Origin of the sequence: Flavobacterium sp. CFS9 (assembly GCF_041154745.1) — a bacterium.
Classification (GTDB): domain Bacteria; phylum Bacteroidota; class Bacteroidia; order Flavobacteriales; family Flavobacteriaceae; genus Flavobacterium.
Genome location: NZ_AP031573.1, coordinates 3,861,990 through 3,977,332, shown reverse-complemented (window position 1 = coordinate 3,977,332; position 115,343 = coordinate 3,861,990). Strand labels below are relative to the sequence as shown.

Genomic DNA, 115,343 nt, shown 5'->3' with positions numbered 1-115,343 from the left:
GCTAAATCTGCGTGAAGTATTTGTACACAGATTTAGCGAATATAGCAGATCAAATTACTTTAAAATATGATTTTGGAAGCCGTATTTCTTTTTATTAAACCAGAATTAGCTTCACAATTTGAAGCTGATTTTACAAAAGCAAGTCAATACATTTCGACTATAAACGGATACATAGGACATCGTTTAGAAAAATGTCTTGAAGTCGAAAATAAATATCTTTTATTGGTAGACTGGAATACTCTTGAAGATCATACGGTGGATTTTAGAACTTCTGAGGCTTATCTGCAATGGAAAAAGATCTTACACCATTACTACGAACCTTTTCCGATTGTAGAACATTTTGAAACGGTTTTTGAAAACAAAAAATAAGGAATGAATATCAAACTTCTCGCCATTGGCAAAACAGACAATAAATCGCTTCAAACTTTGATTGACGATTATACCAAACGTTTGTCGTTTTATATCAAATTTGATCTGGAGATTATTCCGGATATCAAAAATGTTAAGAATTTATCTGAAAGCCAGCAAAAAGAAAAAGAAGGTGAATTGATCTTATCAAAACTCTCGTCAACAGATCAGCTTATTCTATTGGATGAAAACGGTAAAAACTTCTCCAGCGTTGGTTTTTCTGAAGAGTTACAAAAGAAAATGAATTCAGGCATCAAAACTCTCGTCTTTGTGATTGGTGGTCCTTATGGATTTTCGGATACGGTGTACAGTAAAGCACAAGGCAAAATCTCACTTTCGTTAATGACGTTTTCCCACCAAATGGTCCGTTTGTTTTTTATTGAACAACTGTATAGAGGATTTACTATTTTAAGGAATGAACCTTATCATCATCAATAATTTTTTTGTTTCAGGTTTTCTTTGTTTCAGGTTTCAAGTTATCTATGAAATGCTTAAACTTTGTTTTTAATGTTAAAAAATATATTCTTCTTCCTTATTTATAAAAACAAGAGATTTTTGCTTTAATTCTAATTTTTCGAGGAACGTTTTGTACTGAATATATTCTCCGTAAGATATATTTTTATCAAATGAAAAAGTAATCTGCGCTTTTGGATTAATGATTAAACTGTCTAAAAACTTTGGCAAATCTTTTTTAGGAAAATCATATGTTTTTCTTCCGCTGTATCGTATCATCCCGTTCTTTTTAAAATACAACTGACTTCTATTATTGGCGATCTCCATTTTATAATACACTTTTGTGAAAGGTATAAAAGCAAGATTTTTTCCGATGGAATCGGCGTAGGAGTAATAGTTTTCGGCTTTTTCATTCTTATGAGCTTTCTCTCCTCGCTTTTTTTCCTGCAATTTCATTACTTCGGGAATAACTAATTTTAAAGGCAGGCGCTTGTCAATATTGAAAATCCAATTGGTCGAAATGATACTGTTTCTTCGGTTCACATCGGCGATAGTATCTTTTCCTTCCGTTTTGAAGAAGACATAAATTGGTGAAAGATCTTCGACATTTTTTACGATTGTAACGTTCGATTTTGGCAATAAAACATCTTCTTTTTTCCCGCAGGAGAATAAAAAACAGATTAAAAGCAAAGAGAAATATTTCATAATTTATTCTTTTTAGATATAGAATTTACACCAAGTTGTCATTTCGACTGAAAGGAGAAATCGCACAAGAAACTCCGTACAGAATGTCGCCAATCCTTGCCGATAAACGAATGTGATTTGCTTCGCCTGTTCGCCATCGCTCGAGTCTCGTTCCTCGGAATGACAAGCCGGTACTAAACTTTCAGTTTATTAAACAAAGTAACACATTCCACCGCCTCTTTCACATCATGAACACGAAGAATTTTTGCTCCTTTGGTTAACGCAATGGTATTTAAAAACGTTGTTCCGTTTAAAGCTTCCAGCGGTGTAACACCAAGCGTTTTATAAATCATTGATTTTCTTGAAATCCCTGCTAAAACGGGTAATTCTAATACATTAAAAAGTTCCATTTTCTGCATTACTTCGAAATTCTGATCGGTTGTTTTAGCAAAGCCGAAACCAGGATCCAATATCAAATCATTGATTCCCAAACTTCTTGCTTTTTGCACTTTCTCAGAAAAATACAACAGCATTTCTTTCATAATATCGTCATAATGAGTCATAGTCTGCATCGTTTGCGGGTTGCCGCGCATGTGCATCATGATGTATGGCACATTATACTTTGTAATAACATCAAACATTTTATCATCCAGTTCACCGGCAGCAATATCGTTAATAATCGCTGCGCCGCTTTCTATACTTGCTTTGGCAACTTCGCCTCTAAACGTATCAATCGACAGTAAAGCATCTGGAAAATGCTTTAAAATAAATTCAATCGCAGGAACAACACGGTCAATCTCTTCCTGTTCAGACACAAACTCCGCGTCAGGTTTACTGGAATACCCTCCCAAATCAATAAAATCAGCTCCTTCAGACAATATAATATTTGCTCTTGAGATAATTTCCTCTTCATTTTTGTACTTCCCTCCATCAAAAAAAGAGTTCGGTGTTACATTCATCACTCCCATTACTTTAGGAATCGATAAATCTATAAGCTGGCCTTTGCAATTAATTGTCATGGTATGTTTTGTTATTTTCGTTTGAGGTTTCAAGTTTCAGGTTTCAAAATCCGGCGTTAACACTTTGTTTAGAAAAAACTTGAAACAAAGAAAACCCGAAACTTGAAACTCTTTAATATTATCCCTATTTTTGAAGAAATTTTTAGCAAATATACAGCAATAAATGAAGAATACTTCCCTTGAATTTGATAATGTAATTACGGTTTGCCGTACTTTGTTTATTAATAAAATGAAAGATTACGGCAGTGCGTGGCGTATATTAAGATTGCCATCCCTGACTGATCAGATTTTTATAAAAGCACAAAGAATCAGAAGTCTGCAGGAAAATGAAGTCCGTAAAATAGACGAAGATGAAAAAGGCGAATTCATAGGAATCATCAATTATTCGATCATGGCACTGATTCAGTTAGAGCTTGGAGTTGTCGATCAGCCTGATTTAGATGTTGAAAAAGCAACCGAACTTTATGATGCTCAGGTGAAGCTAACCAAAGAGTTAATGGAAGCCAAAAATCATGATTACGGCGAGGCCTGGCGTGACATGCGTGTAAGTTCTCTGACGGATCTGATTCTGCAAAAAATACTTCGCGTAAAACAAATCGAAGACAACAAAGGTAAAACTATAGTATCGGAAGGTATCGATGCCAATTATCAGGATATGATTAATTATTCTGTTTTCGCTTTAATCTTAAATCCAATAAACAAATAAAATTCAAAAACTAAAATTCCAAATTCCAACTTTTAAATAAATTTTTGGGATTTGGAATTTTAGCTTTGAAATTTTGAAATCATTATTTTTATGAAAAACATTCTTACTCAATTCTCCCGATTATTTGTCGGAGTACTTTTTATTATTTCCGGACTCATTAAACTAAACGATCCGGTTGGTTTCTCCTATAAATTAGCCGAGTATTTCAGTGAGCCGGTTTTCAACATGCCATTTCTGGAGCCATTGGCTTTAGGATTAGCTATCTTTTTAGTAATTCTGGAAGTAGTTCTGGGTGTGATGTTATTGGTAGGATACAAATCAAAACTTACGATTTGGGCTTTATTACTCCTAATCGTTTTCTTCACTTTCCTTACTTTTTACTCTGCTTATTTTGATGTGGTTAAAGACTGTGGATGTTTCGGAGACGCACTACACTTAACTCCTTGGCAATCTTTCACCAAAGATGTGGTTTTACTTTTCTTTATTCTGATCTTATTCATCAATAAAAAACTGGTAAAACCTTTATTTTCAAAAGCCGTTACCAATATTCTCACTTTAATAAGTATCGTTTTGTGTGTTATTATGGCCGTTTGGGTACTTAATCATAATCCAATCAAAGATTTCCGTCCGTATAAAGTAGGAAGCAATATCGAGAAGGGAATGGAAATTCCGGAAGGCGCTCCAAAATCTGTTGTGGAAATGATTTTCATTTACAAAGTAAATGGTGTTGACAAAGAGTTTACAGAAAAAGACCTGATGAACATTCCGGAAGGTGCTGTGTTTGTAGACCGTAAAGACAAAGTGATTACAGAAGGTTATGTACCGCCAATTCACGATTTCACGATGACTAAAGATGATTCTGATTACAAAGACGAATTATTGAAAGAGCCTAAATTATTGGTATTTGTGACGTATGATCTAACATTATCTAATCCTGAAGGAATGAAAAAATTAGAAACACTGAACAAAGAAGCTAAAACCAAAGGTTATAAAGTAATTGCAATGACCGCTTCTGGTCCCGATGAAATTAAAAAAGCCAAAAAACAATACGGTTTAGATGTTGATTTCTATTTCTGTGACGCCACTACTCTAAAAACAATTGAAAGAGCTAATCCAAGTATTGTAGTACTGCAAAAAGGAACTGTGGTTCAAAAAGTACATTACAACGATATCAGCGATTTAAAATTATAAAATAGCATTCAGCTACAAAGGTTATAAGATTTTTACAAAGTCCGCAACGTTATAAAAATGTTGCGGACTTTTTATTTTTACATCTTTTAGTTTCTTTTATAAAAATGAATAAAATCCCATCGAAATAATAATTTCAAGAGGGGCTTTTTTTTCAATCAATCTGACGTTTTTTTACCGTCAAAAACACTCTTCCTTTCAAAAAAAAATTCCTTTTATTACTTTTTTCCGGATTTACTTTTAAAAATTTATTCCAATTTGAAGTTTATTCTCTCAACTATTACGATTTCACTCCGCTTTTTTTAACCGAATTTGGCTGATTTGTGATAAAATAAACGAGTCTTCAATTTTTGTTAATGTCCGATTGGCTTTCCATTTGTTTGTTTAACTTTGTTCAAAATCATTTACCACTATGAAACAAATAACGCTAATCTTTATTGCATTTATCACTTTTTCATGCTCACAGGCTCAGAAAACCAGTTTTTCTAAAGATGCTTTGTCTGAAAAATTATTAGCAGCTGATGATAGTCAGGTTGCTTTCAAAAACATTCTAAAAAAATACAAAGGCAAAACTTTGTTAATTGAAGTTTGGGCTTCGTGGTGTGGCGACTGTGTAAAAGCAATGCCTCAGCTTAAAGAATTACAAGCTAAAAACCCTACTGTTTCGTACTTATTCCTTTCTGCGGACAAAACTGCTGATAAATGGAAAGCCGGAATTGAAAAACATGAGTTAAAAGGCGATCATTTCATGATGAACGACGGTATGAAAGGTGTTTTTGGAAAAGCAATTGATTTAGACTGGATTCCGAGATACATCATTGTAGACAAAACCGGAAAAATTGTACTATATCGTGCCATTGAGAAAGATTTTGATAAAATCAATGAAACATTAAAAGGTTTAAAATAAAACCGCAACATTCGTTGCAATTGCAATGATAAACGAGAACAAAATAAAAGCAAAAAATAAAAACTACCACAATGAGAAAAAAGATTGTCGCAGGAAACTGGAAAATGCATAAAAACGCAGCACAAACTGAAGAATTATTAAACGAACTAATCGCTAAAATACCTGCACAAACTACTGCACAAGTAATTGTGGCACCAACTTTTGTAAACTTGCAGGCAGCAGCTACCAAATTAAAAAACACTACTATCGGTGTTGCAGCGCAAAACGTTCATCAGGCTGAAGGCGGTGCTTTTACAGGAGAAATTTCTGCTGACATGTTGATCAGTGTGGGCGTAAATACCGTAATTCTGGGTCACTCTGAGCGTAGAGCTATTTTTCACGAAACAGATGCTTTAATTGCCAATAAAGTAGATACTGCTTTAAAACATGACATGACTGTAATTTTCTGTTTCGGAGAGGAATTAAAAGACCGTCAGTCTGGTAATCACTTTAATATTGTTGAAAACCAATTGCGCGACGGATTATTCCACATCGCAAAAGAATCCTGGTCTAAAATTGTTTTGGCTTACGAGCCAGTTTGGGCAATTGGAACAGGAGAAACGGCTTCACCGGAGCAAGCACAGGAAATGCACGAATTTATCAGAGAGGTTATTCGTAAAGCATTTGGTACAGACATCGCTGACGAAGTTTCTATTCTTTACGGTGGTTCTGTTAAACCTGAAAACGCCAAAGAAATCTTCTCTAAACCAGACGTAGATGGTGGTTTAATTGGTGGTGCAGCTTTAAAAGCGGATGACTTTTTAGCAATTGTTACTGCTGTCTAGATCTTTAGATTGTTAGAATCTTAGAAACTCAGAATCTTAGAATCTTAGCAACTTAGAATCTCACTACCTCATAAAAAAAAGCGTTCGGTTTTACGAACGCTTTTTTTATGACCTGTCTGCTTCCCTTTACTTAAGATACGATTCCAACAAAGGACAATTGTATTTTTGAAAAGCAGGGGTTTTTCTATAAACCGAATAGAAATTAATCAACTCCTGGCCTGCTTTAAACGGGTTCTTTTCTTCTTCCTCAGAAGAGACAATATTGGCGTAGTGATTGTAATAATTGCATTCAAAAATCATTAAACTGGCTAAGGCTTTTTCATTGGTATTTTTAGACATTTTCAGGGCTTTCTCGTAATACATTTTCGCCATCGTCAAATTATAGTAGTTGCCTTTTTGGTATTTCTTTTCGTTTTCCGAATTATCTCCGTACACATAATCCACGTACGATTCGCCCGATGTCCAGTCGTACGCAGTCATCATCCAGGAGTTCCCCAGATACGACACATTAAAATAAGCATGTGCCAGTTTCAGATTACTTGTGGCGGTGTTTTGTTTTTTCAACTGAATTAACTGCGCGATAAAATCCGCTTTATTGAAACGATAGTTGAACTTTCGCTCTGTATCTCTTTGCAGAATTTTGGGCGTAAACGGATTCTCGTTTAAATAATCTTTATAAACATAGTTTTTCTCCCAGAAATCTTTTGGCATACTTGCAAAAGTTTGATAAGCCAGCTCTAAATTATTATTTCGAAACGCAATTGTTCCTTTCAGATCTTTGTAATAATTAACATTTGGCGCTATCGTTCCGGAACAGATATACCTTTCAAAAGGTGTTTTGTCTTTTTTCTCCTGAAGGGCTATCAAACGGTCAATATCTGCCTCAGTTGCATTATTCCGATCAAAATATCCTATGTAGCTGTAAAAATAAGGTGTATTGTAGGCTGAGTATTCTCCTTCGTTTTTAATATCCGATTTCATAGCCAGTAAACCTGCTGTCACGCGATCGCCTTTTTTTGCAAAATCTTTGCTGGCGATTCGGTACAAACTGTATAAATTCTTAAACAAACCTAAATCGGTTTCCACCAGATTTTCAACCGAATCAAAATATTTAAAAAGCTGATTTTGAACTTCGTTATTTTTCAAATCGTCCTGCTTTAAAGCGACCAATGCCAACTGAATATTCTTCTGCATTTGTATCGAAGCATTGGCTTTTTCTGAAATCATATCCGTGTATTTCTTTCCCAGATCAATTTCGTCTCCTATAAAACAAAGCTGTGCAATCGCTGCCGTAATGTAGTCTTTTTGCTCCCCTGAAGTCTGCTCTCTGATTGAAATTAGATAATATTCAAACTCTCTCAAATACAAAATATCTTTCTTGAAATTCTCCTCTTTTGCTTTCGCATAATTTTCATACCAGACCGTACTGTCAAAAACAACCGAAGGAGTTCCGTCATTGGTGTATTGCGGTGTAAAAATCCAATCTTCAAGCTTGTTCACTTCTCTCCCGATCAAAAAACTCAAATACAAACTATTCGGATTCAACTCATAAACCTCCTGAATGGTTTTCAATCCCGGTGCCGGATTGCGTAAGCCTTCGATAGTCAGGATCACACTGCGCTCTTCATCGTTTTGAGCCAATGCCAAAGTCTCTGTAGTTAATTTCCAGTTGTAGTGCTGTAAAACCGCAAATGATTTCTCTTCGCAGGAAACAAACACTTTACTCAGCAAATAATTCTGTAAAGCTAAATCCTCCACACACAAAGCTTTATAGTACAAAGCCCAGGGCGCTAAAATTGTGTTTTTATCGTCTGCAAAATAAGTATCGTACAAACGAATTACTTCATTCTTATCAGAAGCATAGAAGCTGTATCTCAACAATAAAAAGGCATAACGCTGCTTTAAAAAAGAATCTTTTGCCGTTCTGATTTTCTTTTCGAAATCACTAACATCGGCTATTTTATGATCTTTACTGTCATAGCCAATATTACCCCATGACTCCCATTTTACATCAGGATTGCTGTTGTATTCTAATTTTTTCGCAAACAAAATATAGTTTAAAAGTACTTTATTTTTTGAAAGCAGTAAGGCTTCAATAAAAGTGTTCTTATCAAAAACTTTTTTCAGCGATTTAGTTTCATAAGCAGTTTCAAATTTCTCAGCATCCGTTTCGTACAAAATAACATGTACGTCTTTTGGATCTACCTTACTGCCCAGTTTTCTCTTCCATTCCGCACAATTCAATTCCTGATCAACACCTGAAATCGTACTTGTATCGTAATAATTATCGGCCGAATAATAAAAGGGTGTCAGCTTAAAAAAGCCTTCACGCTGTGCTTTAAACAAAGCCAGTCTGCTGGTTTCCGGCGAAACACTCCATCCGCAGGCCAAAGAGACCTGAACACTAAAAACAAAAAGTAAAGGGCTAAAAACGCGCATAATAACCGGATATATTTTGAGTTCCATAATCGTTGATGTATTTTTTATCGAAAGAGAAAAACGTCACTTTTGTCTGATTGTCGATCGGGATTTTACTTTTTACGATCGAAATCATTTTGTCTAGTTCGTCTTCAGAAATTTTCTCAATCCTGATTTCATCCCCGTTTCTCAAATAAGTCTGTCCTACCAGAATGTCGTCTTGCAGTATATATTTAGAATCTGATACCTTTTTTAATTTAACGGTATCCTTTTGAATCCTCTCATAATCGGATAAAATTCCCTTAAACTGATTGCCTCTGAAAACAACCGCCCAACTGTACAATGGCAGAGCAATATCAAGTTTCAAACCATATTTGTCGTGTGTAATATATTGCGCCAATTCTTCGCTGGTTCCTATAGAATTTTTGGTATTAAAATCTTCCGGTTTACTCAAATTATAGCACATCAGCAAACCTTTATCTACGGGTGGGATTCCGGCTTTTGAAGCATATTTGTATTGCCAGAGTCTTATGGTAGCCGAAACCACGGTCGTTGGATAGCTTTTTTTGATTTGCTTTAACAAGTAAAAATAATTGTCTTTTGATTTTTCTGACCAGTCGCAATCGATCAGGATCTCTTTAAAATCAACTTTCAATTTTGCCATTTCAGCTGATTTTACCGAATCATAATTCAACTGTTTGCGATTCTCCTGCTTGTAATAATCTTTTGGATACACGATCGAGCCGGCTATTTTCTCGGCTTTTGAATCATTCATTTTCAATCCTATCTGTTCAATACGTTTGGCAATTCTTACCGCCAGACTGTCCAGCTGCTTTTTTCCGGATTGCAAAACCACTTCATTCGTAATGAAAATACTGGGTGTAATTTCAGGATTGCTTTCATTTAATCTGATATCGTTAAGACTTGCAACCGGCAAAGGCTCTTTAGCATAAGGATTCCAGTCTACATCAAAAAAACGAACATACAAATGTTTTACTTTCAAGTCTTTTATCAACGAATCATCTGCTCTTTCAAAATTCAAATCGGTTTTCCAGTAACAAAATGATCGAACCACTTCATGTTCCTTCTCACAAGTTGCTCCGTTAAGTACCACAAAGAGCAAAATAAAAATGATATTCTTCATATTTTAAAAATCCTTACAAATTCCAATCAAAATTAACATTAATTAAGGTAAGGATATTGATTATTTATGAACAACTTTTGCTTTGGATTCTTACCTTTGCAAAAATTTTTTTTATGTCGAATATATATTTAGGGTACCATTTTACAATTGAGCCAAAAGAACCGGGTTCAGAAATTTTAATTGCTGAATTAGGCGAAAAAGCGTTTGAAACTTTTACGGAAACGGAGAACGGAATTTCGGCTTACGTGAAAAAAGATTTATGGAACGAAAATATTTTGGACGACATTTATATTTTACAATCCGAAGAATTCAAGATCGAATACACTATTGAAGAAATCGATCAGGTGAACTGGAATGAGGAATGGGAAAAGAATTTTGAACCTATTGATGTAGACGGAAAATGCCATGTTCGTGCTCCTTTTCATGAGAAAACGAATGCTGAATTTGATATTGTAATCGAACCAAAAATGAGTTTCGGAACCGGTCATCATGAAACTACGCACATGATGATTCAGCATTTACTGGAAATCGATGTCAAAGATCTGAAAACTCTGGATATGGGTTGCGGAACAGCTATTTTAGCCATTTTAGCCGAAATGAAAGGTGCTCAGCCAATCGACGCTATCGATATCGACAACTGGTGCTACCTGAACTCTATCGAAAATGCTGAACGCAATAATTGCCAGCACATCTCCGTTTATGAAGGCGACGCCGCCTTGCTAGCCGGGAAAAAATACGATTTAATCATTGCCAACATCAACCGAAATATCTTACTAAACGATATGCAGCGTTATGTTGATTGTTTAAATCCAAAAGGAATACTGCTTTTGAGCGGTTTTTATGAGGAAGACATTCCTTTTATCGATGCTTCCTGCACCGAAAAAGGTTTAACATATGTTAAAAAGTTTCAAAGAAATAACTGGGTTTCATTAAAATACGTAAATTAGATAGTTAATTATCTGTTTATTAAATAGTTCGCAGATATCAATCTTTTAAATTCCGATTCAATCTGTGCACGCTGTGACCAAAAAATTAGTAATTACAACAGTACAAAAACCTAAAAAAATGAGTACTAAAGAAAAAGTAAGAGAAAGAGTTCGCGAAAAGGAAGCGACAGGTTTCAATAACGAAATCATTGTTTACAACGACGATGTAAACACTTTTGACCATGTAATTGACACTTTGATGCGTGTTTGCAGTCATACCCCAGAGCAAGCAGAACAATGTTCCCTAATTGTACATTACAACGGAAAATGCACTGTAAAAACAGGGCCTATTGAAAAATTAAAACCGCAATGTACCCAACTTTTGGAAGCCGGATTAAGCGCCGAAATTGTTTAATTGCAAATAATTTAAAAACGATTCTATTTTATTTTATATTTGAATAAAATAGAATCGTTTTTTATGGAAGAATACGGAAAGATATTGATTATTGCCACGCCGATTTTTTTAGTATTAATTATAATCGAAAAATTATACGGCATTTATAAAAAGAACGACACCGCTCCTTTAATAGACAGCGTATCGAGTATCAGCTCCGGAATTACCAATTCAGTCAAGGACGTCCTGGGATTGAGTCTTACTTTCATTTCGTATGAATGGCTGGTTTCTAAAATTGCGCTTTATCATTTGGAAGCCAACGTGCTTTCGTATTGTATTGCCTTTTTTGTCATTGATTTTTACGGCTATTGGAGTCATCGATGGGCGCATCAGATTAATCTTTTCTGGAACAAACATGCCATACACCACAGCAGCGAAGAATTTAACCTTGCGTGTGCATTGCGCCAGCCTATCGCGAGTCTGGTTAATTTGTTTACCTTTTTACTGATTCCGGCTGCATTGTTAGGAGTTCCGGCTTCAGTAATAGCCATTACCCTTCCGCTTCATTTGTTTCTACAGTTTTGGTACCATACCAAACACATCAATAAAATGGGCTTTCTGGAACACATCATCGTTACGCCTTCACACCATCGCGTACATCATGCCATAAATCCTGAATATTTAGATAAAAACCATTCTCAGATTTTTATTTTCTGGGACAAACTTTTTGGTACTTTTCAAGCTGAATTAGACGATGTCCCTCCTGTTTTTGGCATTACAAGACCGGCACAAACCTGGAACCCTATCCGAATTAATTTTCAGCATTTAACTTTACTGATTAAGGACGCCTGGCGTGCCGAAAACTGGAAAGATAAACTCACGATCTGGTTTAAACCCACCGGCTGGAGACCTGAAAATTTTGAAGAAAAATATCCGGTAACCAAAATTGAAAATGTATTTGCCTTTAATAAATATGGCACTCAAAATTCTCAAAAATTAATTTACTGGTCGGTAACTCAAATGTTGATCACGCTATTGTTTGTGACCTATTTATTTGATAATGTTGCCAAAATCGGATTGCCCAATATCTTCCTCTACGGCTTTTTTATTCTGATTACCATTTACAGTTACAGTGAGTTAATGGACAAAAGCAAATATGCCATTTTTTGGGAAGGTTTGCGCTTTAGTATTGCCATTGGTATTATCATGTACTATGGAGACTGGTTTGGCTTAAACCAGGTTATCCCCTTTAGCAATCCTGTTATTTTAACCTATTTAACCTTATCATTTTTAATTACAATTTACTTTGTAAGTATTGATTTTAAAAACTACCAAACTCAACCTGTTAATTCATAAATCGATTATGAGAAATCACTACATCTTTAAATCCTTTATTGCTGTCAGCATTCTATATCTAATTATTTTGTTTCTGGAATACCAAAATTTGGACTTGTTTCTAAAACCTGTTTTGGTACCTCTATTGGGATTCGGAGTTTATTTTAATGGAAAGTTTCCGTCAAAAAATATCCTTTTGGGAGCATTATTGTTTTCCTGGCTGGGTGATGTCATCCTGCTTTTTGCTGATATTGGTGAGATTTACTTTATTTTAGGGTTGCTTTTTTTCTTAATTGCTCACCTGATGTATTGCGTTCTCTTCAACAAACAGACAAAAAGAAATACTCACATCAATAAAGTTCTTTTTGCAATTGGCAGTCTGTTCATCGCTTTTTATTTAGTTGGTATGATTATATTTTTGATGCCTAATCTGGGTGAATTAAAAATCCCAGTAATCATTTATGCAGCCGTAATTTCGACCATGTTACTGTTTGCTTTTAACGGTAGTCTGACCTGGAAAAAAGCAGGCAGTCTTTATGTTTTAGCAGGAGCTGTTTCATTTGTTATTTCTGATAGTATTCTGGCTTTCAATAAATTTCATGCTCCTATCGAAAAAAGTTCCTTTTTTATAATGCTTACCTATCTTGTGGCACAATATCTGATTGTAATTGGTATTTTAAAACTAAATACTAAAAAAGCAGATTAACTCGCAGAATGTAGTCATAGAACAGATTTATCCCGTAAATCTTTAAATCCACATCATCTGTAGTAAAAACGCTTTACATTTGTAGGACCAACATTAATAAACCATGAAAAAAATAGCCCTTTTTATTGTTCTCGTCATCAGCGCAACATCTTGTATAAGCACAAAATCGACTTTAAAAAATGTAGATGACAATGCTCCTGATCTTGTTTTAAAGAAAGACAATACATTCTCCATTACACTTTTCAGCAACGATAAAAAATACGGTTACGACCCTGATTATCCAGTAAACCTCTTTTTCCAGAATACCCGAAATGAAGCTCTAAACGAAACTCGTTTTTTAAACGCTTTAGCAGGTCCAAATGGTGAAAAAATAACCTATACCCGCTTAGAAACCTGCTGTCCTTTTCCAACCAAAAGAAGCGACATGGGTGCCGGATTCCTGAATGTATATGAACTGAAATGGGACGGGCAAAAGAAACCTGTAAAACTCTACCTGAACATTTATGAAAAAGGTATTTTAATGGTTCCAATGGGATTGCGTTTGAAGAGCAATTAAAGAATAAAATTACACTCCAGAATTATAATATGTTAGAAAGTATACCTTTAATTTTACTTATTCTTCCATTACTTTTTCAAATTATAGCTGGTCGAAAAGCAATTGGTGAAACTATATCTTTAAAATTCGGAACAGTTTGTCTAATTAGTCTCATCGTACAAATAATAGTACCTGTTATTTCCTTTTACATTGCCACGTATAATGCTAATCAATATATCAAACAAAATCCAAATTCACTTCGATGCGGAATGGAGTTTGTTGGACTTTTTATGTTCACGCTTATTTTTACGTTTGTTCTGATAGTGGTTATGATCATCCAGTACTTCATGAAACGATCTTACGAAAAGTAATTTTTTCATGATACTGCTAATTTGCAAGCAACATGATAAATATCATTTATTATCTTTTTATAACGTCTTAATATTGCCCTTCATCTTAAACATTTACGATTTTGCATGAAGTCTTACATTGGTATCAAAGAAATAACCCGGATTTCAACAAAAACACACAGCGATAACCCGATTAGCTTCTTAAAAAAAACATAAATCTTCATCTGCTATTCATAAATCATAACTACCTTTGCACTGTCAAAAAAACATACTATGAACATACAACATATTCCACAAATTAAGCATACTGAAAGCGGCAACTTCTTTTTATTGGCAGGACCTTGCGCTATTGAAGGAGAAGAAATGGCTCTTAGAATTGCAGAAAAATTAGTTGGTATTACCGACAATCTTCAGATTCCTTATGTATTTAAAGGATCTTTCAAAAAAGCCAACCGTTCCAGAATCGATAGTTTCTCAGGAATTGGTGACGAAAAAGCATTAAAAATATTGCGAAAAGTTTCAGAGACTTTTAACGTTCCAACCGTAACCGACATTCATACCAATGAAGATGCTGCAATGGCGGCACAATACGTTGACGTTCTGCAGATTCCGGCCTTTCTGGTTCGCCAGACTGATTTGGTGGTAGCTGCTGCAAATACAGGAAAGACAGTAAACCTGAAAAAAGGGCAATTCATGAGTCCGGAAAGTATGAAACATGCAGTACAAAAAGTACTGGATTGTAACAACCAAAATGTTATGGTTACAGATCGTGGTACTATGTTTGGCTATCAGGATATGATTGTTGATTACAGAGGAATTCCTACTATGCAGCAATACGCTACTACGGTTTTGGATGTGACACACTCGTTACAACAACCTAACCAGACCGCAGGTGTTACAGGCGGAAGACCGGACATGATTGAAACAGTTGCCAAAGCAGGTATTGCTGTTGGTGTTGACGGTATCTTTATCGAAACTCATTTTGACCCTGCTAATGCAAAAAGTGATGGTGCTAATATGCTTCATTTAGACTATTTCGAAGGTTTAATGACTAAATTGGTAGCCATCAGAAAAACGGTTAACTCATTTTAATTTCTTAATACCAATTCATTGAAAACAACTATTTTATGCTTCTTTCTGCTGTGTTTTTCAGCAAACACTTTTGCACAGGAAGAAGTTACAGTACAAAGATATACCGCCCATAACAAAGGGAAATTCTTTATTTCCTGGGGAGGAAACAGAGACACTTACAGCAGATCGGATGTGAATTTCAGAGGGAAAGATTACAACTTTACGGTTGAAAATATGAAAGCTCATGATAAACCAAAAGGATGGCATATCGATTATATCAATCCGGTAAACATGACGATTCCGCAAACTAACTTTAGAATGGGATATTTCGTTAGCGACCATTACAGTGTTTCTGTTGGCTGGGACCACATGAAGTACGTAATGAGCCAAAATCAAACCGCTAATGTTAATGGTTATATTAATTTACCTGCTGATCAACCGGGATCTATTTACAACGGTGTTTACAACAACAGACCTGTAGATATGTCTCAGGGTGGTGCTCAGGAAGGCGGTTTCGGAAAAGGCGAAATCCAGCAAAACGGTCCTGCTTTCTTAATGTACGAACATACAGACGGTTTGAACTATGTTAACACTGAGGTTTCCAGACATGATGATATTTCAAAATGGTTCGGAATAAGAAATACGGATAAGATTCAGATTAATTTAACTGAAGGGTTAGGTGCAGGACTTTTATACCCTAAAACAAACACCACTCTTTTAGGAAAACAGCGTCATGATGATTTTCATATTTCAGGATATGGTTTATCCGCCAAAGCAGGAATCAACATCACTTTCTTCAAATATTTTTACATACAAGAAGAATTTAAAGGAGGTTATATCAACATGCAGGATATCAGAACCTCACAAAACACCGAAGACAGAGCTTCACAGAATTTTTTCTTTTTTCAGAAAATCATTGCTGTCGGAGGAATATTCAGAATCTAATATTTCTTAAAATTATACTTAAAAATAGTTATCATTTTGGTAACTATTTTTTTTTGACCTTTATTTGTCACGCTAATTTGAAGGTTTCGAGTTTCAAGTTTCAAGTTTCAGGTTTCAGGTTTCACATCTCACATTTTACATCTCACATTTCACCTTCACAAAATGAAAAAATCAAAATATCTCTTTCCGGTTATTACCTTCTTACTTAGTTTTGGCTGTGCTTTATTTGTTGCCCTGAAGGTTTTTCCTAACAACCCGTTTTCCCATACCAAAACAAAGGAAGAAGCGACTTTACAAACTAAAATTCAGGATGGGGATATAATTTTTCAAACCTCTCAATCTCCACAATGTGAAGCCGTAAGAATTGCTACAAACTCCAAATTTTCTCACTGCGGTATTATTTACGATATCAACGGAAAATGGTTTGTTTTTGAAGCAGTTCAACCCGTAAAACTTACTCCTTTTGACGAATGGATTCAGCATGGAAAAGATTCTAAATATCTTGTAAAGCGATTAAAAAACTCAGATAAAGTTTTAACTCCTGCTGTTCTTCAAAAAATGAAGGCCTACAGCCAGCAATTTGACGGAAAAGAATACGATGCTTTTTTTGAGTGGAGTGATACCCGAATTTACTGCTCTGAACTGATTTGGAAAATTTATAAAAATGTCACAAACATCGAATTATCAAAACTGAAACAGTTGAAGGATTTTAATTTAACCGATCAAAGAGTACAAAAAATAATCAGGGAAAGATACGGAAATAACATTCCGCTCGACGAAAAAGTGGTCGCACCTGTTGATTTGGCTAATTCTGACCTCCTAAAAACGGTTATTGACACCTACTAAAAGCCTTTTTTTGTCAGTATCGACGAATAAAACGAAAATACTTCGTTTCTAAAAACTTACATTTTTAGACCTATGACAACTCTTCAACGTATTAAATTGTTTTTAAACGAATATTCAACAAAATAGTTAAAATAAAAACATAAATCTAATTTTTTAATACTATTTTAGCAGTGTAAATTTTAAATTAGGTTTAGACTATGTTCGATAGCACACCTAAATATTCCCAAAATAATCTGCATTTTTTCTCGCAGTTTGAAGATTTTTTTGATTCTTCACCCGATTTATTGTGTATTGCCGGTTTTGATGGATATTTTAAAAGAATAAATCCTTCCATGTCTAAGTTATTGGGCTATACGGAAGAAGAAATACTCTCAAGACCCATAAACGATTTTATTCTTGAAGCCGATAAACTGAGTACGACAAATGCTCGCAAAGAACTTACTCAGGATATTGGTTTGTACAATTTTGAAAATCGATATGTGACTAAAAGTGGTGGTATCGTTTGGCTTTTATGGAGTTCTTTTCCGGTTCCCAAAGACAGACTAGTTTATGCCGTTGCCAAAAACATTACTTTTAGAAAAGAGCTGGAACAGGAAAGAAATCTTCACTTGGCAGAACTCACCAAACTCAACAAAGAACTCAGACAGCTTACTTATACTACAGCACACGATTTAAGGTCTCCTGTAAACAATATACTTGCAGTTTTTGATCTACTGGACAAATCTACTATTACAGATCCTGAAACGATCGAATTCATCTCAATTATTGAAACTTCTACTCAGAGTTTAAAGAAAACACTAATTGATCATGTGGCACTTCTGGATAAAAAAAATGAAGAAGACGATCAGTTGGAAGTTCTGAATTTTGAAGCTGTGCTGAAAGAAGTTTTAGACTCCATTAATTCTTTAGTTCATAATTCGAAAGCAAAAATTTCAATTGATTTCTCAGGGGCAGAAACAATTCTTTTCAACAAAACCTCCTTAAAAAGTATATTCCTGAATCTGATTACCAATTCGATTAAGTATTCAAAACCCGGTTTTTTGCCATTTATCAGTTTTCATTCCCTTAATATTAACGGAACCACACAGCTGATTATTTCGGATAATGGAATTGGTTTTGATATGGAAAAAGTAAAAGACAAAATTTTTGGATTACATCAGACATTTAACTCAAACAAAGACAGTAACGGAATCGGACTCTATCTGGTTTATAATCATGTAACGAATCTTGGCGGTCATATTGACGTGGAAAGTAATCCCAACAAAGGGGCAAAATTTACGATCACGTTTAAAAGTTAATCACATAAATTTCTAAATAAAAAAAATCCAAATTCCAATAAGGTAAGCCCTATTGGAATTTGGATTTTGAATTTGATTTTTGCAATTTAGTTTGCAGCCGGAAGAACAATTCCACCCTGATCCATTAAATACATCAAAGTAGTCATGGTTGCAGCTCCAAGCTCCAGTTCTCTTTTGTTAATAGCATTAAACTTATCGTTTGCCGCGTGGTGATAATCAAAATAACGTTGTGAATCCGGTTTTAAACCTGCTTTTACAATCGATTTAGAGGTTAAATGATTGATATCTGATCCTGCATGTCCAATAGTAAAACTATGCACCAAATAAGGCTCAAAAAGGTCTTTAAATCCGGCTATTTTCTTGAAATTAGCATCATCTGCTTCAATTGAGAATCCTCTTGGAGAAAATCCACCGGAATCGCTCTCTAACGCAAAAATATGATTCTCGTTCTTTTGTTTTGAAACTTCTTCATACTTAGCTCCACCTTTTCCGCCATTCTCTTCATTCATAAAAAGAACAACACGAATGGTATTTTTAGGCTTATAGTTTAAGTTTTTCAAAATTCGAACCACTTCCATACTTTGAACCACTCCTGCTCCATCGTCGTGTGAACCATCGGCTAAATCCCAGGAATCTAAATGCCCGCCGACAACCATAATATTGCCAGGATTTTCTGTTCCGGTCATTTCTCCAATTACGTTATACGATAAAACATCCGGCAAAGTCTCACAGGATTGTTTGAAATAAAATTTCAACGACGGATTTACTTTTAAAGATTTACTCAACAACTCCGCTCCGTTTGTACTGATTGCCGCAGTTGGAATATATTGCTCTTTTGGCAAGTCACCATAACTTTGGGCTCCTGTATGCGGGAAATCGTCTAAACGCAGGTTCATCGAACGCACAATTGTTCCGACAGCTCCTAATTTTGCTGCTTCTTTTGCACCGGCATATCTTTGATCTACACAGGCTCCGTAAGATTTAAAGGTTTCGATATTTTCCGGATCCATTGGTCTGTTGTAGAACACAATTTTACCTTTTACTTTATCACCTAACTCAGCCAGTTCTTTAATTCCTTTTACTTCAATTACCTCAGCTGTAAGTCCCGTTTTAGGGGTAGCAACTGATCCTCCTAAAGCACAAATTGGCACTACCGTTTTCTTTTTATTATCTAAAATATAAGCGGTTTCTTTTTCGCCGCGCACCCAATGCGGAACCATTACTTCCTGTAGATAAACTTTGTCAAGACCAAGGGTTTCTAATTGTCTTTTCGTGTACTGCACTGCTTTTTCGGCACTTGCAGAACCTGACAAACGGCTTCCGATGTCGTTAGACAAATATTCTAACCAGGTATAACATTTAGACTCGGTCAGGGCCTTTTTATAAAATAATTTAATGTTTTTCTCATCATTTGACTGCGCAAAAGATGTTAATCCGTTTAAAACTAATGCAGTTAACAGAATTGTTTTTTTCATAGGTGGTATAGCATTTTTTTGGTTGTTAAACAAAGGAACAAAATTCTTTAGAACTGCTAGTATTTTTATGTAACGATTTCGAAAAAAATAACACACAGAAACATAGACTCCCAATATAAAAAAAGCTACAAAAGAAATAGGGCTATTTCAGTGCAGTGGAACGCCTTTTTTACAGATACGGAACCTATGCTACTCTATGTGTCAAAACAAATTAAAACTGACGAAGCAAAATGAGAATTATTTTACTTCTAATAGTTCATTCTTTGCCCCAATTCCGTTTTCATTAAAGGCTTCAATTGTAAAATAATAAGCGGTTCCATTATCCAGGCCTCTAAAATCATACGAACTTTCGTCGTAAACCATAATGCTGTTATACAATTTATCCGGTGCAATTCCGTAATAAATATTGTAACCGGTAGCGTTCGCCTGTTTTTTCCAGGAAATCATAGCGTTTCTTGCATCAGCAGTATTTCTGTCTACTTTAAAATCAAGAACTTGTTGCGGTTTTTCTGTCAATCCGTTTCCAAATACTCTGAAATCTGAAATCGCAAACAATCCGGAGGCATTATGAACGTTGACCATTTTAATGTAACGTGCTTTTATTGCTTTCGTCAGCTCGACATAATCATGCGGAACGTCCTTTGCATTTTTAGATTTATCAACTACCAATTTCCAGTTTACAGCGTCATCTGACATGAAGATTTTATACTGATAATAAATGTCCATTGCCTTATTGAACTGTGTTGCTTTATGATCGGCATAGTTGATTTGAAGGGCATTAATCTGCATTTGTCTGCCTAAATCAAGTTGTAACCATTCCCCCGGATCAGCTGTTTTTGCAGACCAGTAAGTTTGAATGTTTTCATCGGTTAAATTCACAGCTCCGTAACAAAACCTCTCGTATACTTTTTTGCCTCCATTATCCATCCTGTGGGTTTCTACTTCCATACATTCTTCTGAAGAGGAAACGATGACAGGCTTTTTATACGAAAGCAGCATCCAGCCGGAAGAAGCTCCTTTTTCCTGATTGCGTTTTTTGGTGGGAAGAACGATTGGAAAATCACCATAAGAAGTAATCGAATACATCACATCGTCTTTATCAAATCCGGCAGGAAATAGGTCAATGCGACGTTCGAAACGATCTTTGATAGAAATTTTACAGGTTCCGGTATTCCAGTAATTGCCGTAATTATCTGCAAAAGTGTTTCCGTGTCCTGCTCCAATTACAAATCCTCCCGGCTTGTATGACATCGGATTGTGTTTTTGATAGGTGAAGGGACCTAACGGGCTGTTCCCAACATGAACCCCATTGGCATAACCTTTAAATTCGGTAGCAGGAGCTCCGTATTGCATGTAGTATTTACCATTGTGTTTGGTCATCCAGGCTCCTTCTATAAAATTGCCCCAAGGTGCCGGTTCCATATCATTATTAGGACCAAAACGCTCCCAGCCATGATTGGCCGGATCTAAACCAGCAACTTCTTTGATTTCTCCATAAGCACGCTGAATGTCTTCTACTTCGGTGGCTTTGTACAGTTTTTCGTAAGCTGCCTGATTTCCTTTCGGAAGCCAGGTGTTATAATCTACTTCTACGCCTACAAGTGGTAATTTTCCACTTGAACCATAATACATGTACACTTTTTTATCATCGTCCTGAAAAATGGCAGGATCCCAGGTTGGCAGCATCGCTTTATCTACATGTCGCAGCCATTGTCCCGATTTTGGGTCGGCAGTTTTCCAGATGGGATGATCTCTTTTCCAGGTAGACCCTACATAAAATAAGGTATCATTGACTACCCAGGCGGCTGGTGCGCATTGGTCGTCATCGGCGGGTTTGCGTTGAAAACTTCCGTATACAAATTTCCAGTCTGACATGTCTTTACTCCAAAAATAACCCGCCTGATTGGTCGCAAACAAGTAGTATTCGCCTTTGAAGGTAATAATTACCGGATCGGCACTGGAACGTCGGGATTCCGGAATACCATTGTGATTTTCAGTAGTATAATTGTATCCAATATTGATTGGATTACAGTAGGTTGTTGCTTTTTTATTGGGGTCAAACCATTCTGTTTTACCGGGAATTTTAGTGTTTTGTGCGAGTATTGTATTGCTTACTCCAACAAGCATCAGCATAACAGCTACTACATATCTTTTTTTCATAGGATGATTTTTATATAAAAGATTTTCTCCAAAAAAGAGAAAATACAGTTTTGGAAGGTCTATTTTTTCTGTTTTATCCTTTGTTCTAACAACTCAGGTTCATTGGTCGTGATGTAATTGAATTTATGATCAATTATCCAGTCCATATCGGCCGCTTCGTTTACTGTCCAGGCATTTAAAATAACTTTATACTCTTTGGCTTCTTTGATCCATTCCGGATGCTTCTTAAATACTGAATAATGATAATCAACACCGTTGATACGATCTGCTTTAACTTCTTTTGGAGATTTGTTTCCTTCAAGATACTGCAAACTTGCTTTGGTATCGACTTCTCTGATTTGCTTCAGCATTTCGTAATCAAAACTAATGTAGCAGGTATTTTTAGCTGCTTTAAGTTTTTGAATTGTTTCTACGGTTCTCAATGCCGTTTTTCTTCCTCTTTCTTTACTTATTTCCGAAGGTTTTATTTCGCAAACCAAAAGTGTACGTTTATTATTTCTCCTACCTTCAGCAATATACTCGTACAAGGTTGGAAGCTTCTCTCCGTTTGAAAGTGTAAACTTTATAAGATCGGCATAATTGGTTTCCTCAATCAGCAATTTGTTATAATGTGCATCATGATTGATTACAAGTGAATCATCGGCTGTTCTCCATACGTCAAACTCTGAACCGGGAAGTTTTAAGTCGATGGCATGTCTTAAAGCGGCTATAGAATTTTCAGGGAGATTGTTCTTTTTCCATGCTCCGCGATGTGCCACTATTGCATTTTCTTTCACACAGCAGGACTGAAAAGCAATTGTTATTGTTAAAAGTAATGATATCCGAAGTGCTTTAGTAGTATTCATTATTTTGATTTTATGGTTTAAAACCTATATCGTAAACTTCATTGACTGTCCCGATATCCAAAAGGACTATTGATTCATCTGCTTGGTAAGATCGTAACTTCCTTTGTACATCTGATATTTTAAGTTTTGATTCGTGCAAACTAATACAATATTTAGTATTTGTAAGAAATAACTTGTTTTAATAATGCTTTTTGCTTACTATTGTAGTATTATTAATCTTAAAATTAAAAAAAAACATGAAAGAGCAAGAAAATTCAGGAACCTATCCTGTTAAAACTGATGGCAACGATGGTGCAGCTATAAATGCCGTTTTTTCCAAATTAGTAAATACTACCCAATCAACATTTGACCCTCTGACCTATGATGGCAAAAACTATAACTTTATTTTTGATGGTGCTAAAACATACCTACAGTTTGTCATGCAACTTCAAAATAGCGAAGGCCATACAATTCACATTACCTATAGATACGATTCCGATAGCGGACTATGGAATCAGGATGATAATCCAAAATACCCTGTGTACAATGATCAAGTTTATAATTCTAATAATGTGAATTTTATATCTTAATTTTAGAAATATGTTGAAAATAGCTGTATGATTGAAGGAAATAATTCAAAAAATCAGTCTCATTATGCCATTGACAATATAAATTGGAAATAGTGATAAATAGCTTTAAAAAAAGCCCTTCACTAACCAATACGAAGGGCTAATTACTAATCAATAAACCAACTTAATTAGTTAATACAAAACTAACTTTCTTTTCGGCATTTGAATTTCCACCAACGAAAACATCAAACTGTCCAGGTTCTGCCACAAATTGTAAAGCAGAGTTATAAAATTTTAAATCTTCAACAGTGATCTCGAATGTCACGGTTTGTTTTTCTCCTTTTTTAAGAGTTATTTTTTGGAAATTTTTAAGTTCTCTTACAGGTCTTGTAACTGATCCTACTACATCTCTGATATACAATTGAACCGTTTCTTTTCCATCATATTTTCCTGTATTAGCCACATCTACCGTTACTTTTAGCTTTTCGCCTGAGTTCATTTTATCAGATGAAATTTTCAGGTTTGAATACTCAAAAGTGGTATAACTTAACCCAAAACCAAATGGAAACAATGGCTCGTTTCTTTCGTCAATATAGTTCGACCTGAACTTTTCGAATTTACCTTCTGTGTTAACCAGAGGTCTTCCTGTATTTTTATGCGCATAATAAATTGGCAGCTGACCAACACTTCTTGGGAAGGTTGATGTTAGTTTTCCTGAAGGGTTTACATCTCCAAACAAAACATCAGCAATAGCATAACCTGCTTCTGTACCTGCGAACCAAACATTTAAAATAGCCGGAACAGTTTCGTTCTCTTCTTTAATTACTAACGGACGACCGTCAAACAATACTAAAACAACCGATTTTCCTGTTTTTAGTAAGGCGTTTAATAAATCTTTTTGAGCTTGTGGAATTTCCAGATTGGTACGACTGCTTGATTCACCGCTCATCTCTGCAGATTCTCCAAGTGCCGCAACAATTACGTCTGACTGATTGGCTACTTTTAAAGCTTCTGCCAGTAATTCTTCTTTTGAACGTCCATCACGGTGCAACGTTTTACCAAACATGGTAGCTTTGGTTTCAAACTCCTCATCGTAATCTAAGTTGCTTCCTTTTGCATACAATACTTTTGTTGATGCTCCCGCCACTTCTTTGATTCCTGCTAAAAGTGAGATTGCATTTTCCATTCTTGTCGCTACACTCCAGGTTCCCGGCATGTTTTCTTTGGCATCTGCCAAGGGGCCGATTAAAGCAATTGTTCCTGATTTTTTAAGTGGCAACAATTGATTTTGGTTTTTCAACAACACCAATGATTGTGCTGCTGTCGAACGTGCTTCTTTTCTGCTGTTTGCAGTAAAAATTTCTGTTTTTGCTCTATTAGCATCACAATATTTATAAGGATCGCTAAACAAACCTAAATCGTATTTTGCTTCCAGAATAAGTTTAACGGCATTATCGATCGTTTCGATCGTCACTTTTTTCTCGTCTAACGATTTTTTCAAAGTTCCTAAGAAACCTTCACCCACCATATCCATTTCGACACCTGCATTTAACGACAATGCCGAAACAGTCTGTAAATCTCCCATTCCGTGCTCGATCATTTCAGGAATTCCTGTAAAATCGGTAACTACGAAACCTTTAAAGCCCCATTGCTTTCTTAAAACATCTGTCATCAGCCATTTGTTTCCAGTTGCTGGAATTCCGTCAATTTCATTGAAAGAGGCCATTACAGAACCTACACCTGCATCAACAGCTGCTTTGTATGGAGGAAAATAATCGTTGAACATTCGGATATGACTCATATCAACCGTGTTGTAATCACGACCTGCTTCCGGCGCTCCGTATAAAGCAAAGTGTTTTACACAGGCCATAATTGAATTGTTTTTAGAAAGATCATTTTGCTGGTAACCGTTTACCATTGCTTTTGCGATCTGGCTTCCCAAATACGGATCTTCTCCTGAACCTTCAGAAACTCTTCCCCAACGCGGATCACGCGAAACGTCAACCATTGGAGAAAATGTCCAGTTGATTCCGTCAGCACTTGCTTCCTGAGCTGCAATTCTGGCACTTCTTTCGATCAGATTCATGTCCCAGGTACAAGACAATCCTAATGGAATTGGGAAAGTAGTTTCGTAACCGTGAATTACGTCCATTCCGAAAATCAACGGAATTTTCAGACGGCTTTTTTCCACCGCTATTCTTTGTACTTCTCTAATTTTTTGAACCGATTTAATATTGAACAAACCTCCAACTTTACCTTCAGCAATTTTTTTCGCCACATCAGAGCTGTTTGCCTGCCCTGTAGTAATATCTCCGGAGGTTGGCAAATTAAGCTGCCCTAATTTTTCGTCCAGTGTCATCTTTGACAATAACTCTGCTACAAACTCCGATTTTGGTTTTATTTTTACTGTATTCTTAGTGTTCTTTTTCTGAGCATAACCCAGAACAGCACATCCTAAAAACAGTAAGACTAATTTGTTCTTCATTCTAATGTATTTATTTGTTTGTGTTCGTTTTTATTGCTTTAAATATCTGGCAGTAAACTGCTATTACTAGAATCCGTATTTTCCGGATTTAAAACCAAGCTTAATCAAACCTTGTTTTACTTCAGGCGCATTCATGAATAATTTCCAAAGCAAACCGGTACGATAATTTTCAATCATTACTACTTCAGGTCCCTGATCAATTGCCAGGTAACGTTTTGCTACCCAATTGTTCTGCAGACTTAACGCATCATAGAATCCTGCCTCTCCAAAAGTTTCTTTTTTATGATTTTCGTATAAATTTCTAATTACAGCGATGGACTCTTTTGGCGTATATACAATTGAACTAATGGCAGCCGTTGGAGAGATAACACCTTTATCGTTGCTTGGCATGTGAGCATCGTATCCAATAGATCCGTCAGGGTTTCTGGAATAAGATGCTGTTAATCCCCAATAATCGGCTCCGTATCCTTTAAATTTCCCCGGGTTTTCAATGCAATACTGGTAATCAATTTTTACCTGATTGACATTCAGATCCCAATAATTGGCATACTTGTCTGTCAGTTGATTCGGATCAAGTCCTACATACGAATAATGTGCCCAGAACAGTGGTCCGCCAAATTCCTCGGCTCCATTATGTTTTAGAATTAGAGGCATATTGTATTTGGTTTTAGCGGAGACTATTCCTCCGCTTCTCGCCCAGCCTTCGTGATATGCTTTTGCATCGATTGCATGCGTTGGTGAAGATGCCGCCATGACATAGGTAATCAAACATTCGTTGTAGCCTTCGAGAGCAAAATTCATTTGCCAGTTGTAAGTTGGCGACCAGTGCCAGTACAACACATTTTTATTATTAGTGTACCACTGCCAGTCTACACCTTTCCAAAGCGCATCGTATTTTTGAGCTACGGCTTTTTCTTTCTCTGAACCGTCTTTTAGATATTCGCGGACGGTAATCATTCCTGCAACCAAAAATGATGTTTCGACTAGATCTCCACCATTATCCTTGGTTCCAAAAGGTTTTACTTTTCCTGTATTTCCATCTATCCAGTGCGACCATGCTCCATGAAAACGATCAGCTTTGCCTAAAAAATCAGCAATTTTGTTCAGTCTTTCAACTCCTTTTTCTCTCGTTACATATCCTTGTGACATTCCGGAAACAATAGCCATCAATCCAAAACCTGAACCACCTGTAGTTACAATATTTGCATCGTTTTCAGGATAAATTTTATCCGGATGGTAACGTTCTCTTGCCAATCCTGAATTTGGCTCAGCATAATCCCAAAAATATTTAAACGTCTCTTTTTGAACCACAGCTAAAAGCTCATCATCTGTTAATTTTACAGTAGACGATGTTTCTTCTTCTGTTTGTTTGCTTTCTTGTCTGTTACAGCTCAAAAAAGTAAAAGCTAATAGTAAAACTGAAATTTTAACCATTATATTTTTTTTAATATCAGTGAATAAAAACCACTTCCTTCAAATAAGGAGAAGGAAGTGATTTTAAAAATTTATTTAGTAACCTCCCGGATTTTGTTGTGAAAGTCCACCCGCTTCTCTTAAGAATGTGGTAGGAATTGGAAATAACTCATGTTTACCAACAATGAACGTTTTTCCGTCGGCAGCCATAGCAGCCTGCGCCTGTCCAGTTCTCACAAGGTCAAACCATCTGTCATGTTCGAAAGCCATTTCTAATCTTCTTTCTTTCCAGATTGCTTTTCTAACATCTGTTTGAGAAGTAAAAGGAGTATCGCCTAAACCTGCTCTTTTACGAATCATATTCACTAAAGGAATTGCTGCTGATGTTTGTCCCAATTCATTCAAAGCTTCCGCCTTCATTAACAATACCTCAGCATATCTTAAATATCTAAGATTGGTATCTGTAAATTCCTGATTATAAAAATCTGAAGAGTAAGCTTTGTAATTGTACATTGGATTTGCTACAGTAGCCGGTACCGGTCTTCCATCGTATAAAACTGAACCTCTGAAAATAATAGTTGCAGCTCTTCTTACGTCACCTGCTTCATAAGCATCTGCTAACCCCTGAGTAGGCGTATTGAAACCCCAACCCCATCCTCCTGCACCACGTGGTGCCTGAGAAACAGAGTAGTTTCCAATTCCAAAACCAGGGCTTGAAGTTGAACCAATTCCATTGATCTCAAAAATAGATTCCGGACCAAATTCTCCTGCTTTTTTATACTGTAACGCATAATCAGCTACTAAAGAATATCCTGTTACTTTATCACAATTCTCAATTACTTTTTGCCAATTTTTTTGATATAAATTCACTTTTGCTAATAAAGCATAAGCAGAACCTTTAGAAACACGGCTTTTGTCTTCTGCTGCATAAGCTGATTTCTCCGGCAAATTTGTAATGGCATCATTCAAATCTTTTTCGATAAATGCGTAAACTTCAGCCGGTGTTTTACGGGTTAACTGCATGATTCTATCCCCTTCTGAACCCGGAATTGGCAAATGATCAATAATTGGAACTCCTCCATAACCTTTTACTAAAGTGAAATACATAAAAGCTCTGAAAAATTTAGCTTCTCCTTCTAATCTTACTTTTAAAGCCGGTGTCACCTTATCCAATTTTGGAAAAATAGCCAAAGCCTGATTACATCTGTTAATTCCCGCATAATGAGCATCCCAGGTAGATTGAAATGAAGGAGTTGAAGCATTATAGGTTAAAGCATCGATAATATCCTTATCTGCTCCGGTGTCTCCGGGATCAGAACCTTTATCAGCATCATCAGAAATGATACTCGTAACAGCATTCCATCCAAAAGAAGACATATCCCATCCTAAAAACTGATTGTAAATTGCGGTTACAAAACCTGAAGCTCCTGCATCGTTATTTACCAGCTCTACATCTGCTGACGGAATTGATTCTGTAGGGCTTACATCTAAAAAATCATCTGCACATCCTGCAAAAAGTAACCCGGACAGTACAAACATTGATATATATATTCTTTTCATGATATTAAAATTTTAAATTAGCACCGATAACAAATGATCTCAATGACGGGTAAGCATCTAACTCAACACCCTGAGTACCTTCAACCAGTTTACCATCACTAACGACATCAGGAGAAAAACCTGAATACTTTTGAGTAATAAACGGATTAATTGCGTTTACATAAATTCTGCAATAGTTAAAGAACAGATCTTCTTTTAATGGCAGTTTGTATCCTAAACTAATGTTGTTGATTCTAAAGTAATCTGCTGATTCCAAAAAGAAAGTAGATGCATAAGGAATCTCATTCGAAGGCGCCGGATTTGAAGCAGTTGTGTTAGTTGGTGTCCAGAAATTACGAGCCATAGAAGCTTCTATATTTTCACCGCCAAAACGCTGTGCTTTTTTTCCATTGTATACTTTTGCTCCTCCTGTTCCGTAACCGTCAACAGAAAAATCAAAGTTTTTATAATTTACTCCCAGAGTAATTCCATACGTTGAAGTTGGTAAAACTGTTCCAACATACTTTTTATCGGTTCTTTCGTTTAATGCTGACTGAACTACTTTATCTCCCACTGCTGTGTAGTATAACATTTTACCATTTGACGGATCAATACCCGCAAACTCGTACATGTAGAAACTTCCTAAAGGCTGTCCAACTGAAGTGTTATCCAATATTTTAGTGTTTTGACCATTCCCTAAACTTCCTCCAATAGTCGGAGCAATTTGGACGTTTTTCAGACTTGTAAGTTCATTTTTATTGTGAGAGTAATTACCCCCTACCCAGTAACTTAAATTATCGCTAATTTTATCATCCCAACGCAAAGCAATTTCATACCCCTTGTTTGATACTTCTCCGATATGTGAATAGGTAGAAATATTGTATCCTGAAGTTGCATAAGGTTTAACATTTAAAATGGTATTGGTTGTTTTTTTGTCATACAAATCAAAAGATCCTTTTAATCTGTTAGCAAACAATTCAAAATCAAATCCTCCTGAAAGTTCTTCTACAATTTCCCATGATAAATTAGGATCGATCTGTGAATTGATCGTTATTCCTGAGCCAAGACCCGGTACATCAACTCCTGAAGTAAAAACCTGAGTGTTTAACGGTATGTTCTGATTTCCTAATCTACCCCATGAACCTCTTAATTTTAATAAATTAAGGGTTTCGATATTGCTTAAAAAACTTTCTTTTGATATAATCCAACCTAAACCAACTGATGGGAATGTTCCCCAACGTTTGTCTTCAGCAAACTGAGACGATCCGTCACGTCTTACAGTACCTGTAAGTAAATATCGGTCCATTAATTTGTACTGGAAACGAGCAAAATAAGAAGCTAATCTTCTTTGATTTAAAGCTTCATCTTTATAGCCGGTTACTGAACTTGCAACATTAATATCTTTTAAAGACCAGTAGTTTGAATTTGGATTTACATTTTTTCTGTCAATCGTTAATTTTTCTCTGGTTCCTTGTACGTTGGCTTCTATACCGGCAGTAACTTCAACATCATGAATTTCTGCAAAAACTTTATTATACGTCAGGTAATTAGATAAATTCCAGTTGAAATATTGATCCCTACCTCTTGTTAAAGTATTTGTATTTAAACTTTTAGTATCGTAACCTGATACTACACGAGTAGGATCTCCTGATAACCAAAGTCCTAAATTATCTACATAATTATACTGTTTGTAAGTAAAAAACTCCCCATTAAACTGAGAGGTGAATTTTAACGATTTGAAAATATCATAATCCAATTTCAAACCTCCTTGTAAAATAACAGTTTCTTGTCTCTCATTTGTAAAATCCAACTGAGCCACAGGATTTGCAACGTTATTAAAAGATGCCCCTGTTTCGGCAACTACTCCATTTGAAACAAACGGTACCCCATATTTTCCATCAGGATAACGTACCGGAACAAGAGGAGATTGTCTGTAAGCATTGGTGAAAGCACTTAAAGGCATTGGAGTATTTTTTATCGTACTCACACTCATGTTCTGAGTTAATCTAACTTTATCTGAAATTTTAAACTCATTATTATTTCGAATTGTAGTTCTACCATAATCAGATCGGTTCAGAATTCCTTTTTCTTCGTAATTTCCAACACTAAAAAAGTACTTTACATTATCTGAAGATCCTGAAATGGCAATATTGTTTTGAGTATAAGACCCAGTTCTTGTAATCTCATCAAACCAATTGGTATTGTAAGGCTGATTGGCAGAAAATCTTCCTTGTGGAAAAGCACCACTATAAGCAATATTACTATAACGAACATACTCGTCACTATTGGCCATTCTCACCTTTTTCAAAGGAGTTCTGATTCCGGCAAAGCTTTCTACATCTACTGTAAGTTTTCCTTTTCCGGATTTAGTGGTGATCATAATTACACCATTTGCACCTCTTGTACCATAAATAGCTAACGAAGAAGCATCTTTTAAAATCTCATACGATGTAATATCATTAGCATTAATGTTATTGATATTCTCCGTTGGCATACCATCTACTACATACAAAGGATTTTTTCCTCCCAAAGCACTACCGGCCCCTCTAATGATTACCGATGGAGTACTTCCGGGTGCATCTGAAGCAGATACCTGAACCCCTGCCGCCTTACCTTGTATGGCCTGAGAAGCATTTAGTACCTTCATTTTTGTAATCTCTTCAGATTTAAGAGAGCTTATTGCTGAAGTATTATCAATTTTCTTTCTTGTTCCGTATCCAATTACAACTACATCTTTTAATACAGTATCACCTGATTCTTTTAAAGTAATAGTCATTGGTGCGGAAGTTGCTGCCACAGAAACAGGTTCAAAACCCAACATCGAGATCTTTAATATCTCCCCCACTTTGGCATTTATGGCAAAATTTCCGTCGAAATCAGCATCAGCAGAAACTCTGGAGTTTGAAGCAGATATAATTGCTCCGGGAACTCCCATTCCATTACTGTCTACTACTTTTCCTTTAATTGCTTGTCCAGACATATAAGCCGGCAATAGCAAAAGCGCTAAAAAGCTAAAAATAAAATTTTTCATACAGTTCGTAATCGTTTAAGTTAGTAGAGCCAAATTAAACAATTACAACGTTGTAGTACATCAAATACCACTACTACATAGCTACATCATTATGTTAAAAAATGATCATAAATCACTAATTACCAACAAAATAAATGTTAAATATTTTTTCTTAACATAACGTTATGATGTAGTAATGATGTATTAGAATTATACAATAAAAGAAGTGGAAAAATATAAGATATTTAAAAAAATAATCTCAATCTTACAGACTTAATAAAAACTTTGAGAGGTTTTCATCCTGTGTAAGCCCTAGTTTCTTTCTTAAACGATATCTGTGCAATTCTACCCCCCTAAAAGAGATATTCATCATAGGTGCAATTTCCTTAGAAGAAAGATTCATTTTAAGATAAACACACAGTTTTATATCCTTAGGAGTTAAGTTTGGAAACTTTTTAGAAAGGTTAATGATAAATTCATTGTGAATCTGATTCAGATTGGTCTCAAAAATCTCCCATTCGTGTTTGTTGACCTCATTGATCTTAATTGCCTTTTTGATTTCGCTTTTCAGTTTATTGAAGTCTTTTTCAGAATTCAGAATGTTCTGAATGTTATCGATCATTTCACTTTGCTTGGCAATTGACAATGATTTCCCTGCAACTTCTGAAGATTTTGTTTGCAGTTCGAGTTCCAGAATGTGTTTTTCATATTCCTGAACATTCAATTCATTCTCCGCTTTCAATTCCATTTCCAGAATTTCACGCTGATGTTTTAACTCTTCGGCCTGCAATTTCAGTTTTTGCATATAGCGCAGTTTGTTCCATTTATAATAGAAAAACAAAACCGCTCCCACTACAAGCAAATACAATAAAATCATCCAGAATGAAAAATACCAGGGCTCTGCCACTTTAAAATCAAAATCTGTTACCTCCTCGTAACTCGCTCCATCGTGTTTGTAAACCACTATGGAATGAGAGCCACTGCTTAAATTGTTCAATACGATCAGTCCGTCAGAAATGGGTAAAAAATCGCTGTTTTTATTGATTTTGTAAAACAAATTAGGCTTACTTGCCCCGTAAATTCCTGAAATTACATTTATCCTTATCTCAGTGTTGTATTTGATTTTATCATCATTGGATATAAGATTTCCATCATTAAAGGCTTCTATCTTGACATTAGAATTTTGTTTGTTTTCATAAGTCAGCTGAAGCGAAATAAAACCATCGTCCAGATTGAGTAAATAGTGATTCTGAGTTTTAAAAATCCTCAAATTATCATTGATCAGGGTACCTTTATAATATTTCTCCTGAATGATGTTCCAAATAAATTTATTCCCTTTTGCATAAATGTGATACAAAATTCCATTCTGAAGTACGACAAAATGATCTTCATCAATGGAAACCACATCGCTTATGTTCTTAAAATTAGAATTAAACAACTCGTTTTCTTCAAGACTTCCACTAATCGAATTATAGGTGTACCAAACATTATTGATCAGGAAAAGAATTTCATTTCTAAATTCAAAAATCTTGACCCCAAAATCATTCTTAATTTTACTCTGCTGTGTAATATTTTCAACTTTCTTAGTCTTATAGTTGTCATCGTACAATACACGATACAATCCACGATAATTATCGGCAGCCCAGATTTCGTTTTTCTGGTTCTGAGCAACATATTTTATAGGTTTTGAAAGATCATTAATGACTTTGTTCTCAGTAGGTACTGAAATATCATTATAAGCCACAACACCGCTGTAAGTCGATTGAAAATAAGTATTGTTGATACTGCTTTTAGTCAGGTTCCATCCTCCGCTTCTGTTATTAATTTTAACCAATGAACCATTTTCGTAGCAAAAAGTTCCATCATTATGACCTATAATGTACTTGGTACCAATTTTAGTAATATTCCAGGCTTGCCCTTGTGTATTGGGCAGCATATTAAACTTACCGGAAACAAATTCAAAAACTCCGTGATTTGAAGCAATCAGATATCCTTTATCGATAGCTGCAACAGAATAAACAGATCCCAGAAGTCCTGAATTATCATAAAAGAAAGAAATTGGAGAGTTGATTTCGACATGCGTAATACCATTATCCAGACCAAGCCACAAATCGTTCTCTTTATCGAAACCGATGCTTAGTACCGAATTATTCATTAAGACATTATTCCGATTGATGTTTTTATAAGTATCGGTTTGAAAATCGTAGATAAAAACCCCTCTGTTCCCGGTTCCTACTACCAGTTTGTCTCCCTTGATGAATTTAGCAACATTAATAGTTGCCGATTTTAAAACTTCATTCAATGGATTGTTCCAAGGCCTTAAACCTCCTTTTTCTACAATAAAAATTCCTTTCTTCTGTGTAAAAATAAATGTCTCATTCTTGTACTTTTCGATGGCATGAACCACAGTCTTTTTTAAAACATTCCAACCTTTTGGATTGGCAATTTTCGAACCGTCCATGCGGAACAGTCCTTTTTCAACCGAAGCAACGTACACATTATTATCGACTACGAAACAATAGGATATTAGAAATGGAAATTTGATTTTCTGAATGTGTTTTCCATCATAAATAAAAACATCATTAAAGGACTGGAAATAAACAGAACCTTTAAACTTAAAGATTTTCCAAATCTCTTCATTGTCCTTTTCGTCAAACAAACGCAGTTTTTTGGTAATGGAAACATAATGCATCTTTCCCTCTTTTCGGTACCAGTAACCAAATTCTTTATACGAACCGGAATAAATCTTGTCACCTTCGATCATGATCGAACGGATGATCGTTTTATTGGGTAATGTGTACTTTTCCCAAATTACGCCGTCGTATCGTAATAAATAGTGATTATTGGCAAAATACATGGCGTCATCATTGCCCTGAACCACATTCCATATTTGATTGTCACCCTGATAATCAGATTTATTATAATTTTCTACAAATGGAAGTAATTCTTGTGCCTGGATTTGAAAAGCAATGAAAAAGAAGAATATAAATTTAGGAAGTATCGATTTCAAAATATTCGGTTTTATCTTCAAAGATACTGACAAATATTGAATCTGATGGCATAAAAAAAGCTTCTCAACAGAGAAGCTTTCCATATAATAGTAAGTCTATTCTAGCTTTGAAGCAGCTGATAAACCTGATGCGCAATTTCATATTCTTCATCTGTTGGCACCACCAAAATTTTTGCTTTTGAATTTGGTACGTTAATCTCTCTGATTTCTTTAGAACGAATTTGATTCTTTTCCTGATCCAGTTCAATTCCAAAATAATCCATATCGGTACAAACCAAATTACGTATATAAGAGGAGTTCTCCCCGATTCCGGCAGTAAAAACTATAGCATCCAGACCGTTTAAAGCTGCTGCGTACGAACCGATCGTTTTTTTGATTCGGTAGGCGTTCATTTGCAGCGCCAATATACAGTCTTTGTTTCCTTTTTCGGCTTCTGCTTCAATATCGCGCAAATCGCTGTAACCTGTAAGTCCAAGCATCCCGCTTTGTTTCAATAAAATCGAGTTTACCTCATCTGCCGAATACCCCAAATTCTTAACCATATAAAAAATAACCGACTGATCAATATCTCCTGAACGTGTTCCCATGATCAAACCGTTTGAAGGGGAAAATCCCATGGTATGATCGATACTTTTCCCGTCTTTAACAGCAGTCATACTACAGCCATTTCCAAGGTGAATGGTGATTATTTTAGAGTTCTTTTCTAAATAGTCAATTGCTTTTGCAGAAACGTATTTATGACTGGTTCCGTGAAAACCGTAAACACGCACTTTATGCTCTGTTAAAAGATAATTTGGAATGGCATATTTATAAGCCACCTCAGGCATTGTTTGGTGGAATGCAGTATCAAAAACTGCAATTTGTTCTGCATCGCTAAAGATTTCTTCTGCTACATTAATTCCCTCTAAATTAGCAGGATTGTGCAACGGTGCCAGTTCAAAAAGCTCTTTTATTTTTAATTTCACCGCTTCATCAATTTTCACTGTATCGCTGAAGGCACTTCCTCCATGTACCACACGATGACCCACCGCGGCAATTTCTGAAGTCGATTTAATCACTCCTTTATCAGCATCTAAAAGCATATTAGCCACTTTTTGCAGACCAACCTTATGATTTGCAATCGGTAATGTTTCTTCGATGGTATTTGACGGAGTTTTAAAAATTACATTTGAAGTTTCCAATCCAATTCTGTCAATCATACCGGTACAAATGACCTCATTTGTAGGCATAACCATTAATTGATATTTGATTGAAGAGCTTCCTGAGTTTATGATAAGTATTTTCATTTTTTTTTTAAGTTTCTAAGGGACTAAGTCTCTAAGTTGCTGAGTATTTTTATTGTTTTTCTTGTTTCAGGTTTCAAGTTGTACAACCTAAGACTTAAAACGATTATTTTTTTACGCTGATAAAACGGATTCGCTATCGCAAAGACACGGATAAAACGGATTTTTGAGCACTTAATCCATAAAAAATCAATAATTTATAATTAACAATTCATAATTGACTAAAGTCCTTGCGCCTGAATAGCAGTAATTACTACTGTATTAATGATATCGTCTACGGTACAGCCACGGCTTAAATCGTTTACCGGTTTGTTTAATCCTTGTAACATTGGACCAATAGCCAAAGCTCCGGTTTCGCGCTGAACTGCTTTATAGGTGTTGTTCCCTGTGTTTAAATCCGGGAAAATAAGTACACTCGCCTGCCCTGCTACTTCAGAGTCCGGCATTTTACTTTTTCCAACAGCACGGTCCACGGCGGCATCGTATTGAATTGGTCCTTCAATTTTTAAATCAGGACGTTTTTGTTTTACAATTTCGGTTGCGGTTCTTACTTTATCTACTTCATCTCCTTTTCCGGAAGAACCTGATGAATAAGAAAGCATGGCAATTTTAGGTTCAATTCCGAAAGCTGAACTTGATTCTGCCGACGAAATGGCAATTTCTGCCAATTGTTCTGCTGTTGGATTTGGATTGATGGCACAGTCGCCAAAAACAGAAACTCTGTCTTCTAAGCACATAAAAAATACAGACGAAACTACTGAGGAATTCGGCTTGGTTTTAATGAATTGTAAAGCGGGCAAAATAGTATGCTGTGTAGTATGAGCAGCACCTGAAACCATTCCGTCAGCATGCCCTTTATACACCATCATCGTTCCAAAATACGAAACGTCTTCCATTAAATCTCTTGCAGTAGTAATACTGATATTTTTGGCTTTACGAAGTTCATAATAAGTGTTGGCATAATCTTCATAAAGTTCTGACTCTATAGGATTAATGACTTTGATTTTAGAAAAATCCAAAGTAATTCCCAATTCATTAACCTTAGCTTCAATTTGTTTTTTATCGCCAATAATCGTAATATCCACCACATCCATAGCTAATAATCTCGAAGCGGCAATGATAATCCTCTCGTCGTTTCCTTCCGGTAAAACAATATGTTTTCGGTGTTGTCTGGCTCTCTTCACCATATTGTACTGAAACATTTTTGGCGTCATTCCTTCTGCTTCAAATGTGATTAATCGTTCAGACAAATCATCTATAGCAACATACTTTTCGAAAGTACTGATCGAGGTTTCTATTTTATGGGTATTGTTGGCATAAATTTCTGATCTGATCGATCCAATTTTGTTTGTGATGCCGTAAGTTCCGCCATCAACTGCGATAATAGGTACGATAGAGGAAAGTCCTTCGATAAGCTTTAGAATACTTTCTTCAGGAACGATATTTCCGGTTAGAATAATTCCGGATATTGTTGGATAATTCGCCGATTCATTAGCTTGTAAAGCTCCTAGAATGATATCCGAACGGTCTCCGGGAGTAATCACCAGTGCATTATCATGCAAATGAACCAGATAATTGTGTAATTGCATTGCTCCAACACTAAAATGTCCAATTTCATTGTTCAGATAAGCGCCTCCAAACAATACTTTGGCATCAAGCTGATTGACTATTTCCTGCATCGTTGGATTGTTCAGACTTGAAATCAATGGAATAGTATTGACTAAGACGTTGGCCGGCAAACTTTTTTGCAATCCTTGTGTCACCAATTCTATATTTTCAGGCTGTACTTTATTGGCAATAACCGATAAAACCTCAACTTCTTTCACTTTAAAGGAATCGTAAACCAAATACAAACTGTCTACTAATTCTTCTAAAGTTTTGCCTACTCCCGATCCTATAATAATAGTAGGAATCCCAAGATTTTTAGCGATCAAAACATTCAAATCGAGTTCGATTGAAGTTCCTTCTCCTGTAAAGCTTGTTCCTTCTACCAGAACAAAATCAAAACGTTCTTCAAGCTTCTTGTATTTCTCGATAATCAAATCGAGAACTTCTCCTATTTTTCCTTTATTTTTTTTCTTAATTAATTTGCTTTTGGTGATCGCAAAGGCATCTTCGAACTTAATATCCAGATTAAAATGTGATAGTACTGTTTCAATATGATTGTCTAACTCGCCATCTACAAAATCTTCCACGATAGGCCTGAAATAACCTACTTTAGCCGTTTTACCAATCAAAATACTCATCAAACCAAGTGTCACAATTGATTTTCCGCTGTTCTGATCGCTCGTAGCTATATATATTGCTTTACTCATAATTTATGTATTACTCAACAAATGTCGTATTTAATCTATTTTTTAACGATAAATAAACGTTAAAACCAACGCCTTTTTTTAAAATAAATGATTAAGGCTATGACCAATAAAAACATGCTGGCCATGACAATGAAATAGCCGTTTTTCTCTTTCAGTTCGGGCATATATTCGAAATTCATTCCATATACCCCAACAATAAAAGTGAGCGGAATAAATATGGCTGAAATGATGGTCAGGGTTTTCATAATCTCATTCATTTTTCGGCTCTGTTCCGAAAAATAAAAATTGGAAGCGCTTTCCAAAGAACTCATATCAGATTCAATCTGCTCTAGAAGTTCTAAACTTTTCTGATGCAGTCTAATGAAAAAATTAAAGGTTTCTTTCTGAATAAGTCCATTATTTTCGTCGTCATCTTTTATCGTTTTCAGATAATAAAGTGAATCACGAAGCGGGGTGATGGAACGTTTTAAAAAATTAAAATTATCGCGATGGTTTTCAATTTTTTCCAAAATAATCGGATCTGCTCCTTTTTTGGTTAAATCTATAAGTTCTTCAATATTATCTTCTTCATCTTCGATCGTAATGTAGAAGTTTTCCATTACGGCATCCAGCAATAAATAAAGCAGATAATCGACCTTTTTGCTTCTTACAATTCCGGCATGGGTACGCAAACGCTCGCGTATGTGTGTAAAGAAGTCACTTCTTTTTTCCTGGAAAGAAATTAGTATTCCGTCTTTTAAAATAAAACTAAGCTGTTCTACTTTAAGACCGTCTGAGTATTCTGAAGGCAGCAACGATTTTATATTGAAAAACAGGATATCTTTTTGCTCCTCCAGTTTGGTTCTTTTGGTCGTATTTAAAATATCAGCCAATAAGAAATCATCTACTTTAAAATGATCCCCGATTGTTTTAATAAGACCAATATCATTTAATCCGTGAATATTCAGCCAATTATTTTTAGTATAATCAAAACATGAATTTATGGCCAAAACCGTAAATTTTTCATATTCAATAACATCAGCATCATTGTAAACAAAAAGCTGCATTTCTGTTTCGTGACTTCTATGTGTGCCCGTGTACTCCAGACTTGTATGCTGTAACTTTCTGCCTTTCTTGTATTTTATCTTTCTCATTCAAAAATGATTTACAAAGTAATATTACAAAAAAGTTTCCGATTAGGAAATGACAATTGTCATTTTGATGGGGTTATTGCTACTTAAATTGTAGTCTTTTTACTACTTTTACTAATTAAAACCCGACAGGTTTCAAAAACCTGTCGGGTTTAGATAACGCAAACAATTGACAAATAACTACTAAGCATGCAAATTACAGAACCTTTAGAATTTGGAAAATACTATCATATTTATAACCGTGCTATTAATAGCGAAAATCTTTTTAAAGAAAATAGAAATCACGCTTACTTTCTGGTTCTTTATAACAAACATATTGATCCTATTGCCGAAACATTTGCCTGGTGTTTACTGAAAAATCATTTTCATTTATTGGTTAGAATTAAAACTTTTGAAGAAATTCTCCATACTCACGAAGATTACGAAATTAAAAGAATTATAGCTCCTCATCAATCATTTGGGAACTTGTTCAATGCCTATACAAAAGCAATCAATAAAGGATACAACAGACACGGAGCATTATTTCAAAGGCCTTTTAAACGTAAACTTATTGATCATGATATTTATCTGCAATCTGTTGTAAAATACATTCATTACAATCCTGTAAATCACGGTTTTTGCCACCATCCAATAGAATATCCCTGGAGTTCCTATCAAACCTGCATCTCTGAAAAACCTACAAAGGTGAAGCGAGAAAAAGTGATTTCATTTTTTCAGGATATTGAAGAACTAAAGAACTCACATTTGAATAATGAAAATTTTAATTCTCTTGAAGACTTCCTTAATTCATAATAAAAATTAAACCCGACAGGTTTTAAAAACCTGTCGGGTTTGTATGTACAAAAAAACCGAGTCATTTCTAACCCGGTTTTTTCAAAACAAATTACTCTACTTATGGTTGTGTTATGACAGTATAAGACAAGTTTGTAAAAGTTCCGTTTTTCACTTCAAAAACTTCAGGAGTATTAACCTTAGTCTGCAGCGAACCTACTTTTTTAGACGTAAAGCTAAAAGTTCCGGATACCGTTTTATTAGCAGGATCCATCGAAGTTATGGTTAGCTTTCCGCTCTGAACAAAATGTTCTGTAAAAGTACTTCCGTCAATTAAATAAGTATTTATGAATAAAGCATCCATATTGTTCTCATCTTCTGCATCTTCATCAAAGTTATAAGCTTTTATTGGCATAGCATCAGCAGTTGTCAGTTCGCTTACACAGGCTAGCGATAACATTTGAGCATTGTCCTGAATATTAATATCAAAACGTTGCTGTTTTTCGCTTTTTACTTTGATTAATGTTACACTGTTAATTTTGGTTGCATTCCATGTTGTACCATTTATGGTAGCCGAAACAGAGTTACCATTATCCTTCTTATCATTTTCATCACTGCTGCAAGCTGTTAACAAGACCGATAACGACAATAATCCAATGCTTAAAATTTTCTTCATGTGAGAGTTAATTTAAATTATTTTTTTTCAAAATAAAGACTAAAAACCCTAATAAACTTACGTAAAACCACATTCGCAACAAATAATTTCAAAATTCATTGGCATAAAAAAACCGAGTCATTTCTGACTCGGTTTTCTATCTTAATACTTTGTACTAATTTCTTAGTATTAAAGAATTATTTTACTTCTTCGAATTCAACATCTTCAACGTTGTCTCCTTGAGACTGCTCTTGTTGTGGAGCTGCCTGTTGTCCTTCACCACCTTGAGCGTACATTGCTTCTGTAGCTGTTTTCCAAGCTGCGTTTACATTGTCTAATCCTTTTTGGATTGCGTCAAGATCTTGAGACTGGTGAGCCATTCTCAATTCAGTTAAAGCATATTCGATAGCTGTTTTTTGATCGTCTGTCAATTTATCTCCTAACTCTTTCAATTGAGATTCAGTTTGGAAGATAGTACTGTCAGCTTCGTTCAATTTCTCAGCTCTTTCTTTTGCAATTCTGTCAGCATCAGCGTTAGCTTCAGCGTCTTTTTTCATTTTTTCGATTTCTTCAGCTGTTAAACCAGAAGAAGCTTCGATACGGATATCGTGAGATTTTCCAGTTCCTTTGTCAGTTGCAGAAACTTTGATGATACCATTAGCATCGATATCGAAAGTTACTTCGATTTGAGGAACTCCTCTTGGTGCTGGTGGAATACCATCTAAGTGGAAACGACCGATAGTTTTGTTATCAGCAGCCATAGCTCTTTCTCCTTGTAATACGTGGATTTCAACAGATGGTTGAGAATCAGCAGCAGTAGAGAATACTTGAGATTTTTTAGTTGGAATAGTTGTGTTAGACTCGATTAATTTAGTCAATACACCACCCATAGTTTCGATACCTAAAGAAAGAGGAGTTACGTCAAGTAACAATACATCTTTTACATCTCCAGATAAAACTCCACCTTGAATAGCTGCTCCAATAGCAACAACCTCATCAGGGTTAACACCTTTAGAAGCTTTTTTACCGAAGAATTTCTCTACTTCGTCAGCAATTCTTGGCATACGAGTAGAACCTCCAACAAGGATTACTTCGTCGATATCAGATGTAGATAAACCTGCATCTTTTAATGCTTTAGCAACTGGCTCCATAGAACGTTTTACTAAAGAATCAGATAATTGCTCAAATTTAGCTCTTGATAATTTTTTCACTAAGTGTTTTGGTCCTGAAGCAGTAGCCGTTACGTATGGTAAGTTGATTTCAGTTTCAGCAGAAGATGATAATTCGATCTTAGCTTTCTCTGCAGCTTCTTTCAAACGCTGTAATGACATTGGATCTAAACGTAAATCAATTCCTTCTTCAGATTTGAATTCGTCAGCTAACCAGTCAATAATAACCTGATCAAAATCATCTCCACCTAAGTGAGTATCACCATTTGTAGACAATACTTCGAAAACTCCGTCTCCTAATTCAAGAACAGAGATATCAAAAGTACCTCCACCTAAATCATAAACAGCAATTTTTTGATCTGTTCCTTTTTTATCTAATCCGTAAGCAAGTGCAGCAGCAGTTGGCTCGTTGATGATACGCATTACTTTAAGACCAGCGATTTCACCAGCTTCTTTTGTAGCCTGACGCTGAGCATCGTTAAAGTAAGCAGGAACTGTAATAACTGCCTCAGAAACTGTTTGACCTAAATAGTCTTCAGCAGTTTTTTTCATTTTTTGAAGTGTCATTGCAGACAACTCCTGAGAAGTGTATAAACGACCGTCAATATCCACACGTGGAGTATTGTTGTCACCTTTTACAACACTGTAAGGAACTCTTTTTGCCTCTTCTGTAATTTCAGCAAAAGTGTGTCCCATAAAACGTTTAATAGAAGCAATCGTTTTTGTAGGATTCGTTACTGCTTGTCTTTTTGCAGGATCACCTACTTTAATTTCTCCACCTTCAACAAAAGCGATGATAGATGGTGTAGTTCTTTTTCCTTCTGCGTTAGGGATAACAACTGCTTCGTTACCTTCCATTACAGAAACACAAGAGTTCGTCGTACCTAAGTCAATTCCGATTATTTTACCCATTTTTTATATATTTAATTTTTGATATACATTTTATAACTCAGGTGGCATAAGTCAATCTTTGTGCCAATATAAAAAACCAAAGTAAATTGTCAGTTTTACTATTGGCAAGACAATAATCATCTGACAACATGACATTTTTAATACCTGACATACGTGGCATATCAGTATTTTACATGTCATTATTATCGCGTTTTTAATCCAAAACACCCTTAATAAAAACAACATGACGGTGTCTTTTTATTAAAACCTCAAAAAGGAAAAATATTCAAAAATATTAATTCATTTCATTTTTTAATAGAAAACACATTATATTTGAAATTGGAAACAAACACCATATAATACTTGCACTGAGGTAGCTTTGACTGCAAAATTTAACCGTTACATTTATCTAACCTTTAAAAATAAACTTAGCTTCTGTATTTCAATTTTTCACCCCAATAAGAAGTTCTAAAACATTGCAAACAATTTTAAAAAATAATGGCAAAGAAAAGAAAAACGCTTCCAAAAAATTTTGACGAATTGATTGAAAAGAAAGACATTGAAGCTCTAAAAAAAGTATTCGACACTTGTGAATTAGACGCAAGAGGCGGTTACGGAAAAACAACAGCATTGAGCTTTTGGGGAATCCCAAATGAGCTTGTATACTGGTTAGTACAAAAAGGCGCACCTCTCGAAGCTATTGACACTTATGACCGTACTGCACTGCACCAGCACGCTTCGATACGTAGTGGAGATATAGCCCCTTTTTTAGAATTAGGTGCCAATATCAATGTACTCGATTATAATGACAATACACCATTACACTTTGCAGCAGGCAGCGGTTTTAATGTAGCCGCAGTTAAAAAGCTGATTGAATACGGAGCAGATATTAATGCTTTAAACAGAGACAAGCAAACGCCATTAGTATATGCATTAAAACGAGCCAATAATATCAACCTCATTAATTTGGCAGAAATATCAAAAATACTTCTGAAATCCCCGAATGAAATAACACAAGAGATGAAAGACGCTGTTACCCGACGAGGGGAAGATTTTGAATTTCATCGGGAGAATTTCAATAAAGATTCTTTGAATGACACAGATTTTGCATTAAATGAGCTTTATACTATTTTTGATGTTCCGCCAGTAAAAAAACGAATTCTGCATGACGGTATAGCACCAATTTTTGTAAATGGTGATACATGGCAAAAACAATACGAAGAACTTTGGGAGCTATTGGTCCCATCAAAAGGCAGTGCAAAAACGATTCAGGGTGAAGTGGTTCGCATTTCAGGAAAAGTGAGAGACGAAATCTACCGCAATGGCGGCGGAAACTGGAATGCTGATTTTAAAAAGATGTTAGATGCACTTTTTATCCACCTATCTTCAAACCATTGTCTGTCTGATAAAGAACTTGAAGAAGCCAATTCAATTATAAAAGATATTCGCAAAAATGGAGACGCAGAGTCTGATGAACTTATTTTTTTATGCGAACTGGCAACTAAATGGGTTCTGGCTAATACAACACCCATTTTACTTGATACACCCAATTATAAAATATAAGTAAATTAAAAAACAAACCGATGATCGAAATTGATAAAATTGCCTTAATAAAAGTCGAAAATGGCCAAATTTTAAGTACAAAATCAAAAGGAAAAAACAAATATTATATTCCGGGCGGAAAAAGAGAAGCTAACGAAACTGACCAACAAACTTTAATCCGTGAGATTCAGGAAGAACTAAGCGTTGAAATCCTACCGGAATCTATCGAATATGTAGGGACTTTCAAAGCACAGTCTGACGGACATGCAGATGGAATTACTGTAAAAATGACCTGCTACAAGGCTGATTACACGGGAACACCTACGGAAAGTAATGAAATAGCCGAAATTAAATGGTTAAATTATAAAGATCTGGACATCATTTCAGAGGTTGATAAGATTATCTTCACGCATCTGAAAGAAAACGGATGGATCAATTAAACAAAAATTAAAGATGGACGAAGAGAATAAAAAACATTGGGAAACGGTTTATCAAACCAAAAATCCGGATCAGGTAAGCTGGACACAGGAGATTCCAAAAACCTCACTTGACTTTATTTCTTCATTTGCTCTATCAAAAGATGCTAAAATTATTGACATTGGCGGTGGTGACAGTAACCTTGTAGATCATTTACTCGATTTAGGATTTGAACATATTACTGTTTTGGACATTTCAGCAAAAGCACTTGAAAGAGCACAAAATCGTCTGGGTGACAAAGCTCAGAAAGTAAACTGGGTGATTAGCGATATCACCGAATTTGAACCGGATACTACTTATGACATTTGGCACGACAGAGCCACGTTTCATTTCCTGACAACGACAGAACAAATTTCTAAATACATGCAGATTGTACAAAAATGGGTTAACGGCTATATCTCAATCGGGACATTCTCGGAAAATGGACCAACAAAATGCAGCGGACTTGAAATCAAACAATATTCGGAACAAACACTAACAGATGAACTGCAAAAAAGCGGCTTCGAAAAAATCTGCTGTTTAACAGAAGATCATACAACGCCTTTTGACACGAAACAGAATTTTTTGTTTTGCAGTTTCAGAAAACAATAGCGGGACCACTCTTTTACCGATAAAACTTTATCTTACCTAAAACTATAATTCACTACATTTGATCGTACTGAATTATAGTTTTATATTTATCCGGTCATGAATCTATTCTTAATCAGCTTTATTTCTGGTGCCGGTTTTTTGCTTGGCTTTCTGCTTTTTTTTCATCCTTTACAGCAAAATATAAAGGCTAATTGCTGGCTGGGTGTTTTTGCATCACTTATTGGCTGCACTTTCCTGAATATCTATGTTTCTAAAACAGGAATCATTGTTTCTGACAGTTTCGCATCTAAAATCCTGAACAGTTTACCCTTTTTAATGCCTTCCAGCTTATTTATGAGTGTTCTTTACTTTGTGAATCCAATAAAGCAATTCACAAAGGAAGATGGACTGCATTTTGTCCCTTTTCTTCTATACAGCTGTGTCGAAAATGGATTCCATATCAGTCAAAATAGTCTTTCTGAGTTTCCCTTGTTTCCTATAACCAATGATGTTTCATTTCTGGTACGGGATATTTTGCCATTTCTGCTGCTGTTTTATCTGACGAAATCATACGTCTTACTTTTAAAACATCAGGAAAATCTAAAGCAAATCTCTTCTTCTGTTGACGAAATCAATCTAGATTGGCTGATTCAATTTCTGTACCTCATGCTTGTAATTGTAATCGTCTGGATAAATGATGCCTTTTTTGAACTGCCTTTACTCACGGAAGCGACTAATTTACTCTATGCCGGACTACTTTTTTTTCTGGCTTACTTTTCAATCCGGCAAAAAAACATTTTTACTTTTAAAGAAAAAGAGATTCAGGAAATTTCAGAACTAATTAGTCCTGAACATCATAAATCAGAACCAAAACCAAAAAGAATAAATGACGACCAGACAGCAGCTTTATCCATCCGTCTTATGTCTTTGGTCGAAAAAGATAAAATCTTTCTGGATAACGAGCTAACACTTCCAATCGTCGCCGAAAAATTAAACATCAGTATTCACGATGCTTCTTTCCTTATCAATGAAACAACGGGGGATAATTTTTACAATTTTATCAATAAACACAGGGTTGAAGAGGCTAAAAAGTTATTAGTCTCTGAACAGGCAAACCAATTGAATATGCTTGGAATTGCTTTTGCTTCGGGCTTTAATTCTAAAACCACTTTTAATACTGCTTTCAAGAAACAAACCGGAGTCTCTCCTTCTTCTTATGTCAAAAGCCAAAAACTCTAAACCGCCATTTTATACCATCACCAAATTTAACTTATTCAGCAATAATTTTGTTTGAATGGATAAACCCGAACACTTCATACAAACATTTTCATAGCTTTATACTTTTATTAAAATCAGTTAGTTATGACAAAAAAAACATCAAAAAACAGGTTTCGGTTCATTTTATTGATAAATACATTAGCCGTAAATCTCTGCGTGTTTAGCCAGAGTCCCAAAGAACAACTGGCTATTGCTAATGCAGCAAAACTGGTTTCGAAAAACTTTTACGAAGAAGTTCCTTTTACCGACAAACAGGGGTACATTATTATTCCGGTAACAATAAATACTCATACTTACGACTATATTTTTGATACCGGAGGATTCAATACCGTGACGTCCGAAATTATGAAAAATGCCAATCTATTACCTCTGATGGAAGTAGAAGCCGGAAGTTCTAATAAAATAAAATCCAAAATAAAACTTTCGAAAGTACCATCACTACAAATTGGTCAAACCTCCTTTGAGGATGTTGGTGTTTTTAACTTTGACTTTTCGGTATCACCAGTTATCAATTGTTACACCAATGGCGGACTCATCGGAAAAAGTGTGATTCGTGAAGCAGTCTGGCAGATTGATCCCCAAAAATCGGTCATAAAAATCTCGGATGATCTTTCAAAAATTTCCATTCCTGATAAAAGTGAAAAAATAAAAATACGTCTTGATAAAACACTAAACCCTTTTCTGACTCTTATTATTAATGGGAAAAAAGAAGATTTCATGTTAGACTTTGGTTATGGAGGCCTGATTTCACTAACCGAAAAAACTGCCTCTAACCTAAAAATGAATAATCCTCTAACCATAGAAGGCGAAGGCGATATCAGTGCCAATGGTACAGTGAAAGAAAAAACTTTTGCTGCAAAATTAGAACAATTGTCTATTGGAAAAACGGAACTAAAAAATCAGATAGCCTACTACTCTGCATCAAACAACTACAATTTATTAGGTTCTGAACTTCTAAAGTATTTTATTGTGACACTCAATTTTAAAGACAATGAACTGATCTTGTCTCCTTACAACGACACTAAAGCTGATTTTGAAACTTTTGGCTTCAATATCAACCTTAATAATGACAAAATATACATCAGTAAAATTTTTACCGGACTGAATGCTCAAAAGGCAGGTTTATTAGTTAATGATGAAATAATCAGGATCAACGGAAAACAAGGAAGTGGAATTTCTAATTGTGAAAACTATTTTCAATACAATAATATCCTTAAGACTGAAAAAGAGATTACCATACAGATTAAACGTGGCGAAGAACAAAAGGAATTTCACTTACTAAAAAATACTCCTTTCAATTAAAACGGGATCAAACATATTGAAAAAAAATCGGTACGACTGGATAAGTCCGAACATTGATGAGCATTAACAATCATAGATTCGCAGCTTAAAATCAATGATATGCGACAAAAAATTTCAAAAATCAGTTTAGTACTGATTCTGCTATTAACCCACACAAACTTTACAAATGCCTGTACCATTTTTATGGCTAATGACTCAAAACATGTCTGGATTGGCAATAACGAAGACGAATCGGTCAATATGAAATACCGTTTTTGGTATTTTAAAAAATCCAAAAAGAATTATGGATACATGAGCTGGTCTGAGTTGCATCCCACTTATGAATCTATCATGTATCAATACCCACAGGGCGGTTTAAATGAATACGGTCTTTTTATGGATTATACTGCAATTGATGAAATCCCGGTAATCCGGAATTTCCAAAAAACAGACAGGGAAAAAGAAGTAATCAACGATATTTTACGGACCTGCAAAACAGTAGACGAAGCATTACGATACATCAATGGTTTCAATTTAATCAAACTATCGGCTGCCCAATTGTTTATTGGAGATGCAACAGGTGATTATGCAACGGTACATGGCAATTATATCGTAAGAAAAACAACTCCCTGCTTTGCCCTCACCAATTACAGCATTAACAACAATCACACCCAACATTGCTGGCGTCGGGAAACTGCCTACCATTATCTTCAAAAAGAAAAAAAATTCGATTTAACCGACATCACACAAATCCTCTCCAAAACAGCCCAAAAACCTCAACCCGGTGATGATATTGCAACCAACTATTCGATGGCTATTGATCTGAAAAAGCAAAAGATTTATCTGTATCTGAAAAGGGATTATACCAGGAAAATAGTTATTTCACTTTCAAAACAGCTGAAAAAGAATATGTTCTTCGAAGATTTAGGCAATCAACTGAAATAATCATTTGGCATTAATACTAGCTCTATATTTAGTAAATTGCAGTACTAAAAGTTCAGTACATCAATAACAATCGTAAAATATGGAAACTAAAAAAGCATATATCGCAGGAGGCTGCTTCTGGGGAATGGAAGAACTGTTCAGAACCCGTCCGGGAATATTAAATACTGAAGTAGGTTATATTGGCGGGCAAAATGAAAAACCAACTTACAGGAATCATCCGGGTCATGCCGAAGGAATAGAACTAACCTATGATCCTGAGGTAACTAATTTCAGAGAGATTCTGGATTACTTTTACCGCATTCACAATCCTACTACGATAGACCGTCAGGGCAATGATTTGGGGCCCAGTTATCGCTCTGCTATTTTTTATCAAAACGAAGAAGAAAAAGCCATGGCCAAAGAAGTAATCCATCTTGTAGATGCTTCAAAAAAATGGGGAGAAACTGCCGTCACCACTTTAGAGCCTTATACTACTTTTTGGGCCGCTGAACCGGAACACCAGGACTATCTGCAAAAACACCCAAATGGTTATACCTGCCACTTTGAAAGATTTGAAGAAACTTTCTTAACCTAAGTATAAAACATCTTATCTCCAATAAAGAAGATCACAAAAATTTCAAAACTTTATTGGAGATAGTATTGGATCAAAATAAACGGGAATTATTAAGATAGTAATCAAATGAATACAATAGGTTTTGGAGGAGGCTGTCATTGGTGCACTGAAGCAGTTTTTGATTTTTTTGAGGGAGTAACCAATGTGCAACAGGGATGGATAAAATCTGAAGCACCTGACGATACTTTTTCCGAAGCTGTTCTTGTTGATTTTGATTCCCGTATTATCCCGTTAGAAGTTCTCATTGAGGCACATTTGATTACGCATTCCAGTACTTCCAATCACAGCATGAGAGAAAAATACCGATCTGCAATTTACTTTTTCGATGCTAATGACGCCGGTCTAATTTCGGAAATACTCCAAAAACTGGATCATAAATTAAACAGAAAACACATCACCAGAATTTTACCTTTTGCTGCCTTTAAAAGCAACGAGGAACAATTTCTACACTATTACGAAACCCGAAAAGAAGCTCCCTTCTGCCAGACAAATATTGTTCCTAAACTGAAAAAATTACAAGAGGAGTTTGAAAAACATAAAAAAAGCAGTTAAAAATAAAGTAAAATATTCTTCCGTTTTCCAAAAGAGATATAAATATTCGTAATTTCGGTTTTTCATTAAAATTACAATTACAAAATGGCTTCATTTATTAAAGAAATCTCTTTTCGCTGGTCAGATCTTGACCCAAATTTTCACGTTCGTCACAGTGCTTATTACGATTTTGGCGCACAGCATCGTATTGAAATCCTTGAAGAACTGGGTTTAACTTTAAGAGTAATGCAAACGCAGGGTTTTGGACCTGTTTTGTTTAGAGAAGAATGTATTTTCAGAAAAGAACTAAAACTTTCCGACAAAATATTTATTCACACCAAAACCTCAAAAATGAAAGCCGATGCGTCACGCTGGTCAATCATTCACGAATTCAGAAGAGAAGACGATACGCTTTGTGCCGTTATTACGGTTGACGGAGCCTGGATGGATACTAAACTTCGTAAATTAGCTTCTCCAACACCGGAAATTGCTATCGAAGCCTTAAGCATCTTCCCGAAAAGTGATGATTTTGTTGGACTTTAAAGCAAAATCCAATCTGATATAAATTACAAAAATCCAAAAAGCACATTCTAACAAAAGTCGTTTTTTGGATTTTTTTTCAAACTTAAAACCTATGATCGATTACTTAAAAGACTTTAGAATAGGGATTTTCATTGCCATTATAGCCTTTGTCACTATAATTCTAGGTGCGGTGACCGATAAGGTGCTTCGTTATTTTTTGTATCGCAAACAGGCCGATAAAGAATATGATGCTACCGGCTTTAAGTTTCTGAAACACCTGATCATTACTGTAATTTATATTTTAGGATTCGCCTTTGCGTTAATTCAAATTCCCGAATTTAGAATAATAGGTCACTCCGTTCTGGCAGGAGCCGGAGTAATCTCAATTGTTGCCGGTCTGGCTTCTCAACAGGCCTTAAGTAATATTGTAAGCGGAATCTTCCTGGTTATTTTTAAACCCTTTCGCATCAACGATAAAATTACCATCAACAATTTTGTGGGTACTGTAGAAGACATCAATCTAAGACAAGTGGTCCTCAAGGATGCCGAAAACAACCGAATCATCATTCCAAATTCTGTGATCAGCGGCCAGATCATTGTCAACACCAACATGCACGATACCAAATGCTGCAAAATCATCGAAATCGGCATTGGTTACCAGTCTGATATTGAAAAGGCCTTAGAAATCATACAGGACGAAATTGCCAGACATCCGTTTTTTATCGACACCCGAACTGCCGAAAGCAAAAAACAAAACACCCCTTTGGTTGTCGCTCGTGTAGTAGCATTGGCAGACTCAAGTGTAACCTTAAAAGCATGGGCATGGGCAAAAAACTCTACTGATGGTTTTGTGCTCTATTGTGATTTACTGCAAAGCATTAAAAAACGTTTTGACGAAAATAATATTGATATTCCTTATCCACAGCAAGTAGTTACACTTAAAAAAGAACAGTAACAAATATTTTAAACCCTTCCATTTATAACATTTTCTTATAACTTTAAGATTTTAATTTTTGAATTTAAAATCGTTAACTTTAATTTTATAAAGTGTATAAATAAAGTAATCACAACAATCTAAAACTAAAATATGTTTACAATAGAACAAATCAAAGAAGCACATGCGAAAGTACAAACCGGTGCTGATTTCCCTAATTATATTCAGGACTTAATCATTTTAGGCGTAAAAGGCTATGATACTTTTGTGCATGACGGACATGTGGAATACTACGGAGTAAACAATTATCATGTAACGGCCGACGAAAAATACGACGAGATAAAAGTAGAATCAGTTGCGAATAAAGAACGCTTTATCGAATTTTTAGTGATGCATCAGGACGGTCAGACCGATTACCTTACTTTTTGCCGTCACGCCGCCCATTGTGGAATAGCCAAATGGAGAGTTGATATTATAGAAATGACCTGTACTTATTTTGACAAAGGCGAAAATGAAATTCTGATCGAAAAAATTCCAAGTTAACTTTTATAGTAATCGAGAACGCTTAATTAAGACCGGTGATGCTCCTATTATTCTCTGAAAATAGGTTTACAACCCGTAAATTTTAAAGTATTTTTAAACGAACAAAAAGATAATCCTCTACAAAGATGGCAGCTGCACTTTCCTCAATCATAAACACTGAAGAACTTTTACAACTTTCTAATTCGTCTGAAATTATTCTCATTGACGCCAGAGCCGGAATAAATGCAGAAGAAAATTATCGTAAGGAACATCTTAAAAGAGCACGTTATATTGATTTAAACAAGGACATGGCAACCATAGCAACCGATCCTTCAAACGGCGGAAGGCATCCCTTACCGTCCATAGAGAAATTCTCTGAGGTACTTTCTAAAGCAGGAATTTCACCAGAAAGTCATGTCGTAATTTACGACGACAAAAACGGATCAAACGCAGCAGCCCGCTTTTGGTGGATGCTTCGGGCTGTAGGTCATGAAAAAGTTCAGGTTTTAAATGGCGGTCTACAGGAAGCGGTAAAAGCAGGTTTTCCTGTAAATTCTGAAATCGAAACTTTTAAAACGACTGACAGATATCCTGTTTCAAAATGGACGCTAAAAACTGCTGACATCGAAGAAGTTGAAAAAGCTCGAAATAATGACGAAAACATCGTAATTGATGTAAGAGACAAAAATCGATATGACGGTTTAACAGAACCTCTGGATTTGATTGCAGGGCACATTCCGGGCGCCATTAATGTTCCGTTTAGCGAAAATTTAGATTCTAACGGATTGTATCACTCTTCTGAAATTTTAAAAGAAAAATACACCCAAATCATCGGCGATAAAAAAACGGAAAACATAATTGTTCATTGCGGTTCAGGAGTTACAGCCTGTCATACTTTACTGGCTATAGATTATGCCGGAATAGAAATTCCAAAACTATATGTAGGTTCCTGGAGCGAATGGTCGCGTAACGATCGTGAAATGGCTACTAAACCGAAAGAATAATTACTTCTAAGATACAAAAATGCAGCATTGGGACATACTTTTATCAAATCAGGTCAATAAAAAAGCTTTTATAGACACTTTACTTTCAGGAGAAGCCAAAGGAGAATTAGCTATTTTCAACACTCAAAAAGGCATTCTGTTCTCAGACATTGCTATCGAAAAATTCATCGAAAGAGAATACCAATACGATACCGTTGAAGCAGCTCCCGAATCACACCGACAACTAAGAACTTTTTCTTCGGGCGAACGTAAAAAAGAATTTCTGAAATATTGCATCAGTCAAAACCCTGATTTTATCATTTTTGATAACCCCTTCGATCATTTAGATCTGGCTTCACGTGCAGCTTTGGTTCAATCTCTGAAAAAACTAACCGATGACATTGCAATCATTCAAATCGTCAATCGCGTAACAGATGTACTTGATTTTGTTCCGAATAAAGCATCGATTAAAGACAATTCCTTTGAACTTCATCCGATTTCAAAAAACGAAAAACATTTTAAAACTTTAAATACGGCAGCAATTCCCAAAGCGATTGAACCACACTCCTTTCACGAAAGTGTTTTAATCAAAATGGATAAGGTCTCGGTAAGTTACGAGGAAAGAAAAATTGTCGATAACATCTCATGGACAATTAAACAAGGGGAATTCTGGCAGCTGGTTGGTCCGAACGGTTCAGGGAAGAGTACTCTCCTATCTTTAATCACAGGTGATAACCCAAAAGGATTCGGTCAGGATCTGTACTTGTTCGGAAGAAAAAAAGGAAGCGGTGAAAGTGTTTGGGACATTAAAAAGCAGATTGGAATTTTCGCAACTTCCATGACCGACCTTTTTCAAAAAGGACATACTCTGGAAGAAATGATTCTTTCCGGTTTTTTTGATTCCATCGGATTGTACATTGAACCCACGACTTTACAAAAACAAACGGTGGCACAATGGCTCGAAGTAATTGAAATGAGCCACTTACGAAAAAAACGCTTCATTGACCTTTCTATTGGACAGCAAAGAGTCGCTTTAATTGTCAGAGCTGTTTTAAAACATCCTCCATTATTGATTCTCGATGAGCCTGTAGAAGGTCTTGACGATGAAAATGTAGATCTGGTTATTCAATTGATTAACACCATCAAACAAGAAACAAATGTTAGTATTCTGTACGTTTCACACCGCATAGAAAATGGCCTCGCTCCTACTTCGGTATTTGAACTTTTACCAACTCCAACCGGATCTATCGGTAAGATCAAATACCATTCAGAGTTAAATTAAAAACAAAAATGAGAATTAAATCCCTTGCTTTTTTAGCATCCACAATACTGCTTACCTCCTGTTCAGGTACCATTTCAACTGCAAAAAAAGAATATCAAATCACAAAAACTGCTGCACTAAAATCCGATTGGATTTTTGATTCCAGGGAATGGCAATTTACAGACCATACTTTAATTGGAGTCGGTGGTCCAATGCATTGGGGCATCATTGAATCCAAAAAGAAGCTTCCGAAAAACTTCGAGATTAACTTTAAAGTAAATCTGGTCAAAGAATCTTTGTTTGAAATAATGCTAAATCTCGAACAGGAAAAATACATTCGGACTTATCTCTACACAATTGAAAAAAGTATCATTATTGGAAAAGGTGTTTACCATAAAGACAGTGATGCATATGGCAAACGCGGGGGGCCATCCTTACTTAAAAAACCAATGCAACTGGAAAACAACAAATGGTATGCAGTAAAAATCAGAGTTGAAAACAATCAGTTATACTTTGCTGTTGATAATGAAACTTTCTTAGAATACTCTCTCGAAAAAAACAATTTAAGACAACAAGGAAAACTGGGTTTCATAACAAACGGAGAAGCTCATCTAACTGATTTGGTTATTAAAAGTTTGTAGATTTTTTTTTAAGGTTCAAAGGGACAAAGGTGCTGAGGTGCTGAGGTGCTGAGGTGCTGAGACTGTATCTAAAAAAAACTCCAAAATTGGAGTTTTTTTTACGCAAATTATCTAATTGACTAATGATCGTATTACCCAACTATCTAATTATCTAATACATACAGACCAAACAATTATTCTTTAAAACTTCAGTTTCAGCTATTGTCTTTTTGATATCGGCATTTAAAAAGAGAACGGCATTTCGAAAATCTCCGTATTCAAAATGTTTTTCGGTTGCCTCCAGAGCCTCTTCCAGACATTGAAGCCCAAATATTCTTGAAATGATTTGTCCGTTCATTACTCTTTCTTCCTGCGTATCATTATTATTCAAAACGGATAAATCAAAATTGATATGTGAAATTCCGTTTTTAGTCTTTTCAAATTCAGATAAAAACTTCACCACATTACCGTCTTTACTTTCCTTCACACAAAACTCTGCAAGCTGCTGGCTTAACAAATCATTTGTCCCGTCGAAAATAGTGTAAACACGAGAGTCAAGCAAGGCATAAGCTGCATTGTTACTTGGAGAATCCCGTCTGTAGCCCTCTCCCCCGCAAAGCTGTTGATAGTTCAGCGCACTTTCCAGCATTTTATCAGTTGCCAAAACTTTGATCGCCTGCGCCTCAAAAAAATGATCTAACAAAACGGCTCTGAAATCCGTTTTATACTTTAAATAAACGAACAAAGCTTTTGTAATGGTTTTGTTGGCCGCTAAAAGTTTAAGCTTATACTTTACATATCCAACATCAAACAAAACGCCGTTGCCCATGTTTCTTGTTTTAGTTCTTTCTTTCGTTTCAGCATATACTCTTGAAATAAAACCACTTGCCATTGCACACATACTCAAACGAGAACCGCAAAGCATATCAACGGCTCCGGTCAAGCCTTCATAAGTTACATTTAATCGTCTGTATTTAGGAACGAAAGCATCAATTTTACTTCTTCCATAATCAATGGCTTTTAGTCCTAAAGCATCGTACTCTTCCACTAAATTCCATCCTTCGGATCTTTTGACCACAAAATAACCAAAATCCTTAGAGTTCTTACTATTTTTTGCTGCAACTACCCACCAATCTGCAGTGCCGCTAAAGGCCTGCCAATGCTTTTCGCCTTGCAATAGATAACCGTCTTCTTTTTCTTCAAAAGTGGTTTTCATTCTGGCCATATTGGAACCGCAAGATGGCTCTGTAAGACCAAAGCCTCCCACTAAAGGTTCTGAACTAAACCTGGTAAGAACCTCTCTTTTAAGCTCTTCAGAACCATATTTTGTAACATTCCTCATAAATAAAGCTGTAACAATCATGGTATACATGGCCAACGGCAGATTATACTTGGCTATCGTCTCAATAATATCGCAAAGCTCCTCATGACTGTATCGTCCGCCAAACTCCTTTTGAATCATAGAAAGCATCACTCCTTTTTCTGATAATTTAGCCCAGTCATCACGAGGAAATGAAACGTTTGGAAATGCAGCAGAATTATAATTTTCTTTAATCAGATTTTCTAATGCTGAGAGATAGGTTTTACTCTCATCGGTTTTTGCTCTAACAGCTTTTGTTTCCATACCAATTAGGTTTATTAAGTCATAAATATCTGATCCTTCTTCGGATTCTATTCTTTAAAATAAAGTCAGAAAAGAACCTTTTCTGACTTTATTTTTATGTACTAAATTACTCCAACTTTCAATATGTTGACTGCAAAAACATAAAACTTTATTGACAATTTTAAAACGATCAGGCATAAAAAAAGCTCCATCAGGAGCTTTTAATTATAAAAATTATTTAATTATCTAATGATCAAATTATCCAATTAATTTTCTTCATCTTCAACATTATGTGATTTCACATAATTACGCCATTTATCGATACAATCCTGAAAATCCTGAGGCAGTTCTGTATCAAAGCGCATCATTTCACCTGTATTAGGATGTACAAAACCAAGTGTTTTGGCATGCAGTGCCTGACGTGGTAAAGCTTTAAAACAGTTTTCGATAAACTGTTTGTATTTGGTAAACGTCGTGCCTTTCAAAATTAAATGACCTCCATAACGTTCGTCATTAAACAACGGATGCCCGATATGCTTCATGTGAGCACGAATCTGGTGCGTTCTTCCCGTTTCCAGTTTACAGGAAATCAAAGTCACATAACCAAAACGTTCCAATACTTTATAATGTGTAATCGCAGGTTTCCCAATTTCAGGATCAGCAAAAACTGCCATTTGCATGCGGTCTTTTAAGTGTCTGGCAAGGTTTCCTTCGATTGTTCCGGAATCTTCCGCTACATTCCCCCAAACAAGAGCAATATACTCGCGTTCTGAAGTTTTAGCTTCAAATTGTTTGGCCAGATGTGTCATTGCCGCTTCGGTTTTTGCTACTACCAAAAGTCCGGACGTATCCTTATCGATTCGGTGTACCAAGCCCGGACGCTCACTGCTGTTCATTGGCAAATTATCAAAATGATGTGCCAGTGCATTCACCAAAGTTCCGGTATAATTTCCGTGTCCCGGATGTACCACCATACCAGGTTCTTTATTGATCAACAACAAAGCATCATCTTCAAACACAATATTCAATGGAATATCTTCCGGCAGAATATGGTTTTCAAATGGAGGGTGCGATAACATCACGGTCACCACATCAAACGGTTTTACTTTATAATTTGATTTAACCGGAATATCATTTACAAAAATGTTTCCTTCAGTAGCGGCATTCTGAATTTTATTTCGGGTCGCATTCTGAATCAAATTCATTAAATATTTGTCAATACGCAAAAGCGCCTGACCTTTAGGGACTTCAAATCTGAAGTGTTCGAATAATTCGTCTTCCAGATCTAAATTTTCAATATTATTGCTCATCATTAGTTTTTTCAGTAGTTGGTACAGCTACACTGTCTACAGCCTGCCCTTCATCTTCATAAGTTGCTTTTCCGTCTCCTAAAACCAAGTCAATTTTAGAAGCTTTCAACACACGATCTCCTACTTTTAAGTTTCTTCCTTTGTAACGCATCTCCAAAACCATATCTTTTCCTAAGTTTGGAATATAAGTAATAGTTCCTGCCTCAAGCCCTAAAGCTTTTAGCGTTGGAACCGCCTCACGATACGTCTTCTCAATTAAATCAGGTATTTTAACCGAAGAAAATCCCGATGCATTAATTTTAATATATATTTTTCTTCCCACTTTTACTTTCGTTCCTGGCAGCGGATCCTGCTCAACAACACTGTATTTTGGGAATTCACTTCGGTAATCAACACTGTCCAAAAGTACATAATCCAGATCCAGTTCATCCAGTTTTGACTCTACTTGCTCCTCCGTCAGTTTGGCTAAATTCGGAACAGTAATTTCATTACCATGATCAGTGGTAAAAGTCAGCCAATGCATAAACAGATAACCCAAAACGGCAATTATAGCTGCCGCACTTAATACTTGTACAAAAAATACACGACTCGTTAAATACTTACGTAAACTCATAAATTTATTTTTATTAGTCGCAAAGATAAAGCTATTTCGTTTCAAAAAAAATGATAATTTTGTTTTAGACAAGAAAGTCGTCTGATTGCCATTCTTATGGAAAATAAAGCGCTTTTCAATTTTAATTTTCAGAAGCTCTTTCCTGCTGTCCGCTGTATCTTTTGCATCCGCTATCGCGTACACAAAAGGATGCCGCTCCCATCAGGGCTAGGGATTTAGGTTCTGCCACTGTTGTCAAACTGAGCGAAGTCGAAGTTCAGCAAACGGGGCTTCGACTCCGCTCAGCCAGACAAACGATTAAAACAAGTAGTGCAATTCGCAGCAAAAACCTGAAACCTGAAACTTGAAACAAATAAACGATTAAACAAATAAACAGTTAAACATACTTAGAAGAAGTCGAAGTTCTGCAAAATGACTTCGACTCCGCTCAGCCAGACAAACGGTTAAACAATCAAACGATTAAACAAATACGCAAGTAAACGATTAAACAGTTAAACAGTTAAACACATAAAAAATGAAAAATATAGCCATTATCATGGGCGGGTATTCAAGCGAATATAAAATTTCGTTAATCAGCGGAAACGTGGTACACCAATATCTTGACAAAACAAAATACAACGGATTCCGTATCCACATTTTCAAAGAAAAATGGGTCTATGTAGACGAAAATAACGCTGAATTTACCATTGATAAAAACGACTTTTCAGTAACCGTAAACGATCAGAAAATTACTTTCGACTGTGTTTTCAATGCCATTCACGGAACTCCGGGCGAAGACGGTTTAATGCAGGCTTATTTCGAGTTATTAGGAATTCCACAATCTTCCTGCGACTACTATCAGGCAGCATTAACTTTTAACAAACGTGATTTATTATCGGTTTTAAAACCATACGGAATTAAAACGGCAATTTCTTATTACTTAAATAAAGGAGATGTAATCAATACAGCTGAAATCGTTAAAAAAGTAGGTTTGCCATGTTTCGTTAAACCCAACAAAGCTGGTTCCAGCTTTGGAATCTCAAAAGTAAAAACAGAAGCTGAACTTCCAATTGCCATCGAAGTAGCCTATAAAGAAGATAACGAAATTATTATCGAAAGTTTCCTTGACGGAACTGAAGTTTCTGTGGGAGTAATTAATTATCAGGGAGAAATTAAAGTTTTACCTATTACCGAAATTGTATCGGATAATGATTTCTTCGATTACGAGGCCAAATACGAAGGAAAATCACAGGAAATTACTCCTGCCCGAATTTCTGACGAATTGACTCAAAAAGTAAGCGAAACAGCAAAACGTGCTTACGAAGTCTTAAAAATGAAAGGTTTCTCCAGAAGCGAATTCATTATTGTAGACAACGAACCTTATATGCTCGAAATGAATACCATTCCGGGTTTAACCACCGAAAGTTTGATTCCACAGCAAGCCCACGCAGCAGGAATTTCACTGGAAGATTTATTTACGAATGCGATTGAGTTAGCACTTTCTTAAAGAGACTGAGGTTCTGAGATTCTAAGGTACTAAGATCTCAGAACCTTTTTAGTAATCCAACTATGGTCAGACTGAGCGGAGTCGAAGTCCTCAAAAAAAACTTAGTACCTTAGCCACTCAGAACCTTAGAACCTCCATAAAAATGCGAAAAGCCATATTCCCCGGATCATTTGACCCCATTACACTGGGACACGAAGACATCATCAAAAGAGGAATTCCTTTATTTGATGAAATTGTTATTGCCATTGGTGTCAACGCCGAAAAAAAATACATGTTTTCACTTGAAGAAAGAAAACGTTTTATAGAAGAAACTTTTAAAGACGAACCAAAAGTTTCAGTGATCACCTATGAAGGATTAACCATTGATCTGGCCAAAAAACTAAAAGCCAATTTCATCCTCAGAGGTTTACGCAATCCTGCCGATTTTGAATTCGAAAAAGCGATAGCCCACACCAACAGAAAGCTATCCAAAATCGAAACCGTATTTTTACTGACAGCAGCAAGTACTTCCTTTATCAGTTCAAGCATTGTGCGCGATGTGCTGCGTCATGGTGGAGAATATGAAATGCTGGTCCCGGATGCAGTTAGGGTTCAAAAATAAAAGGTACAACCTGAATCATACGAATTGAATTCTATATTATTCCATTATTTTCTAAAGAATAATCTAAAACACACAAACTTGTAACCCTTATCAATTATAAGTAAGTTTGCGACTTCAAATAAAAACTAAATAATGAGTATCGAAAGAGAATTAAATAAACGCAGCAGAGCTAAATGCGAACTTTGCGGCGCTGAAGAAAATTTAAAAGTTTACCAAGTACTGCCAACTCAAAAAGGCGGAATAGATGAAGCTGTATTGGCCTGCAATACCTGTATCGACCAAATCGAAAATCCGGACAATGTAGACTTAAACCACTGGAGATGTCTTAACGACAGTATGTGGAATGAAAACACTGCTGTACAAGTGGTAGCCTGGAGAATGTTAAGCCGCATGCGAAGTGCCGGTTGGCCGCAGGAATTACTGGACATGATGTACCTGGACGAAGATACACTTGCATGGGCCAGTGCTACTGGAGAAGGCGAAGACGACGAAAATAAAATCGTTCATCGCGACAGTAACGGTGTTATTTTAGAACATGGTGATTCTGTAGTTTTAATCAAAGATCTTAAAGTAAAAGGATCTAGTATGGTGGCCAAACAAGGAACTGCTGTACGTAACATCCGCTTAGACCATGAAAATGCCGAATACATTGAAGGAAAAGTTGACGGTCAGCAAATCGTGATTATTACCCAATACGTGAAGAAAATATAGTTTTTTTTTGAGGTTCTAAGCTGCTGAGGTGCTGAGGTGCTAAGTCTGCAGCCTCAAACTTGAAACCTGAAACCTGAAACAAAAAAAACTCTAAAACAATAAAAAAAGGCTATTCAGAATCCTGAATAGCCTTTTTTTTTAGTGATTTACAATTAAACCTATCTTTGGAATAATTTATTGATCTGATCTTTTACAAATGGCTCAGAAACACTGCTAGTTGCAGCAGAAGCCTCTTTTGAAGAAACCATAAATTGTACCGTAGCTTTTTCCGGAACAACACTTCCTGTGTAATGTAACCAGATATAGTTATTAGGCAATTCTAATTTAATATCATACAAAGGGCTTGCCGTGAAACCATTCATGATAATGTTGTAAAGACTTGCATAATCGTTGTTAACATTCTTAAATGTAAATTTTCTTAGGCTTGATGATTCATCATCATTTTGAATACTCGTATAATACACCGTGTACTCATCTCCAATTTTCTGAATGTAGTTGTTATTTACTTTTCCTAATTTTTCAACCGGTACAGTTTCAATAACTTTAATTTGTGCAAAAGACACAACACTAAACAACAAAATAGCAATCGTAATAATTCTTTTCATAATTAATTTGGGGTTTATTATTTACGGGCACAAGAAACGCAGAAAATATGATAAATTAAAGCCTTCGTCCTTATTTTTTATCACCCTGTAATCTCTCTTAACAAGGCATCTTTAAAGAGCGACAAAAACACAAAATAAACCACTGAAATACAATTAATTAAAAACCAAAGCATCTCAAAAAACAGATTTAAAAACACTCAAAATTAATATTATTTGACGTCAAATTAAGACTCAAAACTTCACTTAAATTTTGAACTCTTATAAAGATTCCCATAAAAACATCCGTCAAAAAAGACAGAACCGGAAAGATTACCTCTCCTCCTCTTTCTTGATCACTTTACGGGCAACTTCAATTTTGAATTTCTTGCCCTTCATTTTTTCGTCTTTAATATTTTTAAGCAAATCTTTTACCTTATTGTATTTAACGGCAGCAAACGATACAAAATCTTTTACTTCAATAAGACCTAAATCTCCTTTTTCAAGTTTTCCTTTTTGAGAAAAGAAACCTACAATATCTATTTTGTTCAATTTGGTTTTCTTTCCGCCGCTAATATAAATGGTTTGAAATTGAGGTGGTTTTGGTAAAACTGTAGTGCCGGCAACCTCTAAAACCTCCATCCCGTAATCAATATAATCCAGTTGTTTTTCGCTTTCGTGAACAATAATATAAGCTGTTCCTGAAGCCTGCATACGTGCCGTACGACCGTTTCGGTGCGTGAATTCATCTTCTTTTAAAGGCAAATGATAATGAATGACGTGCTTCATTTCCGGAATATCCAATCCACGGGCAGCCAAATCGGTAGTAATCAGATAACTCATACTTCCGTTTCTAAACTGAATCAGTGCACGCTCACGCTCCTCCTGATCCATTCCGCCATGATAATACGTAGAATAAATCCCTTTTTCGTTTAAAGTATCACTAATGCGTTCCGCTGCATCACGATGATTACAAAAAATAATCGCAGACTGTGATTTCAGTGAACAGATCAAATTAAACAAACTGTCGAGTTTATCCTTAGCAGGTGAAACCACCATTTTCATCGAAAGATTCGTTTTTTCTTCTTCTTCCGGAATAAAATCCAAAACAGTTGGATTGACTACTCTGGTGTATTTTGGGATCTCAATGTCAGAAGTTGCCGAAACCAAAACACGTTTGTTCAGTTTTGTTAATTTTCCAATGATATAGGACATTTGCTCATGAAAACCAAGCTGCAAAGACTTATCAAACTCGTCCAGAACCAAAGTCTGAATTTTATCGGTGCGGAAAGTATCGCGGTCAATATGATCGGCAATTCTTCCGGGAGTTCCAATCAAAACTGCCGGTGGGTTGCTTAAATTTTTAATTTCGGTATCAATAGAATGACCTCCGTAGCAAATATTTACTTTATACTGAGTTCCTATTTTCTTCCAAACCTGCTCGATCTGCAAACCTAATTCACGGGAAGGCACTAGAATTAAACATTGCACCGAAAGAATTTCAGGCTGTAACAACTCTAAAATAGGCAGTAAAAAAGCCAGTGTTTTTCCTGATCCTGTTGGAGAAAGTAATAAAACATTATTATCATTTAAAATAGCATCCTGTGCTACCTCTTGCATTTCATTTAGGCTCTCAATTCCTAAATTTGAAAGTATGTTGTTGGAATGGTGTTTTCTATTCATTCTGCAAAAGTAGTCAAAATAGTTTTTTGTTTCGGGTTTCAAGTTTTAGGTTTCAAGTTTCAAATCTTAACTACTTGAAAGTTTAACCGCAAGGCACGCTAAGTTTATTTTAATTAGAAACGTTGACAAACGCAAAGAACGCAAAGCTTTATGTTCCTTGCGTTCTTTACTCTTTAAAAAAAATAGGCTTAAAAAAACTTAGCGTGCCTTGCGGTTAAAAAAATCGACACATTACTAATCCAATTCTTTCAAAATCAACTTAAACTCTTCAATTTCAGTTTTGGTCAACGGTTTCAACGGACTTCTCAAAAAGCCCCCGTCAACTCCCTGAATTTCCAAACCTGCCTTGATAGCTCGTGGCAAACCTTTATTGACGATAAACTTCAAAAGATTCAATTGTTTGTAAAATACTTTCTGCGCAACCTCTAAATCATTGTTCTCAATCGCACGATACAAATCCAGATTCAATTTCGGAATTAAATTAGGCGCTGCCGTACACCAGCCAGTTGCACCCGCCGAAAATGCTGCCAATGCCAACGGATTCGAACCGTTAAAAAAAGCAACATCATCACCCAATTCCCGCTTTAGATAATGCATTCTCTGAACGTCTCCAGTGCTTTCTTTTATCATAGTTACATTCGCAATCTCGAGAAGTCTTTTCAATAAAACCGGTGACATATCTACCCCTCCCGTTGCAGGATTATTGTAAGCCATTATCGGAATCGAAATTTGCTTTGCTACTGCATCAAAATGCTGAACAATCTCGTTATCTGTAAGCTTCCAGTAACTCATCGGGATAATCATTACGGCAGCGGCACCTGCTTTTTCGGCAAATTTCGCATGATAAATGGTTTTCTCAGTAGTCAGGTTTGATACGCCAACCAAAACCGGAACTCTACCGTTGACCTGTTCCATTGTTGCTATGGTAATGGCTTCTTTTTCCTCGTCTGACAAATAAGGCATTACACCCGTGCTTCCAAGCGGAGCTACAGCATGACAACCAGAAACAATTAAACGTTCCAGTAATTTTTTATACAAAGTGATATCTACTTTTTCATTTTGATCAAACGGAGTAATCGGATAAGCAATAATGCCTTTGAATAGATTGTTTTTCATGTTTTTCAATTGTTTTAAATTAAAGATCCCTGCCTTCTTCTTCTCTTAATGCCACACCCAAATTCTGAAGCTGCGGTGCATTCTCGCAGGCAATATATTTCGCCGATGCTTCACTGCTTAAATTTTGATGCCTGTGCCACGCCCAACTCGGAATGTAAACAGCATCGCCTGCTTTCCACTCTACTTTTATATCCTCAATCTCGGTATACCCATACCCTTCAATCACATAAATAACGGTTTCATACGTATGACGATGTCTGTTTGTCAATTGATCCGGTAATAAACCGCCAATAGTCATACTCACATTCTTACTTGGGAGATCTACAAAAAAAACCGGATGTTTTCGCTCGGTCGAAAATTGATTGTGAACTCCGGCTTGCTCTACGTTTTTATGAATTAATTTTTCAGGCATCACAAAAGTGGGTCTGGCAAAAGTTTCGTGAAAATCTTTGGATGAAAATTGTTTTTTAGTTTCCATAACTTTAATAATTATTGTGTTTTGCATTATTGCTCCACAAAATTATCTTAACTTTGGACTACTCAACTGATACAGTTTTAACATAAATAAATAGTCCAGATGTTACGACCTTGGCAATTAGAAATTCAACTCAACGCAAATGATGCAAAAGCCATTTATCTGCAAATCGCTGATGCAATCATAGAGGCCATTCAAACCGGAATGCTCAACAGCGGTAATGCACTGCCCGGCAGCCGACAGCTTGCAGGCTTGCTAAAAGTCAACCGAAATACTGTGATTGAAGCTTTAGACGTCTTAATCGCCGAAGGCTGGCTCATTACATTAGAAAGAAAAGGAACTTTCGTAGCCGACATTCTGCCACTGACGTCCAAAAGTATCGATCAAAAGCAAAAAGTAAACTATACCGAGGAAGAAAAGCAGCCTCTTATCGTTTTTGATGATGGAATCCCCGATAGCCGAATTGCACCAATGAACGAACTCGCCAGAGCCTACCGACAGATTTTTAACCGAAAATCGCGTTGGCAGATCATGGGATACAGTACCGAATATGGAAATCTGGAGTTTCGAAAAGCCATTGTACAGATGCTCAATTTTAAAAGAGGCATGAATGTTACTCCGGATCAAATTTGCATCACACGTGGGAGCCAGATGGCAATGTACCTAACCTCCAACTGCTTATTATCAAAAGACGATTACGTAATGGTCGAAAACCCGGGGTATCAGGCCGCTTGGGAAACATTTCAAAGCAGTGGAGCTAAATTACTCCCAGTAAATGTCGACAAAGAAGGCTTACAGGTTGATGAGGTCGAAGCCTATCTGAAAAAATTCAACAACATAAAAGCAATATACGTAACACCGCATCATCAATTTCCAACCACAGTTACCCTAAGCCTCAAACGAAGATTAAAACTCATCGAATTGTCCAATCAATACGGCTTTACCATTATTGAAGACGATTATGATCATGAATTTCATTTTGGACAAAGACCGGTTCTTCCTATTTCAAGTTACAGCAATGCCAAAAACACGGTTTACATAGGTACTCTGAGTAAAATTGTAGCACCAGCCTTACGAATCGGATATTTGGTAAGTGATCGGGAAACCATTTTAAAAGTGGGCAAACACCGAAAAATAATTGATGTACAGGGTGATAACATTATGGAAGAAGCCGTTTTACAACTCATAAATGAAGGCGAGATCAAAAGGCATCTTAAACGAACAACCCTTATTTACAAAGCAAAACGCGACTATTTTGAAACGATTTGCAACAAATACCTCAAAGACAAAACCTCTTTTACTAAACCTGAAGGAGGCCTCGCATTTTGGATAATTCCAAACTCACCCGTTAACATTTCTGAAATTGCAAACAAGTTGCTGCTTAAAGGAATCAAAATAATAACACCCGAGAAATTCAGTTTTAACCAACCTGTACAAGGCTTTAGGCTTGGCTATGCCTCTTTAACCGAAAAACAAATCGAAGACGGAATCGTCGAACTTGCTAAGTTGTTGTGAGTTTTGTTTGTTGCAGGTTTCAAGTTTCAGGTTTTGAATGAAGGTAAAAGATTAACCGCAAAGAACGCTAAGTTTTTTACTATCTGGGATTTTATAAAAACCCTAAGTTACCAAAGCTTTGTGATAGACTTAGCGAACTTTGCGTAAACCTTTGCGTCTTTGCGGTAAAGTCTACGCAAAGTTTAATCACATTTCTATATGAAACCTGAAACTTGAAACCTGAAACTCGAAACAAAAAACCTATATTTGATTATTGCTAACAAAACCAAAACCATGAAACTTTTTACATTTCTCCTTTCTCTTTTCACCTTAACCCTTTTCGCTCAAAACAATAAAAAATATGAGACTTTCTTTGAAAAAGGAAACGGAAATCAATCCGCTACGTATCAGGAAACGATTCAATATTACAAACTTTTAGCGCAAGATTTCCCAACGATTCAAATCAAAGAAATGGGACTAACCGATTCCGGAGAGCCTTTACACATGATCACTTACAATCCTGAAAGAGAGTTTGATTTTGAGAAAATTCAAAAGAACAAAGCCGTGCTTTTTATCAATAATGGCATTCATGCCGGAGAACCTGACGGAATCGATGCCACCATGCAATTCTACAGAGATCTGGCAACAGGAAAAATAAAAGCCCCAAAAAATACCGTCTTGGTTACCATACCCGTTTACAATATTGGAGGTGCACTAAACCGAAATTCGACCACAAGAGCCAATCAGGATGGTCCTGAAATTTATGGTTTCAGAGGAAATGCCCGCAACTACGATTTGAATCGTGACTTAATGAAATCCGATACGCGAAACACCAAAAGTTTTGTAGAAATTTTTCAGAAAATAAATCCCGACGTTTTTATTGACAATCATGTGAGTAACGGTTCTGATTATCAATACAAACTAACCTATATCATGACGCAGCACAACAAACTGGGAACCGTTTTAGGTGATTTTATGAATACCCAAATGATGCCGGCTCTGGTAAAAGATTTACAGCAAAAGAAAATTGAAACAACCCCATACGTAGATTCGTTTAAAGACACTCCGGACAAAGGTTTTGGTCAGTTTGTGGATAGTCCACGATATACAACGGGTTATACTTCACTATTCAACACCATTGGTTTTGTGGTTGAAACACACATGCTGAAAAAATATGCCGAACGTGTAAAAATGACTTACGAATACACAAAATCTACTTTAGATTACACCGATGCGAATTACCAAAAAATAAAAGATTTAAGAGTAAAGAATTTAGAACAATACCAGCCTAAAAAATCTTACACTTTAAAATGGGAGCTGGACAGCACCAAAGCTACCACCTTTCCGTTCCTGGGTTATGAAGCAGCTTATAAAAAAAGCGAGGCTACAACCGGAAATCGCTTGTACTACGATCGAAGTAAACCGTATAAAAAAGACGTACCTTATATCAAAGAATTCAAATCAGTAAAAGACGTTGTTATACCTTCTGCTTATATCATTCCACGTGGTTACTGGAATATAATTGACCTTTTGAAGAACAACAACATCTCGTTTACCCAACTTAAAAACGACACCATCATTGAAGTGGAAAGCTATAAAATTGCCGATTTTAAAACCGTCCCGTCTGCATACGAAGGACATTATTTACACCGAAATACGACTGTAACTTCTAAAATCGTTAAAGTGGCTTTCGCCAAAGGAGATTATATCGTGCCAACCAACCAAAAAGGTGTAAAATATATTCTGGAAGCCTTTGAACCCGAAGGTGTTGATTCGTTCTTCAACTGGAACTTTTTTGATACCATTTTACAGCAAAAAGAACATTACTCAAGCTACATTTTTGAAGATACTGCGGCTAAACTCCTAAAAGAAAACTCAACTTTAAAAGCCGAACTGGAAAATAAAAAACAAACTGATCCTGAATTTGCTAAAAATCCGGAGGCGCAATTAGACTGGATTTACAAACATTCGGCCTATTATGAAAAGGCGCATTTGCAGTACCCTGTTTATAGGGTTTTGTAGTTTTTTTTTAACCGCAAAGAGCGCCAAGTTTTCTTTATTTTTTTAAGTGTTAAAAAAAATAAAGATCGCAAAGCTTTGCGAATGAAACTTTCTTAAAATTGAAACTTAATTTTTTAAGATTTATAAATTATGAAGTACAAACTCTTCCTAGATAAATACAAACTCAAAAATAGGCTGAAAGCCCAAAAAGCAACAACGTAGTGCAACGCACTACGAATTAAATTAAACGCAAACATTGCCCTGAAAGGGCAAAAGCAACCCAACCCAAAGTATTTTCTAAAAGAGAACTATTCAACTTTTACAAAACACCACACAAAACTTCGGAAACATTTTTTCGTTGAGATTAGACTTTCGTATCTCTACAGTCAAATAATATTTACAATTCTTTTGTACTCTTCTACGCTACACCATTGCTAAGATTCTTCTAAAGTTAGAGGTTTTAAACATTGATGATTGGTCCTGATTGATCAAAAAACATGCAGATTATCAAACAGTTCGTTTATATTTGTTAAAACTATAACCATACCATTAAACCAATTTAAACCAAAAACCATAATGAATACCTCTTTTTATCTCGAGGACTTTCAAAAAGCCGCCGACCGTATAGATCGAAAAACATTAGACGAAAAATCAATCGAAGTTGCAGTTGGTCTATACTTAGACTCCGTATTCCTGAAACTGTACAAAAGATCATGGTCAACCAATCCGCAGGAAGCACTGACAGCCGAATCACGAATTTTCTTTTCAATTTGGGTGAATGACTCTAGTATCGAAAAGCAAAAAATGATGTACAACATCCACGCTTTAAAACTTAGAAAATTTAAAGTTTATACTATCGAGAGTCGAAAATTTGCCGAAGTCTTCAGGAAATTATTTAAAAAACATGAAGCAAACTGGCCAAATGTAACTACAAATCATGGCCCGCTAACCCTAATGGAAGGCTGGGTTACATTGAACTCCGAAAACTTTCAGGAAGAGATTACAGAACTCACTCATAAATTCTTAAAAATTGAGTACCTAATCGACGATGCTTTCTATCAGTTTGAATAATCGATAGTAATAAAATTTGCTCGTGAACAGGTCTATTTCAAGGCTCAAAATCCTAAAAAAAAACGCATCACGAGCAAAAATTTAAATTTTAATTTTTGTACTGGCTAAACCTTCTTACTGGCTATTTTCGTCTTTAATACCTTTTAGTAAAGCATAAATTGCCATTGCATGTCCTTGTCCTAATTCGTAATCCGCTTTAAGCCAGTTCACAATATCTCCGGCTTTTACTTCGGGTTTGAGTTTTCCCTCCTGAGTGAATGCTTTTTGTTCTGCTAAAGCTCTAAATTCGGCCGGACCATTGCCTGTTTTCTCTTTGATTGTTTTTAAATACGCTTGAAATGACATAAAAGTTCGTTTAGTTGATTAATAGACAAACGAAAATACAATTAAACCGAAATATTACCAAGATTATTCTTAGCTTTTACTGCAAAAACAACTATAAGTAGGGAACAGAATCCGGCTACCTAAACACCGTCGATAGCACGATGACATACCTATTATTATAAAGTGCTAAAAAAATACCAGAAAATGATGAGGTAGTACTATTTTCTATAACTATCCGCTAAACGAATTACTAATTCAACAAAGCATATTTATGACACGGATTAAACGGATTTACTTCGTAAAAACGCGGATTAAAACAGATATACTACTCTTAATTTTTTAGACAGATTAATAAAAAATCCGTTTTAATCTGCATATGATTAGACAGATATTAACGAATATCGATATAAAAAAATCTCTATAATCTGTTTTTCATTTTTAAAAATTAGTACAAGTAATGAATAGCCGTACTTTTTTCCCTTACTCTACTTTAATTTCGCTTTCCTCTTCAAATAACAACTTAATGTTTTCGTAAGAGTTTTTCAAAGCTTCTTTTATTTGTTCCGGATTTAACCACGCTACTTTTTCAATCCCTTCTTCAGCCTGACCATGAGGAGTCCCTTCAAAGTCAGTATGCATTTCAAACCAATGCGTGATTTTAAGTTTGTACTTTCCGTTACGCTTAAAAACATGATACGTCTTTTGAAGTTTATTGGTAATACGAAGCTGACTCACGCCTGTTTCTTCTTCCACCTCACGAATAGCCGTAGCCTCAATTTCTTCCCCCTTCTCGATTCCGCCTTTAGGCAAATCCCACTTTCCATTTCTGAAGATAAATAAAACTTCACCTCTTTTATTGTACACAAAACCTCCCCCAGCTTTACTTACAGGAATTTTTGCTTTTAAGGTCTTCATAATCTCCTTTTCGTCAGGATGATACAAATAAGCTTTTTGAATTTTATTTTGAAAGATTTTCACTATAAGCTGCTCGATATCAATACTCTCTAACAAGAATAATTGAAAATTAGTCTCTCTCGAGATTTCATTTGTCAAAAAAAGTGGTTTGTCGTTCACAAAAACTTTATACATTTGTACTATGATTTTTAATAAAGATACTGCCGAAAAAACAGCCGAATTGCTTTTGCAAATAAATGCAATTAAATTGAATCCCGAAAATCCTTTTACATGGGCTTCAGGTTGGAAATCTCCTATTTATTGTGATAATAGGTTAATTCTTTCATTTCCAAGCATCCGAAATTACGTTCGTGATGAATTTGCGAAAAATATAGAAAAACAATTTGGAAAACCGGATGTTATTGCCGGAGTTGCTACCGGAGCAATTGGAATTGGAATTCTTGTGGCCGAAAGCCTTGGATTACCATTCGTATATGTGCGTCCTGAAGCTAAAAAACACGGAAGACAAAATCAGGTAGAAGGTTTTTTACAAAAAGGTCAAAATGTTGTCGTAGTAGAAGATTTAATCAGTACAGGAAACAGTAGTTTGATGGCTGTGGAAGCTTTACGCAACGAAGGAGCTAATATTAAAGGAATGGCAGCCATTTTTACCTATGGTTTTAATGTTGCTGAAGAAAACTTTAAAAATGCTAATATTGATTTGTATACGTTAAGCAATTACGAAAACTTATTGGATCTAGCGGTTCAAAAACAATACATCAGCGAAGAACAACAATCTACCCTGCAAGAATGGAACGTGAGTCCATCCACCTGGGGACAGGAGTAATTTTAGATTTTAAATTTTCTAAAAGTCGCTACGCTCCTTTTGGAATTTGGGATTTACAAATTGGAATTTATTTAAAAATCCCTAACGCCCTTTGTGGTTAAATAAAAATTAAAAAACCAAATTAATATATGAACTTAGAAAGTCCAAAAGTTACCGTTCAGAAATCAGCTCAGGATTTATTTGACTTATTGACTGACGTAAAGAATTTCGAAAAATTAATGCCGGATAACATTGCTAAATTTGAAGTAATTGGCGAAGACGCTTTTATTTTTGGCTTGAAAGGCATGCCGGAAATAAAACTTAAAATGAAAGATAAAACCGCACCAAGCAAAATTGTTTTGGGAGCTGCGAGCGATAAACTTCCATTTACCTTAACTTCAAATATTGACACCGTTTCTGATTCAGAAAGTGCGGTTCAATTGTTTTTTGAAGGAGAATTCAACGCTATGATGGCTATGATGATCAAAGGACCAATCAGCAAATTCATCGAAACTTTAGCAAATAATATGACTAAACTTTAATAATGATGAATTGTTAATTGTGAATTATAAATGAAAGCCTGATTTAACGATCAGGCTTTTTTCATTTTTATATGTAAGAAAATCTCCAAACCTTCGACCCCTTGTAATTTTACCCCCTTTTAAACCTCTAGAAAAACCTTAGAACCTTAGCAACTCAGAACCTTCTAATAAAGCATCTGAATCTCCTTAATATCAAACTCAGAAACGGAATCGTCTTCTAACAGAATTTGAATCTTACCCACAGGGGACACCCCTTGAATAATTCCCATGAAGTTCTGATTCTCGAGGTTCCTAAACGGCATTGGAACACCTTTTCGGAACAATGAATTAAAATAAACAGACCATAAGTATTTAGCATCAGCCTCCCATATCCTTATTTTTTCCTTCATTTTCGCTACAATCAAATGCGGTAAAAGTTCTTTCTCAAAACGACTACCCGAAATCACTGCTAACGAAGAAGCATTTGGCAATTCCTCAAAATTAGTCTGATTAACATTTAAACCCAAACCAACGACTGACACAATCCTGCCATCACTTTTAAGGGTATTTTCAATAAGTATGCCACCAATTTTCTTATTGTATGACATAATGTCGTTTGGCCATTTTATACTTAAATCAGGAATATTTAGAGATTTTAGCACTTCGATTACACTTAAAGACACTATAACACTAAGATTAAAAACATGCTCATTATGAAAGACAAAATCTCTCACCAAAACACTCATAATTAAGTTTTTACCCACCTCAGATTGCCACTTAGCTCCCATCTGCCCCTTGCCTTTTGTCTGATTTTCAGCCGTTACTACCGTAAAATTTTCCAGTTCATCCTGACTTGACAAAGATTTAAGGAAATCGTTTGTAGAATCTATGGCATCGAGTTTGATTAGTTTCATTTAAGTAATTTAAATAACTTAATTTAATATTTTGTTAAGGTTCAAAAATAATCACAAAATTTGGTAACTTTACAAATTCATATAAAATAATTCATGGCGAAAAAGACTGTTAATAATGATGTTCTATTGGCGAACATAATCAAAGGGATTGAAGAAGTAAAAGGAAATGATATCGATATTCTTGACTTAAGAGAAATAGACACTGCAGTTTGTGACTATTTTGTCATTTGCAACGGAAGTTCAAATACCCAAGTTAATGCCATTGTAAATTCAATTCAAAAAACTGTATCAAAAGATTTAAAGGACAAACCCTGGCATGTAGAAGGAACCGATAATGCGGAATGGGTTCTTATGGACTATGTACACATTGTTGTGCATGTTTTCCAAAAACACATTCGAGAATACTACAACATCGAAAGCCTTTGGGGTGATGCCAAAATAACTACAATCGAAAACAAATACTAAAGAAAATTTCTTCTAATGGCTAAAGATAATAATCCAAATCCGAGTAAATTTAAAATAAGTCCCTGGTTAATATATACTGCAATACTTCTGGTTTTTTTATTTATAAGTTTTGCAACCGGTGGATCTAACTTAAGCGAACCTGCTCAATTAACTTCTTCTAAATTCAATACTCTATTAGAAAAAGGACAAATTGAAAAAGTAATCGTTTATAACAAAGCTGAAGCTGAAGTATATTTAAACGCTGCGGCTCTTAAAGACGCGGCTAATAAAAAAGTGGCTAAAGATATTTTTGAAAGACCAAATAAAGGTCCACATTATACTTTAGAAATTGGTAACGATCAAATCTTTCAAACAAAACTTGAAAAAGCAGTTGGTGAAGGAAAACTGAAAGACTTTAATTTCTTACAGAAAAACAACTGGAGCGACATTTTAATTAGTCTGCTACCAATCATCATCATTATTGGTGTATGGATCTTCATTATGCGTAAAATGTCGGGAGGTGCCGGTGGCGGTGGCGGACAAATTTTCAACATTGGAAAATCGAAAGCTAAATTGTTTGATGAAAAAACAGACATTAAAACTACTTTCAAAGATGTTGCAGGTTTAGAAGGTGCAAAAGAAGAAATACAAGAAATTGTAGAATTCTTAAAAAACCCTGAGAAATACACTAATCTTGGAGGAAAAATCCCAAAAGGAGCTTTATTAGTAGGACCTCCGGGAACCGGTAAAACATTATTAGCAAAAGCAGTTGCAGGCGAAGCTCAGGTTCCATTCTTCTCGCTATCAGGTTCAGATTTCGTTGAAATGTTTGTAGGTGTCGGTGCATCACGTGTGCGTGATTTATTCAAACAAGCCAAAGAAAAATCTCCTGCTATCATCTTTATTGACGAAATTGATGCCGTTGGTAGAGCAAGAGGAAAAAGCAATATGTCAGGCGGAAATGACGAAAGAGAAAACACATTGAACCAATTACTAACAGAAATGGACGGTTTTGGTACAAACTCTAACGTAATTGTACTGGCCGCAACCAACAGAGCTGATGTACTAGACAAAGCTTTAATGCGTGCCGGACGTTTCGACAGACAAATTTTTGTCGACTTACCGGACATTCGTGAAAGAGCTGAAATTTTCGCAGTTCACTTAGCTCCTATCAAAAAAGTAGAAGGTCTTGACCTTGATTTCTTAGCCAAACAAACTCCTGGTTTCTCTGGTGCTGATATTGCTAATGTGTGTAACGAAGCTGCATTAATTGCTGCACGTAATAACAAAACAGCTGTAGACAGACAAGATTTCCTTGATGCTGTGGACAGGATCATTGGCGGACTTGAAAAGAAAAACAAAATCATTACACCGGAAGAAAAAAGAGCTATTGCTATTCACGAAGCTGGTCACGCGACTGTAAGCTGGATGTTAGAGCATGCCGCACCACTAATCAAAGTAACTATTGTTCCTCGTGGACAAAGTTTAGGAGCAGCCTGGTACCTACCGGAAGAAAGACAAATCGTCAGAACCGATCAAATGCTGGACGAAATGTGTGCTACTATGGGCGGAAGAGCTGCTGAAAAAGTTACTTTTGACCGAATTTCGACCGGAGCATTGAGCGATTTAGAAAAAGTTACTCGTCAGGCCCGTGCTATGGTAACAATCTATGGTTTGAATGATAAAATTGGAAATGTTACTTACTACGATTCAAGTGGTCAAAGCGAATACAATTTTTCAAAACCATATTCTGACGAAACTGCAAAAATCATTGACAAAGAAATCTCAGAATTAATTGAAGGTCAGTACCAACGAGCTATTGAAATTCTTGAAGAAAACAAAGACAAGCTAAATCAGCTAGCTGACATATTAATTGAAAAAGAAGTTATTTTTAAAGATGACTTAGAAGCTATCTTCGGAAAACGCACTTTTGATAAAAATTTAGAAGAAGTGGTTTCATAGATAATTCAGTAAATATGTAATATTTTTTAAAATCTTAATTCAAAACACCCTTTTGAATTAAGATTTTTTTATCTTTGAACGTTTTCAATTAACATGTAAAGTATTTCATATAAAATGAATTTTTTCAAAAAAATATTTGGTTCCAGCGAGCCTGCTTCTGATGAAGAACATGAAAGTGAATACGGGGCAAACCAAGCTCCTGACAGTCATTTATCTATAGATGAAAGATTCATTTTTAATTTCAAGAAAAATGGAGGTAAGTTCTTATATTGTGAAAACAAACAAGAGGTTGCGGAACAATTTGAGAACATTTTAGAAGAAAACGACTGGTTCGAAAACGAAGTACTGTGCTATGAACCGGCACTTTTTAGTTTACTGGAAGAAAATAAATTACTTTATCTTTCGCCAAGAAACCCAAAATTTTTACTTGCCACTTGTGAGAATCTGATTGCCGACGAAGGTTCTATTTTATTTTCATCTAAACAAATCAGACAGGACAAACCAAACGAATTACCTGCAAACATTGTTATTATTGCTACAACAAGTCAGATACTTTCCATCAAAAGTGATGGATTAAGCGCCATCAAACGCAAGTACGAAAGAGACTACCCTACTAATATTACCACAATAAAATATTTCGAAAAAGCAAAAGAAGAAGACTTTACGCAATACGGAAGTGTTGCCAAAAACTTGTATTTATTGCTCTTAGAAGACCTTTAAGATGAACGAAACACTCAAGAGAACCATTTCTGGTGCTGTTTATATCGCTTTATTACTAACTTCTATTCTGTTTTCTACCGAAAGCTTTATTATTCTCTTTGGCATCTTTCTGATTATTGCCACTTATGAATTTTGTAATTTAGTTGGAATCAATAAAATATTTTCGATTTTATTTGTTTCACTTTTCTATAGTACCGTAGCCTTAATCAGTTTTTACAAAACCGAAACTGAAAACTACATTAGCAAAACAATTAAAGAAAATATTATAATTACGGTCGATACTGAAAAGCTTTTTTCAGCACTGCTCCTCATTACTCTGATCGTATCTGTAAAATGCATCGTATTTTTATTTGATGACACACAAATCATCAGTAAAGCATCCAAATATGTTTATCTACTTGGATATGTAACACTCCCTTTTCTTTTTATCACTAAAATTTCATTTGGTATCAAAGATTACAATCCAAAAATCATCATCGGATTATTCGTTTTAATCTGGACCAATGACACCTTTGCCTATTTAGTTGGAAAATCAATGGGAAAACATAAATTGTTTGAACGTATTTCACCTAAAAAAACAATTGAAGGTTTCCTTGGCGGAGTAGTTTTCGCTGCCTTTGCCGGATTTTTAATCTCAAAATTATACATACAGCCAAAAGCAGATTTTAGCTCTAAATCTATTCTTATCTGGATGATTATTGCTTTAATCGTAAGTATCTTTGGAACTATTGGGGATTTGATTGAATCCAAATTCAAAAGAGTTGCCGGAGTAAAAGACAGCGGTTCCATCATGCCGGGTCACGGAGGCGTATTAGATCGACTAGATAGTGTTATATTTGTAGCACCAATTATATTTTTATTTTATCAAATTTTATATTATGTTTCATAAAGAAGGAGGCCCATCCATTTTGTTAGGTACTGTTTTCGCAGTAGCTGTACTTTTAATTGCTGAAAAATTCATTGATATCAATTGGCTAAGAATATTGGTTCAGATAGCTGGTTTATTAGTATTAATTATCATTCTGCAATTTTTTAGAAATCCAAAAAGAATCGCAATCAGAAACAGCGATCACATTCTTGCTCCGGTAGACGGAAAAGTTGTGGTTATCGAAGAAGTTTATGAAGGAGAATTCTTTAAAGACAAACGTCTTCAGGTATCTATCTTCATGTCACCGATTAATGTACACGTTACGCGTTACGCGATGGACGGTATTATCAAATTTAGCAAATACCACCCTGGTAAGTTTTTAGTTGCCTGGCATCCAAAAGCAAGCGAAGAAAACGAAAGAACAACGGTTGTAATCGAAAATGAAACTTTCGGACAGGTATTGTACAGACAAATTGCAGGAGCTTTGGCACGTAGAATTGTAAATTACGCTAAAGAAGGTATGCAGGTTGTTCAGGGTACAGATGCCGGATTTATAAAATTTGGTTCAAGAGTAGATTTATTTTTACCTTTAGGTACTCCAATCAATGTAGTATTAAACCAAAAAGCAATTGGTGGAAAAACCATCATCGCTACAAAAGCTTAATGACTGAAAAAGATTTAGATACTCGTTTTTCAGAGGCCGTTGAGACCGCTTTAAAAATGACTCAGGCTACGCTGCCGCAAGACGTGCAGTTAAGACTTTATGCCTATTACAAACAAGCTACTTTTGGGACAGCCGTGTACAATCAATCTGATAATTTTGATTTACGAAATGCTTTCAAAACAAATGCCTGGATGCAAATAAGTCATCTTACTGCTGAGGAGGCCAAAGAAAACTATATCGCAATCATTAATTCACTAACATCAAAATAACTAACATTATGAAGAAAAACATTGTTCGTTTTAGCATTTTGGCTTCATTCTTTCTATTATTTTCATGTAATGACAATAAGCTAACTGAAGTAGTTGAAGTTCCTTTGCCAACAAAAGAAGAAAAAATCACCATTGGATCCCCAAATGATGTAAAAGCAGACCCGGGTTCTTTTGAATTGACAAAACTGCCATTTTCTTATGATGCCCTGGCCCCTGCAATAAGAACTCTTACTCTGGAAACACATTATTCAAAACATTATTTAACCTACACCAACAATTTCAACAAAGAAATTGTAAATACTGAGTTTGAAAATCTGCCTATTGAAGATATTCTTAAAAAAATGGATCTTAGCAATGCCAAGCTTCGTCAAAATGCGGGAGGATACTACAATCATACGCTTTATTTTAATATCCTGACACCAAAAGAACAAACCCCAAAAGATACTTTGGCAGGTTCTATCAATAAAGAATTTGGTTCTCTCAGTAATCTAACCAGCCAGTTCAAAGGTCAGGCAACCAAACAATTCGGATCCGGATGGGTTTGGCTGATTGTTGACAAAGCCGGAAAACTTCAGATAACAACTACTGAAAATCAGGACAATCCTTTAATGAAAAACGCTCTGATTCCCGGAACCCCAATTTTAGGAATCGATCTTTGGGAACATGCTTATTATCTGGATTACCAAAACAGAAAAGGAAGTTATATTGATGCTTTTTATCAGCATATTAACTGGGAGAAGGTAAACGAAAATTACATCGAGGCTTTGAAGAAAGTCAAAAAAGTATAAATCATAAAAAAGCTGATACCATTTTAAGTCTCAGCTTTTTTTATGTCTAATAACCAGATAAAATTACATAGAATAGAAGATATTCTTGTTTAAAATATGTTCTGAAAGAGCTTAAGCAAGAACATAGTGCAAAGCACTATGATAAGAAAAACAAACTATCTAGCCCTGTAAGAGCAAAGATTAATCTTCAGTAAACCGTTCTTAACAAGTTTACTCTACAACAATTCATTAAAAATATACAATCTGTCTCTTTGCAGAAAAAAAACAAACTTTGTGTGTGTTTGCTTTTACCCTTTCAGGGTAACAATCAATTTTAATTTCCCCCATAGTGCGTTGCACCATGCTGATGCTTTAAAGGCTTTCAGCGTTTTTTTTTAGAGATATCTCACAACTACTTCAATTCAAAAATAAACGACTCCGAAGGCATTATTTTCACCCTCACCACTCCTTCAGCATTACTTACTTTTAATTGCGCGGTATTCTTCCCGTACAATTGATCTTTAAGACCGTACACTCCATCTCTCAGGTTCCATTTTGCAATAATATCCGAAGGAATCTTCAAATCAAATTCACTTGTTTTTTCTGAAGAAAAATTAGTCACAATAATCAGTTTTTGATGCTCTGACCAACGTACATAAGAATAGATTAAATCGTCATAATCTATATTATTTTGACGATTTACAGTTTGAATTTCCTGAAAACTTCCCATTAAAGCCGAACTTTTAAGCGAGAAATTCAACAATCTCTTATAAAAATCTCGCAGCTTCTTTTCCGAATCCGAAAGCTGTCCTCCATCAAACTTCCCTTCATTCATCCAACGCTGATGATTTGGCACTCCGATGTAGTCAAATATCGATGTTCTGGAACGCGCACCAAAACCGGCATTTTCATTTGCTGCTTCACCTACTTCCTGTCCAAAATAAACCATGGTTGGCGAGCTGCTAATTGTTGTAGAAACCACCATTAACGGCTTTCCGCGTTCGGGAGTTCCTGCAAATTCAGGACTCGCTAATCGCTGTTCGTCATGATTGTCTAAAAAATGAAGCATATGGTGTTCAATATCTTCCATTCCTTTCCGAATATCCGATAATCCATCAGGTAGTGATTTTCCACGAATAACATCTTTCAACTTATCGTAAGTTTCGACTTTATCATACAGATAATCCATTTTTCCCAAACGGATATAATTGCGATATTCTTTTGGATTGTAAACTTCTGCCAATAAAAAGGCATTCGGATTTTTCATTTTAATTGCCGAATTCATATAACTCCAAAATTCGTACGGCACCATCTCAGCCATATCATAACGAAAACCATCTACTCCTTTGTCAATCCAATACAAAGCAATAGACCTGAATTTCTTCCAGGAATCCGGAACATCCTTGTCCTGCCAAAAAGCAAAATGCTCCTGATACGATTTTTGATCAAAACCCTCAGGAAGTTCAGTAAAGTCTTTTGTTCCATCAGGGCGAATTCCATAATTTACTTTTACGGTTTCATACCAGTCGTTTTGATCGGGCTTTGCTTTTCTCGAACCATTACCGGTCCATTTAGCAGGATTCTCATTAAATACCCCGTCAATAAGTACATTTTTTTCTCCATTTAACGGAATATCTCCACTTGGTATTTCAAAATGATTGTTTGGGATATAGTAAAAATTATTATCTCGTTTATACTCCATACTCACATCATCATCGGCTCCAAAATCTCTTACTCCCGCCGGATTACTTTTACCTTCATATTTTCTTGCAATATGATTGGGTACAATATCAATAATCAGCTTTAATCCCACTTTGTGCGTACGATCGATTAACGCTTCAAACTCCTGTAATCTGTTTGCCGGATTCACTGCTAAATCAGGATTTACATTGTAATAATCTTTTACAGCATACGGAGATCCTGCACGGCCTTTTACCACTTCCGGATCATCATCTGAAATTCCATACGCCTTATAATCCCCCACCAATGCATGATGCGGAACACCTGTATACCAAATATGGGTAACACCTAAATCCTTAATTTCATGCAGCGCTTTGTCTGTAAAATCATTAAATTTTCCAATACCATTTTCCTCGATCGTCCCCCATGGCTTATTAGTGGTGTTTTTATTTCCAAACAAACGCGTAAAAACCTGATAGACCACAATCTTAGTGTCTTTAGGACTCTTTTCTTTACTTGTATTCATTTTTAGATCTTTGGTTTTACAGGCCGAAAACAGCAGAACCACAGCAAGTCCCGCAACAAAAAATTTCTTATTTATCATATTTACGTTATAATCTGATTGATCTTCAAACCGGAAATAATATTCCTGATTCTGAAAACCATTTCCTAAATTTAGACTAATTTTTAAACTCAGGAAAACCTAAAAATCATTTTTGCATAAATAGCGATACAAAATCACCTACTACAACGTAAGAGTACTGGGTTTTGTTGATAAATTAAGCTCAAAACCAAACGAGCATTTTTCCATCAAATTGATTTAGATTTTTTCATTTGAACCTATCAGTCCATTCAAAAAATCCGTACTAATAAATTAATCTTAATATCCATAAAGGTTCTAACCTTTTTCATAAATTTGACAAAAATTTAATCCATTGAAGAAATTACTATTTTTCATATTCTTTTGTTTGCTTTTTTTAAGCGCACAACACCTTTTTGCTCAAAAACCGAAAACAATAATTGTTGAAAATGCTGATTTTCAAGAAATCAACGAAAACGAAATCCCAGGTGCTTTACTGCTAATCGGAAATGTAAAAGTAAATCATGACGGAGTCGTACTGACCTGTAATAGAGCTTATTTCTTTCAAAAAGAAAATTATCTTAAAGCTTTTGGAAATGTACAATTGGTACAAGGTGACACCTTATTTCTAAACAGTAAATATGCCGAATACAGCGGTAATGTAAAAAAAGCTTTTGCAACCGGTGATGCTGTCATGAGTTCGCCTGATGCCACTTTAAGTACGGATACGATAAACTTTGACCGAAATATTCAGCAGGTATTTTACAACACCAAAGGAACTATCATCAACAAAGACAATACATTGGTTAGTAAATCGGGAAGGTATTTTGTGGCTGAGAAAAAATTTCAGTTCCTGACTGCCGTTACGATTACCAATCCGAAATATGTAATCAAATCAAATCACTTAGATTATTACAGCAATTCAGGACACTCCTATCTACTTGGCCCTTCAACCATTACCAGTAAATCTAATTATATTTATACAGAAAGGGGATTTTACGACACCAAGAAGAATCTCGCACATTTTTTACGGAAATCTTACATCAAATACGATGATCGTCTCATAGAGGGGGACAGTTTGTACTACAATCGAAATATTGAATTTGCCTCTGCAACCCGAAATGTAAAAATCACGGACTCCATCAATCGCGGAATTGTAAAAGGCCATTATGCCGAGATTTATAAACTTAAAGATTCCATGTTTGTAACCAAAAGAGCCGTAGCCATTAATCTGGTCGAAAAAGATTCAGTTTACATTCACGGAAAAAAATTAATGGTTACCGGAAAAGAAGGTGAACGTATTCTAAGAGCCTATAACAATGTACGATTCTACAAAATTGACATGAGTGGAAAATGTGATTCCATTCATTCAAATTCCAAGACTGCATTGACCAAACTAATTGGAAATCCAATTCTTTGGAATGGGGAAAGTCAGATAACCGGAGATGTCATGCATCTTATTGGCGATAAAAACACTAAGAAGTTAGACTCTTTAAAAGTCCTCAATAATACTTTTATAGTCTCACGGGATACCCTCGGAACTGGCTACAATCAGGTCAAGGGGCTCAATTTATTTGGAAAATTCAGGGACGGAAAACTGCATGATGTCGACGTGATCAAAAATACTGAAGTAATCTATTACATGCGAAATGATGAACATGAGCTGATTGGAATCAATAAAAATGTAAGCAGTAAAATCAATCTGATTATCGAAAATAACGATATTGAAACGATCACCTTTTTCAACAAAGTCGACGGCGATGTATATCCTGAAGCCGATTTACCAGAGAATGCACGTAAACTAAGGGGGTTAAGATGGCGAGGTGACGAACGAATAAAATCGAAAGACGATATCTTTACCGCTGAAGAAAATGAAATGAACGATAAACTCATTAAGGAAGGAAAAGACGAAGAATCTAAAGATAAAAACGTACCTCTAAAAGTAAGAAAAGAAACCCTGGATTACGGCAAAAAGAAACCCGCAGTGAAAACCACTGTAAACTCTAAGGGTAAAACTAAAAAATAGTTTTCAGTTTTCAGTCGCAGTTTTCAGTTGGCAAAAACTGAGACTGCAAACTGACACTGAACTCAGAACCTTAGAAACTAAGCAACTTAGAATCTCAAAAAAAATGAATCCCGACTTTATAAAATACCAGGCACAAACTTCACCTTATCCGCTAGGAATGGAAGTTTCACATGCTATTGGCTCGTATATTTACGACACTAATAATAAAAAATATTTAGATTTTGTAGCGGGTGTTTCCGCCTGTACGCTTGGCCATCAACATCCAAGAGTGAATCAAGCAATCAAAGATCAGTTGGACAAGTATTCGCATGTCATGGTTTATGGCGAATATTCACAAAGTCCGGCTGTAGAGTACTGCAAACTCATGGCTTCACTCCTGCCTGAATCACTTAGTAAAACCTATTTGGTTAACTCAGGAACAGAAGCAATTGAAGGAGCTCTGAAGTTAGCCAAACGAGCCACGGGACGCAGCCAGCTTATTTCATGTCATAATGCTTACCATGGCAACACTATGGGATCTATGAGTGTTATGGGTTTTGAAGAACGCAAACAAGCCTTCAGACCTCTTCTTCCCGATGTTGATTTCATTACCTTTAATAACGAAGAAGATTTACAAAAAATAACGACCAGAACTGCGGCTATACTTTTAGAAACCATTCAGGGAGGTGCCGGATTTATTGAGCCTCACGATAATTTTCTGCAAAAAGTCAGAAAACGTTGTGACGAAGTTGGCGCTATGATGATCGTTGATGAAATCCAACCTGGTTTTGGCAGAACAGGAAAACTATTTGGTTTTCAGACGTATGACGTTGTTCCTGATATCGTGGTTATGGGAAAAGGTATGGGTGGCGGAATGCCGGTAGGTGCTTTTACAGCATCAGCAGAGAAAATGGATCTGTTAACCGAAAATCCTAAATTAGGACATATTACTACTTTTGGAGGTCATCCTGTCATTGCGTCAGCATGTCTTGCAACTTTGAAGGAATTAACTGAAACAAACTTAATGGAAGAGACCTTAGAGAAGGAAAAACTCTTCCGATCACTTTTGGTACATCCTTTGATAAAGGAAGTTAGAGGAAAAGGATTAATGCTTGCCGCCATGACTGAAACTGCCGAAATTACCAATCAGGTTATTTTGAACTGTCAGGACAAAGGGCTCATTTTATTCTGGTTGCTGTTTGAAGGATGCGCGATACGAATAACTCCACCTTTAACAATTTCTGAAGAGGAAATCAAAGAAGGTTGTGCCATAATCTTAAACGTTATGGATGAAATCCTAAAAAAGGAGCAAGAAGTTTAATTAAAACAAACAGGATAGGAAATTCCTATCATTAGATAAAATAATAACTCCCTACTCTTCTCATAAATCAGAAGATTAGGACTAAAAACAGAATCAAAATTCTGTCCATATTGTTAATTAAATTGTTCAAAACAATTAATTTCCTTTCCCCACAGCAATAATATGGTTGCCTAAATTTATAACAGGCTAATTTCAAATAAAGACAGTATGCAATTAAGCAACGAAGAAGAAGATTATAACCTATCCCTATCCAAATTTGAGTCGATGTTAAAAACAAACAAAGTACTCTTTTTTGATTCTGAAGAATTCGAAGAAATTATTCTTCATTATTTAGACATAGGTAAGGCTAATTTAGCAAAGAAGGCCCTGAAACTTGCATTAGACCAACACCCAAAATCTACAGGCTTAAAATTAGTACAAGTAGAAATGCTGGTTTACGACGACAAACTGGAAATCGCCGAAAAACTCTTGAATGAGTTGTATGCAATCGAACCTAACAACGAGGAAATTTACATTCAGAAAGCGAATATCTGTTCTAAAAGAGATCAACACGAAAAAGCGGTAGAATTACTTAAAATCGCCCTGCAATTTACAGACGATTACGCCGACGTGTATAACTTGATTGGAATGGAATATCTATTTATGGACAACCTCGAGATGGCAAAAGACAGTTTCATCAAATGTCTTGAAGAAGATTTAGAAGATCAGTCTGCTCTTTATAACGTGGTGTATTGTTTTGAATTTTTAGATCAAAATCAGGAAGCCATTGTTTATCTTAACGATTATATCAACAGAAATCCATACAGCGAAATTGCCTGGCACCAGCTTGGACGTTTGCATTATGGGGTAAAAGAATACGAAAATGCCATTCGCGCTTTTGATTATGCCACACTTATCGATGATGAGTTCCTTGGCGCCTTTATGGAAAAAGCGAAAGCCTACGAGCGTTTAAAAAAATACAACGAAGCGATCGAAAGCTACAACCGTACCATCGAGTTAGATGACGCTACCTCCTACGCTCTTTTACGCATTGGAAAATGCTATGAAAAACTTGGGAATTTGGTAAAAGCTTTACAATATTACAATCAGACAGTACATGAAGATCCACTTTTAGACAAAGGATGGATTGCTATTACTGATTTTCATATGCGCCAGAAAAATTTTCAAAAAGCGCTATTCTTTGTCAATAAAGCATTAGCAATCGACAACCAGAATCGTTTGTACTGGAAGCGTTACGCGACGATCAACAAACAAATGAACTTTTTTGAAGAAGCTGAATTTGGATACAGAAAAGCAGTAGAATTTGGAGATTATGCATTGGATACCTGGTTATTTTGGGTTGATATTCTTCAGTTTTTAGGAGAATTTGACAGCGCCATTCAAACTTTATTGCAGGCAACCGAGTATTTTCCGGAAGAAAACGAAATCGAATACCGATTGGCCGGATTGTATTTTATGACTCAGGACACCACTAAAGCTAAATTTCACTTAAGCAATGGTTTGCGTTTAAACTTTGACAATTACATTCTAATCGAAGATTTATTCCCGGTAGTCTGGTCAAAGAAGACAGTTAAAAATTATATTGAAAAACATAGAAAACAATAATGATTGATACTTTAAGAAGACGTTTTGGCTTATTGGGCCGTAATATTAGTTACTCTTTTTCAAAAGGATATTTTACAGAAAAATTCAGTGATGAAGTTTTCGCCGGCAACAGCTACGAAAATTTCGACATCTCTGAAATTAACTATTTCACTGAGTTGGTGAAAAACAATCCTGATTTAAAAGGTTTAAACGTTACAATTCCTTACAAAGAACAAGTCATCCCCTTCTTAGATAAACTTTCAAAAAAAGCAGCCTTAATTGGTGCTGTAAACACGATTAAATTTACCAAAGGTGGAAAATTAAAAGGATACAACACCGATTACTACGGCTTTAAAAAATCATTAGAACCACTGCTTGAACTTCACCATAAAAAAGCACTTATTCTGGGAACAGGAGGTGCTTCAAAAGGAGTGGCATTTGCTCTTGACGAATTGGGCATACTCTATACTTTTGTTTCCAGAGAAGCCAAAGAAAACATTATCGATTACAACTTAATTAACGCTACTACCTTTGATAATTTTCAGATTATCATTAACTGTACGCCAGTCGGAACAAGCCCTAACACAGAAGCTTGTCCTGATATCCCTTATGAGTTTTTTACAGACCGACATATTGCCTACGACCTAATTTACAATCCGGCAGAAACGGAATTCTTAAAAAGAGCCAAAGAAAAAGGGGCTGTAATTAAAAATGGCTACGATATGCTTATTTTTCAGGCCGAAAAAGCATGGAAAATCTGGAATAAGTAAAAAAACTAAAACAATACTCATTAGATACACCTTAACCCGACAGTTTTTTGAAACCTGTCGGGTTATTTTTCTTACACAACACCTTCTCGATTTCTCAGTTTCCAATCAAAATAAAACTAACAAAGCTACCTTCCAATATCATTTTACTTTTAATTTTCTAAAAATTCCAGCAATTCAGAATTTAAATTAACTTCAAGAAATCTCCAAAAAAGCCCCTATCATATCTTTAAATTAAAGCAATAATTAAGAATTTCACCGTAAAATAACGTATAAACAAACGATTTATTTTGTAGTTAGAAACACCTTTACTATCTTTCGCTCTCTTTAAAATAAAAACCTTATACATTAAAAATGTTAGAAGAAAAGAATGATAACCTGCAAGAAGCAGACGGAAAATTAGAAATCGACATTAACGATTCTACTGAAAATAATGCAATCGAAACGGCTGATACCGATGCAGTAACTGAAAATACAATTTCAAATGATGAGATTGAATCAGAAAGTACTGTTGAAACGCCAGAAGCCGATCATCAGACTGCATTAGATGCCATAACCAGTTCAAATGCCGAAGAAAGTGAAGATGAGACGCTTAAAGAGCGTCATGAAATTCCTATGCAGGATTATGATACTTTTTCTTTGGATGCACTTGTTGATGAATTAAAGAAACTGATTAATACAGACAAAGTAATGTCTGTAAAAGATCATATCGAAGAAATCAAGAAGTCGTTTTTATTACAATACAATCATTTTATAGAAGAGAAAAAAGAAGAGTTCAATGCTTCTAAACAAGATCCGAATGAAGAATTCGAATACCACTCTCCTTTAAAATCTAAATTTGACGAGTATTACAATGTTTTTAGAGAAAAAAGAAATGCTCATTTTAAGCATTTACAAACTAATCTTAAATCAAATTTAGACAACAGGCTTGCCATCGTTGAAGAGCTTAAAGAGCTTATCAATCCGCAGGAAAACATCAAGGATACACTTAAGCATTTTAATGACTTAAGAGAAAGATGGAAAAATGCAGGCGCCATTCCGAAAGACAAATACAATCACGTTTGGAACAATTATCATTTTCATGTAGAGAATTTTTACGATTACCTGCATTTAGATCGTGAGGCGAGAGATTTGGATTTCAAGCACAATCTGGAACAAAAACAAAAAATAGTAGCCCGCGTTGAAGAATTGGTTAATGAAACTGACATCAGCAAGGCATTCCGTGAATTACAGGATTTACACAGAATCTGGAAAGAAGATATCGGACCGGTTTCTAAAGAGCACCGTGATACGATCTGGAACAGATTTAGTGAACTGACTAAAAAGATTCACGACAAAAGAGAAGTTTTGTTTGAAAGCCAAAGAGCCAACGAACAAAATAATCTTGAAATTAAAAAAGAAATCATTGCCAAAATTGAGGTTTTAGGAACCGAGAAAGTAAACTCTCACTCTCAATGGCTGGTACAGATTCAAAAAGTAGAAGCGCTAAGAAATGAGTTTTTTGCTGCCGGAAAAGTGCCTTCAGAAGTGAATGAAGAAACCTGGGCTGCGTTTAAAACTGCCGTTAGAAACTTTAATGCTTTTAAAAATTCATTTTACAAAGACATTAAAAAGGATCAAAACGACAATTTAAACAAAAAAATGGCTCTTGTAGCAAAAGCTAAAGAACTACAGGAAAGCACTGACTTTACAGCTACTACTCCGATCATGAAGCAAATTCAGGAAGAGTGGAAACAAATTGGTCACGTTCCTAAAAAATATTCCGATAAAATCTGGAAAGAATTTAAAGATGCGTGCAATCACTATTTTGATAAATTAAAAGAGCACAAATCAGAGGAAAACGTTGATGAAGTGGCTGCTTTTGATAACAAAAAAGCTTACCTGGACATCTTAAGAGCTTACCAGTTAACAGGTGATCACAAAACAGATCTGGATGCGATTAAAGCACACATTGAAATCTGGAAAGGCTACGGAAAAGTACCTTTCGCAAGACGTCATATTGAAGGGAAATTCAATAAAATTTTAGATGCGCTTTTCGAAAAGTTAAGTCTAAGCAAAAAAGAAACCGAAATGATGCGTTTCTCTAACCGAATTGACTCTTTATCTGATAGTAACGATACTCGTAAATTAGACAACGAGAAGATTTTCTTAATGCGTAAGATTGAAGAAGTTCAAAACGAAATTTTCCAGTTGGAAAATAACATTCAGTTCTTTGCCAATACAAAAAATGCTAAAAAAGAAAACTCAATTGTACTTGAGGTCCGCAAAAACATCGCCATTCACAAGGAAAGCTTAGAAGTTTGGAAAGAAAAACTAAAGCAATTGCGAAACTTAAATCAAGAGTAGATTAATTACTCTGATGATAGGTCGAGAGAAATCAAAACCACTTAAACATAAAACTGTAGTGATTCATTTCATTGCAGTTTTTTTTTTATTTTTAACCGCAAAGGGTGCAAAGTTTTTTAATTTAGATTGTGTTGGCAAACGCAAAGTTCGCAAAGCTTTATCTACACAAAGCTTTGCGAACTTTGTGCAATATATGGCACAGTTTATAAAAAAGCCTTGCGCCCTTTGCGGTTAAATTCATTCGGCTATAAAACCTTAAACTTAACATTACAATCGAACTTCATAAAACAATTCTGTAAAATATTGATTATATTTGATAAACACATTATTTACTGACAATCAATAAAATACCAAATAAATTATTAATTCAAATCACAACACGATGAAATTTACAAGAAAAGCACATGCCAACTGGAAAGGAACAGGTATGGAAGGAAAAGGAACCATCAGCACTCAAAGTACCACATTAGACAATGCACAATTATCGTTCAAAACCAGATTTGCAGATGGTGTTGGAACAAATCCCGAAGAACTTATTGCTGCAGCCCATTCTGGCTGTTTTACGATGCAATTAAGCTTTTTATTAAACGAAGGTGGCTATACAGCCGATGATCTAACCACGGAAGCCACAGTAACCTTTGAAGACGGTTCGATCACTTTGATTCATTTAGATCTAAAAGGAAAAGTACCTTCCATTTCAGCAGACGAGTTTGAAAAAACAGCAGCAAAGGCAAAAGAAATCTGCCCGATTTCTAAACTTCTAAACACTACTATTACACTTTCTGCTGCCTTAGTCAGTTAAGAAATAAAATTAAAAAAATTCCAAATAAAAAATTCCAAATTCCAAAATGCATAGCACCATTGGAATTTGGAATTTTTAAATATTAGAATCTTAAACTTTAATGAGACTACATTGTAGCTTTCAATGCTTTTGCTTCAGCAGTCATTTCTAATGCTTTGTAAACACCTAATAACGTTTTAGAAACATCTTCGTTTTTAGGGTCTAACTCGTTTGCTTTTTTAAGATAAGGAATAACTCCTCTAAAAACATTCTCTCTTTGTGCTTTTAATACATCATAACGCTTCATATCTTTAGCAGAAGTACCTAATTTATTCATTTCATCAATGATTGGTTTTTCAGCTTCTAATTTTAATGCTGCAAGGTTAAGATAAGCATTTGCGTAGTTCGGATTGATTTCAATTGCTTTTAAATAATATTTCTCAGCATCTACAATGTTTTTTGCATTTGCACTGATTACTCCTAAGTTGAAAACTAAATCAGCATTGTTTGGATCTTTCTGTAAAGCTTCACCCACTAATTTTTTGTATGTTTCGTAGTCTTTAGACTCCAGGTATAAGTTCGCTTCTGTTAAGATCAAAGAAGAATCTTCCGGATTTGCTTTCCTTGCATCTGCAATCGCTTTTTTAGCATCTTCACTACGTCCTTTTTGAACTAAAATTAAAGCTAAGTTTTTGTAGATTTCACCTCTTTTAGAAGGAATAGCTTCAGTTTTAGGTTTTTCGTGAGTTCCTAATTTTACAGCTAAATCTCTATCTTTAGCGTTGTTGAAACCATCTTCATTACCGGAAATTTTATTTACAGCTGTAAAGCTTGTTCCTTTTCCTGAATAGTTTAATTTTTTCAACTCTTCGTACATTGGTAAAGCAAGATCAAAATCCTGAGCATTTACTGCAGTAGAAGCCGCGTAGTATAAATTAATTGTATCTTTCCTGTCTAATAAATAAGCATCGTACAATTTTTTTGCTCCGTCAGCATGCTTGCTTGCCTGAGAATCAGCAATAGCAGCATTGATCAGCTTTCCTTTAATTTCTGTGATAGAAGCTGCAGCCTGAGTAGAAAATTTAACTTTACCTGAAGTTTTTTCAGTATCAATTAATTTCTGATAAGTCTCAGCAGCCAAAGAAAGATTCTTTCCTTCTTCTACTTTTTTATTTGCCAAATCTAAATAAGCGTTACCCTTTACAAAATAGTACTGCGCTTGTTCAGTATCTTTGGCATTTACTACCATATTTTCAGCATCTTTTAAGATCGTAAGTGCCCCCTGAGCATCTCCGCTTTTTAATGCCTTCTCAGCACTCTTAATCTGATCCTTTTGAGCAAAAGTAGCTACCGAGATCAATAAGGCTGACGCAAGTATTACATATTTACTTTTCATAATGTTCAATTTGTGTATTTAATTTTAAGTGGTTTATTTTTTATTATTCTTCAGATTCTTCTTCATCAGAATCATCTTCGTCTTCAGACTCTTCTTCCGTATCATCATCTTCGTCATCCTCATCTTCCACAACACCTTCGTCTTCAAGAACTTCTAAATCCGGTTTTACTCTTTCAATAGCCGATTCAATAACGTTACCGTCTTCGTCTACAACAACTTCGGCAACATCATCTTTCATAACTTTTGTTACGGCCGCAATAGAATCTTTACCTTTTAAGTTAATCAATCGAACTCCTTGCGTTGCGCGACCCATTACACGTAAATCTTCAATAGCCATTCTAATCGTTAATCCGGACTTGTTGATAATCATTAAATCATCCGCATCCGTTACAGCATTGATAGAAATCAACTTACCTGTTTTCTCAGTAATATTAAGAGTTTTAACTCCTTTACCTCCACGATTTGTAATTCTGTACACATCTTCACCATCATCGTCAACTAATTTGGTACGTTTTCCGTATCCATTCTCCGTTACAACCAGAATTTGTGAATCGTTAACATCTTCTCTATCAATAGTTACCATACCAATTACTTCATCGCTCTCGTCTTTTAAAGTAATTCCACGAACTCCTGAAGCCGTTCTTCCCATCGGGCGTGTTTTGGTTTCCTCAAAACGAACCAGCTTACCTGATTTCACTGCCAGAATAATCTGACTGTCTCCGTTGGTTAATTTTGCTTCAAGTAACTCGTCTCCTTCTTTAATTGTAATAGCTGCAACACCATTTACCCTTGGTTTAGAATATTTTTCTAAAGAAGTTTTCTTCACCTGACCTTGTTTAGTCACCATTACAAGATTATGACTGTTGATGTAATCTTTATCTTTTAGGTCTTGTGTACAAATGAAAGCTTTTACTTTATCATCACTTTCAATATTAACCAGGTTCTGAATTGCTCTTCCTTTTGCCGTTTTACTTCCCTCCGGAATTTCATAAACACGCATCCAGAAACATTTTCCTTTTTGGGTAAAGAACATCATATACTGGTGGTTGGTTGCCACGAACATATGCTCAAGGAAATCCTGATCTCTTGTTCCTGCACTTTTTTGTCCAACTCCTCCTCTGTTCTGCGTTTTATATTCGGTAAGATTAGTACGTTTGATATAACCTGCATGTGAAATGGTAATTACCACATTCTCATCAGCAATTAAATCTTCAATACTTACATCTCCTCCTGCATATTCTATTGTAGAACGACGATCGTCTCCGTATTTTTCACGGATTTCTTCAAGCTCTTCTTTAATTAAATTTGTTCTTAAATCTACATCTGCCAATAATGCTTTCAAATGTTCGATTAACTTCATTAATTCTTCGAATTCAGCTCTTAACTTATCTTGCTCCAGACCTGTCAACTGACGCAAACGCATTTCTACGATAGCACGTGCCTGAATATCTGATAAATTAAATCTTTCGATTAATTTTTCACGGGCTTCTTCAGTATTTTTAGATCCTCTGATGATCGCGATCACTTCATCAATATTATCTGAAGCAATAATTAATCCTTCAAGAATATGCGCTCTTTCTTCTGCTTTACGCAATTCAAACTGCGTTCTGCGAACTACTACATCATGACGGTGCTCAATAAAATAATGAATCATATCTTTTAGATTCAGCATTTGCGGGCGACCTTTTACCAATGCAATATTATTTACACTGAAAGAAGATTGTAATGATGTATACTTATATAAGGTATTCAATACTACGTTAGGCGTAGCATCACGTTTCAGGATATAAACAATACGCATACCTGTTCTATCCGACTCGTCACGAATATTCGCAATACCTTCAATTTTTTTATCGTTAACCAAATCAGCTGTACGCTTGATCATTTCAGCTTTGTTGATTTGATACGGAATCTCGGTAACCACAATACATTCTCTTCCGTCAACTTCTTCAAAGCCAACTTTAGCACGCATTACAATACGTCCTCTACCGGTTTTAAAAGCCTCACGAACTCCTTCGTAGCCGTATATTACACCACCGGTTGGAAAATCCGGAGCCTTAATATGCGTCATTAATTCGTCAACTTCAATATCATTGTTATCAAGGTAAGCCAGTGTACCATTGATTACTTCAGTTAAATTGTGTGGCGGCATATTGGTTGCCATACCTACTGCAATACCTGTAGCTCCGTTTACTAATAAAGTAGGAACTCTTGTAGGCATTACTTTTGGTTCATATAAGGTATCGTCAAAGTTCAATTGAAAGTCAACTGTTTCTTTTTCGATATCTGCCATAATATCTTCAGAGATTTTGCGCATTCTGGCCTCAGTATAACGCATTGCTGCCGGACTGTCACCATCAACAGAACCAAAGTTACCCTGACCATCCACTAATAAATATCGCATACTCCATTCCTGAGCCATACGTACCATCGCATCATATACAGAGGTATCTCCGTGCGGGTGATACTTACCCAGAACCTCTCCTACGATTCTTGCAGATTTTTTGTGGGCAGATCTTGATGTTACTCCTAAGTCATACATTCCGTAAAGAACTCTTCGATGCACTGGTTTCAAGCCATCTCTAACATCTGGAAGCGCTCTCGATACGATTACTGACATCGAATAATCGATGTAAGCTGATTTCATTTCATCTTCTATGTTAATAGGAATTAACTTTTCTCCTTCAGACATAAGTTGTTATATTAAATAATTATATTAGTTTCAAAGCGTGCCAAGATACGTTTTTTTGAAATTTTTTCAGCTATTTACCTACACTTATTTCAATGATTTATTAACAACTTTATTTTAGGTTTTAGTTAATAAATTAAGCGTATTTTAACGCTTTTATTGTTATTTTTTTTGTCACTTAGCTGTCAGAAGATCCTGAAGGGTACGGTTTTTGTTTTTCAAACAGTAATTCACTAAATTTACAATACCAATTATATATTATGGATGATAATTTTTCACCAAGAGTAAAAGATGTTATTACCTACAGTAAAGAGGAAGCCTTACGTTTGGGCCACGACTTTATTGGTACTGAGCATCTAATGCTGGGCATTTTAAGAGATGGAAACGGAAAAGCTATTCATATACTTAATAACCTTGCAGTCGATTTAGATCATTTACGCAGGAAAGTAGAAATACTAAGTCCGGCCAATCAAAGCGTTGAAGTAAATGCCGAAAAGAAAAACCTTCATCTTACGCGTCAGGCGGAAAGAGCCCTGAAGACCACTTTTCTGGAGGCCAAAGTATTTCAAAGCTCGTCAATTAGCACGGCGCACCTGCTTCTATGCATCTTACGAAACGAAAACGATCCAACAACCAAGCTATTGAATAAACTAAAAATAGATTATGACATAGCTAAAGAACAATATTTAAATATGACTCCAAACGAAGAAGAATTCTTAGAAAACTTGCCACGAAACGAATCATACAATGACGATTCAGGACAAGATGACAGTCTTAAAGAAAGTAGTTTTAACAATCCCGCCAATAAGTCAAATAAAAAATCCAAAACCCCGGTACTGGACAATTTTGGGAGAGATTTAACAGAAATGGCAGAGGAAGGAAAACTGGATCCGGTTGTAGGACGCGAGAAAGAAATCGAACGTGTTTCTCAAATTCTAAGCCGTAGAAAAAAGAACAACCCTCTTCTTATCGGAGAGCCTGGAGTTGGTAAATCTGCTATTGCAGAAGGTCTGGCTTTGCGTATTATTCAGAAAAAAGTTTCCCGTATACTTTTTCACAAACGTGTGGTTACTCTTGACCTTGCCAGCTTAGTAGCCGGAACAAAATACCGCGGTCAGTTTGAAGAAAGAATGAAAGCCGTTATGAACGAGTTGGAGAAAAATGACGATATCATCCTTTTCATCGACGAAATTCACACCATTGTAGGCGCAGGAGGAGCAACAGGATCACTTGATGCTTCGAACATGTTCAAACCTGCTTTGGCAAGAGGCGAAATCCAATGTATTGGAGCTACAACTCTTGACGAATACAGACAATATATTGAAAAAGACGGCGCATTGGAAAGACGTTTTCAAAAAGTAATTGTTGAACCAACTTCTGTTGAAGAAACCATTGCCATCTTAAACAATGTAAAAGACAAATACGAAGATCACCACAATGTAACTTATACCCAGGAAGCTATCGAAGCCTGTGTTAAATTAACAAACAGATACATGTCTGAGCGTTTCTTACCGGACAAAGCCATCGATGCTCTTGACGAAGCAGGGTCTCGCGTACACATCACCAACATTGATGTTCCGAAGCAAATCCTAGACTTGGAGCGTCAGCTGGAAGAAGTTCGCGAAATGAAAAACATGGTGGTTAAAAAACAGAAATACGAAGAAGCTGCCAAACTTCGCGACGATGAAAAACGCATCGAGAAAGACCTGGCTACTGCTCAGGAACAATGGGAAGAAGACTCTAAAAACAACAGAATTCAAGTTACAGAAGACAATGTAGCCGATGTTGTTTCGATGATGACCGGAATTCCTGTGAACCGAATTGCACAGACTGAAAGCAACAAATTGGCTCAGTTACCTGAATTAATTCAGAACAAAGTAATCGGACAAAACGAAGCTGTTTTAAAAATTGCACGTTCTATCCAACGCAACAGAGCCGGACTTAAAGATCCAAATAAACCAATTGGTTCGTTCATCTTCTTAGGTCAGACCGGAGTTGGTAAAACACAATTGGCAAAAGTATTGGCAAAAGAATTATTTGATTCAGAAGATGCGTTAATCCGTATCGATATGAGTGAATATATGGAGAAATTTGCAATCTCTCGTTTAGTTGGAGCGCCTCCGGGATATGTAGGATACGAAGAAGGTGGTCAACTGACTGAAAAAGTTCGCAGAAAACCTTACTGTGTAGTTCTTTTGGACGAGATCGAAAAAGCACATCCGGATGTATTCAATATGATGCTTCAGGTTTTGGATGACGGATATTTGACGGATAGCTTAGGTCGTAAAATCGACTTTAAAAACACCATCATCATCATGACTTCTAACGTTGGAGCGCGTCAATTGAAAGATTTCGGTCAAGGTGTAGGATTCGGAACTGCTGCGAAAGTGGCTCAGGCCGATGAAAACTCAAAAAGCATTATCGAAAATGCATTGAAAAAAACTTTTGCACCTGAATTCTTAAACAGAATTGATGATGTAATCGTATTCAATGCTTTAGAAAAAGCTGACATTGATTTGATTATCGAAATTGAACTTAAAAAACTATACACTCGTATTGCAGAATTAGGTTACATTCTAAGCCTTACAGACAAAGCAAAAGCCTTTATTGCAGAAAAAGGTTTCGACAGACAATTTGGTGCAAGACCTCTAAAAAGAGCGATTCAGAAATATGTCGAAGATGTATTGGCTGAAGAGATCATCACTTCAAAAATACATTCAGGTGATGAAATCTTAATGGATCTTAAAGACGATTCTCAGGAACTTTCTGTAGAAATCCATAAAGCCGAAGAGCCAACGAATCAATAGATTACTTTAAATTTATAACAAGAATAACATGCCCGTTACGTTTTCATAACATAACGGGCATTTTTTTTAAATAATTTGCTACCTTTAATAAAAGCAAATAGCTATTTTTGGCCATTAAATTCTATAACAAAAAACAACGTATGCTTCAAAACAAAGTCATTTTAGGTAGCGAAGAATGGTGCTCATTTCCAGAACTAGGAATTCCGACAATCAAGGCCCGCGTGGATTCCGGTGCCAAAACTTCGGCAATGCACGCAATAAACATAGCTCCTTTTATAAAAAATGATACCAATTGGGTAAAATTCGACATTAACCCAATTCAGAATAATATTAAAACCATCATTCATTGTGAAGCTCCGTTGGTTGACAAAAGAATTGTAAAAAGTTCAAGCGGATTTAGAGAACATCGTTATGTAATTCAGACGCATTTAAAAATTGGCGATATCAAATGGCCAATCGAAATGACACTGACGAACAGAGATTCTATGGGCTTCCGAATGCTTTTAGGCCGTGAAGCCATGAGCGGACGTGTACTCGTGGATCCTGAAGAAAAGTATCTTTTAGGACAGCCAAGTCCTGAAGCCTTAAAAGAACTTTATCAAAATTCTGAAAAAGCAAGCTCAGGACTAAGAATCGGAGTTTTAGCCAGTAATCCTGAATTGTACAGCAATAAACGAATCATGGAAGCCGGTGAAATGCGCGGACATGAGATGCATTTTTTGAATATCAAAGAATGTTACATGAAGCTGGACGCCAAAACTCCTGAAATTCATTATCGCGGCGGAAAAATACTAAATCAGTTTGATGCTATTATTCCAAGAATCCGACCAAGCATTACTTTTTATGGCTGTGCCTTGACCCGTCAATTTGAAGCATTGAAGGTTTTCACTCTAAACTCAGCTACTGCTATCACACAATCACGTGATAAACTTTACTCTTTGCAGCTTCTTTTAAACAGCGGAATCGATATTCCAACGACCGGATTTGCAAATTCCCCACTGGACACCGACAATTTAATTAAAATGGTTGGAGGATCTCCTTTGATCGTTAAATTATTGGAAGGAACTCAGGGAAAAGGGGTTGTTTTAGCTGAAACCAAAAAAGCGGCAGAAAGTGTTATCAATGCCTTTAAGAGCTTAAACGCCAACATACTTGTTCAGGAATTCATTAAAGAAGCTAACGGAAAAGACATTCGCTGTTTTGTTATCGACGGTAAAGTGGTTGCTGCAATTCAGCGTGAAGCAATGCCGGGTGAATTCAGAGCCAATATACATTTGGGAGGAACCGCATCTGTCATCAAAGTAACTGCCGAAGAGAAAAAAATAGCCATAAAAGCCGCAAAAGCTATGGACTTAAAAGTAGCTGGTGTTGATATAATTCGTTCTTCTAAAGGACCTTTATTGCTCGAAGTAAACTCTTCTCCGGGACTTGAGGGAATTGAAGGCGCCACCAATAAAGATGTAGCAGGTGAAATGATTAAAGCGATTGAAAAGAATTTTAAACTATAACGCTTCGAATTTTTAAAAAATTCCTCTTATACTTACCGCGAAACCTAACAGATTTTCAAAACCTGTCAGGTTTTACCGGTGAAGAATTAATCTGATTTTTTTTACAAACATTAATCTTGCGTTAGGTTCACTTTATTCTTAATTTTAAACCAACGAAATGTAAAAAAAACAGCATATGAAACTTCATCTACCACTATTTTTATTATTTCCCTTATTTCTATTTGCACAAAACGATCTTCAGAAAAACATCACCCGGGAATATGAAAACGGGCATTTCAGCGGAAGTGTTTTATACTTTGACGGAAAACAAACACAAAAAATCAACAAAGGTTTTTCAAATATTCAGTTTGATGTAGAAATTAATGACAAAACCCGATTTCCAATTGCATCCATCACAAAACTTTTTACATCGCTTGCCATTTTACAGCTTCAGGAAAAAGGACTAATCGATATCAAAGACCCTGTGGGAAAATTTATTCCTGAACTGCCTGAAAACTGTCAAAATATACTCATTAAAGATTTAGTAACCCATCATTCAGGACTGGAAAACGAACCTGTAAAGGCCGTTGTAAACAAATATTCGATCGACAATTATATAAAAGAATTTGTAAAAAAATCACCAAAGGATACCTTGAAATTCAATTATAACAATGTAGACTTTATCCTCCTTTCTAAAACAATTGAAAGGATTACCAAAAAAGACTTTTCAAAATCAATAGAAGATCTGATTCTCCAGCCCCTAAAAATGACCAACACAGGATTTGTAAAAGAAAGTGAAGTCATCAAAAATTTAGCATACGGTTATCATAACTATTCTTTTGGCAAAGGAGAAAAAAACAAACCTCTTTTTAATGACAGAAGATTCATCTCAAACTATTATGGAGCCGGTGCACTTTACTCTACGACCGAAGACTTACACAAACTCTTAATAGCCATCAGAAATAATGAGCTAATTTCTGAAAAATCAAAAAATGACTTTCTTTTAAAACCACAAACCGACGATTCTGGAGACTGGATTTCCGGAAAACCTACATTTGGATTTTACTATGATGATAAAACAAATATCTATAAGAGAAGTGGCAATATTGACGGTTTTAATTCTGAGATAATTACAAACAAAAATTTCGATAAAATTCTAATAATTCTTTGTAATACGGACACCGCAGACCTACGGGACTTAGCCAACAAAATATATTTCAAGAAACAATAATTACTGATACGTTACCTGATCCTTTTTTCTGAGAACTATTAAAACAAAAAAAACATGCTGTTATTCCCCTACTCCGATATCATTTTCCGAAGTATTGCCGTCTATTTTTTCATGACTATTGCCTTACGCATCTTCGGAAAAAAAGAGCTTTCGCAATTGAATACTGCCGATATTATTTTGATTTTATTAATCAGCAACTCGGTTCAGAACGCAATGGTGGGTCCTGACACAAGTCTTTGGGGAGGTTTGATTGCCGCTTTGGTTTTATTTGTCATTAATTTTGCAATCAAAAAACTGACTCATAAATACAAAATAATCAACAACTTACTTTTAGAAAAACCGGAAATCTTAATACATGACGGAAAACTGGACTTTAAAAATTTAAGCAAACTTGACATTTCTGACGAAGAACTAAAAGAAGCCATACGTGAACATGGTTTGGAATATTTTAAAGAGGTCAAACTGGCCATGCTGGAAATAGACGGAACCATCAGTATCATTTCTCAGGATAAAAAAAGTCTGAAACAAACACATTACAAACGAAAACACAATCGTAAAAATCTACAAAAACAATTCTAAAAACCACCAAACAGCTAAATATCAATAACTTATATTTCACAAGAAAAAAATTTAACTATATACTTTGTTATACTATGTATTTTGTTATACATTCGCTTTATGAACGAAACATTTGTAACAAACTGGAAGTCTCAGGTAAAAAAGGGCACTTTAACCTTCATTATCCTTAACGTACTTAAAAATCAGGAGTACTATGGTTATGAACTTATCGAGCAAATAAGAAAGCATACCGAAATAGAAATTGCAGAAGGAACACTTTATCCGTTGATGAATCGATTAAAAACGGAAGGACTTGTAGACTCGAAATGGGTCGAACAGGAAACCGGAATTCCAAGAAAATACTATTGCCTGACCGAAGCCGGAATCGAAACTTTAAGTCAGATGAATATTTATTGGGAAAATCTTGAAAAGTCAATTAAAAAAATCATTCAATGAGAATAGAAGATATCAAATTCGAACAAAAAGCTTCACAACGCATTTACAACAATTACATGAAGCGCATCCAAAAAACAACCGCTTCATTATCAAAAATGGATCAGAATGACATTTATATGGAATTTAACAGCCATATTTTTGAAGCTATCCAACATAAAAATGAAACAAACGAACTTGATTCTCTTTTAGACAGTATCGAAAAACTAGGCTCTCCTGAAGAAGTTCTAAAGCCTCTTATTGCTGATAAAAAACTGGAACAGGCCACCAAAACTTTCAATCCGGTTCACGTTTTCAAAGCGCTGGCCTTAAATTTTACCAATGGTATTTCGTACATCATTTTCTCTGTTTTGTACCTTTTCCTATTTGGCTTTGTATTTCTGATTTTTGCAAAAATCCTGAATCCTTCCCAGGTAGGCCTTTACATGCAAAAAGAATCTTTTTCAGTTTTTGTCCTCGGAATTATGACTCCCGAAGATCAAATTAAAAATCAGGCTTATGAGGCTCTTGGCCAATTATTTATTCCTGTTATGTTATCATTAACCCTATTTTCTTATTTCATTATAACCCTATTATTAAAACTTAAAAATTCAATCAATCAAAAATCATCCTTATGAAAAAAACCACCATTACCTGTTTAATTGCTTTTATCACAGCGAGCGCTTTTTCTCAAACCTTCAATTCAAAAAAACTTGACAGTCTGTTTGCTCTTTTAGAGAAAAACAACAAATACATGGGAAGCATTGCCATATCGGAAAACGGGAAAACCATTTACACCAAATCTATTGGTTTCGATGATATCGAGAGTTCAAAAAAATCAAGCGTAAACACTAAATACAGAATTGGTTCAATCTCTAAAACATTTACAGCATCCTTGATTTTTAAGGCTGTAGAAGAAAACAAAATCAACTTAAATCAAACCATTGACAAATATTTTCCAACGGTAAAAAATGCCAAAAAAATTACAATCAGCAATTTATTAAATCATAGAAGCGGTATCCACGACTTTACAAACGACGATAATTACTTAAAATGGAATACACAATTTCAATCCAAAGCTAAAATGATAGAACGCATTTCTGCGGGAGATATCGTTTTTGAACCTGATACAAAAGGACAATACAGTAATTCAAATTACATTTTACTATCCTATATCCTGGAAGATATTTACAAAAAATCTTATGGCGAAATTTTAAGCTCAAAAATCACTAAGCCTTTACATCTAAAAAACACTTATCTGGGCGGTAAAATTAACATTGCCAACAACGAATGCTATTCTTATAGCCTTGACAAAAATTGGAAAAAAGAGAGTGAAACGGATATGTCTATTCCGATTGGAGCCGGAGCAGTTGTTTCTAACCCGACTGATTTAAATCTTTTCTTTGAAAATCTTTTTGCCGGAAAAATAGTTTCTATCGATCATTTGAATCAAATGAAAACCATAAAAGATCAATATGGAATGGGGCTGTTTCAGTTTCCTTTTTTCGAAAGAAAGAGCTATGGACATACCGGAGGAATTGATGGTTTCAGATCAGTTACAGGTTATTTTCCAACTGAAAAGCTAGCTCTAACGCTAACTTCAAACGGAATGGGTTATGACAACAACAACATCATGTTGTGCGCTTTGAGCTCGTATTTCAATAAGCCATTTGCAATGCCGGTTTTTAGCACTGTTGAGATCACATCTGCGACCCTGGATTTATATTCTGGAACTTATGGCAGCCCGCAGATTCCATTAAAAATAACCATTTCCCAAAAAGACAATGTTCTAATTGCTCAGGCCACTGGCCAACCTTCTTTTCCTATGGAAGCTACAGCAGTAAATATATTTAAATTTGACACTGCAGGGATTGTTTTAGAATTCAATTCGGAGAAAAAAGAAATGCTTCTGAAACAGGGCGGAAAAAATTATTTGTTTACAAAGAATAAAACCATAAAAAATAACTAAAAAGAAAGCCGGTTTCACTATTGAAACCGGCTTTTGTATTATTTAAACACCCATTAACTTATTCTGTATATCATCCCTTTAAAAATCAATATCTGCTTTTATAATACTTTTATTATTGAGACCATACGGTTTTAATCTGTGATTTAGATTTGCTAAAATATAATCTTTTTCTTTTGGAAATTTTTCAGCGATCGCCTTATAATGCTTCAAAAGTTTTCGATCTTCTACTCCATCTAACGCCTGCAAAGCGGTATGAATAACTCTGTTTGAGCTGTCGTTTAGGCCTGCAATAAAAACATCCAGATACTTGCTTTTGTTCTTCAATTGTCCCAGTGAATAATAAGCACTAACTTTTATACTCTCGCTTTTGCCGAAAGTAAACGGGACAATAATCTCTCCATAATCTATAGGCATTTCCTTCAACAAATAAGTACAAAATCTAAAAGTTTCATTATCGTTAATGCTTTCAATATTTGATTTTATAAACTCTAACCAATCAGTACTTTTGCTTTTTGCATACCAAAATACGAACTGAAAAACGGCCTGTAAATTTTCTTTTGCAAAATCAAGTAAATAAGGTTTCGCACGTTCGTAATCAAACTTAGTAAGCATCTGAAGTATCGTTTTCTGAATTTCGCCTGAGTTTACCTTATACTGCTCTTCTAAAACAATAAGAATTTCAGAACCTACTGCACTCTTTTTCAAAATTCCGTTCAGACATTCCTTTTTTATACTAAGATCCTCTGTAGAAAAATATACTTCTAAAATATAAGCGGACAATCCTCCTAATGTATATCGAAACAAATCAGGCTCATTAGCCATACTATTTTCAGGTATAATTTCATCAAGCCAGCGTTCGTACCAGTCTAAAAAATTAGACTCAAAAACAAAAAAAGGTTTCTGCCTGTCGATATCAATATTTACAACCCTGCCTTTAAATTCTCCATTTAAAACAAGACCGTAATAATAAGCACACCCCTGACTTGCAATTGGCAATATTCCGGCAAACATTTTACCAAGTTCCTCATCAAAATCTTCACGAGATATATCGTCATTCTCTTCAATGTTTTTATTCAGTTCCTTCCAAAATTCATCACTCATTTTTGGATAAATTCTACATTCCTGCCCAAAACATTTTTTTGGATTACCATAAACAAACTCCTCTAAATTTTTACCAAACGGAAATATCCCATAACTGGGTCCTGCAGCAGAATTCTCATACGAAATCCCGCCATTACCAATGTGCATCAGAAATACTTTGTAATCTTCCGGAAGCACCAGATTAAACTCTGTTTCAAAACTAACGATCTGCTCTTTACTGATCGTTTTTCCAACCTTATATTTATGACTTGATGCTCCAAAAACTTTCAAATCTTTATCTGCAACTTTTGCAAGAACTAACTTCTTCTTAACTCTGTCTATCTGGCTTAAAATTTTATGATCGATCATAACGGCTTTTAAATTTCCATCAAATATATTATTATAATTATTGAAAAAAGACACTTCACAAAACAAAAAAAAGCCGATTTCAAATTGAAATCGGCTTTTAAATATCTAGACAAAATGTGATTTTACTTCTCACATTTCACAAAAATCATTTCACTAAATGAATACGCTCAGTACGAAGTAAACCAAACCGGCTAATATTGCTGAAATTGGAATGGTTAATATCCACGCCCAGATTAAACTTACGGTCACTCCCCAACGAACAGCAGAAACACGTTTTGTTAATCCAACTCCGATGATAGAACCTGTAATCGTATGTGTTGTACTTACCGGAATTTTTAAGTGCTCTGTAAAATAAAGCGTTAAAGCTCCTGCAGTTTCAGCTGCAACTCCTTCGAATGAACTTACTTTTGTGATTTTAGAACCCATTGTTTTTACAATTTTCCATCCACCACTTAAAGTTCCCGCTGCAATTGCCGAGTAACAAGCCAAAGGAATCCATCCCGGCATTACTCCTTTTACTCCTGTATCATCATTTGGCAACACAACATCCAGCCAGGAATCCATATGCACACCCGGATTAGTATTGATATAAACCGCTACCGCAGCTGCAATAATACCCATTACTTTTTGAGAATCATTTCCTCCGTGACCTAAACTAAAGGCTGCAGAAGACAACAATTGCATTTTTTTCAAAGCAGCATCTGCCTGATGAAGATTTAAGCTGCTAAATATCAAACAAAAAGCACTTACCGTTAAGATGATAAAAGCTACTAAAAACCATTTAATATTGTGCGGATCAAAAGCTACACTCCAAAAATGAGATTCAAAACGTGGTTTTCCATGCTCAACAATCTCTGAATAAGGAATCATTAAATTGCTCACCATCCAGATTGTTGCAATCATTAATGCCACAGTAAATATTTTTGGTCCAATACTTTTACGTGAAGCATTCAACAGCCAAATCGAGATCAAATAAGAAGCTAATGCTCCTAATAATGGCGCCAATACAATAAAAGCGATAATGATAAGTACTCCCGAAGGCATTGCCCCGTCTTTACCTGCCTTGTACCAGCTTACGATTTCGTACCAGTAGTGCGTTGTTCCGTCTTCACCCACATATCCTGAAAAACCATGTACCGCGATCGCATGAGCAATTGCTGCTCCGGCAAAACCACCAATCAAAGTATGAGAAGAACTTGAAGGAATCCCTAACCACCAAGTCAATAAATTCCAACAAATAGCCGCAATAACTCCTGCGAGGATTACAACAAGGTTAATTTCCATGGTGTGCGCTGTTTTAGCAACCGTATCGGCAACACCAAATCCAAAAACCCAATAGGCCAGAAAGTTAAAAAATGCTGCCCAAAGAACGGCCTGAAAAGGCGTCAGAACCTTGGTCGCAACAACAGTCGCTATAGCATTTGCCGCATCATGAAAACCGTTGATGTAATCAAAAATTAAAGCTAATACTATAATAATTATAAGTAGCGTCATAAATTATAACTTCAGAATGAAATAAATTGAATTAAGAATGTTTTACAGAAATAGATTCCAGTATGTTCGCAACACTCTTACATTTGTCTGTTGCTGATTCTAAAACAGATAACACTTCTTTATACTTAATAATATTCTTTGCGTCTGTTTCGTTTTCAAAAATTTCAAAAACTGCTTTGTTATAAACGTTATCTGACTTGTTCTCCAGTTTATTAATTCTGGCACAAGCTTCTTTGATAATGTTCATGTTTTTTAAGTTACTTAACTCTTTTACAGCACTGTCGATGTTCTGACAAGCTTCAAGGTTAATTTCAGTCATCTTTCTGATTGACTTTGTAATCTTATCTACCTGATATAATTTCATTCTGCTTGCCGCACCATGAAGGTAATCGGCAACGTTATCAATTGAAGTAATCAATGTATGAATATCCTCTCTGTCAAATGGAGTAATAAAATTTCTACTCAATTCAAGATTGGTTTGACGTGTAATGTCTTCTCCTTTTTGCTCTAACTCATCTATTTTTTGAAAAAGAACTTCTCTTTCTTTTAATGGAAGGTTTACAGCTTCGTGTAAATTAGAAGCTAACTCAATTAAATTGCTTGAAGCTTCTTCAAAAAGTGGAAAGAATTTCTTGTCTTTCGGCACTAAAAATTGGAAAATACTGTTTATTGACATTTTTATATTTTTGATAGTGCAAAATTACTTCAATATTATTTTGCCATGTTAAGCCATTGTTAACAAATCGTTTTCAATTTGAAAACTGTCAAGGAATTCAACTGTTTTTTCAATATCGTAATGCAGGATTCTGTCTTCTTTAACCAAAGGCACCACTTCTCTGTAACTGCTTAAGAATGTTTCAATAAAATCACTTGATTTTAAAGGTTCTCTGTAAGCAATCGCCTGTGAAGCATTCATCAATTCAATCGCTAAAATACGCTCCAGATTGTCCATCACACGTAATGCTTTTGTAGCTCCGTTGGCTCCCATACTCACGTGATCTTCCTGTCCGTTACTCGAAACAATACTGTCTATACTTGATGGCGTTGCCAATTGTTTGTTCTGACTTGCGATACTTGCCGCTGTATATTGCGGAATCATAAATCCTGAATTTAATCCCGGATTATCTACTAAAAATGCCGGAAGATTACGCAATCCTGAAATTAACTGATAGGTTCTTCTTTCAGAAATACTACCCAATTCTGCCAAAGCAATGGCCATATAATCCAAAGCCAAAGCTAAAGGCTGTCCGTGGAAATTTCCTCCTGAGATAATCTGATCCGCTTCTATAAAGATATTAGGGTTGTCGGTAACGGAGTTGATTTCGGTTTTGAATACTTTTCTAACATAATCAATGGCATCTTTTGAAGCACCGTGAACCTGAGGCATGCAACGGAAAGAATACGGATCCTGTACGTGTTTCTTCTCCTGAGCAATAATCTCGCTTCCTTCTAAAAATTCAGTAAGACGCTGTGCGGTTACAATCTGTCCTTTGTGAGGGCGAATAAAATGGATTAATTCGTTAAAAGGCTCAATTCTTCCATCAAAACCTTCTAATGAAATAGCTCCGATCAAATCTGCCAAATAAGAATACTTATAAGCTTTTAATAAAATATGTGCTCCATACGCACTCATAAACTGAGTTCCATTTAATAAAGCCAGACCTTCTTTAGACTGTAAAACAATTGGCTCCCAGTTAAAGTGTTTTAAAACTTCGGCCGCTGGTGTTCTTTTACCTTCAAAAAGTACTTCACCTTCTCCTAATAAAGGCAAAGATAAATGTGCCAAAGGCGCCAAATCTCCCGAAGCCCCTAAGGATCCCTGAGTATAAATCACCGGAAGAATATCATTATTGTAAAAATCTACCAAACGCTCTAAAGTCTGCAATTGAACTCCGGAGTGTCCGTAGCTCAAAGATTGAATCTTAAGCAACAGCATCAATTTTACAATTTCAGCCGGAACTTTTTCTCCTGTTCCGCAAGCATGCGATTTTACCAGATTCTCCTGAAGCTTAGATAAATTTTCATTTGAAATTTTCACATTACAAAGCGACCCAAAACCAGTATTGATTCCGTAAATAGGTTCAGAATGTGATGCCATTTTTTTATCGAGATAATCGCGGCATTTTTGAACGTTTACTTTTGCTTCTTCTGATAATTCAAGCGTTTTTTGGTTGACAATAATTTCCTGTAAAGCTTCTAAACTTAGGGTTTCTGTGCTTATATAATGGATTTCTTTCATGCTGTTTAAAATTTAAGACTTCAAAATTCAGCAAATCAATATTAAAAAGCAACATTTATTCCTAATAATTAAAAAATGATTCTCACGAATTCCCTGATTTTGCTCTTTTCACAATAGTAATCAGACAAAACCAAGGGTGTATTTTCCTCATAAAAGATCTACTCTATTTTTTAACAAGAAAACGACAAAAAACAATTAATTCCTACCGATTTTATAGACTAATGACGTTTTTGAATGTTTTTCAGGATTAAAAATCAGATTATTAAGCATATCTCTTTTAAAGATAAGATCCAATAATTATATGAATCCATCAATTTAACACACACAATTCTGACAAAAAGCTCAATATTGATTTGCTGAATTTTGAATTTTTAAAATATTCATAAAAAGACCGGAAACATTTTTAACTTTTATAAAAAACTGTACTTTTGGAAAACCAAAATGAAAAATAACAGCGTAAAATATCATTCTACACTAACAACTCAAACCAGAGTTGCAATCGCTGCTATTACCATTTCAACTACAACAACTACTACCCCTTAGGGGTATACATTTTTACATATCACTCAGGTTACCTAGTACTTTTTTCTAAAAAGAAGAGAGTTATTGGACACATAAAAAACATTTACAAAGAAAAAAATAGTTGCAGTTTTCAGTTTCAGTTCACAGTTGATAACCTTTGAACCCTTGTTACTAAAAAGCTTTGCACCTTATTAAAAAACATCAAAAATGAAAGTATTAAAGTTTGGCGGAACTTCGGTTGCCAATGCACAAAATATAAAACTAGTTCTCGAAATAATCAATCAAAAATCGAAACAGGACCAATTGGTTGTTGTAGTATCTGCCTTAAGCAAAGTAACTGATTTACTGCAGCTGGCAGCGGCAAAAGCAGCCGCAAATGACGAAAGCTTCAGAGAAATTGTTGCCGAAATCGAGAAAAAACACCTTGACACTTTAAAAGAACTTATTCCGGTTAGCGAACAAAGCAGTTTGCTGAGCCATGTAAAAAGAATCATCAATCATTTAGAAACGTTGTTAGACGGCTGTTTCTTACTGGGTGAGTTATCTCCCAGAACTGCCGACACTATTTTAAGTTTTGGAGAACTGCTTTCGTCTTACATCATCGCACAGGCGTATCAGCAAATCGATAAAAATGCAGTTTACAAGGATAGCCGCGAACTGATTAAAACCAACCATAACTTTGGAAAAGCGGTTGTAAATTTTGAAGTTTCGAACCAATTGATCAAAACGTATTTTGCCGATAATCAATCTAAAATTAATATTCTTCCGGGATTTATTTCGCAAACTCTGGACGGAATCGCTACTACCTTAGGCCGTGGAGGTTCTGATTATACTGCTGCCATAATTGCCGGAGCACTTGAAGCGGAACAATTAGAAATTTGGACTGATGTGAACGGAATGTTTACGGCCAATCCAAAAATCGTTAAACAGGCACGTCCTATTGCAACCATTTCTTATCAGGAAGCTATGGAATTATCGCATTTTGGTGCCAAAGTGTTGTATCCGCCAACGATCCAGCCTGTTTTAAGAAAAAACATTCCAATTTTAATCAAAAACACCTTTGAACCGGAAGCTGAAGGAACTTTAATTTCAGATCAGGTTTCATCAAAAGATACTGTTGTAAAAGGAATCAGTCATATCGATAATATTTCATTAGTAACCCTTGAAGGCCCAGGAATGATTGGAGTTTCGGGTTCCTCAAAACGTTTGTTTGAAGTATTGTCTCAAGAAAAAATCAACGTTATATTTATCACTCAGGCCTCTTCTGAGCACTCCATTTGTATCGGAATTTTGAATTCGGATGCAGATAATGCCGAGGCTGCCATCAACAGAGCTTTTGAAGTCGAAATTTCACAAAACAAAATCGATCCTTGTATTGTCGAAAAAGACCTGTGCATTATTGCTTTGGTGGGCGAAAACATGAAGAACCATCAGGGTTTGAGCGGTAGAATGTTTAGTACTTTAGGAAAAAACAACGTCAACATCCGCGCTATCGCTCAGGGAGCTTCTGAACGTAATATTTCGACTGTAATTAACGAAAGAGATGTTAAAAAAGCGCTGAATACATTGCACGAAAACTTCTTTGAAGAAAACACCAAACAGCTCAATTTATTTGTAATGGGAGTTGGAAACGTGGGTGAAAAATTCATCGAGCAAATTCACAATCAGCGAAAGTTTTTAAAGGATAATCTGAAAATCAATGTTCGTGTTATCGCTTTATCCAATTCGCGAAAAATGCTTTTTGACGAGGATGGAATTTCGTTAAAAGACTGGCAGTCGGCTTTAGATCAGGGCGAAAATGCCAATAAAGAAGCTTTCATCGCCCGTGCGAAGGAACTCAACTTGCGTAACAGCATCTTTGTTGATATCACTGCCAATGCAAGTGTGTCTGAAACCTACGAAAATTTCTTAAAACAGAGTATCGCCGTGGTGACCTGCAACAAAATTGCCTGTTCATCAGCCTATGACAATTATAAAAAGTTAAAGAATTTATCCCGTCAGTACAATGCTCCGTTTTTGTTTGAAACCAATGTTGGAGCAGGATTGCCAATTATTGATACCGTGAAAAACTTAATCGCTTCAGGGGATAAAGTACATAAAATTCAGGCGGTTCTATCCGGAAGTCTGAACTTCATTTTCAATAATTTTGATAAGGACAATTCTTTTCACGATGTGGTAAAAGAAGCCGGAGTACAAGGTTTCACAGAGCCGGATCCAAAAATTGACTTAAGCGGAATCGACGTAGCCCGTAAAATCCTGATCCTGATCCGCGAAAGTGGTTACGAAATGGATATTGATGCAATTGCCAACGAATCGTTCCTGCCAGCAGAATGTCTTGCGACAACCAACAACGAAGATTTCTTTGCTTCTTTGACCCAACATGCTCCTCATTTTTCAAAAATCTATGACGAAGCATTAACCAAAGATTCCCGATTGAAATATGTGGCACAATTCGAAAACGGAAAAGCAAGCGTTGGTCTGCAATTCATCCCGAAAGAGCATCCTTTCTACAATCTGGAAGGAAAAGACAATATCGTTTTGTTCTACACCGATCGTTATGTAGATCAGCCTTTATTGATCAAAGGCGCCGGAGCTGGAGCTGCTGTGACAGCATCAGGAATTTTTGCAGACGTTATTCGAATAGGTAATATATAAAGGCGCTAAGATGCTAAGGTACTAAGGTTCTGAGTTTTTTTTTACCAGATACATCTTAGAACCTAAGTAACTCAGAACCTCAGAACCTTTAAAAAAATGTGGTAAAAATTTGCAAAGCAAAAACCTTAGCGCCTTAGCAACTCAGAGCCTCAGAACCTTATAAAACAATGGAAATAAAACTATTTTGCCCAGCTACAATTGCCAATCTCTCCTGTGGATTTGACGTATTGGGACTTTGCTTAGACAATGCGGGCGACGAAATGATCGTTCGAAAATCAGCTCAAAAAGGAGTTCGAATTACCAAAATCGAGGGAGCCGATTTACCTTTAGAAACGGAGAAAAACGTTTCGGGGGTTGCCGCTTTGGCCATGCTCGAAACACTTGACATTGATTGCGGATTCGAAATCGAAATTTACAAACATATTAAAGCCGGAAGCGGAATCGGAAGCAGTGCTGCGAGTTCTGCCGGAGCGGTTTTTGGAATCAACGAATTATTAGGACGACCATATTCCCGCAAGGATTTGGTGCAATTTGCCATGCAGGGTGAAAAACTCGCCAGCGGAAATGCTCACGCCGACAACGTAGCTCCTGCCCTTTTAGGCGGATTTACTTTGGTAAGAAGTTACAGCCCGCTTGACATTATCCGAATTGACAGTCCGGAGGAATTGTTCGCTACAGTGGTGCATCCTCAAATCGAATTGAAAACTTCGGATGCGCGTTCTGTATTAAAACAAAACGTTTCACTTAAAAGTGCCATTATGCAATGGGGAAATGTTGGCGGATTAGTGGCGGGATTATACACCAAAGATTACGACTTAATCGGTCGTTCGCTTCATGACGAAATTGTGGAGCCCTTACGAAGTGTTTTGATTCCTGGTTTTGATCTCATCAAACAAACCGCTTACGAAAATGGCGCCTTAGGCTCCGGAATTTCAGGTTCCGGTCCTTCTATCTTCGCCTTAAGCCGTGGAGAAGAAACCGCCAACCAAATCGCCAAAGCCATGAGTGATGTTTACGAAAAAATGAATTTACCGTATGAAATTCATGTTTCGAAGATTAATCCCGATGGGGTCCGCGTCCTTTAGGACGGGACGCTATAAGCAATAGGCTTTAGGCAATAAGCTTAAAACCTTTGCGTAATGCTTTGTCAGGCTGAGCGAAGTCGAAGCTTACCAAACAGAACTAAAACAAACCGTGTCAGGCTGAGCGAAGTCGAAGCCCCCCACACAAAGTCAAGCACGTCCAGTTTGTCATTTCGACGTAAGGAGAAATCTTCGCAAGTAACTCCGTAACGAAAGTCAAATCTTTGTCGAGCTTCTCATGGAGATTTCTCCTTACGTCGAAATGACAAGATTGTGGAATTACTTTGCCTAGGCTTCGACTCCGCTCAGCCTGACAAAAAATGCGATTAAAAATATTTGAATAATTTAAAGGCTATCAATTGCAAGCAAGACAAAAAGCTTAAAGCTTATTGCCTAAAGCTTAAAGCAAAAAAAAGCCTAAAGCAACAAAAAAAATGAAATACTACAGTTTAAACCATAATGCCCCAAAGGTTTCTTTTCAGGAAGCTGTCATACAAGGATTAGCCAGTGATAAAGGATTATACTTTCCCGAAAATATCACTCCTTTAGATCCTTCTTTTTTTGAGAAAATCGAAAATTTAAGTCCCGAAGAAATAGCTTTCGAAGCGATTCAACAATTTGTGGGTGACGAAATTCCGACCGATGTATTAAAAGAAATCATTGCCGAGACTTTATGTTTTGATTTTCCGGTGGTGAAAGTCGAAGACGGAATCTACTCCTTAGAATTATTTCACGGACCAACCATGGCGTTTAAAGACGTTGGAGCCCGTTTTATGTCGCGTTGTCTGGGCTATTTCAATAAAGACAAAAAAGACGCTAAAAACACGGTTTTAGTAGCCACTTCGGGCGATACGGGAGGTGCGGTTGCCAGTGGATTTTTAGGCGTTGATGGCGTTGATGTGGTCATTTTATATCCGTCAGGAAAGGTGAGTGACATACAGGAGAAACAATTGACGACTTTGGGTCAAAACATCAAAGCATTGGAAGTTGACGGTGTTTTTGACGATTGTCAGGATATGGTGAAAAAGGCATTTTTAGATGAAACTTTAGCCCATAAAAACCTGACTTCGGCGAATTCGATAAATATTGCGCGCTGGCTGCCACAGATGTTCTATTTTTTCTTTGCTTATAAAGCGTTGAAAAGCCAAAACAAACCGTTAGTTTTCTCTTGCCCAAGCGGAAACTTTGGGAATATCTGTGCCGGAATCATGGCTAAAAGATTAGGTTTGCCAATTGAACATTTTGTAGCCTCCACCAACGTAAACGACACGGTACCAAGATTTTTAGAAAACGGAAAATACGACCCAAAACCTTCTAAAGCGACCATCTCAAATGCTATGGATGTTGGAAACCCAAGCAACTTTATTAGAATACAGGAGTTATACAACAACGACTTAAAAGCGTTCGAAAAAGACTTTTCCTCTTATAGTTATACCGATGAAGAAACGCTTGTTGCTCTAAAAAATATTTATAACACAGAAGGTTATATCGCAGAACCGCACGGTGCTGTTGGTTATCTAGGTTTGAAAAAAGAACTGGCAAAACACCCCAATGCCATTGGTATTTTCTTAGAAACCGCTCATCCTATTAAATTCTTAGATGTTGTTGAACCAGCTTTAGGAATTACGCTTCCAATTCCTGCTCAAATTGAGAGTGTTATTAATGAGGAGAAAGTTAGTGTGAAGATTGGGAGTTATGACGAGTTGAAAGCTTTTTTGGGTTAGTAAATTTGTAGTATAAAACTAAAACGGTTTAAGATAAGTTTAAACCGTTTTTTTGTATACAAATAAAGAGCTCATTTTTTAACTATTTTTAATATAATCTTAAAAATTGGCAAGAAAAAATACATATATTTGAAAAAGCAAGAAAACTAAACAAACCTTCACTTACCTATCCGATTGCAGGTCTACATGCGAAGGTTTGCTTCGCTTATAAGCAAGTTACCAACAATTGTAAAAAATCACGTTACTAATAAGAACAAACATCCGAACTAAATAAAGATGGCACAATACGATTTTCAAGCATTATTATCACCAATAGACTTTGAGCATCTTGTAAAGGATATACTTTCAAAAGAATTACAAATAAGTTTAAGTTCATTTGCAGACGGAAGTGATAGCGGAGTAGATCTGAGATATGCAATTGACAATAAAAAAAATATCGTAGTGCAGTGTAAAAGAGTAAAATCTATTACAAAAAAAATCATTGATGAAGAATTTGAGAAAGTCAAAAAGCTAAACCCTAAAAAATATTATTTTGTTTGTTCTATTGATTTAAGTGTGGCAAAAGTTGATTATATCAAGGCTAAATTTAAAAAATGGATGAAAGGAAATGACGAGTACATTGTTTCCAAAAGCCGTCTAAATGATTTACTCGACAGATATCCAGATGTACATCAAAAAAATTATAAGTTATGGATTAATTCATCAACTATTTTTAATACGCTAATCAATCAGCCCTTATATGAAAGAGCAAAATCACTAATTGTCGATATACAAAGAAACAATAAATTCTATGTCAGAAATGACAGTTTAAATCGAGCAATTGATATTCTTAATAATAATAAATTTATTATCATTAGCGGTATTCCAGGAATTGGCAAAAGTACTTTAGCTAAACTTCTTTTATGGGAGTACTTGCAAAATAATTTTGAAATTTTAGAGATTCGAAAAGTAATTGAAGGAGAGCAATTTATCATAGAAGATTCAACAAATAAACAAATATTTTATTATGACGATTTTCTAGGAGAAAACTTTTTGAAGTATGACGTTATTGAAGGAAGGTCAAACGATTTAATTCAGTTTATAAATAGAATAAAAAATAGCCAGAATAAAATTTTGGTAATGACAACGAGAGAATATATTTTAAATCAAGCAAAGGAGATATATGAAAAATTAGATTCGCCACAACTGGACTTAGCAAAGCATACGCTTGATCTTTCTTCTTATAGTAAACGTATTAAATCCCTGATCTTGTATAATCATCTATTTTATTCGGAAATCAAGTCACCATACATCGAAAAACTTATTGAATCGAAAGCATATTCGATAATTATTAATCACAAAAATTATAGCCCACGAATAATCGAACAACTTACAGTGAAACTCGCTAATGTTTCAGTAGACAATTATGTTGAAGAATTTCTCGAAAGTCTAGATAAGCCACTAGGTATTTGGAATAAAGCTTTTACATCACAGATTTCAGAAGGTTCAAAACTATTACTCTATTTTCTGATGTCAGCATCAGGCCCGATAACATTAGAAGATTTTAAGACACTGCTTAATAATTCCAATAATTCTTTAGGTCTAGAATTTAGGATTATCGATTTACAAAACTATTTAAAGGAACTCGAAAATAGTTTTATCAAAATAGGAATTACAAATAAGAAAAATCACTATTTAGATTTTTTAAATCCT

The 115,343-nt window shown here is 35.7% G+C and carries 97 protein-coding genes (1 of these 97 only partly in view); 63 read left to right on the top strand and 34 right to left on the bottom strand.

Annotated elements, in window-relative coordinates; all coding sequences use genetic code 11:
- Positions 1 to 66: 66 nt before the first annotated feature.
- Positions 67 to 369, top strand: coding sequence for an antibiotic biosynthesis monooxygenase (locus ACAM30_RS16760; protein ID WP_369615724.1), 303 nt, complete (start codon positions 67 to 69; stop codon positions 367 to 369).
- Positions 370 to 372: 3 nt separating this feature from the next.
- A complete protein-coding gene (rlmH, locus tag ACAM30_RS16755; RefSeq protein WP_369615723.1) occupies positions 373 to 846 on the top strand; it encodes a 23S rRNA (pseudouridine(1915)-N(3))-methyltransferase RlmH in 474 nt (157 codons plus the stop codon).
- Between the two features lie 72 nt (positions 847 to 918).
- On the opposite strand, the gene ACAM30_RS16750 is transcribed toward rlmH, so the two are convergent.
- Positions 919 to 1,566 carry a hypothetical protein gene (locus ACAM30_RS16750; protein ID WP_369615722.1) on the bottom strand — a complete coding sequence of 216 codons (648 nt, stop codon included), beginning with the start codon at positions 1,564 to 1,566 and terminating at the stop codon, positions 919 to 921.
- Positions 1,567 to 1,739: 173 nt separating this feature from the next.
- A complete protein-coding gene (gene folP, locus ACAM30_RS16745; RefSeq protein WP_369615721.1) occupies positions 1,740 to 2,564 on the bottom strand; it encodes a dihydropteroate synthase in 825 nt (274 codons plus the stop codon).
- 163 nt (positions 2,565 to 2,727) lie between these two features.
- Here folP and ACAM30_RS16740 point away from each other — a divergent pair, with 163 nt between their 5' ends.
- The 4 genes from ACAM30_RS16740 (at position 2,728) to tpiA (ending at position 6,189) form a co-directional block, all read left to right on the top strand.
- Entirely contained in the window at positions 2,728 to 3,270 is a 543-nt protein-coding gene (locus ACAM30_RS16740; protein WP_369615720.1) for a DUF1599 domain-containing protein, read from the top strand.
- Between the two features lie 90 nt (positions 3,271 to 3,360).
- Entirely contained in the window at positions 3,361 to 4,461 is a 1,101-nt protein-coding gene (locus ACAM30_RS16735; protein ID WP_369615719.1) for a BT_3928 family protein, read from the top strand.
- A gap of 409 nt (positions 4,462 to 4,870) precedes the next feature.
- A complete protein-coding gene (locus tag ACAM30_RS16730; RefSeq protein WP_369615718.1) occupies positions 4,871 to 5,365 on the top strand; it encodes a TlpA family protein disulfide reductase in 495 nt (164 codons plus the stop codon).
- Between the two features lie 71 nt (positions 5,366 to 5,436).
- Complete coding sequence (gene tpiA, locus ACAM30_RS16725; RefSeq protein WP_369615717.1) at positions 5,437 to 6,189, top strand: triose-phosphate isomerase; 753 nt, start codon at positions 5,437 to 5,439, stop codon at positions 6,187 to 6,189.
- Between the two features lie 126 nt (positions 6,190 to 6,315).
- On the opposite strand, the gene ACAM30_RS16720 is transcribed toward tpiA, so the two are convergent.
- Together ACAM30_RS16720 and ACAM30_RS16715 are read right to left on the bottom strand one after the other, a co-directional pair.
- Positions 6,316 to 8,655 (bottom strand): hypothetical protein, encoded by a 2,340-nt coding sequence (locus ACAM30_RS16720; protein WP_369615716.1) that lies wholly within the window; start codon positions 8,653 to 8,655, stop codon positions 6,316 to 6,318.
- Positions 8,615 to 9,751 carry a hypothetical protein gene (locus ACAM30_RS16715; protein WP_369615715.1) on the bottom strand — a complete coding sequence of 379 codons (1,137 nt, stop codon included), beginning with the start codon at positions 9,749 to 9,751 and terminating at the stop codon, positions 8,615 to 8,617. Before ACAM30_RS16715 ends, ACAM30_RS16720 begins: the two co-directional genes overlap by 41 nt.
- A 113-nt stretch (positions 9,752 to 9,864) precedes the next feature.
- On the opposite strand from ACAM30_RS16715, the gene prmA reads away from it, so the two are divergent.
- The 9 genes from prmA (at position 9,865) to ACAM30_RS16670 (ending at position 18,157) form a co-directional block, all read left to right on the top strand.
- Positions 9,865 to 10,698: a 50S ribosomal protein L11 methyltransferase gene (gene prmA, locus ACAM30_RS16710; protein ID WP_369615714.1), complete on the top strand. Its 834-nt coding sequence runs from the start codon at positions 9,865 to 9,867 to the stop codon at positions 10,696 to 10,698.
- Positions 10,699 to 10,816: 118 nt separating this feature from the next.
- Positions 10,817 to 11,092 carry an ATP-dependent Clp protease adaptor ClpS gene (locus ACAM30_RS16705; RefSeq protein WP_026109999.1) on the top strand — a complete coding sequence of 92 codons (276 nt, stop codon included), beginning with the start codon at positions 10,817 to 10,819 and terminating at the stop codon, positions 11,090 to 11,092.
- A gap of 63 nt (positions 11,093 to 11,155) precedes the next feature.
- Positions 11,156 to 12,427 (top strand): sterol desaturase family protein, encoded by a 1,272-nt coding sequence (locus tag ACAM30_RS16700; RefSeq protein WP_369615713.1) that lies wholly within the window; start codon positions 11,156 to 11,158, stop codon positions 12,425 to 12,427.
- A gap of 7 nt (positions 12,428 to 12,434) precedes the next feature.
- A complete protein-coding gene (locus tag ACAM30_RS16695; protein WP_369615712.1) occupies positions 12,435 to 13,112 on the top strand; it encodes a lysoplasmalogenase in 678 nt (225 codons plus the stop codon).
- A 103-nt stretch (positions 13,113 to 13,215) separates the two neighbouring features.
- Positions 13,216 to 13,668 (top strand): 2-dehydro-3-deoxyphosphooctonate aldolase, encoded by a 453-nt coding sequence (locus ACAM30_RS16690; protein ID WP_369615711.1) that lies wholly within the window; start codon positions 13,216 to 13,218, stop codon positions 13,666 to 13,668.
- A 602-nt stretch (positions 13,669 to 14,270) separates the two neighbouring features.
- Positions 14,271 to 15,089: a 3-deoxy-8-phosphooctulonate synthase gene (gene kdsA, locus ACAM30_RS16685; protein ID WP_369615710.1), complete on the top strand. Its 819-nt coding sequence runs from the start codon at positions 14,271 to 14,273 to the stop codon at positions 15,087 to 15,089.
- 18 nt (positions 15,090 to 15,107) lie between these two features.
- Complete coding sequence (locus tag ACAM30_RS16680; protein WP_369615709.1) at positions 15,108 to 16,013, top strand: hypothetical protein; 906 nt, start codon at positions 15,108 to 15,110, stop codon at positions 16,011 to 16,013.
- A 162-nt stretch (positions 16,014 to 16,175) separates the two neighbouring features.
- Positions 16,176 to 16,859: a YiiX family permuted papain-like enzyme gene (locus ACAM30_RS16675; RefSeq protein WP_369615708.1), complete on the top strand. Its 684-nt coding sequence runs from the start codon at positions 16,176 to 16,178 to the stop codon at positions 16,857 to 16,859.
- Positions 16,860 to 17,056: 197 nt separating this feature from the next.
- Positions 17,057 to 18,157, top strand: coding sequence for an ATP-binding protein (locus ACAM30_RS16670; RefSeq protein WP_369615707.1), 1,101 nt, complete (start codon positions 17,057 to 17,059; stop codon positions 18,155 to 18,157).
- Positions 18,158 to 18,243: 86 nt separating this feature from the next.
- Here the strand turns inward: ACAM30_RS16670 and ACAM30_RS16665 are convergent, their stop codons facing one another.
- The 3 genes from ACAM30_RS16665 to ACAM30_RS16655 form a co-directional block, all read right to left on the bottom strand.
- The gene (locus ACAM30_RS16665; RefSeq protein WP_369615706.1) at positions 18,244 to 19,632 is read right to left on the bottom strand and encodes a M20/M25/M40 family metallo-hydrolase; all 1,389 of its coding nucleotides are present in this window, start codon (positions 19,630 to 19,632) and stop codon (positions 18,244 to 18,246) included.
- Between the two features lie 237 nt (positions 19,633 to 19,869).
- Positions 19,870 to 21,792, bottom strand: coding sequence for a family 43 glycosylhydrolase (locus ACAM30_RS16660; protein WP_369615705.1), 1,923 nt, complete (start codon positions 21,790 to 21,792; stop codon positions 19,870 to 19,872).
- 59 nt (positions 21,793 to 21,851) lie between these two features.
- On the bottom strand, positions 21,852 to 22,637 hold the full coding sequence (locus tag ACAM30_RS16655) for a glycerophosphodiester phosphodiesterase family protein (protein WP_369615704.1): 786 nt from the start codon (positions 22,635 to 22,637) through the stop codon (positions 21,852 to 21,854).
- A 236-nt stretch (positions 22,638 to 22,873) separates the two neighbouring features.
- Here ACAM30_RS16655 and ACAM30_RS16650 point away from each other — a divergent pair, with 236 nt between their 5' ends.
- Positions 22,874 to 23,206, top strand: a complete 333-nt coding sequence (locus tag ACAM30_RS16650; protein ID WP_369615703.1) for a hypothetical protein — start codon at positions 22,874 to 22,876, stop codon at positions 23,204 to 23,206.
- Positions 23,207 to 23,369: 163 nt separating this feature from the next.
- Here the strand turns inward: ACAM30_RS16650 and bglX are convergent, their stop codons facing one another.
- The 8 genes from bglX to corA all read right to left on the bottom strand — a co-directional run bounded on the left by bglX (position 23,370) and on the right by corA (position 39,373).
- The gene (gene bglX / locus ACAM30_RS16645; RefSeq protein WP_369615702.1) at positions 23,370 to 25,670 is read right to left on the bottom strand and encodes a beta-glucosidase BglX; all 2,301 of its coding nucleotides are present in this window, start codon (positions 25,668 to 25,670) and stop codon (positions 23,370 to 23,372) included.
- A gap of 66 nt (positions 25,671 to 25,736) precedes the next feature.
- Positions 25,737 to 27,104, bottom strand: coding sequence for a glucoamylase family protein (locus ACAM30_RS16640; RefSeq protein WP_369615701.1), 1,368 nt, complete (start codon positions 27,102 to 27,104; stop codon positions 25,737 to 25,739).
- A 75-nt stretch (positions 27,105 to 27,179) separates the two neighbouring features.
- Positions 27,180 to 28,643 carry a RagB/SusD family nutrient uptake outer membrane protein gene (locus ACAM30_RS16635; protein WP_369615700.1) on the bottom strand — a complete coding sequence of 488 codons (1,464 nt, stop codon included), beginning with the start codon at positions 28,641 to 28,643 and terminating at the stop codon, positions 27,180 to 27,182.
- A 4-nt stretch (positions 28,644 to 28,647) separates the two neighbouring features.
- On the bottom strand, positions 28,648 to 31,653 hold the full coding sequence (locus tag ACAM30_RS16630; RefSeq protein ID WP_369615699.1) for a SusC/RagA family TonB-linked outer membrane protein: 3,006 nt from the start codon (positions 31,651 to 31,653) through the stop codon (positions 28,648 to 28,650).
- 244 nt (positions 31,654 to 31,897) lie between these two features.
- Positions 31,898 to 34,642: a histidine kinase gene (locus ACAM30_RS16625; RefSeq protein ID WP_369615698.1), complete on the bottom strand. Its 2,745-nt coding sequence runs from the start codon at positions 34,640 to 34,642 to the stop codon at positions 31,898 to 31,900.
- Between the two features lie 101 nt (positions 34,643 to 34,743).
- Entirely contained in the window at positions 34,744 to 35,928 is a 1,185-nt protein-coding gene (locus ACAM30_RS16620; RefSeq protein ID WP_369615697.1) for an acetate/propionate family kinase, read from the bottom strand.
- A 218-nt stretch (positions 35,929 to 36,146) separates the two neighbouring features.
- The gene (gene pta / locus ACAM30_RS16615) at positions 36,147 to 38,240 is read right to left on the bottom strand and encodes a phosphate acetyltransferase (RefSeq protein WP_369615696.1); all 2,094 of its coding nucleotides are present in this window, start codon (positions 38,238 to 38,240) and stop codon (positions 36,147 to 36,149) included.
- A gap of 59 nt (positions 38,241 to 38,299) precedes the next feature.
- The gene (gene corA, locus ACAM30_RS16610; protein WP_369615695.1) at positions 38,300 to 39,373 is read right to left on the bottom strand and encodes a magnesium/cobalt transporter CorA; all 1,074 of its coding nucleotides are present in this window, start codon (positions 39,371 to 39,373) and stop codon (positions 38,300 to 38,302) included.
- A 186-nt stretch (positions 39,374 to 39,559) separates the two neighbouring features.
- Between corA and ACAM30_RS16605 the strand changes: the two genes are divergently transcribed.
- Positions 39,560 to 40,162, top strand: coding sequence for a transposase (locus tag ACAM30_RS16605; protein WP_369615694.1), 603 nt, complete (start codon positions 39,560 to 39,562; stop codon positions 40,160 to 40,162).
- Positions 40,163 to 40,262: 100 nt separating this feature from the next.
- Here the strand turns inward: ACAM30_RS16605 and ACAM30_RS16600 are convergent, their stop codons facing one another.
- A complete protein-coding gene (locus ACAM30_RS16600; protein ID WP_369615693.1) occupies positions 40,263 to 40,817 on the bottom strand; it encodes a hypothetical protein in 555 nt (184 codons plus the stop codon).
- Positions 40,818 to 40,993: 176 nt separating this feature from the next.
- Positions 40,994 to 42,877, bottom strand: a complete 1,884-nt coding sequence (gene dnaK / locus ACAM30_RS16595; RefSeq protein WP_369615692.1) for a molecular chaperone DnaK — start codon at positions 42,875 to 42,877, stop codon at positions 40,994 to 40,996.
- 477 nt (positions 42,878 to 43,354) lie between these two features.
- Between dnaK and ACAM30_RS16590 the strand changes: the two genes are divergently transcribed.
- The 14 genes from ACAM30_RS16590 to ACAM30_RS16525 all read left to right on the top strand — a co-directional run bounded on the left by ACAM30_RS16590 (position 43,355) and on the right by ACAM30_RS16525 (position 54,956).
- On the top strand, positions 43,355 to 44,419 hold the full coding sequence (locus tag ACAM30_RS16590; protein ID WP_369615691.1) for an ankyrin repeat domain-containing protein: 1,065 nt from the start codon (positions 43,355 to 43,357) through the stop codon (positions 44,417 to 44,419).
- Between the two features lie 20 nt (positions 44,420 to 44,439).
- The gene (locus ACAM30_RS16585) at positions 44,440 to 44,838 is read left to right on the top strand and encodes an NUDIX domain-containing protein (RefSeq protein ID WP_369615690.1); all 399 of its coding nucleotides are present in this window, start codon (positions 44,440 to 44,442) and stop codon (positions 44,836 to 44,838) included.
- A 13-nt stretch (positions 44,839 to 44,851) separates the two neighbouring features.
- Entirely contained in the window at positions 44,852 to 45,466 is a 615-nt protein-coding gene (locus ACAM30_RS16580; protein WP_369615689.1) for a trans-aconitate 2-methyltransferase, read from the top strand.
- 96 nt (positions 45,467 to 45,562) lie between these two features.
- Positions 45,563 to 46,684, top strand: a complete 1,122-nt coding sequence (locus ACAM30_RS16575; protein WP_369615688.1) for a helix-turn-helix domain-containing protein — start codon at positions 45,563 to 45,565, stop codon at positions 46,682 to 46,684.
- A 123-nt stretch (positions 46,685 to 46,807) separates the two neighbouring features.
- A complete protein-coding gene (locus ACAM30_RS16570) occupies positions 46,808 to 48,025 on the top strand; it encodes a PDZ domain-containing protein (protein WP_369615687.1) in 1,218 nt (405 codons plus the stop codon).
- A gap of 99 nt (positions 48,026 to 48,124) precedes the next feature.
- On the top strand, positions 48,125 to 48,949 hold the full coding sequence (locus ACAM30_RS16565; protein WP_369615686.1) for a hypothetical protein: 825 nt from the start codon (positions 48,125 to 48,127) through the stop codon (positions 48,947 to 48,949).
- Positions 48,950 to 49,028: 79 nt separating this feature from the next.
- On the top strand, positions 49,029 to 49,523 hold the full coding sequence (msrA, locus tag ACAM30_RS16560; RefSeq protein ID WP_369615685.1) for a peptide-methionine (S)-S-oxide reductase MsrA: 495 nt from the start codon (positions 49,029 to 49,031) through the stop codon (positions 49,521 to 49,523).
- 105 nt (positions 49,524 to 49,628) lie between these two features.
- Positions 49,629 to 50,114: a peptide-methionine (S)-S-oxide reductase gene (locus ACAM30_RS16555; RefSeq protein ID WP_369615684.1), complete on the top strand. Its 486-nt coding sequence runs from the start codon at positions 49,629 to 49,631 to the stop codon at positions 50,112 to 50,114.
- An 84-nt stretch (positions 50,115 to 50,198) separates the two neighbouring features.
- The gene (locus tag ACAM30_RS16550; protein ID WP_017496553.1) at positions 50,199 to 50,636 is read left to right on the top strand and encodes a thioesterase family protein; all 438 of its coding nucleotides are present in this window, start codon (positions 50,199 to 50,201) and stop codon (positions 50,634 to 50,636) included.
- Positions 50,637 to 50,727: 91 nt separating this feature from the next.
- A complete protein-coding gene (locus ACAM30_RS16545) occupies positions 50,728 to 51,570 on the top strand; it encodes a mechanosensitive ion channel family protein (protein WP_369615683.1) in 843 nt (280 codons plus the stop codon).
- A 132-nt stretch (positions 51,571 to 51,702) separates the two neighbouring features.
- Complete coding sequence (locus ACAM30_RS16540; RefSeq protein WP_369615682.1) at positions 51,703 to 52,092, top strand: DUF1398 domain-containing protein; 390 nt, start codon at positions 51,703 to 51,705, stop codon at positions 52,090 to 52,092.
- A gap of 125 nt (positions 52,093 to 52,217) precedes the next feature.
- Positions 52,218 to 53,075, top strand: coding sequence for a sulfurtransferase (locus ACAM30_RS16535; protein ID WP_369615681.1), 858 nt, complete (start codon positions 52,218 to 52,220; stop codon positions 53,073 to 53,075).
- A 19-nt stretch (positions 53,076 to 53,094) separates the two neighbouring features.
- Positions 53,095 to 54,336 (top strand): ATP-binding cassette domain-containing protein, encoded by a 1,242-nt coding sequence (locus tag ACAM30_RS16530; protein ID WP_369615680.1) that lies wholly within the window; start codon positions 53,095 to 53,097, stop codon positions 54,334 to 54,336.
- Positions 54,337 to 54,344: 8 nt separating this feature from the next.
- Positions 54,345 to 54,956 carry a hypothetical protein gene (locus ACAM30_RS16525; protein WP_369615679.1) on the top strand — a complete coding sequence of 204 codons (612 nt, stop codon included), beginning with the start codon at positions 54,345 to 54,347 and terminating at the stop codon, positions 54,954 to 54,956.
- 151 nt (positions 54,957 to 55,107) lie between these two features.
- On the opposite strand, the gene ACAM30_RS16520 is transcribed toward ACAM30_RS16525, so the two are convergent.
- The 3 genes from ACAM30_RS16520 to ACAM30_RS16510 all read right to left on the bottom strand — a co-directional run bounded on the left by ACAM30_RS16520 (position 55,108) and on the right by ACAM30_RS16510 (position 58,461).
- Positions 55,108 to 56,559, bottom strand: a complete 1,452-nt coding sequence (locus ACAM30_RS16520) for an acyl-CoA dehydrogenase family protein (RefSeq protein ID WP_369615678.1) — start codon at positions 56,557 to 56,559, stop codon at positions 55,108 to 55,110.
- A gap of 245 nt (positions 56,560 to 56,804) precedes the next feature.
- Positions 56,805 to 57,848 (bottom strand): RluA family pseudouridine synthase, encoded by a 1,044-nt coding sequence (locus tag ACAM30_RS16515; protein WP_369618661.1) that lies wholly within the window; start codon positions 57,846 to 57,848, stop codon positions 56,805 to 56,807.
- A complete protein-coding gene (locus ACAM30_RS16510; RefSeq protein ID WP_369615677.1) occupies positions 57,838 to 58,461 on the bottom strand; it encodes a PASTA domain-containing protein in 624 nt (207 codons plus the stop codon). The genes ACAM30_RS16515 and ACAM30_RS16510 overlap by 11 nt, the downstream gene beginning before the upstream one ends.
- A 514-nt stretch (positions 58,462 to 58,975) precedes the next feature.
- Here ACAM30_RS16510 and ACAM30_RS16505 point away from each other — a divergent pair.
- The 3 genes from ACAM30_RS16505 to ACAM30_RS16495 all read left to right on the top strand — a co-directional run bounded on the left by ACAM30_RS16505 (position 58,976) and on the right by ACAM30_RS16495 (position 61,259).
- Positions 58,976 to 59,947, top strand: coding sequence for a D-alanine--D-alanine ligase (locus ACAM30_RS16505; protein ID WP_369615676.1), 972 nt, complete (start codon positions 58,976 to 58,978; stop codon positions 59,945 to 59,947).
- Positions 59,948 to 60,089: 142 nt separating this feature from the next.
- Positions 60,090 to 60,548 carry a pantetheine-phosphate adenylyltransferase gene (coaD, locus tag ACAM30_RS16500; RefSeq protein WP_369615675.1) on the top strand — a complete coding sequence of 153 codons (459 nt, stop codon included), beginning with the start codon at positions 60,090 to 60,092 and terminating at the stop codon, positions 60,546 to 60,548.
- 132 nt (positions 60,549 to 60,680) lie between these two features.
- Positions 60,681 to 61,259 carry a PhnA domain-containing protein gene (locus ACAM30_RS16495; protein WP_369615674.1) on the top strand — a complete coding sequence of 193 codons (579 nt, stop codon included), beginning with the start codon at positions 60,681 to 60,683 and terminating at the stop codon, positions 61,257 to 61,259.
- 158 nt (positions 61,260 to 61,417) lie between these two features.
- Here the strand turns inward: ACAM30_RS16495 and ACAM30_RS16490 are convergent, their stop codons facing one another.
- The 4 genes from ACAM30_RS16490 to ACAM30_RS16475 form a co-directional block, all read right to left on the bottom strand.
- On the bottom strand, positions 61,418 to 61,864 hold the full coding sequence (locus ACAM30_RS16490; protein WP_369615673.1) for a hypothetical protein: 447 nt from the start codon (positions 61,862 to 61,864) through the stop codon (positions 61,418 to 61,420).
- A 309-nt stretch (positions 61,865 to 62,173) separates the two neighbouring features.
- On the bottom strand, positions 62,174 to 63,523 hold the full coding sequence (locus ACAM30_RS16485; RefSeq protein WP_369615672.1) for a DEAD/DEAH box helicase: 1,350 nt from the start codon (positions 63,521 to 63,523) through the stop codon (positions 62,174 to 62,176).
- A 234-nt stretch (positions 63,524 to 63,757) separates the two neighbouring features.
- Positions 63,758 to 64,639 carry a dihydrodipicolinate synthase family protein gene (locus ACAM30_RS16480; RefSeq protein WP_369615671.1) on the bottom strand — a complete coding sequence of 294 codons (882 nt, stop codon included), beginning with the start codon at positions 64,637 to 64,639 and terminating at the stop codon, positions 63,758 to 63,760.
- 19 nt (positions 64,640 to 64,658) lie between these two features.
- Complete coding sequence (locus ACAM30_RS16475) at positions 64,659 to 65,117, bottom strand: cupin domain-containing protein (RefSeq protein ID WP_369615670.1); 459 nt, start codon at positions 65,115 to 65,117, stop codon at positions 64,659 to 64,661.
- A gap of 99 nt (positions 65,118 to 65,216) precedes the next feature.
- Here ACAM30_RS16475 and ACAM30_RS16470 point away from each other — a divergent pair, with 99 nt between their 5' ends.
- The 3 genes from ACAM30_RS16470 (at position 65,217) to ACAM30_RS16460 (ending at position 69,680) form a co-directional block, all read left to right on the top strand.
- Positions 65,217 to 66,629, top strand: coding sequence for a PLP-dependent aminotransferase family protein (locus tag ACAM30_RS16470; protein ID WP_369615669.1), 1,413 nt, complete (start codon positions 65,217 to 65,219; stop codon positions 66,627 to 66,629).
- Positions 66,630 to 66,902: 273 nt separating this feature from the next.
- Positions 66,903 to 68,630, top strand: coding sequence for a M14 family metallopeptidase (locus ACAM30_RS16465; protein WP_369615668.1), 1,728 nt, complete (start codon positions 66,903 to 66,905; stop codon positions 68,628 to 68,630).
- A gap of 555 nt (positions 68,631 to 69,185) precedes the next feature.
- Positions 69,186 to 69,680: a hypothetical protein gene (locus ACAM30_RS16460; RefSeq protein ID WP_369615667.1), complete on the top strand. Its 495-nt coding sequence runs from the start codon at positions 69,186 to 69,188 to the stop codon at positions 69,678 to 69,680.
- A 114-nt stretch (positions 69,681 to 69,794) separates the two neighbouring features.
- On the opposite strand, the gene ACAM30_RS16455 is transcribed toward ACAM30_RS16460, so the two are convergent.
- The gene (locus tag ACAM30_RS16455) at positions 69,795 to 70,025 is read right to left on the bottom strand and encodes a DUF4287 domain-containing protein (RefSeq protein WP_264523566.1); all 231 of its coding nucleotides are present in this window, start codon (positions 70,023 to 70,025) and stop codon (positions 69,795 to 69,797) included.
- Positions 70,026 to 70,484: 459 nt separating this feature from the next.
- Entirely contained in the window at positions 70,485 to 71,093 is a 609-nt protein-coding gene (locus ACAM30_RS16450) for an NUDIX hydrolase (RefSeq protein ID WP_264529689.1), read from the bottom strand.
- Positions 71,094 to 71,100: 7 nt separating this feature from the next.
- Here ACAM30_RS16450 and pyrE point away from each other — a divergent pair, with 7 nt between their 5' ends.
- Both pyrE and ACAM30_RS16440 read left to right on the top strand, forming a co-directional pair.
- Positions 71,101 to 71,745 carry an orotate phosphoribosyltransferase gene (gene pyrE / locus ACAM30_RS16445; protein WP_202704426.1) on the top strand — a complete coding sequence of 215 codons (645 nt, stop codon included), beginning with the start codon at positions 71,101 to 71,103 and terminating at the stop codon, positions 71,743 to 71,745.
- A gap of 128 nt (positions 71,746 to 71,873) precedes the next feature.
- Positions 71,874 to 72,266 (top strand): SRPBCC family protein, encoded by a 393-nt coding sequence (locus tag ACAM30_RS16440; RefSeq protein WP_369615666.1) that lies wholly within the window; start codon positions 71,874 to 71,876, stop codon positions 72,264 to 72,266.
- Between the two features lie 164 nt (positions 72,267 to 72,430).
- Here ACAM30_RS16440 and ACAM30_RS16435 read toward each other — a convergent pair whose 3' ends face one another.
- Positions 72,431 to 73,159, bottom strand: coding sequence for a biotin--[acetyl-CoA-carboxylase] ligase (locus ACAM30_RS16435; RefSeq protein WP_369615665.1), 729 nt, complete (start codon positions 73,157 to 73,159; stop codon positions 72,431 to 72,433).
- Between the two features lie 93 nt (positions 73,160 to 73,252).
- On the opposite strand from ACAM30_RS16435, the gene rsfS reads away from it, so the two are divergent.
- From rsfS to ACAM30_RS16400, 7 genes are all read left to right on the top strand, one after another.
- Positions 73,253 to 73,624, top strand: a complete 372-nt coding sequence (rsfS, locus tag ACAM30_RS16430) for a ribosome silencing factor (RefSeq protein ID WP_017496527.1) — start codon at positions 73,253 to 73,255, stop codon at positions 73,622 to 73,624.
- Positions 73,625 to 73,639: 15 nt separating this feature from the next.
- A complete protein-coding gene (gene ftsH, locus ACAM30_RS16425; protein ID WP_369615664.1) occupies positions 73,640 to 75,565 on the top strand; it encodes an ATP-dependent zinc metalloprotease FtsH in 1,926 nt (641 codons plus the stop codon).
- Positions 75,566 to 75,679: 114 nt separating this feature from the next.
- Positions 75,680 to 76,285, top strand: a complete 606-nt coding sequence (locus tag ACAM30_RS16420) for a lactate utilization protein B/C (RefSeq protein WP_017496525.1) — start codon at positions 75,680 to 75,682, stop codon at positions 76,283 to 76,285.
- Position 76,286: 1 nt separating this feature from the next.
- Positions 76,287 to 77,174 carry a phosphatidate cytidylyltransferase gene (locus ACAM30_RS16415; protein WP_369615663.1) on the top strand — a complete coding sequence of 296 codons (888 nt, stop codon included), beginning with the start codon at positions 76,287 to 76,289 and terminating at the stop codon, positions 77,172 to 77,174.
- The gene (locus ACAM30_RS16410) at positions 77,164 to 77,817 is read left to right on the top strand and encodes a phosphatidylserine decarboxylase family protein (RefSeq protein ID WP_369615662.1); all 654 of its coding nucleotides are present in this window, start codon (positions 77,164 to 77,166) and stop codon (positions 77,815 to 77,817) included. Before ACAM30_RS16415 ends, ACAM30_RS16410 begins: the two co-directional genes overlap by 11 nt.
- Positions 77,817 to 78,086, top strand: a complete 270-nt coding sequence (locus ACAM30_RS16405) for an acyl-CoA-binding protein (RefSeq protein ID WP_070906669.1) — start codon at positions 77,817 to 77,819, stop codon at positions 78,084 to 78,086. The genes ACAM30_RS16410 and ACAM30_RS16405 overlap by 1 nt, the downstream gene beginning before the upstream one ends.
- Positions 78,087 to 78,094: 8 nt before the next feature.
- Positions 78,095 to 78,874 (top strand): superoxide dismutase, encoded by a 780-nt coding sequence (locus tag ACAM30_RS16400; protein ID WP_369615661.1) that lies wholly within the window; start codon positions 78,095 to 78,097, stop codon positions 78,872 to 78,874.
- A gap of 391 nt (positions 78,875 to 79,265) precedes the next feature.
- Here the strand turns inward: ACAM30_RS16400 and ACAM30_RS16395 are convergent, their stop codons facing one another.
- Positions 79,266 to 81,137 (bottom strand): alpha-amylase family protein, encoded by a 1,872-nt coding sequence (locus tag ACAM30_RS16395; protein ID WP_369615660.1) that lies wholly within the window; start codon positions 81,135 to 81,137, stop codon positions 79,266 to 79,268.
- A 364-nt stretch (positions 81,138 to 81,501) separates the two neighbouring features.
- Between ACAM30_RS16395 and ACAM30_RS16390 the strand changes: the two genes are divergently transcribed.
- From ACAM30_RS16390 to ACAM30_RS16365, 6 genes are all read left to right on the top strand, one after another.
- Positions 81,502 to 83,139, top strand: a complete 1,638-nt coding sequence (locus ACAM30_RS16390; protein ID WP_369618660.1) for an OstA-like protein — start codon at positions 81,502 to 81,504, stop codon at positions 83,137 to 83,139.
- Positions 83,140 to 83,242: 103 nt separating this feature from the next.
- On the top strand, positions 83,243 to 84,439 hold the full coding sequence (locus ACAM30_RS16385) for an aspartate aminotransferase family protein (RefSeq protein WP_369615659.1): 1,197 nt from the start codon (positions 83,243 to 83,245) through the stop codon (positions 84,437 to 84,439).
- 207 nt (positions 84,440 to 84,646) lie between these two features.
- Positions 84,647 to 86,044: a tetratricopeptide repeat protein gene (locus ACAM30_RS16380; protein WP_369615658.1), complete on the top strand. Its 1,398-nt coding sequence runs from the start codon at positions 84,647 to 84,649 to the stop codon at positions 86,042 to 86,044.
- Entirely contained in the window at positions 86,044 to 86,793 is a 750-nt protein-coding gene (locus ACAM30_RS16375; protein ID WP_369615657.1) for a shikimate dehydrogenase, read from the top strand. Before ACAM30_RS16380 ends, ACAM30_RS16375 begins: the two co-directional genes overlap by 1 nt.
- A 351-nt stretch (positions 86,794 to 87,144) precedes the next feature.
- Positions 87,145 to 89,136: a DUF349 domain-containing protein gene (locus tag ACAM30_RS16370; RefSeq protein WP_369615656.1), complete on the top strand. Its 1,992-nt coding sequence runs from the start codon at positions 87,145 to 87,147 to the stop codon at positions 89,134 to 89,136.
- Between the two features lie 382 nt (positions 89,137 to 89,518).
- Positions 89,519 to 89,938: an OsmC family protein gene (locus ACAM30_RS16365; RefSeq protein WP_369615655.1), complete on the top strand. Its 420-nt coding sequence runs from the start codon at positions 89,519 to 89,521 to the stop codon at positions 89,936 to 89,938.
- Between the two features lie 106 nt (positions 89,939 to 90,044).
- Here the strand turns inward: ACAM30_RS16365 and ACAM30_RS16360 are convergent, their stop codons facing one another.
- Together ACAM30_RS16360 and gyrA are read right to left on the bottom strand one after the other, a co-directional pair.
- On the bottom strand, positions 90,045 to 91,313 hold the full coding sequence (locus tag ACAM30_RS16360; RefSeq protein WP_369615654.1) for a tetratricopeptide repeat protein: 1,269 nt from the start codon (positions 91,311 to 91,313) through the stop codon (positions 90,045 to 90,047).
- Between the two features lie 43 nt (positions 91,314 to 91,356).
- Positions 91,357 to 94,005 carry a DNA gyrase subunit A gene (gyrA, locus tag ACAM30_RS16355; RefSeq protein ID WP_369615653.1) on the bottom strand — a complete coding sequence of 883 codons (2,649 nt, stop codon included), beginning with the start codon at positions 94,003 to 94,005 and terminating at the stop codon, positions 91,357 to 91,359.
- Between the two features lie 257 nt (positions 94,006 to 94,262).
- On the opposite strand from gyrA, the gene ACAM30_RS16350 reads away from it, so the two are divergent.
- The 7 genes from ACAM30_RS16350 (at position 94,263) to ACAM30_RS16320 (ending at position 102,486) form a co-directional block, all read left to right on the top strand.
- Positions 94,263 to 96,809, top strand: coding sequence for an ATP-dependent Clp protease ATP-binding subunit (locus tag ACAM30_RS16350; protein WP_369615652.1), 2,547 nt, complete (start codon positions 94,263 to 94,265; stop codon positions 96,807 to 96,809).
- A gap of 140 nt (positions 96,810 to 96,949) precedes the next feature.
- On the top strand, positions 96,950 to 98,317 hold the full coding sequence (gene rimK, locus ACAM30_RS16345; protein WP_369615651.1) for a 30S ribosomal protein S6--L-glutamate ligase: 1,368 nt from the start codon (positions 96,950 to 96,952) through the stop codon (positions 98,315 to 98,317).
- A gap of 175 nt (positions 98,318 to 98,492) precedes the next feature.
- The gene (locus ACAM30_RS16340; protein ID WP_369615650.1) at positions 98,493 to 99,527 is read left to right on the top strand and encodes a serine hydrolase domain-containing protein; all 1,035 of its coding nucleotides are present in this window, start codon (positions 98,493 to 98,495) and stop codon (positions 99,525 to 99,527) included.
- A 54-nt stretch (positions 99,528 to 99,581) separates the two neighbouring features.
- Positions 99,582 to 100,106, top strand: coding sequence for a DUF421 domain-containing protein (locus ACAM30_RS16335; protein WP_369615649.1), 525 nt, complete (start codon positions 99,582 to 99,584; stop codon positions 100,104 to 100,106).
- Between the two features lie 99 nt (positions 100,107 to 100,205).
- On the top strand, positions 100,206 to 100,541 hold the full coding sequence (locus tag ACAM30_RS16330; protein ID WP_369615648.1) for a PadR family transcriptional regulator: 336 nt from the start codon (positions 100,206 to 100,208) through the stop codon (positions 100,539 to 100,541).
- Positions 100,538 to 101,155, top strand: a complete 618-nt coding sequence (locus ACAM30_RS16325) for a hypothetical protein (protein WP_369615647.1) — start codon at positions 100,538 to 100,540, stop codon at positions 101,153 to 101,155. Before ACAM30_RS16330 ends, ACAM30_RS16325 begins: the two co-directional genes overlap by 4 nt.
- A complete protein-coding gene (locus ACAM30_RS16320) occupies positions 101,152 to 102,486 on the top strand; it encodes a serine hydrolase domain-containing protein (RefSeq protein WP_369615646.1) in 1,335 nt (444 codons plus the stop codon). Before ACAM30_RS16325 ends, ACAM30_RS16320 begins: the two co-directional genes overlap by 4 nt.
- 78 nt (positions 102,487 to 102,564) lie before the next feature.
- On the opposite strand, the gene ACAM30_RS16315 is transcribed toward ACAM30_RS16320, so the two are convergent.
- From ACAM30_RS16315 to hutH, 4 genes are all read right to left on the bottom strand, one after another.
- Positions 102,565 to 103,935 (bottom strand): SMI1/KNR4 family protein, encoded by a 1,371-nt coding sequence (locus ACAM30_RS16315; protein WP_369615645.1) that lies wholly within the window; start codon positions 103,933 to 103,935, stop codon positions 102,565 to 102,567.
- A gap of 153 nt (positions 103,936 to 104,088) precedes the next feature.
- Positions 104,089 to 105,429 carry an anion permease gene (locus ACAM30_RS16310; RefSeq protein ID WP_369615644.1) on the bottom strand — a complete coding sequence of 447 codons (1,341 nt, stop codon included), beginning with the start codon at positions 105,427 to 105,429 and terminating at the stop codon, positions 104,089 to 104,091.
- Positions 105,430 to 105,460: 31 nt separating this feature from the next.
- Positions 105,461 to 106,105: a DUF47 domain-containing protein gene (locus ACAM30_RS16305; RefSeq protein ID WP_017496503.1), complete on the bottom strand. Its 645-nt coding sequence runs from the start codon at positions 106,103 to 106,105 to the stop codon at positions 105,461 to 105,463.
- 48 nt (positions 106,106 to 106,153) lie between these two features.
- Positions 106,154 to 107,668: a histidine ammonia-lyase gene (hutH, locus tag ACAM30_RS16300; RefSeq protein ID WP_369615643.1), complete on the bottom strand. Its 1,515-nt coding sequence runs from the start codon at positions 107,666 to 107,668 to the stop codon at positions 106,154 to 106,156.
- A gap of 729 nt (positions 107,669 to 108,397) precedes the next feature.
- Between hutH and thrA the strand changes: the two genes are divergently transcribed.
- From thrA to ACAM30_RS16280, 4 genes are all read left to right on the top strand, one after another.
- On the top strand, positions 108,398 to 110,845 hold the full coding sequence (gene thrA / locus ACAM30_RS16295) for a bifunctional aspartate kinase/homoserine dehydrogenase I (protein ID WP_369615642.1): 2,448 nt from the start codon (positions 108,398 to 108,400) through the stop codon (positions 110,843 to 110,845).
- 167 nt (positions 110,846 to 111,012) lie between these two features.
- The gene (locus ACAM30_RS16290) at positions 111,013 to 111,930 is read left to right on the top strand and encodes a homoserine kinase (RefSeq protein ID WP_369615641.1); all 918 of its coding nucleotides are present in this window, start codon (positions 111,013 to 111,015) and stop codon (positions 111,928 to 111,930) included.
- Positions 111,931 to 112,361: 431 nt separating this feature from the next.
- The gene (gene thrC / locus ACAM30_RS16285) at positions 112,362 to 113,651 is read left to right on the top strand and encodes a threonine synthase (protein ID WP_369615640.1); all 1,290 of its coding nucleotides are present in this window, start codon (positions 112,362 to 112,364) and stop codon (positions 113,649 to 113,651) included.
- 276 nt (positions 113,652 to 113,927) lie between these two features.
- Positions 113,928 to 115,343 carry the 5' portion of a restriction endonuclease gene (locus ACAM30_RS16280; RefSeq protein WP_369615639.1) on the top strand. Its footprint extends 819 nt past the window's final position, so the window shows 1,416 of its 2,235 coding nt (coding positions 1–1,416); the start codon lies at positions 113,928 to 113,930; the stop codon falls past the right edge of the window.

Coding starts and splice junctions, on each gene's coding strand:
- ACAM30_RS16760 (WP_369615724.1), top strand. CDS start 67: ATGATTTTGGAAGCCGTATTTCTTTTTATTAAACCAGAATTAGCTTCA.
- rlmH (WP_369615723.1), top strand. CDS start 373: ATGAATATCAAACTTCTCGCCATTGGCAAAACAGACAATAAATCGCTT.
- ACAM30_RS16750 (WP_369615722.1), bottom strand. CDS start 1,566: ATGAAATATTTCTCTTTGCTTTTAATCTGTTTTTTATTCTCCTGCGGG.
- folP (WP_369615721.1), bottom strand. CDS start 2,564: ATGACAATTAATTGCAAAGGCCAGCTTATAGATTTATCGATTCCTAAA.
- ACAM30_RS16740 (WP_369615720.1), top strand. CDS start 2,728: ATGAAGAATACTTCCCTTGAATTTGATAATGTAATTACGGTTTGCCGT.
- ACAM30_RS16735 (WP_369615719.1), top strand. CDS start 3,361: ATGAAAAACATTCTTACTCAATTCTCCCGATTATTTGTCGGAGTACTT.
- ACAM30_RS16730 (WP_369615718.1), top strand. CDS start 4,871: ATGAAACAAATAACGCTAATCTTTATTGCATTTATCACTTTTTCATGC.
- tpiA (WP_369615717.1), top strand. CDS start 5,437: ATGAGAAAAAAGATTGTCGCAGGAAACTGGAAAATGCATAAAAACGCA.
- ACAM30_RS16720 (WP_369615716.1), bottom strand. CDS start 8,655: ATGGAACTCAAAATATATCCGGTTATTATGCGCGTTTTTAGCCCTTTA.
- ACAM30_RS16715 (WP_369615715.1), bottom strand. CDS start 9,751: ATGAAGAATATCATTTTTATTTTGCTCTTTGTGGTACTTAACGGAGCA.
- prmA (WP_369615714.1), top strand. CDS start 9,865: ATGTCGAATATATATTTAGGGTACCATTTTACAATTGAGCCAAAAGAA.
- ACAM30_RS16705 (WP_026109999.1), top strand. CDS start 10,817: ATGAGTACTAAAGAAAAAGTAAGAGAAAGAGTTCGCGAAAAGGAAGCG.
- ACAM30_RS16700 (WP_369615713.1), top strand. CDS start 11,156: ATGGAAGAATACGGAAAGATATTGATTATTGCCACGCCGATTTTTTTA.
- ACAM30_RS16695 (WP_369615712.1), top strand. CDS start 12,435: ATGAGAAATCACTACATCTTTAAATCCTTTATTGCTGTCAGCATTCTA.
- ACAM30_RS16690 (WP_369615711.1), top strand. CDS start 13,216: ATGAAAAAAATAGCCCTTTTTATTGTTCTCGTCATCAGCGCAACATCT.
- kdsA (WP_369615710.1), top strand. CDS start 14,271: ATGAACATACAACATATTCCACAAATTAAGCATACTGAAAGCGGCAAC.
- ACAM30_RS16675 (WP_369615708.1), top strand. CDS start 16,176: ATGAAAAAATCAAAATATCTCTTTCCGGTTATTACCTTCTTACTTAGT.
- ACAM30_RS16670 (WP_369615707.1), top strand. CDS start 17,057: ATGTTCGATAGCACACCTAAATATTCCCAAAATAATCTGCATTTTTTC.
- ACAM30_RS16665 (WP_369615706.1), bottom strand. CDS start 19,632: ATGAAAAAAACAATTCTGTTAACTGCATTAGTTTTAAACGGATTAACA.
- ACAM30_RS16660 (WP_369615705.1), bottom strand. CDS start 21,792: ATGAAAAAAAGATATGTAGTAGCTGTTATGCTGATGCTTGTTGGAGTA.
- ACAM30_RS16655 (WP_369615704.1), bottom strand. CDS start 22,637: ATGAATACTACTAAAGCACTTCGGATATCATTACTTTTAACAATAACA.
- ACAM30_RS16650 (WP_369615703.1), top strand. CDS start 22,874: ATGAAAGAGCAAGAAAATTCAGGAACCTATCCTGTTAAAACTGATGGC.
- bglX (WP_369615702.1), bottom strand. CDS start 25,670: ATGAAGAACAAATTAGTCTTACTGTTTTTAGGATGTGCTGTTCTGGGT.
- ACAM30_RS16640 (WP_369615701.1), bottom strand. CDS start 27,104: ATGGTTAAAATTTCAGTTTTACTATTAGCTTTTACTTTTTTGAGCTGT.
- ACAM30_RS16635 (WP_369615700.1), bottom strand. CDS start 28,643: ATGAAAAGAATATATATATCAATGTTTGTACTGTCCGGGTTACTTTTT.
- ACAM30_RS16630 (WP_369615699.1), bottom strand. CDS start 31,653: ATGAAAAATTTTATTTTTAGCTTTTTAGCGCTTTTGCTATTGCCGGCT.
- ACAM30_RS16620 (WP_369615697.1), bottom strand. CDS start 35,928: ATGAAAATACTTATCATAAACTCAGGAAGCTCTTCAATCAAATATCAA.
- pta (WP_369615696.1), bottom strand. CDS start 38,240: ATGAGTAAAGCAATATATATAGCTACGAGCGATCAGAACAGCGGAAAA.
- corA (WP_369615695.1), bottom strand. CDS start 39,373: ATGAGAAAGATAAAATACAAGAAAGGCAGAAAGTTACAGCATACAAGT.
- ACAM30_RS16605 (WP_369615694.1), top strand. CDS start 39,560: ATGCAAATTACAGAACCTTTAGAATTTGGAAAATACTATCATATTTAT.
- ACAM30_RS16600 (WP_369615693.1), bottom strand. CDS start 40,817: ATGAAGAAAATTTTAAGCATTGGATTATTGTCGTTATCGGTCTTGTTA.
- dnaK (WP_369615692.1), bottom strand. CDS start 42,877: ATGGGTAAAATAATCGGAATTGACTTAGGTACGACGAACTCTTGTGTT.
- ACAM30_RS16590 (WP_369615691.1), top strand. CDS start 43,355: ATGGCAAAGAAAAGAAAAACGCTTCCAAAAAATTTTGACGAATTGATT.
- ACAM30_RS16585 (WP_369615690.1), top strand. CDS start 44,440: ATGATCGAAATTGATAAAATTGCCTTAATAAAAGTCGAAAATGGCCAA.
- ACAM30_RS16580 (WP_369615689.1), top strand. CDS start 44,852: ATGGACGAAGAGAATAAAAAACATTGGGAAACGGTTTATCAAACCAAA.
- ACAM30_RS16575 (WP_369615688.1), top strand. CDS start 45,563: ATGAATCTATTCTTAATCAGCTTTATTTCTGGTGCCGGTTTTTTGCTT.
- ACAM30_RS16570 (WP_369615687.1), top strand. CDS start 46,808: ATGACAAAAAAAACATCAAAAAACAGGTTTCGGTTCATTTTATTGATA.
- ACAM30_RS16565 (WP_369615686.1), top strand. CDS start 48,125: ATGCGACAAAAAATTTCAAAAATCAGTTTAGTACTGATTCTGCTATTA.
- msrA (WP_369615685.1), top strand. CDS start 49,029: ATGGAAACTAAAAAAGCATATATCGCAGGAGGCTGCTTCTGGGGAATG.
- ACAM30_RS16555 (WP_369615684.1), top strand. CDS start 49,629: ATGAATACAATAGGTTTTGGAGGAGGCTGTCATTGGTGCACTGAAGCA.
- ACAM30_RS16550 (WP_017496553.1), top strand. CDS start 50,199: ATGGCTTCATTTATTAAAGAAATCTCTTTTCGCTGGTCAGATCTTGAC.
- ACAM30_RS16545 (WP_369615683.1), top strand. CDS start 50,728: ATGATCGATTACTTAAAAGACTTTAGAATAGGGATTTTCATTGCCATT.
- ACAM30_RS16540 (WP_369615682.1), top strand. CDS start 51,703: ATGTTTACAATAGAACAAATCAAAGAAGCACATGCGAAAGTACAAACC.
- ACAM30_RS16535 (WP_369615681.1), top strand. CDS start 52,218: ATGGCAGCTGCACTTTCCTCAATCATAAACACTGAAGAACTTTTACAA.
- ACAM30_RS16530 (WP_369615680.1), top strand. CDS start 53,095: ATGCAGCATTGGGACATACTTTTATCAAATCAGGTCAATAAAAAAGCT.
- ACAM30_RS16525 (WP_369615679.1), top strand. CDS start 54,345: ATGAGAATTAAATCCCTTGCTTTTTTAGCATCCACAATACTGCTTACC.
- ACAM30_RS16520 (WP_369615678.1), bottom strand. CDS start 56,559: ATGGAAACAAAAGCTGTTAGAGCAAAAACCGATGAGAGTAAAACCTAT.
- ACAM30_RS16515 (WP_369618661.1), bottom strand. CDS start 57,848: ATGAGCAATAATATTGAAAATTTAGATCTGGAAGACGAATTATTCGAA.
- ACAM30_RS16510 (WP_369615677.1), bottom strand. CDS start 58,461: ATGAGTTTACGTAAGTATTTAACGAGTCGTGTATTTTTTGTACAAGTA.
- ACAM30_RS16505 (WP_369615676.1), top strand. CDS start 58,976: ATGAAAAATATAGCCATTATCATGGGCGGGTATTCAAGCGAATATAAA.
- coaD (WP_369615675.1), top strand. CDS start 60,090: ATGCGAAAAGCCATATTCCCCGGATCATTTGACCCCATTACACTGGGA.
- ACAM30_RS16495 (WP_369615674.1), top strand. CDS start 60,681: ATGAGTATCGAAAGAGAATTAAATAAACGCAGCAGAGCTAAATGCGAA.
- ACAM30_RS16490 (WP_369615673.1), bottom strand. CDS start 61,864: ATGAAAAGAATTATTACGATTGCTATTTTGTTGTTTAGTGTTGTGTCT.
- ACAM30_RS16485 (WP_369615672.1), bottom strand. CDS start 63,523: ATGAATAGAAAACACCATTCCAACAACATACTTTCAAATTTAGGAATT.
- ACAM30_RS16480 (WP_369615671.1), bottom strand. CDS start 64,639: ATGAAAAACAATCTATTCAAAGGCATTATTGCTTATCCGATTACTCCG.
- ACAM30_RS16475 (WP_369615670.1), bottom strand. CDS start 65,117: ATGGAAACTAAAAAACAATTTTCATCCAAAGATTTTCACGAAACTTTT.
- ACAM30_RS16470 (WP_369615669.1), top strand. CDS start 65,217: ATGTTACGACCTTGGCAATTAGAAATTCAACTCAACGCAAATGATGCA.
- ACAM30_RS16465 (WP_369615668.1), top strand. CDS start 66,903: ATGAAACTTTTTACATTTCTCCTTTCTCTTTTCACCTTAACCCTTTTC.
- ACAM30_RS16460 (WP_369615667.1), top strand. CDS start 69,186: ATGAATACCTCTTTTTATCTCGAGGACTTTCAAAAAGCCGCCGACCGT.
- ACAM30_RS16455 (WP_264523566.1), bottom strand. CDS start 70,025: ATGTCATTTCAAGCGTATTTAAAAACAATCAAAGAGAAAACAGGCAAT.
- ACAM30_RS16450 (WP_264529689.1), bottom strand. CDS start 71,093: ATGTATAAAGTTTTTGTGAACGACAAACCACTTTTTTTGACAAATGAA.
- pyrE (WP_202704426.1), top strand. CDS start 71,101: ATGATTTTTAATAAAGATACTGCCGAAAAAACAGCCGAATTGCTTTTG.
- ACAM30_RS16440 (WP_369615666.1), top strand. CDS start 71,874: ATGAACTTAGAAAGTCCAAAAGTTACCGTTCAGAAATCAGCTCAGGAT.
- ACAM30_RS16435 (WP_369615665.1), bottom strand. CDS start 73,159: ATGAAACTAATCAAACTCGATGCCATAGATTCTACAAACGATTTCCTT.
- rsfS (WP_017496527.1), top strand. CDS start 73,253: ATGGCGAAAAAGACTGTTAATAATGATGTTCTATTGGCGAACATAATC.
- ftsH (WP_369615664.1), top strand. CDS start 73,640: ATGGCTAAAGATAATAATCCAAATCCGAGTAAATTTAAAATAAGTCCC.
- ACAM30_RS16420 (WP_017496525.1), top strand. CDS start 75,680: ATGAATTTTTTCAAAAAAATATTTGGTTCCAGCGAGCCTGCTTCTGAT.
- ACAM30_RS16415 (WP_369615663.1), top strand. CDS start 76,287: ATGAACGAAACACTCAAGAGAACCATTTCTGGTGCTGTTTATATCGCT.
- ACAM30_RS16410 (WP_369615662.1), top strand. CDS start 77,164: ATGTTTCATAAAGAAGGAGGCCCATCCATTTTGTTAGGTACTGTTTTC.
- ACAM30_RS16405 (WP_070906669.1), top strand. CDS start 77,817: ATGACTGAAAAAGATTTAGATACTCGTTTTTCAGAGGCCGTTGAGACC.
- ACAM30_RS16400 (WP_369615661.1), top strand. CDS start 78,095: ATGAAGAAAAACATTGTTCGTTTTAGCATTTTGGCTTCATTCTTTCTA.
- ACAM30_RS16395 (WP_369615660.1), bottom strand. CDS start 81,137: ATGATAAATAAGAAATTTTTTGTTGCGGGACTTGCTGTGGTTCTGCTG.
- ACAM30_RS16385 (WP_369615659.1), top strand. CDS start 83,243: ATGAATCCCGACTTTATAAAATACCAGGCACAAACTTCACCTTATCCG.
- ACAM30_RS16380 (WP_369615658.1), top strand. CDS start 84,647: ATGCAATTAAGCAACGAAGAAGAAGATTATAACCTATCCCTATCCAAA.
- ACAM30_RS16375 (WP_369615657.1), top strand. CDS start 86,044: ATGATTGATACTTTAAGAAGACGTTTTGGCTTATTGGGCCGTAATATT.
- ACAM30_RS16370 (WP_369615656.1), top strand. CDS start 87,145: ATGTTAGAAGAAAAGAATGATAACCTGCAAGAAGCAGACGGAAAATTA.
- ACAM30_RS16365 (WP_369615655.1), top strand. CDS start 89,519: ATGAAATTTACAAGAAAAGCACATGCCAACTGGAAAGGAACAGGTATG.
- ACAM30_RS16360 (WP_369615654.1), bottom strand. CDS start 91,313: ATGAAAAGTAAATATGTAATACTTGCGTCAGCCTTATTGATCTCGGTA.
- gyrA (WP_369615653.1), bottom strand. CDS start 94,005: ATGTCTGAAGGAGAAAAGTTAATTCCTATTAACATAGAAGATGAAATG.
- ACAM30_RS16350 (WP_369615652.1), top strand. CDS start 94,263: ATGGATGATAATTTTTCACCAAGAGTAAAAGATGTTATTACCTACAGT.
- rimK (WP_369615651.1), top strand. CDS start 96,950: ATGCTTCAAAACAAAGTCATTTTAGGTAGCGAAGAATGGTGCTCATTT.
- ACAM30_RS16340 (WP_369615650.1), top strand. CDS start 98,493: ATGAAACTTCATCTACCACTATTTTTATTATTTCCCTTATTTCTATTT.
- ACAM30_RS16335 (WP_369615649.1), top strand. CDS start 99,582: ATGCTGTTATTCCCCTACTCCGATATCATTTTCCGAAGTATTGCCGTC.
- ACAM30_RS16330 (WP_369615648.1), top strand. CDS start 100,206: ATGAACGAAACATTTGTAACAAACTGGAAGTCTCAGGTAAAAAAGGGC.
- ACAM30_RS16325 (WP_369615647.1), top strand. CDS start 100,538: ATGAGAATAGAAGATATCAAATTCGAACAAAAAGCTTCACAACGCATT.
- ACAM30_RS16320 (WP_369615646.1), top strand. CDS start 101,152: ATGAAAAAAACCACCATTACCTGTTTAATTGCTTTTATCACAGCGAGC.
- ACAM30_RS16315 (WP_369615645.1), bottom strand. CDS start 103,935: ATGATCGATCATAAAATTTTAAGCCAGATAGACAGAGTTAAGAAGAAG.
- ACAM30_RS16310 (WP_369615644.1), bottom strand. CDS start 105,429: ATGACGCTACTTATAATTATTATAGTATTAGCTTTAATTTTTGATTAC.
- ACAM30_RS16305 (WP_017496503.1), bottom strand. CDS start 106,105: ATGTCAATAAACAGTATTTTCCAATTTTTAGTGCCGAAAGACAAGAAA.
- hutH (WP_369615643.1), bottom strand. CDS start 107,668: ATGAAAGAAATCCATTATATAAGCACAGAAACCCTAAGTTTAGAAGCT.
- thrA (WP_369615642.1), top strand. CDS start 108,398: ATGAAAGTATTAAAGTTTGGCGGAACTTCGGTTGCCAATGCACAAAAT.
- ACAM30_RS16290 (WP_369615641.1), top strand. CDS start 111,013: ATGGAAATAAAACTATTTTGCCCAGCTACAATTGCCAATCTCTCCTGT.
- thrC (WP_369615640.1), top strand. CDS start 112,362: ATGAAATACTACAGTTTAAACCATAATGCCCCAAAGGTTTCTTTTCAG.